Below are 115343 nucleotides of genomic sequence, written 5' to 3' on the forward strand. Positions count from 1 at the left end.
GGCCGGCTGCGGGTCCTGGCCCTGGACCCCGCCGCCGAGCAGGTGATCCGGGAGGCCCTGCAGCAGGCGCCCGGCGGCACCCATCCTGCCGTGCCCGCCGACTGGCTGGGACGGCTGCTGCGGGCGGCCCAGGCCGAGGTCCGGCGGGTGGCCGCCCAGGGGGTCGAACCGGTGGTGCTGTGCGCCCCCGTCATCCGCCTGCACCTCTACCGCATGCTGGAGGCGGCGGTGCCCCAGCTGGTGGTGGTCTCCTATAACGAGCTGGTGCCCCATCTCCAGGTCGAGACGGTGGGGGTGATCCGGCCGTGAAGATCAAGCGCTTCCGGGCCCCCGACATGCGCACGGCCCTGGAGCAGGTACGGGCCGAAATGGGGCGCGACGCCGTGATCCTGCAGTCCCGGTCCGTCCGGGGGCGGGGGATCTGGGCGTGGCTGGGGCGGGGCCGGCGCTGGGTGGAGGTTACCGCCGCCTGGGACGGGACCGGGCCGGAGCCGGGGGCCGGGGGTGGAGAGGGAACGGGTACGGGATTGCCCGGCCCGGCCCCGGTCGAGGAGGTCACGCCCGTCCGCCTCCCGGTGCCGCCGAGCGGCCTCCGCATCGACGTGGCGGTGGGGCAAGGTCCCCTTTTGCCCCCCCTGGGCGGGGCGCCGGTCCCGGCCGGCCGCCAGGGGCCGCTTGAAGACCGGTGGCCCGAGACCGGGGCCGGGCCGGGGAGAGTAGAGCCCCCAAGGCGGGCGCAGGCGGTGCACGCCACGGAGGGGCACCCCCGCCACGAGGGGCCGCCGGCCCGGGGCGCCCGGCCCTTGCGGTTCCCTCCCGCGGCGCGGCCCCTGGCGGGGGTGGTCGCCGTGCTGGGACCCACGGGAGCCGGCAAGACCACCACCGTGGCCAAGCTGGCTGCCCGGGCCGTGCTGGACGAGGGCCGGGACGTGGCCCTGCTGGCGGCCGACACCTACCGTCTGGGGGCCACCCGCTCCCTGGCGGCCTACGCCGAGCTGTTGGGCTTGCCGCTGGCTGTGGCCTACTCCCCCGGCGAGGCAGCGGCCTGGGTTGCGGGCCTGCCCTGGGAGGAGCCCGGCGGCGGCCTCGCCCGGGCGACGGCGGCAGCGCCGGCGGTGGCGGCGAGCCGCGGCATCACCGGGGCCACGGCCGGGGACGAGGCGCCGGAGCTGCACGCGGGGGGCGGTGGTCCGGCCGGCCCCGGGGCCCGGCCCGTTCCTCCCTCCGGGGGGTCGGGGGACGGTCCGCTGGCGCTGGTGGACACGGCCGGGCGCAACCTGCTCTTGCCCGAGGTGGCCGCCGAGCTGGCCACCCTGCTGTCGGCGGTACGCCCCTGGCGGGTGCTGCTGGTCCTGCCGGCCACGCTGGCACCGGCCGAGGCGGCCGCACTGGTGGCGGTGGGGCGGCAGCTGGGGGCCACGGATCTGGTGCTGACCAAGCTGGACGAGTGCCTCGACCCGGCCGCCGCGCTGAGCCGGGCCGCCCGCTGGGGCCTGCCCCTGGCCCTGGTGGGCTGCGGGCAGCGGGTGCCCGACGACCTCCTGCCCGGTACCCAACAGGTTCTGGCGTCGTGGCTGGGCGCCCGCCCAGGGCAGGTGGCGGGGACAGGGGGAGGGTCAGGCCATGGCTTCAGCGGCACCGGGGCTGGCTGAACAAGCGCGGGCGGTACTGGTGGCCAGCGGCAAGGGTGGGGTCGGCAAGAGCAACCTCAGCCTCAACCTGGCCATCGCCGCCCGCCGGCTGGAACGGAGGGTGCTGCTCCTGGACGCCGACGTGGGGCTGGGCAATGCGGAGATTCTGGCCGGCGTGTCGGCACCCCTGCACCTCGGCGACGTGCTGGCGGGCCGGTGCACCCTGGAGCAGGCGGTGGTGGGCGGCCCCGGGGGTGTGGACCTCCTGGCAGGGGGCCACGGCCTGGGCGAGCTGCCTCCGGTGGACGGGTTGCGGTGGCGGCATGTGCTGGGCCAGCTGGCGGGCCGCCGCTGGGACCTGGTGGTGATCGACGGCGGTGCGGGGGTGGGAGGTCCCGTGCGGCCCCAGCTGCTGGCGGCGCGGGAGCTGCTGGTGGTGACCACGCCCGAGCCCACCGCCCTGGCCGACGCCTACGCCGTGATCAAGCTGGTGGCGGCCGGGGGGCAGGGTCTCCCGCCCCGCCTCTGGGTGGCCGTCAACCAGGTGCAGCGGGCGGCGGAGGGGCAGGCGGCCTTCGCCCGGCTGGCCAGCGTGTGCCGGCGGTTCTTGGGCGTAGAGCCGCACCTGCTCGGCCTGGTGCCTCATGATCCCCGGGTGCGGGAGGCCGTGCAGCGGCAGGTGCCCCTCCTGCTGGCGGCGCCCCACAGTCCTGCTGCCCGCGCTGTGGAAGCCATGGCCCGCCACTTGCTGGGATGCCCTCCGCCCGCCGCCGGAGGCTTGCTGGCCTACCTGGCCCGGCTCTGGCCGGGCCGCGGGGCGCCTCCCGGCCGGGAAGCCGCCGGCGGGCCGGTCCCGGGCTAGCCCGGGCCGGTGCCACCGGACGGCGAGGCGGGGCAAGGAGTGGGGGAGTGGGATGGACCGGGTGGAGCCTTTGCCGCTGGAGACCAACCATCCGGTGGAGGTGACCTTCGTCGGCGAGGCGCCGCCGGGCCACGGTCCGGGGCCCTACCGCACCCACGTCCTGGGGACGGCGGCGGAGGGGCTGGTCCTGGCCCTGCCCATGGCCCGGCAGCGCTGGGTGCTGCCCCGGCCCGGCCAGGCGGTCAAGGTGGTGTACCGGGACCCCCAGGACCGGGAGGCGGCCCGGGGCCTCTTCGGCTTCGTCAGCGCCGTGGCCGGCGCCCGGGTGGAGCCGGAGCCGGAGCTGGTGGTGGCCTGGCCCCGGCGGGTGGAGCGGGTGCAGCGGCGGCAGTGGGTCCGGATCGACCTGCGCCTCCCGGTGCGCATCGAGCGGCGCGGCGATCCGGCCCAGGTCGTGGAAGGCCGGACCTTGGACGTCAGCGGCGGCGGTTGCCGGGCCCAGCTGTCCCGGCCCGTGCCCCCGGGCGAACTGGTGCGGGTCGACCTGGCCTTCCCCGGCTGGGCCGCCCAGGCCACGGCCCGGGTGGTGCGGGTGGAACCCGGCGACGGGCCGGTGGTGGGCCTGGAGTTTGTGGAGATCGACCCGCGGGTGCAGGACCGGATCGCCGGGTTCATCCTGGCGGAGCAGGCCCGGCGGCGCCGGGTGCTAGGCTGAGCCCCGGCGCCGGAGCGGCCCGGGGTCCGGACCGGCCGGGGGAGGAAGCCGGAGGGGGGAGCAGGGTGTCCGCGGAGTTGAAACAGCGGCAGGAGCGGGCGGAACTGTGGCGGCGGTACCGGACGGCGGCGGATCCCGAGAGCTGGGAAGCCCTGATCCGGGAGCACCTGCCTCTGGTCCGCTACCTGGCGGGGCGGCTGGTCGTCCACCTGCCCCCCCAGGTGGAGCTGGACGATCTCATCAGCTACGGCATCTTCGGCCTGATGGAGGCCATCAAGCGCTACGACCCTTCCCGGGGGGTGAAGTTCGAAACCTACGCCTACACCCGGATCCGCGGCGCCATGCTGGACGGCCTGCGGGCCATGGACTGGGTACCCCAGGGCCTGCGCCGGCGGGCCCGGGAGGTGGAGGCCTGCTACCGGCGGCTGGAGAACCGGCTGGGCCGGCCTGCCGAGGATGCCGAGGTGGCGGCGGAGATGGGGCTGACGCCCGAGGAATTCGGCGAGCTCCTCAAGGACCTGGCCCGCACCACCGTGATCTCCCTGGACGACGTGCTGCGCAGCGAGTCCGACGACCCGGCGGCGGTGCTGGACCGGCTGGCCGATCCCGGGGCGGCCGACCCCCTGGCGGCCGCCACCCTGGCCGACCTGCGCCAGCGCCTGGCCCAGGCTCTGGCGGTCCTGCCCGAGCGGGAGCGGCTGGTGGTCACCCTTTACTATTATGAAGGCTTGACCGTCAAGGAGATCGCCGAGGTCATGGGGGTCAGCCCGTCACGGGTTTCCCAGCTGCACACCCGGGCCATCCTGCGCTTGCGGGCCCGCCTGGGTGAGGACGGGGGGTGATGGGGTGAGCATCGGCGGGCTGGACGGGCCCCACGCCATCCAGTCGGCGGCCGAGGCGCAGCGGCTGCAGCGGCAGCCGGCCGAGGCCGGACGCGGGGAGGAACAGGCCCAGCGCTTTGCCGCAACCCTGGACGAGGCCCGGCGCCGCCGCCAGGTGAGCGGGGCCGGCGCCGGGGAGGCGGCAGGGCGGGCCGGGCACGACCCAGGATCTGGCGGTTCCGGGGCGGCCGGTGCCGGTGGCCGGCCCCGGCGCCCCGGGGAGGGTGCGGGCGGGCGCTCGGGAACGGGTCACCGGGGGAATGGCCGGCGGTCCGGCGGCAGGGGCCGGCCGGCCCCGGGCCCGGATGAGGGGGAGGCGTCGGGCGGGGCCGAGGGCGGGGCGGCGATCCCGGCTCCCGCCGGCCCGGTGCCCGGCGCCAGGGCCGAGCCGGCGGCCGCCGGCGGAGGGGCTCTCGCGCCCGCAGCGGCCCGGGGGGACCGCCCGGTGCCCGAGGATCTTCCACGGAAGGGCCTGAAGCTGGATCGCACGGTGTGATCCCCAACCGGCGGGGCGGGCGTCCACGACCCTGCCCCCGCCGCCCGTTCCCTGCCCGTCGCCCGGCCACCGGGTCCGCCCGGCCGGGTCGACCTCGCCTGGGCCGGCCGCATAGGTCGGGACAAGGCTGGCATACTATGCCAGGCAGGGGGTGAGGGGATGCGCGGCTTCTGGCTGGGCTTCACCTGCGGCCTGCTGGTGGCCGCCCTGGTGACGGCGGCCGGGATCCAGCACCTGGTACGCCGGGGCCTGACGGTGGAGGTGGAAGCCGGGCCCCTGGCCGCAGCGGCCGAGGCGGCGGTTCAGGAGGCCGTCCGCCGCCAGCTGCCGGCCGTGATGAACCCCCTCAAGGAGCAGCTGCCTGCCGCCATCGCCGCCCAGCTGGCTTCCCGGCTGCGGGAGGCCGGCATCATCGTCTACGGGGTGCGGCTGGAGCTGCCGCCCGAAGCGGCGGCCGCCCTGGAGCGCCACCTGGAGGAGGAACTGCGCCGGCAGCTCAGCGCCCAGCTGGATCCGCAGCAGCTGGCCGCCTGGTCCGCGCCGTGGAGCCGCCAGCTGGGGCGCCAGCTGGTGGACGGCCTGGCCACCCACTTGGCCCAGCAGCCGGTGCCCGTTCGCCCGGTGAACCGGCTACCCCTGGCCATCCCAGTTTACATCCGCCTGAACACCGGCTCCCCGCCACCGGCCTACGGTGCGGCGGGGCCCGCGGCTCCTGCCGGCCGCAGGCCCCCAGGCAGCACCCGGGGCGGGGAGGCGCCGTCTGCCCCGCCGGCCTCCCGGCCGTGGTCCTCCTGGTCCTGGTCACTCGCCCCCGGTTCCACCCCGCAGGGCGGGGCGCCCGACCTGATGATCGGGGCGGCGGCGCCCGCCGGCGGTCCCCATCCCCTGCGCTAGCCCCTTCGTTGGCGCACCGGAAACCCTGTGATATACTACCGAACGGCTTGCGCCCGGACACCGCCGGTGGACGGCAGCAGCCCCGCAGTGCCTGCCGGGGCTGCGGGACCGCACCGGGAGGCCGGTGAACCGGTCGCAGGCACATCACACGCCCCCGGAGGGGTGCGGCGGTGCCGGCTGGCGGCGCAGCGGCGCGCCGGTTCCGCACTCCGGCGAGGGGGGCGGAGGAACCAACCGCGAGGAGGTGAGGCCGGTGCCGGTCGTGGCCATGAAGCAACTGCTGGAAGCGGGCGTGCACTTCGGCCATCAGACCCGCCGGTGGAATCCCAAGATGCGCCCCTACATCTTCATGGAGCGCAACGGGATCTACATCATCGATCTGCAGAAGACGGTGCGCCTCCTGGACGAGGCGTACCACTTCGTCCGCGAGCTGGTCGCCCAGGGCGGCCGCATTCTTTTTGTGGGGACGAAGAAGCAGGCGCGCGAGGCCATCGCCGAGGAGGCCACGCGCTGCGGCGAGTTCTACATCAACGAGCGCTGGCTGGGCGGCACCCTGACCAACTTCGCCACCATCCGCACCCGCATCGACCGGCTGGCGGAACTGGAGCAGATGGAAGCCGAGGGCCACTTCGACCGGCTGCCCAAGAAGGAAGTGGCGCGCCTCTTGCGGGAGAAGGAGAAGCTGGAGAAGTACCTGGGCGGCATCAAGGGCATGAAGGACCTGCCCGACGCCGTCTACGTGGTCGACCCCCGCAAGGAGAAGATCGCCGTCTCCGAGGCGCGCAAGCTGGGCATCCCCGTGGTGGCCATCGTCGACACCAACTGCGATCCCGAAGAGGTTGACTACGTGATCCCCGGTAACGACGACGCCATCCGCGCCGTCCGGCTGATTACCGGCAAGATCGCCGACGCGGTGCTGGAGGGCAAGCAGGGCGTCCAGGTGGTCGAGGCCTGACCCCGGGCGGCCGGCCACCCCGGGCCTGCTGCCGGCGGCGAGGGCCCAGGTGGGGCCCGGCCGGTGCGGCGACGGGACGTGTCACGCCGGCCGGCGAGAGGGCGGTCACGGCTCGTGAGGCAAGCGGACCCGGCCGGACGAACCGGCGGGGCCGGAACCGGCGCAGGCCCGCCGCCGGGGCAGCGCCCCGGTTCCGGCCCGCCGTCCGGCAGGGTGAGGAAGGAGGCCATCCATGGCGGTTAGCGCAAAGCAGGTGGCGGAACTGCGGGCGCGCACCGGCGCCGGCATGATGGACTGCAAGAAGGCCCTGGAGGAGGCGGGCGGCGATCTGGACAAGGCGGCCCAGCTGTTGCGCGAGTGGGGCATGGCGGCCGCCGCCAAGAAGGCCGGCCGGGAGACGGCAGAAGGCCTGGTCCACGCCTACATCCACGGCCAGGGCCGCATCGGCGTGCTGATCGAGGTGAACTGCGAGACGGACTTCGTGGCGGCCACCGACGACTTCCGGCAGCTGGTCCACGAGCTGGCCATGCAGGTGGCGGCCACGGCACCCCAGTACGTCCGGCGCGACGAGGTGCCGGCCGAGGTGGTGGAGCGGGAGCGCGAGGTCCTGCGCCGCCAGGCCGAAGCCGAGGGCAAACCGGCCCCCATCGTCGACAAGATCGTCGAGGGGCGGCTGGACAAGTTCTTCAGCCAGGTCTGCCTGGAAGAGCAGCCGTACATCCGCGACGACTCCATCACCGTGGGGGACCTGATCAAGCAGGCGATCGCCAAGCTGGGTGAGAACATCCGGGTGCGGCGGTTCGTCCGCTTTGAGCTGGGCGGCGCCTGAGGCCCACCGTCCCGTGCAGCAGGTTCCGCCTGGTGCCGGGCGCGGACCCGGCGGCGGTCGGAGAAAGGTCGGGGAGCCGTGGAGCGCAGCGACAGCGAAGGTCAGCCGTCTCCGCCGGCGGGGCTCGGTGGGGCGGGAACCGGTCAAGCCCCAGGTCGCCCCGAAGGCGGCCCAGACAACCGTTCGGACAACGGGTTGCCGCGCCCCCGCTATCGGCGGATCATGCTGAAGCTGTCAGGTGAGATGCTGGCCGGCGGCGGGTTCGGCATCGACCCCGATGTCGTCGACTCCATCGCCCGCCAGGTGCGGGAGGTGGTCGACCTGGGCGTCCAGGTGGCCATCGTGGTAGGCGGGGGCAACATCTGGCGGGGCGTGCAGGGCAGCGCCAAGGGCATCGACCGGGCCACCTCCGACTACATGGGGATGCTGGCCACGGTGATCAACGCCCTGGCCCTCCAGGACGCCCTGGAGAAGCACGGTGTCGACACACGGGTCCAGACGGCCATCGAGATGAAGGAGGTGGCCGAGCCTTATATCCGGCGGCGGGCCATTCGCCACCTGGAGAAGGGCCGGGTGGTGATCTTCGCCGCGGGGACCGGCAACCCATACTTCTCCACCGACACGACGGCGGCGTTGCGGGCCGCCGAGATCGAGGCGGAGATCTTCTTCAAGGCGACCAAGGAAGACGGCATCTACGACGCGGACCCGCGCCTTGACCCCAACGCCCGCAAGATCGACGAGATCGACTACCTGCAGATGCTCAACCGCGGCTTACGGGTGATGGATTCGACGGCCACGTCCCTTTGCATGGAGAACAACATCCCTATCCGGGTGTTTAACCTCAGCGTCCCGGGCAACGTGCGCCGGGCCGTTCTGGGCGAGAACATCGGTACATACGTCAGGGGGGAGCCCCGGTGATCGAGGACATCCTCCGGGAGACCCGGGAACGGATGGAGGCGCGGGCGGAGAACTTCCGCCGGGAGCTGGCCGGGGTCCGGGCGGGTCGGGCGACGCCGGCCCTGCTGGAGAAGATCCGGGTCGACTACTACGGCACGCCCATGCCCATCCACCAGCTGGCCACCATCACGGCGCCGGAGCCGCGGATGTTGGTGGTCCAGCCCTGGGACAAGGGTGTGATGGGCGAGATCGAGCGGGCCATCGCCAAGTCGGACCTGGGTGTGAACCCCTCCAGCGACGGCCAGGTCATCCGCATCGTGCTGCCGCCGCTGACGGAGGAAACCCGCAACGAGCTGGTCAAGCGGGTGCGCAAGATGGCGGAGGAAGAGCGGGTGGCGGTGCGCAACCTGCGCCGCCAGGCCAATGAGGATCTCAAAGACCTGGAGGACGAGGGCTTTTCCGAGGACGAGATCCGTCGCGCCCAGGAGAAGGTCCAGGAGCTGACGGACCGGATCATCGCCCGCATCGACGAGCTGCTGGCCGCCAAGGAGAAGGAAATCCGCGAGGTGTGACGCCGTTGCAGGACCTGGTGGGCCTGCCCCTGGCGGAAGCGCGCCGGCGCCTGGCAGGGGCAGGTCTTTCCGTTACCGTCGCGGTGACCGCCGCGCCGGAGGAACCGGCCCGGCGCCGGGCCCGCCAGGTGGGCCCCCGGCTGACCCTGTGGCGGGTGGTGCGGGCGGAGGCAGGCGAGGCGCCCGGCCAGGTGCGGCTCCTGGTGGCGGCCTTTCCCCTCCCCCCCCTGCCGCGGGCGGACCTGGAGGCCGCCCTGGGCGAGGCGGCCGCCGGGAGCTGGGGGCCGCCCAGCGGGGGTTCCCTGGATGCCGGTGCGCCCGGCGGGGCAGGCGCCGCCGCGGGGGACGGGGGCGCAGGCCCGGTCAAGGCGGGCCCCGCGGAGACGGCCGCCCCGCGGCCGGGTGGAGCCGGAACCGGCCCCGGGGCGCCGCGCTCCGGTTGGGGCGCGGCGAGTGCCGCGGAGCAAGGGAGCGGGGCCGGGCGGGACGCAGCCGGGAGAGAAGGAGAGGGAGCCGGTGACCGATCCCGTTGAGCGGCAAGGCCGGGCAGCGCCCCGGCCGGAGGAGGTGGAACTTCACCTCCGGATCGACCGGGTGCGGGCTCTGGGCCGGATGCCGCGGCACGTGGCCATCATCATGGACGGCAACGGTCGCTGGGCCCAGCGCCGGGGCTGGCCGCGGGTGGCCGGCCACCGGGCCGGAGTCGAGAGCGTGCGGGAGATCGTGCGCTTCGCCGGGGACATCGGCCTGGAGGTCCTGACCCTCTACGCCTTCTCCACGGAGAACTGGCGGCGGCCGCCGGCCGAGGTCCGCGCCCTGATGGGCCTCCTGGTGGAGCACATCCGCCGGGACCTCAACGAGCTTCACCGCAACGGCGTGCAGATCCGGGTGATCGGCGACCCCGCGGGGCTGCCGGCGCTGCCGCGGCGGGAGGTCTTGCGGGCGGTGGAGACCACCCGCCACAACCGCCGCATGGTGCTGGTGCTGGCCCTCAACTACGGCGCCCGCTGGGAGCTGGCCCGGGCTGCCCGGCTGGTGGCCGAGCGCGCCGCCCGGGGCGAGATCGACCCTGCGGCCATCGACGAGACGGTCCTGGCGGCCCACCTGCAGACGGCGGACCTGCCCGACCCCGACCTCTTGATCCGGCCCAGCGGCGAGTGGCGTATCTCCAACTTCCTGCTCTGGCAGATCGCCTACAGCGAGCTCTGGTTCACCCCCGTGGCCTGGCCCGATTTCCGCCCCGTGCACCTGGTGGAAGCCATCGAGGACTTCGCCCGGCGGGAGCGGCGCTTCGGGGGCCTGGGTCCAGGGGCGGACGCCAGGACCCGGGAAGAAGGGTGGCCCGGCCTGGCCGGTCACCTGGCCGGCGAAGGGGAGCGTTCCTCCGGCCGGCCGGGGGCGACCGGCGCGGCGGGCCCGGCTGGCCCCGCGGCGCCGCAGCGGGCAGCGGGCCCGGCGGCGGGGCCGGACGCGGCTGCCGGGGAGGGGGCGGTGCCCGGTGGGGACGGTGCGGTGCTGCAGGCCGGCCGCCCCGCAGCGGGCAACGGTGACGGCGCCGTGTCGGCCGGCGCCGGACCCGGGGCCGGCGCCGGCGCCGGCAGCCGGGCGGCGAGGGGCGGGAGCTCCCGGCCGGGAAGCGGTGGGGGTTCCCGGCCCGCAAGCGGCGGGGGCGCAGCCGCTCCATGCTGAAGGCGCGGGTCATCACCGCCGTCCTGCTGTTGCCGCCGGTGCTGTGGGCCGTCGCCCGGGGCGGGCTGGCCCTGGCCTCCCTGCTGGCCGTGGTGGGCCTGCTGGCGGGCTGGGAGGCGGCGGGCCTGCTGGCGGCAGGCACTACCGGCGGCCGGCGGGCCGAACCGGCGGATCGCTGGCTGCCGGCCCGCCACCGGGCTGCGCAGCCGGCCGCGGCGGTGCGGGGTGCCTGTGCGCTAGGCGGGGCCCTGCCGAGCGTAAGCTTGGCCCTGCTGCCCGGGCCGGCCATGGCCGCCATGGCAGCGGGCGGGGCTGCGGCGGTCATGGTGGCCGCCCTGGCGGCCGCCATGACCGCCGGGTTCCGCCGCGGGAGCCCTGGGCCCGGCGGGGCCGCGCCTGCGTCCGCCGATGCCGGGCAGGGCGGCCCCGTCTTCGCCACCGCAGCCCGGGCCGCCCTGCTGGGGGCGGCCGTCACCCTCTGGGTCGGGGTGCCCCTGGCCCATGCCCTCTGGCTGCGCCGGGCGGGGGTGGCCTGGTTGCTGGTGCCGCTGGTGATCCTGTGGGTCCAGGACATCGCCGCCTTCTTCGTGGGCCGGGCGGTGGGCCGCCACCGCATGGCACCGCGCATCTCCCCCGGCAAGACCTGGGAGGGGGCGGCGGGCGGCCTGGCGGCCGGTCTCCTGGTGGCCATCGCCCTGGCCGGCCTTCTGGATGTGCACCCCGCCGGCCTGGTTCCGGCAGCCGCGGCCGTGGCCGTCGCAGGCCAGGCGGGTGACCTCTTCGAATCCTACTGGAAGCGGCGGGCTGGCCTGAAGGATTCGGGCGCGCTGCTGCCGGGCCACGGCGGCATGCTGGATCGCATCGACAGCCTGCTGCCGGCTCTGCTCCTCTTCAACTGGTGGATGCAGCCGTGGCGGTAGCCGGGTCGGAGGCCGCCCTGGCCGCCGGATTCCTGCCAGGGACGGCCCTGTCCGGGACGGGGTGGAAGGCCGCCGCAAGGACCGGGGGAGACCGAGGGGCGAGGGGAGGCCGCGGGCAGGTGCGCAACGGCCGTAATTCGGGGCCACCGGGGCCACCGGGTCCCGCGCGGCCGCAGGAGCTGCGGCCAGCGGAGCCGGGGCGGCGGCAGCCGGCGGGAAATCCAGGGGGGAGGCGGAAGGACCGTTGAAGAGCGGAAGGCCGGTGGTGGCGGCGGGCCGGGGGGCGCCGGAACCGGCCGCGGCGCCCGCTGCGGGCACCGCCCAGCCGCCCCTGTCGGAACCGGTTTGGGGTGATGCAGGGCCGTCCGGCTCCGGTGGAGGAGGCAGGCCCCTTGCGGGCCGGCGGCGGGACCGCGGCACGCCGGACGAAGCCGGCGCCGAGACGGGCGTGGTGATCCTGGGCAGCACCGGGTCCATCGGCCGGCAGGCGGCCGACGTCATCGCCCGGATGGCGGGCCGCCTGCGGGCCGTGGGCCTGGCCGCGGGGCGCGACGGGGCCCGCCTGCTGGAACAGGTGCGCCGCCTCAGGCCCGAAGTGGTGGCCCTGGAGGATCCGGAGGCCGGCCGGCGGTGGCAGCCGGTGCTGGAGCGGGAAGGGGTCCGGGTCCTGGTCGGACCGGGCTCCGCGGAGGTCCTGGCCACCTGGCCGGGCGCCCGGCGCGTCCTTTCCGCCATCACCGGCGCCGCCGGCCTGCGCCCTACCCTGGCGGCCCTGGAGGCGGGCCGGGACGTGGCCCTGGCCAACAAGGAGTCCCTGGTGGCGGCAGGAAGCCTGGTCACCCGGCTGGCCGCCGCCCGGGGCGCCCGCCTGCTGCCGGTGGACAGCGAGCACTCGGCCCTCTTCCAGTGCCTTCAGGGTCGCCGGCCCGAGGAGGTGGAGCGGCTCATCCTCACGGCCTCGGGCGGTCCCTTCCGCGGCTGGAGCCGGGAGGCCCTCGCCCGCGTGACCCCTGCGGAGGCGGTCCGCCACCCCAACTGGTCCATGGGGGCCAAGATCAGCGTGGACTCGGCCACCTTGATGAACAAGGGCCTGGAGGTCATCGAGGCCCACTGGCTCTTCGGCCTGCCCGCCGACCGCATCGCCGTGGTGATCCACCCCCAGAGCATCGTCCACGGCCTGGTCGAACTGGTGGACGGGGCGGCGGTGGCCGTTCTGGCGCGGCCCGACATGCGCCAGCCGATCCAGTACGCCCTGTGTTATCCTGAACGTGGACCCCGGCTGGTGGAGCGCTTGGATCTGGCCGCCGCGGGCATGCTGACCTTTGAAGAGCCGGACACCGGGACCTTCCCCTGCCTGGCCCTGGCCTACCAGGCCCTGCAGGCAGGGGGAACGGCCCCGGCCGTGCTCAACGCTGCCAACGAAGAGGCGGTGGCCGCGTTCCTTGCGGGGAAGCTGCCCTTTCCGGGCATCGCCGAGACGGTGGCGGCGGTGCTGGACCGGCACCGGCCCCAGCCGGTGACCGGCCTGGACGACGTGCTGGAAGCCGACGCCTGGGCCCGGGCCGAGGCGCGGGCCCTGCTGGCAGGGGCATGGGAAGCGGGGCGGGCGGAATAAGAACGGGCCGGGGCGCCTTCCGCTCCCCGGGGCAGGGCCGGCGCAGGCCTCCCGCGGGCGGGGACCCAACGGGTGAGGGCAGGTGAGACCCCCTTGACGGTGATCTGGACGATCGCCGTCTTCGCGCTGCTCATCGTGATCCACGAGCTGGGCCACTTCTGGGCGGCCAAGCGAAGCGGCGTGCTGGTCCACGAGTTCGCCCTGGGTTTCGGGCCCCGGCTGGCCTTTGTGCGCCGGGGCGAGACGGAGTACAGCCTGCGGCTCCTGCCGCTGGGCGGGTTCGTCCGCATGGCGGGGATGCAGCCCGACGAGGAAGGGCTGGAGGACGTCCCGCCCCAGCGGCGCTTTCTCGGCCGGCCCCTGGGCGATCGGGTGAAGATCATCGCCGCGGGGCCGCTGATGAACGTGGCCCTGGCCATCGCGCTGTTCGCCCTGGTCTTTGCCGTCATCGGCGTGCCCGTGGCGCGGCCCGTGGTGGGGGAAGTGGTGCCGGGCTACCCGGCGGCGGACGCGGGCCTGCAGCCCGGAGACCGCATCGTGGCCATCGACGGCCGGCCGGTCGACTCCTGGGACCAGGTGGTGGCCGCCATCCAGGGCGCGGCCGGCCGGCCCGTTGAGCTCACCATCCAGCGCCAGGGCCGGGAACTGGCCGTCCAGGTGACGCCCCGGCCCGATCCCCGGCGCCCGGGAACCGGTGTGGTCGGCATCCGTCCCCTGGTGGAGACGGTGCGAACCGGGGTGGTGGAAGCCGTCAGCCGCGGCGCGCAGGCGACCTGGCAGGTGGCGGCCGGGTTCGTCACCGCGCTGGTCCACATGCTGACAGGTCGCGGCGGGTTCGATGTGATCGGCCCCGTGGGAATCGGGCAGCAGATCGGCGAGGCGGCCCAGGTGGGACTGAGCCAGGTGGTGTTGCTGGCGGCCATCCTTTCGGCCAACCTGGCGCTGGTCAACCTGCTGCCCGTCCCGGCGCTGGACGGGGGCCGGCTGGTGTTCCTGGCTGTGGAGGCGGTCCGCGGGCGGCCGGTGGATCCGGAGCAGGAGAACTTGATCCACTTCGTCGGCTTTGCCCTGCTGATGCTGCTGGCCATCGTGATCACCTACCGCGACCTCTTGCGACTGAACGCGTCGTGACCGCTCGGGGGTGGCCGGCAGATCGCCGGCGGGCCGGCCGGGTGCCCCGCAGCAGGCGGCCAGGCCGCCCGGCGGCGGGCGACCCCAGCGGGCGGTCGGACCCGTCGCCCCGGCAGGGCGGTCCCGCAGCGGGTGATCGGAGGCCGGCGTCCCGGCCGGGCGGGCGCGCTGGTTTGACCGGAGGAAGGAGCCCCATGATGGAACTCGGCCCCAAGCCGCGCCGGCGAACGCCCACCGTGTGGGTGGGCCCGGTGCCCATCGGCAGCGACCACCCGGTGGTCGTGCAGTCGATGACCAACACCGACACCGCCGACGCCGAGGCCACCGCCGCCCAGGTCATCGAGCTGGCCCGGGCGGGCAGCGAGGTGGTCCGGATCACCGTCAACCGGGAGGAAGCGGCCGCGGCCGTGCCTCGCATCGTGGAGCGGGTGCGGGCGGCAGGCTATGCCACGCCCCTGGTGGGCGACTTCCATTACAACGGCCACGTGCTGCTCACCCGTTACCCCGAATGCGCCCGCGCCCTGGACAAGTACCGGATCAACCCGGGGAATGTGGGCGCCCGGCAAAAGGATCGCAACTTCGCCCAGATCATCGAGGTCGCCCTGAAGTATGAGAAGCCGGTGCGCATCGGGGTGAACTGGGGTTCCCTGGACCAGGACCTGCTGACGGAGCTGATGGATGCCAATGCCCGCCGGCCCGACCCCCGCAGCGCCCGGGAGGTGCTTCTGGAGGCCATGGTGGAGAGCGCCCTGCGCTCGGCCCGGTTTGCGGAGGAACTGGGCATGCCCCACGACCGAATCATTCTCAGCGCCAAGGTCTCCGAGGTCCAGGACCTGATCGCCGTCTACCGCACCCTGGCCGCCCGCTGCGACTACCCCCTGCACCTGGGCCTTACCGAGGCCGGCATGGGCATGAAGGGCATCGTGGCCAGCACGGCGGGCCTGGCGGTGCTGCTGCAGGAGGGGATCGGGGACACCATCCGCATTTCCCTGACGCCCACGCCGGGCGGCGACCGGGCGGAGGAGGTGCGGGTGGCCCAGCAGATCCTCCAGTCCCTGGGCCTGCGCACCTTCCTGCCCCAGGTCAGTTCCTGCCCGGGCTGTGGCCGCACCACCAGCACGTTCTTCCAGGAGATGGCCCGGGACGTGCAGGCCTACATCCAGCGGCGCCTGCCCGAGTGGCGCCGGCGCTATCCCGGCGTGGAGACCCTGAAGGTGGCGGTCATGGGCTGCGTGGTGAACGGCCCCGGGGAGAGCCGCCACGCCGACATCGGCATCTCCCTGCCGGGGACCTTCGAAGAGCCCACCGCTCCGGTCTTCATCGACGGCGAGAAGTACACCACCCTGCGGGGCGACGACATCGTGCCGCGGTTTCTCCAGATCCTGGAGGACTACGTCGCCCGCCGCTTCGGCCGTGACGGGGATGGAAAGCGGGCAGCCGCTCCGGCCGGCCGGGAAGCGGCGGCTCCGACCCGCCGCGGCGAGGAGGACGCCGGCGGAGTGGCCGCAGGATCCGCAGCCCGGAGCGAGGCAGGACGCCCCGGCAGGCCCGCCGCCGGTACCCCGGCCGGCAGCGCCGGTGGCCGCGCCGCCGGCACGTAGGCCGGCCGCACCGGCGAACCCGCCGCCGGCCGAATCTTGTTCGGTCCCCAGGGACATGGTAGGAATAAGAGGAGAAAGGTGGCAGGACAGGCCCTGGGGCGCTGGGCCGGAGGGTCTCCCAGGCCGAGCCCGGCCGTTGACGTTCCGGGTCACAGGTGCCGGCCTTTCGTCCGACGCGGGCGAAAGGCTTTTTTGGCGCCCGGGTGCCGGCGGGGCGGCGGGTGTCGCGGGAAAGCCCCGGACCGGGACCGGTGCCCTGGGGACGACCCCCAGGGCCGGGGCCAGGGTGCCCCGGCGGCCCCGGCCGCCCCAGCCTGCAACCAAGCCTGCAACCAGGAGCCGCGATGCAAGACGGGAGGCGGAGCCCATGCGGTGGACCCGGCTGCTGATTCCCACCCTGCGGGACGACCCGGCCGAAGCGGAGATCGCCAGCCACCGCCTGATGTTGCGGGCGGGATTGATCCGGCGGGTGACGGCCGGCATCTACGAGTGGCTGCCCCTGGGCCGGCGGGCGGTGGTCAAGGTGGAGACCATCGTCCGGGAGGAGATGAACCGGAAGGGCGGCCTGGAGGTCGGCCTGCCCATCGTCCAGCCGGCGGAGCTCTGGCGGGAGACGGGCCGCTGGGCCCAGTACGGCGAGGAGATGTGGCGCCTCAAGGACCGGCACGGCCGCGAGTACTGCCTGGGGCCGACCCATGAGGAGATCATCACCGACCTGGTGCGGGCCACGGTCAGCTCCTACCGGCAACTGCCCCTGTTGCTCTACCAGATCCAGAACAAGTACCGGGACGAGATCCGGCCCCGCTTCGGCGTGATGCGCGCCCGGGAGTTCATCATGAAGGACGCCTACTCCTTCGACGTCGATGCCGAGGGGCTGGAGCGCAGCTACCAGGCCATGGACGACGCCTACCGGCGCATCTTCAGCCGCTGCGGCCTGGTCTTCCGGCCGGTGGCGGCCGATCCGGGCGCCATCGGCGGCTCGGGCACCCACGAGTTCATGGCCCTGGCGGACTACGGGGAGGCCCTGATCGTATACTGCGATGCGTGCGGTTACGCGGCCAACGTGGAGAAGGCCACCAGCCGCCTGGCCCCGCCCGTCGACGAGGCGCCCCGGCCCCTGGAGAAGCGGGCCACGCCGGGCGTCCGCACCATCGCCCAGCTGGCCGAGGCGGAGGGCATCCCGCCCCAGCGCCAGATCAAGATCCTGTTCTACTGGGCGATCTACGACGGGCGGGATCCTCAGCTGGTGGCGGCCCTGGTGCGCGGGGACCGCGAGCTCAACGAGGTGAAGTTGAAGAACGCCACCGGCGCCCTGGACGTGCGGATGGCCTCCCGGGAGGAGGTGCTGGAGGTGGCCGGGGCCCCCACGGGGTCGGCGGGGCCGGTGGGCCTCAAGGGCGTGCCCGTGCTGGCCGACGAGGAAGTGATGGCCCTGCGCAACACCGCCTGCGGCGCCAACGAGGAAGGCTACCACTTCTTCAACGTCAACCCGGGCCGGGACTTCACCCCCGACCGGGTGACGGACCTGCGCCTGGTGGGCGCGGGCGACGCGTGTCCCGAGTGCGGCACGCCCATGGCCGCGGCCCGGGGGATCGAGGTGGGCCAGATCTTCAAGCTGTGGACCAAGTACAGCGAGGCCCTGGGCTGCACCTTCAAGGACGCCGACGGCCAGGAGCGGCCCATGGTGATGGGCTGCTACGGCATCGGCATCACGCGGACGGTCGCGGCGGTCATCGAGCAGCACCACGACGAGAAGGGCATCATCTGGCCCATGTCCGTGGCGCCGTACCACGTGGTGGTGGTGCCGGTCAACTATGCCGAACCCGACCAGCGCCAGGCCGCCGAGCGGGTCTACGGCCAGCTGCTCGAGGCGGGCGTGGAGGCGGTGCTGGACGACCGGGACGAGCGGCCCGGCGTCAAGTTCAACGACGCCGACCTGATCGGGTTCCCCCTGCGGGTTACCGTGGGGCCGCGCGGCCTGGCGGAGGGCAAGGTCGAGGTGGTGGAACGGGCTACCGGCCAGGCCACGCCGGTGCCGGTGGACCAGGCGGCGGCCGAGGTGGCTCGCCGGGTCCGGCAGGCCCTGGATGAGCTAAACCGGCGGGACGGCTCGGTGGGCAAGCGTTAAGGGGGCCCGCACCGGAGAGCGGAGGGATACGGCAGGCCCTGGGCCAGGGCGGGCGGCAACCGGGTCCGGGAGGCGAAGGAGGGCGGCCATGCGGCCGGAAGCAACCTGGGTCGACCTGCAAAACCTGGCCCTGTCCCTGGCCCTGGGCCTCCTGGTAGGCCTGGAGCGACACCGGGCGGGCAAGGAACTGGGCATGCGCACCTTCGCCTTCACCGCCCTGGCCGGGACCCTGGCGGCCTCCACCGATCCGCCCTACCGGTTGCCCTTCATGCTGGGCGTCCTGGCCTTCACCGCCCTGGTGGTGCTGATCAACAGCTGGCAGAACCTGCGCGCCCACGAAAGTGTCGAGATCACCACCTCCGTGGCCCTCCTGCTCACCGCCCTGAACGGCATCCTGGTGGGCCGCGGCCAGATCTTCACGCCCGTGGCGGCCACCATCCTGATGCTGCTCTTGCTTTCCTGGAAGGAGGAACTGGTGGGCTGGACGGCCCTGATCTCCCGGGACGAGGTCCACGCGGCGATCTACCTGGGGGTGATCTCCTTTGTCATCCTGCCCGTCCTGCCGGACGAGCCCGTCGACCCCTGGGGCCTGTTCGATCTGCGCCGGGTGTGGCTCATGGTGGTGCTGATCTCGGCCATCGGGTTCGCCAACTACGTGCTCCTGCGGGTCTACGGCGCGCGGGGCGTCACCTACACGGGCTTCCTGGGCGGGCTGGTCAACAGCACCGCCACCGTGGCCGAGATGGCCCTCAAGGTCGGTGCGAACCCGCCGCTGGAGCGGTTTGCCTTCCGCGGCGTGATGCTGGCCAAGGCGGCGATGTTCATCCGCAACGGCCTGGTCCTGGGCCTTTTCGCTCCGGTGGCCCTGCCCTACGGCCTCCTGCCCGTGGGGCTCATGCTGATCCTCGCCCTGGTGCTGGCCATCCGGGCCCGGGTGCCGGCCGGGGAAGAAGCGCCGGAGGTCCGGCTGACCTCGCCCTTTTCGGTGCGGGCGGCCCTGGAGTTCGGGCTGGTGTTTCTGGTGCTGAACGTCATCGCCACCCTGGGCCAGCGCTACCTGGGCACCGCCGGGTTCTACGGCGTGAGCTTCCTCGGCGGCCTGGTGTCCAGCGCCTCCAGCGCCGCCACCGCCGCCAACCTGGCCGCCCAGGGGCGGATCGCGCCGTCCCAGGCCGCCTACGGCACCGTTCTGGCCTCCCTGGCCAGCGCCGTCATCCTGGTGCCCATCGTCCAGCGGGCGGCCCGGGGCACCGCCCTGGGCCGCCAGATCCTGATCACCATCATGGGGATGGTGGTGGCGGGGGGGCTGGGCTTGCTCCTGAACCCCCTCTTCCTGGCGGCCACCGGCCTGGCGCCGTAGCGGCCGGCCCATGGCGGGGCTTGCCGCGGCATGATCAGGGCCCGGGCCGGGGTCACGCCTGCGGCGACCTCGTGCAGACACGCGACCGCGGGCTGGGGTGACGCCAGCCGGAGCTTGGTGCAGTCCCGGGCCCGGCTGCCCGGGGTGTCGGTCCACCGGAGCCTGCAGTCCCGGGCCACGGCTTTCTTGCCGGCCCCTGGGGCCTGTGGTATACTGGCCCCAAGGTAGCGCCCTCAGGGCGCTGGTCTTGCTTCTGGGCAGGTGCGCCCGGCCCCGTGGCCGGCGCGGGCGCCCGTTGCGGGGTCCGGCGGTAGGCCGGAAGGTGGCCGGTTCGTCCCCGCCGGGCCATGCCGCCAACCAGCGATGGTCCCGGAAGAGTGGGTTCTGCACCCACTCTTTTCGATCGTTATGGGGCGGTGTCGTGTAAACCGGGTGGCGGGACCGGCCCGCCCGCTGGGGAACGCCCGGGGGATGCCGGGCGGCCGGGGCAGCCCGGTCCGGCGGGCCACCCGCGGGGAGGCGACAGGGTGAGCAACCGCAAGGTGGAGGCGGCCGTCGCCCAGCTGGCGGAGCCCCTGGCCGAGCAGCGGGGGCTGGTCCTGCTGGACGTGGAATACCGCCGGGAGGGCGGGCGCTGGTTCCTCCAGTGCGTGGTGGACCGGGAGGGCGGCGTGACCATGGATGAGTGCGCCGCCTTCAGCGAAGCGCTGGATCCGGTGCTGGAGGGTGTGGAAGGCCTGGCCGAGGACGTGGTGGTGGAGGTCATGTCCCCGGGCCTCGACCGCACCCTGCGCAACGATCGGGAGTTTGCCTGGTTCCGGGGGCGCGAGGTGGAGGTGACCACCTACCGCCCTGTGGACGGCCGGCGGCGATTCCAGGGTCGCCTGGAGGGACTGGAAGACGGGCACGTGGTGGTCACCGACCAGGAGGGGATCCACCGCATTCCCCGCGACGCGGTGGCCAAGACCCAGCTGCAGGTGCGGATCTAGACCGTGGACGCTGAACGCGTCACGGTCCCCGGCCAGGGCGACGGGTCCGGTGTCAGGGGAAAGGAGGCGCCTGGCCGCCCATGAATGCGGAATTCATTGAGGCGCTGGAGGATCTGGAGCGGCAGAAGGGCATCGACAAGGATACGCTGCTGGAGGCCATCGAAGCGGCGCTGGTGGCGGCCTTCCGCCGCCATTTCGGCACGGCCCAGAACGTGGCCGTGCGCATCGACCGGGAGACGGGCGAGATCCGGGTGGTGGCCCGCCGCGACGTGGTCGAGGAGGTGGAGGATCCTTCGACCCAGATCAGCGTGGCCGAGGCCCGGGAGATCGACCCCCGCTACAAGCCCGGGGACGTGGTGGAACAGGAGGTCACGCCGCGGGACTTCGGCCGCATCGCTGCCCAGACCGCCAAGCAGGTCGTCCTGCAGCGGATCCGCGAGGCCGAGCGCGACCTCATCTACGAAGAATTCATTGCCCGCGAGGGCGACATCGTCACCGGCGTGGTCCAGCGGGTGCAGGGGCGCAACGTCTTCGTCGACCTGGGCCGGACCGAGACGGTGCTCTTTCCGTCGGAGCAGATTCCCGGCGAGCGCTACCGGCCGGGCGACCGGATCAAGGTGTACATCGTGGAGGTGCGCAAGACCCCCAAGGGGCCGCAGATCCTCATCTCCCGCAGCCATCCCAACCTCATCAAGCGCCTCTTCGAGCTGGAGGTGCCGGAGATCCACGACGGCATCGTGGAGATCAAGGAGGCGGTGCGGGAACCCGGCGTCCGGGCCAAGGTGGCCGTCGACACCCGGGACGAGCGGGTGGACCCCGTGGGGGCCTGCGTCGGGCCCCGGGGCGCGCGGGTCCAGGCGGTGGTGGCCGAGCTGCGCGGCGAGCGCATCGACGTGATCCGCTGGGCGGACGAACCGGAACAGTTCGTGGCCAACGCCCTGTCGCCGGCCAAGGTGACCCGGGTGATCCTGGAGCCGGAAACCCGAGTCGCGCGGGTGATCGTCCCCGACCACCAGCTCTCCCTGGCCATCGGCAAGGAAGGCCAGAATGCCCGCCTGGCCGCCCGGCTGACGGGCTGGAAGATCGACATCCACGCCGAGTCCCAGGCGGCCGAGTGGCTGGCCCGGGAGGACGACTGGGACATCGACGCCGTGCTGGCCGGAGCCGGCGGGGAGGGTCAGGAGGGCGCCGGTGACGACGACCTGGACGAGCTGTTCGGCGCCGGGGCCTTCGGCGATGCCGGCGATGGCGGCGGCGCGGGCGGCGAGAACTGGGACTGGTGGTCTGGTGAGGGTGGCCGCGGGGATGATCACGGCGCCGGGGCCGCTGAGGAGTGGGCCGGAGAGGACGGCTCCGGCGGTTGGGATGAGACCGGCGACGGCGGCGACGGCCGCTGGGAGGAAGGCGACGGGGCGGCAGGCGGCTGGGACGGCGAGGGCCCGGCGCAGGACCAGGATGGCAGCCCGCGGGCGGAGACGCCCGGCCCGGAATCGAGGTGACGGTCCGTGCCAAGGCACATTCCGCAGCGGACGTGCATCGGCTGCCGGGCAGTCCGGCCCAAGCGGGAGTTGCTCCGGGTGGTGCGTACCCCGGAGGGTGAGGTGGCCTTCGACCCCACCGGCCGCCGGGCCGGGCGGGGAGCGTACCTCTGCCCCGACCCGGCGTGCCTGGACCGGGCCCTCAGGGCGCGGGAGCTGGGACGGGCGCTGAAGACCGATCTGGACGCTGCCACGGTGGAGGCCTTGCGGCGCCAGCTGGCGGAACTGGTGACGGGAGCGGATGCCGGTGCCGGGCGGTAAGGGTGATCCGCGGGGACTCATCGGGCTGGCCCGCCGCGCCGGCCGGTTGGCGGCGGGGGATCACGCCGTCCGTCACGCCTTCCAGCAGGGGCGGGCGGCGCTGGTGGTGGTGGCGGCCGACGCAGGGGCTGCATGCCACCGCCGCTTTGCCCGGCTGGCGGCCCGGGATGCCGTGCCCCTGGTGGTGTGGGGCGGGAAAGGCGAGCTGGGTGCGCTGACCGGCCGGCCCCAGTGCGCGGTGCTGGCCGTCACGGACAAGGGACTGGCTGCAGCCCTGCGGGAACGGCTATCGGCCGGGGCCGGAGGAACGGGCGCAGAATCGGGGGGTGAGCCGTTTGTCACGCAGCATTCGCATCTATGAACTGGCTCGCAAGCTGGGTGTGCAGAGCAAGGAGATCCTGCGCATCCTGCACGACGAGCTGAACATCGACATCCAGAACCACATGAGTACCATCAACGACCAGGTGGCGCGCCGGATCACCCAGATTCTGCGCGGCGACTCCGGGCCCGCAGGCCAGGGATCGCAGAACGGGGGCACGGCGAGGTCCGGCACCGGGCCGGCTGGGGGTCCTGGAGGATCCGGTACCGGGACCGGCGGGGCAGCCGCGGGCCGGGGCACGCCACCAGCAACCGGCGGCAACGGCGGGCGCGCCCCGGCCACGGCCCAGGGATCCCGGCCGGGGATGCCGCCGGCCGCCCGGCCGGGCGGGCCGGCAGCCGGTTCGGGCACCCGGCCCGCCGGCGCAGGGGCGGGCAGCACGCCGGGGGCCGGCAGGCCAAGCGGGATGCCGAACCCGGCGGCCGGTGGCCGCCCGTCCGCCGGGGTGCGGCCGGGTGATGCCCGTTCCCAGGGGGCCGCGCCCGGGGCAGCGGCGGGAGCGGGCCGGCCGGCAGGCCCGCAGCCCGTTGCCGGGAGGGCGGGTGCGCCCGGCGGTGCGGGCAACGGCATGGGCGCCCGGCCTGCGGCTCCCTCTCGGCCCGGTGGCGGGCCGGGGGCACCGGCCACAGGCTCCGGGGGGCCGCGCCCCGGGGCACCAGGGACTGCGGCAGGCCCGGGGGCCCGGCCTGTGGCCCCCGGGCAGGGAGCCGGGCCGGGCGGAGCGTCGGCCGCCGGAGGGCGGCCGGCAGCGCCGGCGGGAGCGCGTCCGGGAGCCGGTGCGCTCCCCGGAGCAGCGGCCGGGGCTGGCGGCGCGACGCAGACCCGGCCGGGTGCGCCCGCGGCGGGCGGCGGAGCCCCGACGGGCGGGGCGGCGGCCCGGGCCGGCGGTCGGGGGGCTGGGGCGGCCGGTACCGGAGGGATGCCGCCCGCCGGTCCTGCCCGGGGCGGGCCGCAAGGATCCACCGGAGGCGGGGCCGCCGGCTCGCGCCCCCAGGCTCAAGGAGGCCCGGCCGGGCCCGTGCCGGGACGGGGGCCCCAGCCGGCGGGAGCCCAGGGCCGGGGCGGTCCCGGGGGCGGGCCTGCGCGGGGCGAGCGGCGGGATGACCGCCGGGGCGACCGGCCCGGGCGGCCCGGCCGCCCCGGCGAGGGCCGCCCGGGCGATGCCCGTGCCGGCGGGCCGCGGGGTGGCGCCGCCGGCCGGCCCGGCGGGGGGAGGCCGGGCGGCCCCCGGCCCGGCGGCGGCCGCCCGGGTGGCGGGTTTGCACCCCCGCGGCCCGGTGGCGGGCGGCCGGGCGTGGCCGGCAGGCCGGGTGCCGGCCGGCCGGCGGCCGGTGCCCGGCGCGGGGCCAAGCGCAAGGAATACGAGCGGGACGAGCGGGAGTTCCTGGACGACGAGGACGACGGGCGCCTCTTCGGCGGCCGTAAGGAGGAGCGGCGCCGGCGCCGGGCCCAGGACGATGCCACCCACGAGATCCGCCACGGCTCCCGGGTGGGCGGCGAGGTGACGCTGACCGGTGCCGTGACCGTGGGCGCCTTTGCCGAGCTGCTGGGCCTGACCCCCGCCCAGGTGATCCAGACCCTGATCGGCATGGGCGTCATGGCGGCGATCAACCAGGAGATCGATGCCTCCGTGGCGGCCAGGGTGGCCGAGAAGTTCGGCTTCACGGTGAAGATCCAGGAGCCCGAGCCCGAGCTGGCCAGGAAGGCCGACCCGGCGGCCGCCGAGGAGGATCCTAAGCGGCTGAAGCCCCGCTGGCCGGTGGTGACGGTGCTGGGCCACGTGGACCACGGCAAGACGTCCCTGCTGGACCGCATCCGGAGCACCCGGGTCACGGCCCAGGAGGCGGGCGGCATCACCCAGCACATCGGCGCCTCGGTGGTCGAGGTGGGCGAGAAGAAGATCGTCTTCCTCGACACCCCGGGCCACGAGGCCTTCACCGCCCTGCGGGCCCGCGGCGCCCAGGTGACGGACATCGCCGTGCTGGTGGTGGCTGCCGACGACGGCGTCATGCCCCAGACCGTCGAGGCCATCAACCATGCCCGGGCGGCGGGCGTGCCCATCGTGGTGGCCATCACCAAGATCGACAAGCCGGAGGCCAACCCCGACCGGGTCCGGCAGCAGCTGGTGGAATACAACCTGGTGCCCGAGGAATGGGGCGGCGACACGGTCATGGTCGAGGTGTCGGCCCACACCGGCCAGGGCATCGCCGAGCTGCTGGAGATGATCCTGCTGGTGGCCGAGCTGCAGGAGCTCAAGGCCAACCCCGACCGGCCCGCGGTGGGCACCGTGATCGAGGCCAAGCTGGACCGCGGCCGCGGTCCGGTGGCGACGGTCCTGGTCCAGACGGGCACCCTGCGGGTGGGCGACGCCTTCGTCTGCGGCACGACCTACGGCCGGGTCCGCGCCCTGTTCGACGACCGCGGCCGGCCGGTGGAGGAGGCGGGCCCCTCCACGCCGGTGGAGGTGCTGGGCGCCTCGGAGGTGCCGGAAGCCGGCGACCGGCTGGAAGTGATGGCCGACGAGCGGGAGGCGCGGGAGATCGCCACCCGGCGCCAGGAGGAACGGCGCCAGGAGGAGATGCGGGCCGCCCGTGGCCTGACCCTGGAGCAGTTCTCCCAGCAGGCCGGCGGCGACGCGGGCGAGCGGGAGCTGCGCCTGATCGTCAAGGCCGACGTGCAGGGCTCGCTGGACGCCCTGATCCCGGCCCTGGAGCGCCTCTCCACCGACGAGGTCTACGTCCGGGTGCTGCACACCGGCCTGGGCGCCATCAGCGAATCCGACGTGATGCTGGCCGCCGCCTCGCGGGCCATCGTCGTCGGGTTCAACGTCCGGCCCGATGCCAACGCCCGGCGGGCGGCGGACCAGGAGAACGTGGAGATCCGGACGTACCGGGTCATCTACGAGCTGCTGGATGACCTCAAGAAGGCCCTGCAGGGCCTGCTCAAGCCGGAGATCCGGGAGGTCGTCCTGGGGCAGGCGGAAGTCCGCGCCACCTTCAGGGTGCCCGGGGTGGGAACGGTGGCCGGTTGTTACGTCACCGACGGCAAGATCGCCCGCAACGCCCGGGTCCGGGTGATCCGCGACGGGACGGTGATCTACGAGGGCCGCATCGCCTCCCTCAAGCGGTTCCAGGACGACGTGCGCGAGGTGGCCCAGGGCTACGAGTGCGGCGTGGGCATCGAGCGTTTCAACGACATCAAGGAGGGCGACGTCCTGGAGGTGTTCCAGGAGCAGGAGGTGGCCCGGGCCCTCTGATGCCCCGCCGGCCAGGCAAGGTGCCTGGATCGTCCGTCATGGGCCCCGGGTCCTGGGTTCGGGGCCGGGAGGTGGCGGCATGGCGGCCTTCGTAGGCCTGTGCCAGGTGACTCTGACGGTTCCGGGCAGCACGTCCCTCAAGGACAAGCGCCGGGTGCTGCGCAGCATCGTGGACCGGTTGCGGCAGCGGTACGCCCTGGCCGTAGCGGAAGTGGGCTCCCAGGACGCCTGGCAGCGGGCGGACATCGCCTTCGCCTGCGTGAGCGGAGAACCGTCCCGCTGCGAAGCCATCCTGGCGGAGTGCGTCCGCTGGCTGGAGACCCGGTCCGACATCGAGCTGGTGCACGTGGAGACCGAAATCCTTTGACGCCCCCGCCGGCTCGTCCGGGCTTCAAGGGCCCGCTGGATGGAACATCCCGCCGGCCCGGAGTCCAGGGGAGCCGGGAAAGCTGCCCGGCCGCAGGCCGGTCGGCCGTACCGGCCCTGCGGGCGGAGGCGCGGGGCAGCGGGCAGGTGATGGGCGTGTCGGCGAAGCGCCACCAGCGGGTGGCCGATGCCATCCAGGAGGCCCTGGCGGAGATCCTGCGCCGGGTCAAGGATCCGCGGGTGGGGATGGCCGCGGTGACGGGCGTCGACCTGTCCCCCGACCTGCGCCACGCCCGGGTCCGTATCAGCGTCATTGGCGACGAGGCGGAGCGCCAGAGGACCATGGAAGGGCTTGAACACGCCCGCGGCTTCATCCGTTCCGAGCTGGGCCGGGCCGTGCGCTTGCGCCACGTGCCGGAGCTGGACTTCCGCCTGGACGACTCGGCCGCGTACAGTGTCCGGATCGCCCAGATCCTGCGGGAGATTCGCCCGTCCGATGACGTCCCCGCTCCCGGTCCGGACCGGGGGGAGGCGTCCGGCGAGGAGGAGGCGCATTGATGGCCGGCGTGATGGACGGCCCGGCGGGGCCGGAGGAACCCGGCGCGGCCAGCGGGCCCGCCGGCGCCCCGCTGGGGCAGGTCGTGGAGGCGCTGCGGGCGGGACGGCGCTTTGCCCTGTTCCTCCACCTCTCACCCGACGGGGACAGCATCGGCTCGACCCTGGCCCTGGGGCTGGCCCTGGAGCGCCTGGGCAAGCGCACGGTGTGGGTGGGGGCGGACCTGCCCGGCGACGCCTACCGTTTCCTTCCGGGAAGCGAGCGGTTCCGTCTCTGGAACGAGGTGGAGGAGGACTGGTCCCAGTACGATGCGGCGGTCCTGCTGGACTGCGCCGACCTGGACCGGGTAGGGCCGGCCCGCTCGGCCATCGAGCGCATCGGCCGGGTGATCAACGTCGACCATCACCCGTCCAACCGGCGGTACGGCGACATCAACTACATCGAACCCGGGGCGGCGGCCGTGGGGGAGATCACCGCCCGGCTGATCGACACCCTGGGCGTGCCGCTGGACACCGCCATGGCTTACGGGCTCTATACGGCCATCCTGACGGACACCGGCTCGTTCCAGTACGAGAACACGCGGCCGGAGACCCTGCGCCTGGCCGCCCGCCTGCTGGAGCTGGGCGTCGAGCCCCAGCGGGTGTCCCAGTCGGTCTTCGAGCAGCGGCCCCTGCGTGTCCTGCGGCTGCTCCGGGAGGCCCTGGGTACCCTGGAGGTGGGTGCCGGCGGCCGCCTGGCCTGGATGACCGTCTCCCGGGCCATGCTGGACCGGGCCGGGGCCCAGCGGGGGGACACGGAGGGGTTCGTCAACTACCCGCGCTCCCTGGCGGGGGTGGAGGTCGCCCTCCTCTTCCTGGAGGAGCCCGACGGCCGGGTGCGGGTCAGCTGGCGTTCCAACCGGGAGGTCGATGTCAGCCAGCTGGCGGCCCGCTTCGGCGGGGGCGGCCACGCCCGGGCGGCGGGGTGCACCCTGGCCGGACCGCTGGACCGGGCCCGGGTGCAGGTGCTGCAGGAGGTCGCCCGCTACCTGGAAGAACAGGCTGCCGGGACCCGCGACGAGGGAGCCCGGGGCCGGGCGGGTCCGGGCGGGGAGGGGCGCCTGTGACCGGCGCCGGCCGCAGCCGCCGCGCCGCCGGTTCGCCCGGTGGGGTCGTGCCGGTGCTCAAGCCGCCGGGCATGACCTCCCACGACGTGGTGGACTGGTGCCGCCGCCTCTTCGGCCTCCGCCGGGTGGGCCACGCCGGCACCCTGGACCCGGCCGCCGCGGGCGTGCTGGTGATCTGCCTCGGGCCGGCCACCCGGCTGGCGGAGTATTTGAGCGAGGCTCCCAAGGCGTACCGGGCGGAGATCTGGCTGGGGGTCACCACGGACAGCCTGGACAGCGAGGGGCAGCGGGTGGAACCGCCCGGGCCGCCGCCATCCCGGCCGGCCGCTGAGCTCGACGAAGGCATGGTGCGGCGAGCGCTGGCCGCGCTCAGCGGGCCCCAGCTGCAGGTGCCGCCGGCGGTGAGCGCCGTCCGCCAGGACGGCCGGCGAGCCTACCACCGCCACCGGGAGGGCGAGGCGGTCGAACTGGAGGCGCGGCCGGTGACCGTCTACCGGTTCGAGCTGCTGGCGTGGTGGCCCGGTCCGGTGCCCCGCCTGCTGGCCGATGTGGTGTGCAGCAAGGGCACCTATGTGCGTGCCCTGGCTAGGGATCTGGGCCGGGCCTTGGGCGTGCCCGCCCTCCTGGGGGCGCTGGTGCGTACGGCCCAGGGCGCCTTCCGCCTGGAGCAGGCCGTGACCCTGGAAGCTCTGGCCGCGGCGGCAGGGGAGGGGCGTGACCAGGCGGCCGGGGCCATCCCCGGGGAAGGAGAACGTCCTGCCGGGGCCGGCGCCCATGGTCCCATCGTGCCGCCGGCCCAGGCCCTTGCCTTCCTGCCGGCCTGGGTGCTGGATCCGGCCGAGGCACGGCGGGTGGTCCAGGGCGGGCGCCCCCGGGCGCGCAGCCGGCCGTGGGATCGGCCGCCGGAGGCTGGCATGGCCATGGCGGGGGACGCCGGCACCGGGGGAGGCGCCGCGACCGGCGCCCCGGCCGGGACCCCCGTTCCCCGGCCGGAAGGCGGCAGGGCCGAGGCCGCGCCGCCGGTGACGCCGCTCCCCCAGGGGACCGCGACCCCTCCGGTCCCCCGGGTTCCGCCGGTTCCGGCCGGGGCCGGGACCCGGCGGGCACCGGGGGCGGGCGGCGGGGCGGCAGCAGGCCGGGTGCGCCTCCTGGACGAGGACGGGCGCCTCCTGGCGGTGGCCCGGCTCCAGCGGGCTGGACCGGGCTGGGCGGCTGTGCCGGAAAAGGTTTTCCCTCCGGAGCTCCGGTAGCGGGGCCGGGAGGGGAGGCGGGGGTGCCGGCCGGCTGCGCCGCCAGGTCGGCGGGGCGGCGCCGCTCCCCGGTGGCCGGGCGGCCGGATCCTGAGGGCGGAACGCATCGTGACGGGCTAGGAGAGTGGGCATGGAGGTCATCCACGGAATCGCCGACTGGCGGGAGGCGCAACCCACCTGCGTAGCCATTGGAACCTTTGACGGCGTCCACCGCGGCCATCAGGCTCTGCTGCGCGGCGCCGTGGCCGCTGCCCGGGCGCAGCAGGCGGTGGCGGTGGCCCTGACCTTCGACCCGCACCCGCTGGCGGTGCTGGCGCCCGACCGGCTGCCGCCGCTTCTGGGGGCCCTGGACGACAGGCTGGCCCTGTTTGCGTCCCTGGGCATCGACCGGACGCTGGTGGCCCGGTTCGACCACGCCCTGTCTCAAACGACGGCCGAGGACTTCGCCCGGGAGGTGCTGGCCGGGAGGCTCCAGGCCCGGGCCGTGTTCGTCGGATACAATTTCCGGTTCGGCCGGGGCGGCCAGGGTACGCCGGCCGACCTGGAGCGCTGGGGAAGCCAGTGGGGATTCTGGACCCACACGGTGCCGCCGGTACGGGTCGGCGCCCAGCTGGTATCCAGCAGCTGGGTGCGCAGCCTGCTGGAGATGGGACAGGTCGAGCTTGCCGCCACCGCTCTGGGACGGCTGTATTCCGTGGCCGGGCGGGTGGTGCGGGGCGAGGGCCGCGGTGCCGGCCTGGGCTTTCCCACGGCCAACCTGGAGCTGGTGCCGGGGCTGGCCCTGCCCGCGGCAGGCGTCTACGCCGTGTGGGTGCGCACGGCCCGGGGCCTGGAGCCCGGGGTGGCCAACCTGGGCCGGCGCCCCACCTTCGGCGGCGGCGCCGTGCGCCTGGAGGTCCACCTGCTGGACGGGGCAGGGGACCTGTACGGTCAGGTCCTGCGGGTGGGCTTCGCCCGCCGGCTGCGGGAAGAGCGCCGGTTTCCGGGTCCTGAGGAGCTGGCCCGGCAGATTGCCCGCGACGTGGCGGCGGCCCGGGAGGCGCTGGGCACCCCGCCCGAGGGGGATCCCTTGCTGGGGGTGGCGCCGCGGCAGGGTGCCACGCCCGTGCCGGGGCCGGAGGAGCTGCCCCGCTAGCGGCGGCGGGCCGGGCGGGACGGGGCCGTTTGCCAACACCCGGCGCCGTTGTTACAATCTTTTCGACCTTGCATGCAGCCGGGCGCGCGCCCGCAAGCCGGGTGCCGGGAGCCGGCGCGGGTCCCGGGCGGCGATCCTCCGGCGAGGCCGGCCGTTCCTCCGGCGGCGGCCTGGCCGGGCGGGGATGCCCGGACCCAGGGAAAAGGAGGAACCCCGATGGCCCTGAGCCAGGAGCGGAAGCAGCAGCTGATCAAGGAGTTCGCCCAGCACGAGCAGGACACCGGTTCCCCCGAGGTCCAGGTGGCGATCCTGACCGAGCGCATCAACGAGCTGACCGAGCACCTGCGCCGCCACAAGAAGGACCACCATTCCCGCCGGGGGCTGCTCAAGATGGTGGGCAAGCGCCGCCGCCTGCTGCAGTACCTGAAGAGCCGCGATGCAGAGCGCTACCAGGCCGTCATCACACGCCTCGGCCTGAGGCGGTAGGTTTGCCGGCAAGAGCGGGCACCCGCCCGCTCTTGTCCTTTCCTGGAGGGGAGGGCCTGACGACTTGACAGTAGAGATCCAGACAGGCGACGGGAAGAAGGTCTTCCGTACCGAACTGGCGGGCCGGCCGCTGGTGGTGGAGATCGGCCAGCTGGCCCAGCAGGCCAACGGCAGTGCGCTGGTCCGCTACGGCGACACCGTCATCCTGGCCACGGCCACGGCGTCCAGGGAGCCGCGCCAGGGCATCGACTTCTTTCCCCTGCGGGTGGACTGGGAGGAGCGGCTGTACGCGGCGGGGCGCATCCCCGGTTCCTTCTTCCGCCGCGAAGGCAAGCCCAGCGAGCGCGCCATCCTTTCAGGGCGGCTGACGGACCGGCCCTTGCGGCCGCTGTTCCCCAAGGGGTACCGCAACGACGTGCAGATCATCGTCACCACCCTCTCCTACGACGATGACTGCTCCCCGGAGATCGCCGGCATCATCGGCGCCTCGGTGGCCCTGGGGATCTCCGACATCCCGTGGAACGGGCCGGTGGGGGCCGTGGAGGTGGGCTTGCTGGACGGCGAGCTGGTGATCAACCCCACCGCCGCCCAGCGGGAACACAGCCGCCTTGACCTGACGGTGGCGGGCACCAGGGACGCCATCAACATGGTGGAAGCCGGCGCCTACGAGGTGCCCGAGGCGACCATCCTGGATGCCATCTTCCGCGGCCACGAGGAGATCCGGCGCCTGGTGGAGTTCCAGGAGGCCATCATCGCCCAGTGCGGCAAGCCCAAGGCCGAGCCCGTGCTCTACGAGCCCGACCCCAACGTGGCGGTGGCGGTGCGCACCCGGTACACCGAGCGGTTGCGGGCGGCCATCAACCATCCGGACAAGCAGGCCCGGGAACAGGCCGTGGACGAGGTCAAGAAGACCGCCCTGGAGGAGCTGCTGGCCGAGTTTCCCGAGGCCGAGCTGGACATCAAGCACGTGCTGGATGACGTCCTCAAGGAGATCGTGCGGCGCCAGATCCTGGACGAGGGGATCCGGCCCGACGGCCGCCGCCCCGACGAGATCCGGCCCATCCACGTGGAGGTGGGGCTTCTGCCCCGGGCCCACGGCTCGGGCCTGTTCCAGCGGGGCCAGACCCAGGTGCTGACGGTGGCCTCCCTGGGCGCCCCGGGCGACCGGCAGATGCTGGACACCCTGGGCCAGATCGAGGAGTTCAAGCGCTACATGCACCACTACAACTTCCCGCCCTACAGCACGGGGGAGGTGGCGCCCCTGCGGGCGCCCAGCCGGCGGGAGATCGGCCACGGCGCTCTGGCCGAGCGCGCCCTAGTGCCGGTTCTTCCCGACGAGCTGGACTTTCCCTACACCATCCGCCTGGTGTCCGAAGTGCTGAGCTCCAACGGGTCCACCTCCATGGCCAGCACCTGCGGCAGCACCCTGGCCCTGATGGACGCAGGCGTGCCCATCAAGGCGCCGGTGGCCGGCGTGGCCATGGGCCTGATCAAGGAGGGCGACCGCTTCGCCGTCCTGACGGACATCCAGGGCATCGAAGACCATCTGGGCGACATGGACTTCAAGGTGGCCGGCACCCGGGAGGGCGTCACGGCGATCCAGATGGACATCAAGATCGCCGGCGTGGACCGGGCGGTGCTGGAGACGGCCCTGGAGCAGGCGCGGGCAGGGCGGCTGTTCATCCTGGAGAAGATGCTGGCCGTCATCGACAAGCCGCGACCGGAACTGTCGCCCTACGCGCCGCGGATCATCATCATGCAGATCCCGGTGGAAAAGATCCGCGAGGTCATCGGCCCCGGCGGCCGCATGGTGAACCGCATCGCCGACGAGTGCGGGGTCAAGATCGACATCGAGGACGACGGCAAGGTCTATATCGCGGCCCAGACCCAGCAGGGTGGGCAGAAGGCGAAGGAGTGGATCGAGCAGATCGTCGCCGACGTGGAGGTGGGCAGCGTCTACCTGGGCAAGGTGACGCGGCTCATGACCTTCGGCGCCTTCGTCGAGATCCTGCCGGGCAAGGAGGGGCTGGTCCACGTCTCGCGCCTGGCGCCGCAGCGGGTGCCCAAGGTGGAGGACATGGTCCGTCCCGGCGATACGGTGCTGGTCAAGGTGGTGGAGATCGACGACCTGGGACGGGTCAACCTCTCGCGCAAGGACGCCATCGAGGAACAGCCCGAGAAGAAGCACATGGAACAGCTCAGCGGCCCGCGGGCCCACGACTTCGACGAGCCGGTGGCCGTGGCCGGGCCGGGCGAGCGGCGAGGTCCTGCCGGCCGCAACGGGCGGCCCGGAGGCGGGCCGGGGGGCGGCATGGGCGGCCCCCGCGGGCGCCGGCGCCGGTGACCGCCGGCCCGGCCCGGGAGGCCGGCTCCGGTGGTGCGCGGGCCCAACCAGGTGAAGCTTCCCCGTGGCGGGAAGCTTTTTCTTTGACCGCACAACCCCCGGCCGGGGGAGGGGAAGGAGGTTGGGGATGAACGGAGGGCACGGTGTGCCGGCGGCCGGCGCCTGGGCCGGCACGCCCTACCGCATCACCACACTGCCCAGCGGCCTGCGGGTGGTCAGCGAGACGGTGCCGGGCGTGCGCTCGGTGACGTTGGGCATCTGGTTCCGCACCGGGTCCCGGTTCGAGCCGGAGGAGCAGGCCGGGATCGCCCACCTGCTGGAGCACATGGCCTTCAAAGGAACCGAATCCCGCAGCGCCCGGGAACTGGCCGAAGCGGTGGACCGGGTGGGCGGGCAGATGAACGCATATACGTCGAAAGAGGATACGTCCTTTTACATCAAGGTGCTGGATGAGCACTTCGGCCTGGGCATGGAGATCCTGGCGGACATGCTCCTGCACTCCCGGCTGGACGGCGACGAACTGGAGAAGGAGAAGCGGGTCATCCTGGAAGAGATCAAGATGTACGAAGATGACCCGGAGGACGTGGTCCACGACCTGGCGGTGCGGACCCTGTGGCCGGGTCATCCCCTGGGCCGCCCCGTGATCGGGTTCGAAAGCACGGTGGGGGCCGTGGACCGCGACGCCTTGGTGGATTTCTGGCGCCGGCACTACGAGCCCGGCCGCACCGTCATCGCCGCAGCCGGCCACATAAGCCACCAGCAGGTGGTGGAGGAGGTCCAGCGCTGGTTCGGCGGCTGGGTCCGGGCCGGGGAGCGGGCCCGCCAGGCACCTCCCGTGCCCCAGGCGGCTGACGCCTGGCGGCAGAAGCCCGTCGAGCAGGTTCACCTGTGCGTGGTGGCGCCGGCGGCCGCCTACGGGAGCGACGAGATCTACCCCGAAATGGTGCTGTCCAGCATCCTGGGCGGTGCCTCCAGCTCGCGCCTCTTCCAGGTGATCCGGGAGGACCACGGCCTGGCCTACTCGGTGTACACCTATCACGGCGGTTATTCCGATGCGGGCGTCTTCGGCATCTACGCCGCCACCAGCCCCGAGACGGCGGCGCGGGTGCTGGAGCTGGTGGGCCGGGAATGCCGCAAGGTGCGCCGGGAGGGGGTCACCGCCGCGGAGCTGGCCCGAACCCGGGACCAGATCAAGGCCAACCTGCTGATGGGGCTGGAAAGCACGGGCAACCGGATGAACCGGCTGGGCCGCACCCTGCTGATGCTGGACCGGGTGGTGACGGTGGAGGAAGTGGTCCGCCGGGTGGAAGCGGTCACCGCCGAGCAGGTGGCCGCCGCGGCGGAACGGCTTCTGGATGCGGACCGCTGGGTCGTGGCAGGCGTGGGGCCGGCGGAATCCCTGCCCCTGCGGGAGTGGCTGGCATGACGGGCGGCGGCCACCACCCGGCCGGCGCCGCGGGGGGAGTGCCCGTGGCGGTGCGCCGCGTCCATCCCCGGGCGCAGTTGCCCCGCTACGCCACCGAGCTGGCCGCCGGCTGCGACCTGGTGGCGGCGCTGGATGAACCGGTCCGCATCCCGCCCGGGGGCACCTGCCGGGTGCCCACGGGCCTGGCCATCGCCCTCCCGCCCGGCTACGAGGCCCAGGTCCGGCCGCGCAGCGGATGGGCCGCGCGCCATGGCATCACCGTGCTCAACGCCCCCGGTACCATCGACGCCGACTACCGGGGCGAGATCCAGGTGCTGCTGGTCAACCTGGGCAGGGAGCCCGTGACCATCGCGCCGGGCGACCGCATCGCCCAGCTGGTGGTGGCGCCGGTGGTGCGCGCGTATTTTGTCGAGGTGGAGAGCCTTCCCCCGACCCCCCGCGGGGAGGGGGGCTTCGGCAGTACGGGACGGTGAGGGCGGTGACGACAGCCGGCGGCCGGCACCGTCCGGCACGGGCTGCACACGGTGGGGCGGCCGGGAGCGGGGCCCGGCCTGCAGCACCGCGCAGGGGATCCGGGGCGTGCCCCGGACGGGCTGCCGGACGGGTTGCGGGTGGCCCTGGCGCGGCCCGGTTCCGCGGGGAAGGCCAGGGTCCTGACGGCCGCCGAGGCGAGCATGGGCGATGGGGCGGCTATACCGGCCGGGAGGCGGGGCACCGTGGGCTCCGGGGGGCGGGGCACCGTGCGCTGGACGCACCTGGCGGGCAAGGAGATCATCGACATCACCCACGCCCGGCGCCTGGGGCGCGTGGCCGACGCCGACCTGGTGTTCGACCCGGCCACGGGCCAGGTGGTGGAGCTGCGCCTGGCCGGACCGCCCCGCCCCTTCTGGCGCGGCGGGCGGCGGGTCCTGGTGATCCCCTGGCCGGCCATCCGCCGCATCGGCGAAGATCTGGTGCTGGTCGAATTGCCCGCCGCAGGAGACCCCGAGGCCGGCGCGCGTGACCAGGGTGGTGCGCATTAGCCCGGGAATCGGGGTGCAGGCTACCACCGGGTGCCCTGCACCGGGCACCGGAAGGGGGTAGCACGGTTGGCCAAGACGGTCATTGGTTCCTTTGACAACCGGCAGCAGGCGGAAGCGGCCGTGGAGGCCCTCAAGGCGCGGGGCGTGAAGGAACAGGAGATCTCCCTGGTCTCCCGGCGGGAGGGCGGCCGGGACGCCGGTAACGGCGATCCGTCCTTCACCAACCAGTCGCTGAGCGAGGGCACGGCCTGGGGCGCCGGCCTGGGCGCGGGTGCCGGCCTTCTGGCTTCGGCCGGCGCGCTGGCCATCCCCGGCATCGGTCCCCTGGTGGCGGCCGGACCTCTGGCGGCCACCCTCTCGGGCGCGGCGGCCGGCGGCCTGGCGGGCGGCCTGGTGGACTGGGGCATTCCCGAGGCCGAAGCCCGGGAGTTCGAGAACAAGGTGAAGCAGGGCAAGACCCTGTGCGCCGTGCGCTGCGAGGACGCCCAGGTCAACGACGTGGCCCAGGTGCTCCGCCAGCACGGCGCCGCCGACGTCAAGACCCATCCTGCTGCCCGCTGAGCCGCAGCCTGGCGCACGGAGCCCGGCCGTGGACGTCGCCCGGCCCTGCCGGTCCCTCGAGGAGCGCCGCGGCGTTCCGGGGTTTCCCGCCCCGGGACGCCGCGTTGCGTATAATGGAGGAGATTGGGACGGAGCCGCTGGAGTGCCCTGTGGTGATCCCGCGCCTTGCCCTGGGCGGACGGATCCCGTGGCGCAGCGGCTGCGGAGGGATGGGTATTGGTGCGCGTGATCGTGTGTGGCGCCACCGGGCAGACGGGCAGCGCCATCACCCGCGGGCTCCTGGCCGAACCCGACGTCCAGCTGGTAGGGGCCGTGGCCTCCCACGGCGCCCCGGACGTGGGCGTCGAGGTGGGCGCCGGCCCGGCAGGCGTCCCCCTGGACACCGACCTGGCCGCCGTGCTGGCCCGCACGGAGGCCGATGTCCTGGTCGACTTTACCGTGGCGCCGGTGGCGGAGCGGCACCTGCGCCTGGCGGTGGAACACGGCGTGGCCCCGGTGGTGGGCACCACCGGCCTGTCCGCCGAGGTGCTGTCCGCCCTGGAGGAAGCCTGCCGCCAGCGGGAACTGGGGGCCGCCGTCATCGCCAACTTCTCCCTTGGAGCCATGCTGCTGGCCCAGCTGGCCGCCCTGGCGGCGGAGCTGCTGCCGGACCTGGAGATCATCGAACTGCATCACGACCGCAAGCGGGACCGGCCTTCGGGGACGGCCCTGCGCCTGCGGCAGCGCCTGAAGGCGGTGACGGGCCGGCCTGCACCCGTCCACAGCGTGCGCCTGCCCGGTCTGGTGGCCCATCACCGGGTGATCCTGGGGGGCCGCGGCGAGGTGCTGACCATCGCCCACGACAGCCTGAGCCGCGACTCCTTCGTGCCCGGCGTCCTGCTGGCCGTCCGGCACGTGCGCGAGCTGGCGGGCCGGGTGGTCTATGATCTGGAGGAACTGGTGGCCCTGCCGGCGCGCCGGGGCGGCGAGCCGGGCCGTGGTGCGGTCCGGCGGCGGGGGTGATGGGGGTGAAGGCAGCGGAGGCGGCACCCGTGGCCGCGGTGATCACCACCGACGAGCGGCAGGTGGCCTGTGCCCGGGAGCTGGCCGCCCGGGGATGGGCGGTGCGCTGCTGGGGACAGCCCGTGGAGGGCCTGCCCGGCGGGGCCGGCGCGGAGGCGCTGGCCGGTGCGGCGGTGGTGGTCGGGCCCGTGACGGGCGGTCCTACGGTGGGCCTGATGAACACGGTGGGCGCCGCCTGGCTCGAGCCGGCGCGGTGGCCGCTGGCTCCCGGTGTCCTCTACGTGGGCGGGCGGCCCGGTCCCGCCGTCGAGGCGGCGGTGGGCGCCGTGGGCGGCCGCGTGTACGATATCCTGACCGACGCCGCCTTTGCCGAAGCCAACGCCTGGCCGACGGCCGAGGGGGCCGTCCTGCGGGCCCAGCAGCTGGACCGGCAGGTGGTGGGCGGCCGGACCGCGGTGGTCGTGGGGTATGGGCGCTGCGGGCGGGCCCTGGCCCGGCTGCTGCACGGCTTCGGCTGCCGGGTGACGGTGGTGGCCCGGCGGGAAGAGGCGCGGGCCCAGGCGGCGGCGGCCGGGGCGGCGGCGGTGGCTTTCGACGGACTGGCGGCTGCCCTCCGGGACGCCGAGCTGGTCTTCAACACCGTCCCCGCCCCGGTGCTGGACGCTGCCGCCCTGGGGGCCCTCCCGCCGGGCGCCCTGGTGATCGACATCGCCTCCCATCCCGGCGGCGTGGACTGGGAGGCCGCCCGCCAGCGGCAGATCCGTGCCTACCTGGAGCTAGGCCTGCCGGCCCGGTTCTTCCCCGTCACGGCCGGCCGCATCCTGGCGGAGCGGGTCATGGCGGTGGCCTCAGGTCAGCTAACCTGACGCGAACGAGCCCAATTCCACCCGGCCGGGGTGACCTCCTTGCCCGGGACGCCATAGGGTGCCCATGAGGGGCCCGGACACGGGTCCCAAGCGGATCACGCCCGCGGCGGGGAGGGGTCGGGCAGTGCTCGAGGGACGGCGCGTGGGTTTCGCGCTGTGCGCGTCCCATCACAATCTGGACACGGTCCTGGGGTGGGTGGAGCGGTTCGTGGCCGAGGGGGCCGATGTGTACCCCATCGTGTCCCATTCGGTGGCCACGGTGGCCACCCGCCACGGGACGCCGGAGCAGTGGCTGGCCAGGCTGGAAGCCGTCACGGGCCGCTCGCCCTGGCGGACCATTCCCGAGGTGGAACCCATCGGGCCGGGGCTCCTCCTGGACGTGCTGGTCATCGCGCCCTGCACCGGCACCACCCTGGCCAAGCTGGCCAACGGCTTCAGCGATTCGGCGGTGCTGATGGCGGCCAAGGCCCAGTTGCGCAACCAGCGGCCTGTGGTCCTGGCCATCTCGACCAACGACGGCCTGGGGCTCAACGCCCGCAACCTGGCCACGCTGCTCAACGCCAAGAACGTCTACTTCGTTCCCTTTGGCCAGGATAATCCCGGCGAAAAACCGAACTCTCTGGCGGCACGCTTCGACCTGTTGCCCCAGACGGTGGCCGCGGCGCTGGAGGGGCGACAGCTCCAGCCCTTGCTGGTAACGCCCCGGTAGGCGCCGGCGGCAGGCGCCGCGGGGCGAAAGCGCGGGGGTCCGGCGCGATGGCCGGGCGTGGGTGACCATGACGGAGGAGGGTGGAGCAGGGTATGGGCTTTCGGGTTGCTGTGGTGGGGGCTACGGGACTGGTCGGCCGGCAGGTGCTGCGGGTGCTGGAAGAACGCCGCTTCCCGGTGGAGGAACTGCGGCCCCTGGCCACCTCCCGCTCGGCCGGGCGCACGGTGGAGTTCGGCGGCACCACCTGGGAGGTGGGCGAAGCCACGGCCGGCGCGCTGGCCGGTGCCGATTTCGCCTTCTTTGCGGCCAGCGGCGACGTCAGCAAGGAGCTGGCTCCCGTGGCCGCCCGGGCAGGCACCGTGGTGATCGACAAGTCCAACACCTTCCGCATGGATCCGGAGGTTCCGCTGGTGGTGCCTGAGGTCAACGGCCACGCCCTGGCCCGCCACCGCAACCTGATCGCCAGCCCCAACTGCTCCACCATCCAGCTGGTGGTGGCGCTCAAGCCCATCCTGGACCGCTTTGGCCTGGAACAGGTGGTGGTGTCGACGTACCAGGCCGTCTCGGGCACGGGCGCCGCCGCCCTGGAAGAGCTGGAGGCGGAGGTCCGGGCCGACGTGGAGGGCCGTGCCCACGGGCCCCAGGTCTACCCCCAGCCCATCGCCTTCAACGTCCTGCCCCATTGCGACCGCTTCGAGGCGGAAGGCTCCACGCTGGAGGAATGGAAGCTGGTCCGCGAGACCCGCAAGATCCTGGAGCAGCCCGACCTGGCGGTGACGGCCACCGCCGTGCGGGTGCCGGTGCGGGTGGGGCACAGCGAGGCCGTGTGGCTGAAGACCCGGGAGGAGGCCACCGTGGACGACCTGCGGTCGGCTCTCCAGGCAGCGCCCGGTGTGGTGGTGCTGGACGATCCCGGTGCCGCCGCCTATCCCACGCCGCTGCAGGTGGCAGGCCGCGACGAGGTGTACGTAGGCCGGCTGCGCCGCGATCCCGCCGTGCCCCGCGCCTTCTGGCTCTGGATCGTGGCCGACAACCTGCGCAAGGGCGCCGCCACCAACGCCGTGCAGATCGCCGAGGCCCTGGTCGCCGCCCGGGCCCCCTCGGGGCAGTAGGGGTGCCGGCGGCCGCAGGAGCCGGCACCGGCTCCACGGCGCGGCGACCGGCACCATTCCACGGTTCACGATTTCACGGTCAAAGGAACGGGAGCACCGTGCGCACCATCGTCCAGAAATTCGGCGGCACGTCCCTACGCGGCCCGCAGGAACGGGCAGCGGCCGCGCGCCATGTGGTCGCCGCCGTCCAGGACGGCCTCAAGCCAGTGGTGGTGGTGTCCGCCATGGGCCGGCGGGGCGATCCCTACGCCACCGACACCCTGCTGGAGCTGGCCCGCGGCGTGCACCCGCGGCTGGCCGAGCGGGAACAGGACCTGCTGATGGTTTGCGGCGAGATCATTTCGGCCGTGGTCTTCGTCCAGGAACTGCGGGCCCGGGGCATCCAGTCCGTGGCCCTGACGGGCGGCCAGGCGGGCATCGTCACCGACGGCCAGTTCGGCGATGCCCGCATCCTGCGGGTTGACCCGGCCCCCCTGCGCCGCCTGCTGGAGCGCGGCCTGGTCCCGGTGGTAGCCGGGTTTCAGGGCATGACCGAGGACGGTCGCGAGTTCACCACCCTGGGCCGGGGCGGCAGCGACACCACCGCCGCGGCCCTGGGCGTGGCCCTGCGGGCCGAGGTGGTGGAGATCTACACCGACGTGGACGGCATCAAGACGGCCGATCCGCGCCTGGTCCCCGAGGCCCGCACCCTGAGCACGGCGACCTACGACGAGATCGTGCAGATGGCCCATGAAGGGGCACGGGTGGTGCATCCCCGGGCGGTGGAGTTGGCCATGCGGGGCAACGTGCCCCTGCGCATCCGCAGCACCTTCAGCGACGATCCGGGCACGCTGATCACCCGGCACTGGGAGGTCGACCAGGTCTGGCCCGACCTGCGCCAGGTCCGGGCGGTGACGGGCATCACCCACATCCCCGGGCTGACCCAGATCACCCTCCACACCACCGCCGAGGACGACCAGGCGCTCAACGTGCGGCTCTTCCGCAGCCTGGCGGACCGGGGGATCAGCGTCGACATGATCAACGTCTCGCCCCGGCGCAAGTCCTTCGTGGTGCGGGACGAACGGGCCGGGGAGGCCCGCGCCGCCTTGGAAGAACTAGGGCTGGAGCCGGAGCTGCGCCCGGGGTGCGCCAAGGTGACGGTGGTGGGAGCCGGGATGCACGGGGTCCCCGGGGTCATGGCCCGGGTGGTGGAAGCCCTCAAGGCGGCCGGGGTGTCCATCCTGCTGACCGTCGACTCCCACATGACCATCTCCTGCCTGGTGGACGGCGATGACCTGGGCCGGGCCGTGCGTGCCCTTCACGAGCACTTCGGCCTGGGATCGGTCGAGCCGCTGCTGGACGGGCCCGAACGGGCGCCGCGGGAGCAGGCGCCGGCGGCGACCCGGGGCGGGCGAGACCGGGCCCCCGGTACCGCGGCGGGTCAAGGCGGGGCGTAGGTCTTTCCAGTTCGTCACTCAGGGAAGGGAGGGACCGCGGGTGGCCGATTACGGCTCGGTGATCACCGCCATGGTCACGCCCTTCGACAGCGAGGGGCGGCTCGACGTCGCCCGGGCGGGCGCCCTGGCCCGCCGCCTGGTGGACGCCGGCTCGGACGGCATCGTGGTGGCGGGCACCACCGGGGAATCGCCGACGTTGACCGAAGACGAGCGGGCGGCCTTGCTGGCGGCGGTGCTGGATGCTGTGGGCGACCGGGTCTTCGTCTGGATGGGGACCGGGACCAACGACACCGCCACCAGCATCCGCTTGTCGCGGGCGGCGGAGCATCAGGGCGCCCACGGGGTCATGCTGGTGGCGCCGTATTACAACAAGCCGCCCCAGGCGGGCATGCTGGCCCACTTCCGGGCGGTGGCCGAGGCAACGTCCCTGCCGGTGATGATCTACAACGTGCCAGGGCGCACCGCTTCCAACCTGGAGCCGGCGACCCTGGCCCGGCTGGTGGAACAGGCACCCAACGTGGTGGCGGTGAAGGAGGCCAGCGGCAACCTGGACCAGGTGGGTGAGGTGCGCCGCCTGCTGCCGCGCCCCTTCCGGGTGTATTCAGGCGACGACAGCCTGCTGCTGCCCATCCTGGCGGTGGGCGGGGATGGGGTGGTCAGCGTGGCTTCCCACCTGGTGGCGCGGGAGCTAAGGCAGCTGGTCGATGCTTTCCGGGCCGGCCGGGTCGACGAGGCCGCCGCCATCCACCTGCGGCTGCTGCCCCTGTTCAAGGGCCTGTTCTGGACGGCCAACCCGATCCCGGTGAAGACGGCCCTTCGCTGGGTGGACTTCGATGCCGGGGGGTTCCGCCCGCCGCTGGTGGAGATGCCGGTAGAGATGGCGGGTCGCCTGCGCCGGCTGCTGGTGGAGCTGGAGCTCTTGCCTGCCTGAACGGTCGAACCGGCGCCGCCGCCGCGGCACCGCCCGGGCGGCGGCCCGGTCCGGACCCGGGCGGGCTCCGCGCCGCCGACCGCCGGGACGAGCCCGGCGCCCGCCCCGGCACCCTGGCGCCCCTTGCCGGGGCCGGGTATAATAGCGGCAGCGGATTCGGGTTCGGGATGCCACCGCGCCGTGGCGCGGGGCATTTCTTTGTGTATCGCTGGATCGCGAAGTACCCCCGCTGCCCGTTCTGCGGGCCGCCGCGCAGGGCGGGGCGGGGCCTGGCGCAGGAGGTGGACGAGCATCGCGGCACAAGGTAAGGGATCCGCGGTCACGATGGTGCCGCTGGGCGGGCTGGGCGAGATCGGCAAGAACATGATGGTGCTCGAAACCGAGCAGGACCTGATCGTCATCGACGCGGGTCTGGCCTTCCCCGGCGACGACATGCCCGGCGTCGACGTCGTGATCCCGGACTACACGTATCTCATCGAACGCCGGCAGAAGCTTCGCGGTATCTTCCTCACCCACGGGCACGAGGACCACATCGGCGGGATCCCCTACCTGCTCAAGGAGATCCAGGCGCCCATCTACGCCACGCGCCTCACCCTGGGCCTGGTGGAGCGCAAGCTGGAGGAGGACAAGCGGGCCCTGCCCCCCCGGTCGCGGGCCATCCGGCCGGGCGAGAGGGTGAAGGCCGGCGCCTTTACCGTCGAGCCCTTCCTGGTGAACCATAGCATCCCCGACTCCGTGGGCTTTGCCATTCGCACCCCGGTGGGCCTTTTCATCCATACGGGGGACTTCAAGTTCGACCAGACCCCCATCGACGGGCGGGTAGCCGATTACCAGCGGCTGGCGGCCTACGGGGCCGAAGGCGTTCACGTGCTCATGATGGACAGCACCAACGCCGAGCGCCCCGGGGTCACCGGTTCGGAGCGCCAGGTGGGCGAAGCCCTTGCGAACGTCTTCCGGCAGGCGCGGGGGCGCATCCTCATCGCCAGCTTCGCCAGCCACCTGCACCGCTTGCAGCAGGTCTTCGACCTGGCGGCCCAGTTCAAGCGGCGCCTGGCGGTGATCGGGCGCAGCATGGAGAACGCCGTGGAGGTGGCGATGAAGCTGGGGTACCTGCGGGACACCGGCGGCGTCCTGACCCCGGCCGAGAAGATCGGCGAGCTGGCGCCCGAGCGGGTGGTGGTGCTGATGACGGGCAGCCAGGGCGAGCCCCTGTCGGCCCTGGTGCGCGCCGCCACCGGCGAGTTGCGCAAGCTCGAGCTGATCCCGGGCGATACGGTGGTCATCGCGGCCAACCCCATCCCCGGCAACGAGAAACTGGTGCAGCGCACCGTCGACAACCTGTTCCGGCGCGGCTGCCAGGTGGTGTACGGGCCCCACGCCGGGGTGCACGTGTCCGGTCACGGGTCCCGGGAAGAACTGCGGCTGATGCTCAACCTGACCCGACCGCGGTTCTTCATCCCCGTCCACGGCGAGTACCGGCACCTGCTGCACAACGCGGAGCTGGCGCGCTCGGTGGGGATCCCGGACAACCACATCCTGATCGGCGAGAACGGCAGCGTCTTTGAGGTCACGGCCAGCACCGCCCGGGTGCGGGGCAAGGTGGCGGCGGGCGCCGTCATGGTCGACGGCCTGGGCGTGGGCGACGTGGGCAACGTGGTGCTGCGCGACCGGCGCCAGCTGGCACAGGACGGTGTCCTGATCGTGGCCATGGTGCTCAGCCGGGAACAGCGCAAGGTGGTGTCGGGTCCGGACCTCATCACCCGCGGCTTCGTCTACATGCGCGAATCGGAAGACCTCTTGTCGGAGGCGCGGGAGCGGGCCGTCAAGGCCATCAACGGCATCGACGAGCAGGACATCACCGAATGGTCCACCATCAAGGCCGCGGTGCGCGACGCCCTGGGGAAGTTCCTTTATGAGCGCACGGGCCGGCGGCCGGTGATCCTGCCCATCGTGCTGGAGATCTGACGGTCCGGCGACACCGGGCGAGGGCTCGGCGGCGCAGGGGCAGGCGGCGGGATCCACCCGCCGCCTGCCGCCTTTCCGTGGGCTGGTGGGGCATCCCGGCGGCCATACTACACGCCGAGGAGGGATACCCTTGCCTGGACCGGACCAGCGCTTCCGGGCGACCCAGCCGGGGCCGCCCACCACGGTGCCGTACACCCCCGTGCCGGGACCCGCCCCCACCCCCGGCCGGGGCCCGGGAGGCGACGGAGGAACCGGCCCCGACCAGCCGCCCATGGACGAGGCGGCGGCCAACATCAAGGAAATGGGCACGGACCGGGTGCCCCAGTCGCCGCCGGACATCCACGTGCTGACCATCGTCGGGCAGGTGGAGGGCCATCTCCAGCTGCCCGCCCAGAACAAGACCACCAAATACGAGCACATCATTCCCCAGCTGGTGGCGGTGGAGCAGAATCCCGCCATCAAGGGGCTGCTGGTGATCCTCAACACCGTGGGTGGTGACGTGGAGGCCGGCCTGGCCCTGGCGGAGCTCATCCGCTCGCTCTCCAAGCCCAAGGTGTCCATCGTCCTGGGCGGCGGCCACTCCATCGGCGTCCCCATCGCCGTGGCGGCCGACGTGAGCTTCATCGCCCCCACGGCCACCATGACCATCCACCCCATCCGCCTGACGGGCCTGGTCATCGGCGTCCCCCAGAGCTACGAGTACCTGGACAAGATGCAGGAGCGCATCATCCGCTTCGTGGTGGAGAACTCCCGCATCAGCCGCGACCGCTTCCGCGAGCTGATGTTCCGTACCGGCGAGCTGGCCCGGGACATCGGGACGGTGCTGGTGGGCGAGGACGCCGTCCGGGAGGGCCTCATCGACGAGGTGGGGGGGCTGGCCCAGGCCGTTCAGCGGCTCAACCAGCTGATCGCGCAGAGGAGCGCCGGCCGGGCTGGCGAGCCGGCAGCGGCGGGTGGAGCCCCGGAGGCGGGGGCCGGCGGCCCGGCCAACGGGCTCGCGCCGGGCGGTCCGGGCCCTGTGGGGCCGGGCGCCTGGCCTGCTCCCCCGGTACCGGCCCCGGCGCCCGCCTGGGGTGGGGGAGCCCCGGCGGCGTGGGGCACGGGAACCCAGCCGGCGGTGAACCCGGGGTGGAACCCGCCCGGCGGGGCGAGCGGGCGGGCCCAGGGCACGCCCTGGGCCCCGGTGGGCCCAGCGGGCGGGCGCCGGTACGGCCGGTAGCATCATCCGCCGGTCAAGGTGCAGCGGCCGTCCAGCCCGGGCGGGCCGCTGCTGCGCAAGGAGGGCGGCCGCCGGCGCGGCAAGAATACGGGCCCGCGCCACCGCTCGGGTCGGACGCGGGCCCGGGCCCCGGCAACAACGCCCTCACCGGTTAGCCTGAATCCCCCGGCGGCTGTTCATTCCGGCGGCGGTTCGCCCGAAAGGAGGATGGTCGTTGCTGCTCTACACCGTCGTTCCCCTCCACCAGGTGCTGGAGGGCTGGGATGCTCCCCGGCCGGAGCCGGTGGAGCTCCAGATCAACGGCCGCACGGTGCTGGTCGAACCCGACTCGCCCTACGGGGGCCGGATCGTCCGGCTCCTGTCCTGCGACCCCAAGGACTTCCTCGATCCCGCGTACCAGCCCGGACGCCGCGTCTTGTGGTGGGGGCCCCGCTGACGGCGGGGCCCCTGGCTTTTAAAATGGGGGAAGCGCCACCGCGGGGAGGAGTGGACGTGGAGCTTTCCCTCTGGAACGCCGTTCTGCTGGGCGTGGTGCAGGGTTTGACCGAGTTCTTGCCGGTTTCCAGCAGTGGCCACCTGGCGGTGGCCGAAGATCTCCTGGGGCTGCAGCTGCCGGGGCTGGCCTTCGAAGTGGTGGTCCACCTGGGTACCCTGGCGGCGGTCCTGGTGGTGTACGGGGCGGACCTGTGGGCTGCCCTGGCCGGATTCCTGCGCACCGGCGGGGGATTGGCCGGGGGCCGCCGGCCAGGCAGCGCGCAGTGGTGGCAGGGGCTGGATCCCGGCACCCGGCTGGGCTGGCTGGTCATCGCCGGGACGATCCCGGCGGCCGTCGCCGGCCTGGCCTTCGAGGGCTTAATTGAAGCGGCTTTCGAGTCCCCCGTGGTGGTGGCCGCCTTCTGGATCTTCACCGGCGCCCTGCTCTGGTGGGCCGGCAGGAGGCCGCCGGGCGGCCGGCCCCTCGCCCGGGCGACCCTGGCCGATGCGGTGGTGGTCGGGCTGTTTCAGGCGCTGGCGCTGTTTCCCGGGGTCTCGCGCTCCGGCAGCACGCTGGTGGGCGGCCTGGTGCGGGGGCTCGAGCGGGAGGAGGCGGCCCGCCTCTCCTTTCTGCTCTCGGTGCCGGCCATCCTGGGCGCGGCGATCCTCCAGCTGCCCGACCTGGTGGCCACCGGCGGCGGTGCCGGCTGGGCGCCGCTGCTGGCCGGGGCGGTGGCGGCCGGCGTCACCGGCTACATGGCCATCCGCTGGCTCCTGCGCTGGCTCATCGCCGGCCGGTTGCCATGGTTTGCATACTACTTGTGGGCCGTCGCCATTCTTCTCTTGTTCTACAGCGGCTGGCGGGGCTGAACCAGCTGGCGGGGCTGACGCCCGGACAGGGGGGGCCGAGTGCCCCGATCGGGCGTAGGAAAAACCCGGCTGCGGCCGAAATGCCTGTCCAGGAGGGGGGAGGCGGATGGCACGGCGCAGGGCGCGGCGCAAGGCGGCATCCGGCGAGGCCGGTCCCCTGCGGGCAGAAGTCGGGGGCATCGTGCTCCTGGTGGCGGCGGCCGCCACGGCCCTGGCCCTGGCGGGCGGCCCGGCGGCAGGCGGCGTGGTGGGGAGCCAGCTGGCGGCAGGCCTGCGCTGGTTCCTGGGCCGGGCGGCCTGGGTCCTGCCGCCCCTGATGGCCTGGCGGGCCCTGGTGGCCCTGCTGGCCGCGCCGGCGCTGCGGGCCCGCTCCCGGCAAGCGGGACTGCTGCTGGCCGTGGTGCTGGTGGCGGTGGCCGTGGCCGAGCCCTGCGGGGACCTCTGGTCCACCCGCTGCTACCGCTCCGGCGGCGGCCTGGTGGGTACCGCCGCCGGCTGGCTCCTGGCCCGGGCCTTCGGCGCCACCGGCGCCCTGGTGGCGTGGGCGGCCCTGGCGGTGCTGGCCTTCCGGCTGATCAGCGGCGTGCCCCTGGCCACCTGGGCCGCCCTGGCCGGCCGGGGCCTGGCGGCGGTGGCCCTGCAGGTGCGGGAATGGGCGGCGGCCGCCTTCTTCAGCCCCGACGGGGATGAACCCGGGCAGGCGGCGGCCGTGGCACCCGGGGCGGCCGCCGGCCGGATGGCGGCGGCCGCCCGGGACCCCGAGACAGGCACCGCCGAAGCCCGCCCGGTGGAAGACCTGGCCGGGGCGGCGGCTTCCGCCCCGGGGGCGGGCCGGTCGCGCTCCGGAACGGCCGCCGCCGGCCCTGCTGCCGCCCCGCCCGGCGACGGCATCCGGGGCGGGCGGGCGCCCTGGTGGCACCCGCGGCGCTGGTGGGCCGGGGGGCGCGCCAAGCCATCACAAGGCGATGGGGCGGTAGCCTCCTTGCCTCCGGCCACCGGGCCGCAGGGCGCCGTTGCCGAGGAGCCCGCCGTGCTGCTGCCGGGACTGGAACGGCTTCTCGAGCGTGCTTTCCAGGACGGAGCCGGCGTGCTGGAGGAAGTCTCCGGCGCCGGCGCCGTGCCGGAGGGTGCCGGCGGGGCGGGAGCCGGGCACGACGGCGGGGCTTCCGACCCGTTGCCCCGTTCAGGACCCGGCGAAGGGCGGCTTGCGAACGCCGGCGGCCGGGACGAGGCGGGCGAAACCGGCCCCGGCGGCGGCTCCGGCGGGGGAGGCGGCCCGCACCAGCCGGGTGCGGGCAAGGCACCGGCGGGCGGGGAGACCGGTTCCTCCGCTGCACCGGAGCCGGCGGGCGGTCCCTCGACCGCACCGGATCCGGTAGTGCCCCAGTCCTTCCGCCTGCCGCCCCTGGAGCTGTTGAGCCGGGGCCGGCAGGGGGCCACCGCCCGCAGGCAGCGGGAAATCCTGGAGAAGGCGGCCACCCTGCAGGAGACCCTGGCCAGTTTCGGCGTGCAGGCACGGATCGTCGACGTGGCCGTGGGGCCGGCGGTCACCCGCTTTGAGGTGGAACCGGCCCGCGGCGTCAAGGTCAGCAAGATCCAGGCCCTGGCCAGCGACATCGCCCTGAGCCTGGCGGCGCCCGACGTGCGGATCGAGGCGCCCATTCCGGGCAAGGCGGCGGTGGGGATCGAGGTCCCCAACCGGGAGATCGTGGCGGTCCAGCTGCGCGACGTGCTGGAGACCCCCGAGTTCGCCCGGTCGCGGTCGAAGCTCACCGTAGCCCTGGGCCAGGACATCGCGGGGCAACCCGTGGTGACCTCGCTGGACAGGCTGGTGCACGTCCTCATCGCCGGCGCCACGGGCTCGGGCAAGAGCGTGTGCATCAACGCCCTGATCGCCAGCCTGCTCTTCAAGGCGCGGCCGGACGAGGTCAAGCTGCTCCTGATCGACCCCAAGGTGGTCGAGCTGAGCGGGTACAACGGCATCCCCCACCTGATCGCGCCGGTCATCACCGACGCGCGCAAGGCGGCGGGAGCCCTCCAGTGGGCCGTGCGGGAGATGGAGCGCCGGTACGAGCTCTTTGCCCGCACGGGCGTCAGGGACGTGACCCGCTACAACCTGCGCGCCGCCCAGGAAGGGGAAGAGCCGCTGCCCCTGATGGTGGTGGTGATCGACGAGCTGGCGGACCTGATGATGGTGGCCCCCGTGGAGGTGGAGGACGCCATCCAGCGGCTGGCGCAGATGGCGCGGGCTGCGGGGATCCACCTGGTGGTGGCGACCCAGCGGCCGTCGGTGGACGTCATCACCGGCGTCATCAAGGCCAACATCCCGTCGCGCATCGCCTTTGCCGTCTCGTCCCAGACCGACTCCCGGGTCATCCTGGACCTGGCCGGGGCGGAGAAGCTGGTGGGGCGCGGGGACATGCTCTTCATGCCCGTGGGGGCGACCAAGCCCGTCCGGGTGCAGGGCGCCTACATCTCCGAAAAGGACCTGGAGGCCGTTCTGGCCTTCCTGCGGCGCCAGGCCCAGCCGGCCTACGACCAGGAGGTCCTGCGCGCGGAGGTGCAGGCGGGCGACAACCCGGCAACGGAGGAAGACGACGACCTGTTCGTCCAGGCGGTACGGGTGGTTCTGGAAGCGGGCCAGGCCTCGGTCTCCCTGATCCAGCGCCGCCTGCGCGTCGGTTATACCCGGGCCGGGCGCCTCATCGACATGATGGAGGAACGCGGCTACATCGGCCCCCACCAGGGGGCCAGGCCCCGCGACGTGCTGATCACCTGGGAGGAGTTCCGCCGCCGCCACGGCGATGCCGGCCTGCCGCCGGGGATGCCGGCCGGCGGCTAGCCGGCCGGGCCGGTTCGCGGCGCCGGGGAAGGCCTCGTACGGTGGCTGCCGGCGGGCGTGATGCCGGTCGGGGAGGGATCGCCCGGCGGCATGCCCGTGACACCCGGCGGCGTTCCCTTCCATTCTTACGACACAATGCCGCGCGGCGCCCGGCTCAACGGCCCGAGCCTCATGGCCATACTACGGCCGGAAAGCGAGGTGAGGGCCATGCGGAATCGCGCCTGGGTCTGGGTGCTGGTGGCCGTGCTGGTGGGCGCCGGCATCTGGATGGCGGCCGGTGGCGATCGCAACCCGGTGGCCAAGCCGCGGGCCGACCGGAGCAACGACAACCTGCAGCTGCCCGCCAAGCCGGCGCCGCGGGCCAAGGTGCCGGGCCAGCTCTTCATCCTTGGCTTTTACGACGAGACCGAGGAGGCCCGGGGCGAGGACATCCTGGCCACCCTGCGCCGGCACCGCAACCAGATCGAATACCTGTCGCCCTTCTGGTACAGCGTGCGGGCCGACGGCTCCATCGTCGACCGCAGCGACCGGGACCTGCGGGACTTCGCTGCGCGGGAAAACATCAAGCTGATGCCCCTCTTCAACAACCATGAGGGGACCGATGCCTTCCTGCACGACGCCGGCGCCCGGCGCCGGGCCGTGACCAACATCGTCCACCTGGTTCGCCAGCATGGTTACGGCGGCGTCCAGATCGACTTCCAATTGCTGGAGCCCCAGAGCCGCCAGGAGCTGACGACCTTCCTGAGGGAACTTCGCCAGGCCCTGCCGGAAGACAAGGCGATCACCGTGTCCGTCATCCCCCACCGCCATCAGGAGGACAGCGCCCAGCACAGCAAGGACGCCTACAGCTACAAGGGCCTGGCCCAGTATGCCCGCATCGTCCTGATGGCGTACGACCGGCACGGCGAGCTGACCGGCCCCGGGCCCGTCTCGCCTCTGGACTGGGTGGGAGAGGTGGTGGCCGCCGCCCGGGAGGACGGCGTCCCGGCCGACAAGATCTGGCTGGGGATTCCCGCCTACGGCTACGACTGGGCGGAGAACCGCGACCGGGCCACGCCCGTTCCCCTGCGAGAGGTGCGGACCCTGACCCGGCAAAGGGACATCCAGGTGCAGCGCAACGAAGACGGGATCCCCCACTTCACCTACGTGGACGAGCGGGGAGTCCGCCACACCGTCTGGTACGAGGACGAGGTCTCCGTGGCCCGCAAGGTGCGCCTGGCCCGCCGCCACAACCTGTACGGCGTGGCCATCTGGCGCCTGGGATACGAGGATGAACCGTACTGGCGCATGCTGCTGCGGGAGACCGGCCGCACCGGCATGGACATGACGCCGGACCGGAACCGGCAGCGGGAAAGCGAGAACAAGGATCCCGACGCGGATCCCGGGGAGATCCAGGAGGGGCATCCGGGCAACGACCCGGACGGCAACGGCGGGACCTAGGCCCCACCGCTCCCCGTACCCGAAGGGAAAGGGCCAGGGGCGGAGCACCAGGCTCCGCCCCTGCTGCGGCCGTTTCGCGGGAAACGCCCCTCACCATGAGCGCCGGGGTGGCCGGGTCACGCTCCACAGCCAGTAGCCGACGAACAGCACGAACCCCCACGGCAGAATCCAGTTGCTCAGGATCGAAAGCAGGGTGACCATGGCGGGCCTCCCGTCTTCAGGGTTCGCCCCCATTCTAGCCTTGCAGCGGCCCCTGCCGCAACGCACCCGCCGTGGCCGGCAGGAAGGCCGGCTGCAGCGGCGGCAGGCCGCGCAGCACGCGCAGCACGTCTTCGGCCACCGAACGGGCGATTCGCTCCTGCGCCTGGACCGTCAGCCCTGCGATATGGGGCGTCAACACCACGTTGGGCAGTCCCCGCAGGGGATCACAGGGACCCGGTGGTTCCAGGGCCCTTACATCCAGGGCCGCCCCGGCCAGATGGCCGCTGCGCAGCAGGTCCGCCAGGGCCGCCTCGTCCACCACGCCGCCCCGGCCGGTGACCACCAGCCGGGCTCCGGGTTTGAGGGACGCCAGCAGGGACCGGTCCAGCAGGCCACGGGTATCGGCGCGCAGCGGCAGGAGGACGACCAGGTAATCCGACCAGGCCAGCAGGTCCTCCAGGGGCCGCCAGTGGATGCCCAGGGCTTGCCATTCGGGATCCTCGGGCCCCCGTCGGGGATGAAAGGTGGCCACGGCCCCCACCAGGGGCCGGAGCAGGGGCACCAGGGCCCGGCCGATCCGGCCAAGGCCCAGGATGCCGACCCGGGTTCCGGCCAGCTCGTCCCCCAGCAGGGCCTGGCGGGCCCAGAGCCCCGAGGCTCCCATGGCCGTGGCGGCGGGCAGCCGCCGGGCCAGGGCCAGCATCTGGGCCAGGACGAACTCGGCCACGGCCCGGGCGTTGCCACCGGGGGCGTATACCACCGTCACCCCGTGGCGCGCCGCCGCCTCGCCGTCGATGTTGTCAAGTCCTGCACCCAGGCGCCCCACCACCCGCAAGCGTGGTGCGGCCTCGAGGAGCGCGTCGTCGACCCGGAGCTGGTTGCGGACCACCAGGCCGGTGGCGTGCTGCAGCAGGCGCAGCAGGCGCGCCGGGTCGCGGGCCAGCCCGGGGTCGTAGACCACCCGGCAGCCTGCCCGCTGGAGGATCTCCACCGCCGACCCGGGACAGAACTCGGCCACCACCACCGGTCCCGCCAGGGACTCCGGCACCGGCACGCTGGCCACGGCTCTCACCCCTGGGGAAACCGGACGGAGCGCAGGTCGGGCCGCCCGAGCAGGGCGGCGCGCAGGGTGTCGCCGCGCAGGCCGTGGCGCAAGGCCTCCAGGGCCAGGACGTCCGCAGGCTGCACGTTGCCCAGGTTGACGCCGGGCCCGAAGCGCAGGATCAGGTCCTGTTGCTGGTGGACCTGCGGCGCCTCGAAGACCAGCACGTAGGGGTCGGGCAGCCCGCGCACCAGGGCCTCCAGTTCGTCTTCATCCACCCGGCCCTGCGCATCGTAGATCACGATGCCCTTGCCCGACTCCCGTGCCTCCACGATGACCTTCTCCACCCCCGCCTCAAGGTCGTCCAGCACCTGCTGGTGCAGGCGCAGGGTGGAGACCCGATCGGCGGGATGCTTCTTGCCGACCTCGCTCACCACCCCCAGGCCCTCCGCGAGCAAGGCGCGGATCAAGTCGCGGCGCACCTCGGGGGCGATGTCCACCGTGCCGTCGGACACCTCCACGTGGGTGAAGCCCACCTCCCGAACGGCCTCGAGAAAGGCCCGGAAGCGTCCCTGCACCAGGGCCACCTCCAGGAACGTGCCGCCCGGGTAGACGGCAATGCCGGCCGCGCGGATCCGCTCCACCTTGGCCTTGAGCACCGCCGGGGGGTAGCAGGCGGGGGTGCCGAAGGCCAGCTTCCAGTAATCGATGCAGTGCCCGGCCACTTCGATGAGGTCCGCCGTGGCGCGGGGCCCCAGCCCTTTGTCGAGGATCATGGTCAAACCGCGCTGGCGGGGCTTGGGAGGTCGTCCCGCCAGGGGGGGCGAGACCACGCCGTTCCAGGGCGCAGGCAAGCTCATGGGTTTTCCTCCTCCGCCGCCCGGGCCGGTGTCCCGGACGGCCACGGCCTTTGCCACGCCCATCCTATGGCGGCGCCGGCCGCGCCGTGACGCCGCCCCGGCCGTTAGAACGGGGCCGCCCCGCACACACTACTGCCGGCGGGCCCAGGGGCGGCCGGCCGGTGAACCGATGGACGTCAACCTGGGGGCACTGCTCAGCAACCTGTTCTGGTTCGTCCTGATCCTCTGGTCCCTGCTGCCCCTGCTGCGGCAACGGCGCATTGCCGACCGCCGCCTGCAGGTGATCCGCCAGCTGGAACGGGAGCGGGGCTCGCGGGTCATCACCCTGATCCACCGCCAGGAGTCCCTGAGCCTTCTCGGCATCCCCCTGACCCGGTACATCACCGTCGACGACTCGGAGCAGGTTCTGCGGGCCATCCGCTACACCCCGCCCAACATGCCCATCGACCTCATCGTTCACACGCCGGGCGGCCTGGTGCTGGCGGCCGAGCAGATCGCCGAGGCCATCCGGCGGCATCGGGGCCGGGTGACCGTGATGGTACCCCACTACGCCATGAGCGGCGGCACCCTCATCGCCCTGGCGGCGGACGCCATCTGGATGGACGAGAACGCCGTGCTGGGTCCCGTGGACCCCCAGCTGGGCGGCTACCCCGCGGCCAGCATCCTGGCCGCCATCCGCCAGAAGGGCCCCGACAAGGTGGACGACAAGACCTTGATGCTGGGTGATCTGGCCGAAAAGGCCATCACTCAGGTCCGCCAGACCGTCCAGCGGCTGCTCCAGGACCGCCTTCCGGCCGGGGACGCGCGGCGCATCGCCGAGGCGCTGACGGAAGGCCGCTGGACCCACGACTTTCCCATCGGCTGCGACGAGCTGCGCGCGCTGGGGCTGGAGGTGCGCTGCGAGCTGCCGGACCTGGTATACCGGCTGATGGAACTCTACCCCCAGCCCGACGGGCGGCGCCCTTCGGTCCAGTTCATCCCGGTGCCCTATGCCGAGCGGCCCACGCGGTGAGTCCCGCCGGGGGCCCTGCAGTAGAGGTTCGGCGCCGGAGGGCGGCTGCGAGGGGCCGATTCCAGAGAGGGGAGGCGATGGTGTGAACACCGAAGGACCGGAACATCACCACGGGCCGGAGCTGCACCGCGGGAGCGCAGGCCGTTCCGCCGGGCGGGGCAGGCAACCGGCCGCCGGGCCGCCTGCTCCGGCGGGCGAGTCCGGGGCTGGGAATCCCGGCCGGCCGGCGGTGGCCTTCGACCGCGGCGCGGCCGCAGGTGACGGTGGAAACGCGGAGGGCCGGGAAGCGCCGGCAGGACGCACCCCCGTCCAGTGGGACGCCGGCGGGGGCCCTGCCGGTGGCAGCCAGCATGCCGGCCCCGCCGGGGGCGGCCCGTCCGGCGGAGGTGGCCCCGCCGGCCCCCGGGGGGTGGGTCCCGGGGGCAGGCCGCCGGGTGGTGGCGGCGGTCCCTGGGGCGGTGGCGGCGGGCGCGGTGGAGGCTGGTGGGCGAGCCTGGGCGGGTGGAACGGGATCTGGGACAAGCTGCGCACGGACCGGCGCTGGCAGGTCGGCGCCGTGACGGCGGGCCTGTTCCTCCTGATCCTGGCGACCCTGCCGGGGGAGCCCGGACCCCAGGGGCAGCCGCCGCTGCGCAAGCCGGCCGGGGTGGCGCGCCCCGAGGTACTGGGATTCTTCGAGAACGGGTGGTCCCCCGTCTTCGGCGATTCCTTCCCTTCGGTGAAGAAGCGGCCCGATCTCATCGACAGCATCAGCCCCTTCTGGTACTCCATCCGTTCCGATGGGAGCCTCTGGCCCCAGGAGATTCGCCAGGAGGTCATCGATTTCGCCAGGGCGCAAGACATCTTGCTGATCCCGCTGTTCAACCTCCTGCAGAGCGGGGGCAACGAGGCCGGGTTCCTGGTCGACCCGGCGGCCCGTTCCCGGGCCGTGCAGGCCATCGTGCGCGAGGTCCAGCAGCGGGGCTATGACGGGGTCAACATCGACTTCGAGCTGCTGCCGCCCGACGCGGAGCCTTTGATGTCCGATTTCATCCGGGAGCTGGACGCGGCGCTGCCGGAGGACAAGCGGCTGGACATCGCCGCCTTCCCCAAGGTGGACGTAGATCCCTCGGTCCACGGCGGGCACAACTGGCAGGTGTTTGCCCGGCACGCGGACCAGGTGATCCTCATGGCCTACGACCGCCACTACCTGGGCAGCCAGCCGGGTCCCGTGTCGCCGGCCGGCTGGGTGGAAGCCAACATCAAGGAGATGCTCAACGCCGGGATCGCAGGGAACAAGATCCTGCTGGGCGTGGGGGCCTACGGGTACGACTGGCCGGCCGGGGCCGGTCCCGGCAACGAGGCCAGTTCCACCCCCGTGCCCCTCTGGCAGGTCAAGCAGATCATCGACCGCCACGGCGTGCGGCCCCAGTGGGACCGGGAGAGCCAGAACCCCCACTTCACCTATACCGGTGAGGGAGGCCAAGAGCGCGAGATCTGGTACCTGGACGAGCGGGTGCTGGAGCAGCGCATCGATCTCGTGCGGAAGTACAGCCTGGGTGGCATTGCCATCTGGCGGCTGGGGTACGAGGACGACGCCTTCTGGAACGTGATCGAGAGGGCGTACGGCCCGCGCCGGTAGCGCCGTGAGGAGAATCGCTCCTTGCTGTGCCCGGCCTTGCCGTGCCCGGCGCCCGCCCGAGCCGGCCGGCCCGGCCTTCCGCCCGGCGGTACCCCAGGACGGCAGGACACCCCCGGCCCTTTCCGAAAGTAGGTATGGAATGGGCACGCCGGCGGGCCTTCGGGTCCGCCCGGCGTGTTGCGATGCCCACGGGGGTGGCGCCGTTGGACTTTGAGCTGTCGGAGCAGCAGCGGCTGGTGCGGGAGATGGTCCGCGACTACGCGGCGCGGCGCATCGCGCCGGGGGCGGCGGAGCGCGACCGGACGGGGACCTTTCCGGCGGAGCAGTTCCGGGAGCTGGGTGAGCTGGGGATCCTGGGCCTGCCCTTTCCCGAAGAGGTGGGCGGCTCCGGCGGTGACACCCTTTCCTTTGCCATCGCCGTCGAGGAGATCGCCCGGGCCTGCGCCTCCACCGCCCTGACGGTGGCGGCCCACGTCTCCTTGGGCTGCACGCCCCTCTACCTGTTCGGCAGCGAGGACCAGAAGGCCCGCTGGCTCGCGCCGGCGCTGCGCGGCGAGAAGATCGCGGCCTTCGGCCTCACCGAACCGGAGGCCGGCTCCAACACGGCGGCCATCCGCACCCGGGCGCGGCAGGAAGGCGACCGGTGGGTCATCGAGGGCACCAAGATCTTCATCACCAACGGCAGCCGTGCGGATTTCGTGGTGGTGGCGGCCGTCACCGACCCCGAGGCCGGGCGCGACGGCATCAGCAACATCCTGGTGCCGCGGGAGGCGCCGGGCTGGCGGGCGGTGCGCCGGTACGAGAAGATGGGCCTGCACGCGTCCGACACGGCGGAGCTGGTCTTCGACGGTTGCCGCGTTCCCCTGGACCACCTGGTGGGGGAGCGGGGAAAGGGGCACCAGCAGTTCCTCCAAACCCTGGACGGTGGCCGCATCGGCATCGGCGCCCTGTCGGTGGGCATCGCCCAGGCCTGCCTGGACGCCGCCCTGGAGTACGCCCGCCATCGCCGGCAGTTCGGCCGGCCCATCAGTAAGTTCCAGGCCATCCAGTTCAAGCTGGCGGACATGGCGACCCAGCTGGAAGCCGCCCGCTGGCTGGTGTACCGCGCCGCCTGGCTGCGGGACCAGGGCCGGCCCTACCGGCGGGAGGCCGCCATGGCCAAGCTGTTCGCTTCCGAACTGGCGGTGCGGGCGGCCCTGGAGGCCATTCAGATCCACGGCGGCGCCGGCTACACCCGGGATTTCCCCGTGGAACGGTATCTGAGGGATGCGAAGCTGATGGAGATCGGCGAGGGCACGTCCGAGGTCCAGCGCCTGGTCATCGCCCGGGAGCTGGGCTGCTAGGGTGGCGGTGCGGGCGGGACCCTGCCTATGGCCTTCTTCCGGCAGGGGCGCCCTGTCCAAGACACCTGTCAGGGAAGGGGAGGAACGGGATGGACTGGCCGGCGCAGGTGACCGTGCGGGAGGTGGGGCCCCGGGACGGCCTGCAGGCCGAGGTCCGGACCCTGTCCACGGAGGAAAAGGTCCGCCTGATCGATGCCCTGACGGAGGCCGGCTTCGGCCGCATCGAGGTGACGTCCTTCGTCCACCCGGGGGCCATCCCCCAGCTGGCCGACGCCGAGGCGGTGATGGCCCGCATCCGGCGCCGCCCAGGGGTGATCTACAGCGCCCTGGTGCCCAACCGGCGGGGTGCGGAGCGGGCCCTGGCCTGCGGCGTCGACGAGATCAGCCTGTTCGTCTCGGCCAGCGAGACCCACAACCGCCACAACGTCCGCCGGTCCATCGCCGAGTCCCTGGCCGGGTTCGTCCCGGTGGCGGAGCTGGCCGCCGCGGCGGGGGTGCGCCTCTCGGGCTATGTGGTGACGGCCTTCGGGTGCCCCTACGAGGGGGATGTGCCGGAAGAACAGGTGGAGCGTATCGTCGCGGCCTACCGGGATCTGGGTGCGGCCGCCGTATACCTGGGGGATACCACCGGCATGGCCAACCCGGCCCAGGTCGCAAGGCTTTGCCGCCGGTTGAAACAGCGCTTTCCCGATCTGGAGCTGGGGCTTCACTTCCACAACACCCGCGGCGCGGCGCTGGCCAATGTGGTGGCCGGGCTGCAGGCCGGCATCACCGTGTATGATGGGGCCGTTGGGGGCTTGGGAGGCTGCCCCTATGCGCCGGGGGCCACGGGCAACGTGGCCACCGAAGACCTGGTGCACATGCTGCACGAGATGGGGATCGCCACGGGGGTCGACCTGGACCGCCTGCTGGCGGCGGCCCGGCTGGCGCAGGAGCTCATGGGCCGGGAGCTGCCGGGATTTGTCCTCAAGGCCGGCAGGCGTAGCGATCTGGTGCGCTCGGTCCAGGCGCGCCAGGCGGCCCGGGAGGCGGAGGGGTAGCGGGGCGGCGCCGGCTGTCCGGGTCTCGCACGGCGTCCCCCCAGGGCTCCTTTGAGCCCTGGAACATCGCCGCGGGTTGAAGGAGGCGAAAGGGTTCCCATGGGGTTGGTTGAATCCCGGCGCGCCCGCCGGGGGCGGCGGTGGAGGGCTGCAGCTGCGGTGGTGATGCTGGCGGCGAGCCTGGCGACGGTGCTGGGAGCTGGGACGGGCCTCCCTGTCGCCGGGGCCCAGGCCGGTGCACCGCAAGGCAGCCCGCCTGCGGCCGGCGCGGGCGGTGAGGCCGGCCTCAAGATCCAGGCCCGTTCCGCCCTGCTGGTGGACGCGACCACCGGCCAGGAGCTTTTCGCCCAGAATGCGGACGAGCCCATCCCGCCGGCCAGCCTGGCCAAGATCATGACCCTGGACCTGGTCTTCCATGCCCTGGAACAGGGCCAGATCGCGCTGGATCAGGAGGTGCCCGTCAGCGAGGCCGCCTGGCGGCTGTCGGTGCAGGCGGGGCTGGGCGGGCCGTCGGCCATGTTCCTGGAGGTGGGGGAGCGGGTCCGCATCGAGGACCTGATCCGGGGCGTGGCCATCGCCTCGGGCAACGACGCCAGCACGGTGCTGGCCGAGGCGGTGGCGGGCAGCGAGGAAGCCTTCGTCCAGCGGATGAACCAGCACGCCGCCGAGATCGGCATGAAGAACTCGGTGTTCAGCAACAGCCACGGCCTGCCCGGGGGCGAGCAGCACGTGACCGCGCGGGACATGGCCCGGCTGGCCCTGCATGTCCTGGCGGAGCACCCCGACATCCTCAAATACACCAGCATGAAGTATTTCGAATGGAAAGATTTTGATCCCCAGCCCAACTACAACCGGCTGCTCTTCCGCGACGACCGGGTGGACGGCATCAAGACCGGCCACCTGTCGGAAGCGGGCTACCACCTGGTGGCTACGGCCCGGGAGGGTGACCGGCGCCTGGTGTCGGTGGTGATGGGAGCGGCCAGCGACGCCTTGCGGGTTGGAGAAAGCCAGCGGCTCCTGGACTACGGGTTCCAGCAGTTCACCAACACCCGGGTGGCCTTTGGCGAGAACGGGCGGCAGGTGGTCCCCGTCTTCAAGGGTGCCCGGTCCCAGGTGACGGTGCAGCCGGCGGCGCCCCCGGTGGTGACCGTACCCAAGACCGCCGCCGGGGAGGTGCGCAGCCGGGTGGAGTTGAAGGAGCCCCTGGTGGCGCCTCTGGAGCGAGGGCAGCGGGTGGGGACCCTGACCATCGAGGATGCAGAGGGCCGGGTGCTGCGCCAGCTGCCCCTGGTCACGGCCGACGCCGTGCCGCGGGGCGGGTTCTTCCGGGTCATGTGGGACAGCGTGCGCCTGCTCTTCCGCAACCTCTTCGGCTGAGGGCGGCGGTCCCTGCGGGGGCCGACGGGAAAGGGTGCAGGCGGCGAATGGGAGACGGTGAAGGCGGAGGGATGGTCGTGAGGGTCACCGTGGCCCAGGTGGGCCGGTTTGAAGGCCAGGAGGTGGAACTGGCCGGCTGGGTGTACAACCGCCGGTCCAGCGGGCGCATCGCCTTTCTGTTGCTGCGCGACGGCACGGGCGTCATCCAGTGTGTGCTCACCCGCGACGGGGCGGGGGAGCAGGGGCTGGAGACCTTCGAGTCCCTGACCCAGGAGTCGTCCTGCCGGGTGTGGGGCGTGGTGCGGGCCGACCGGCGGGCGCCAGGAGGGTACGAGCTGGATGTGACCCGCCTGGAGCCCGTGCACGTGGCGGAAGACTATCCCATCAAGCTCAAGGAACACGGTGTCGACTTCCTCATGGATCACCGCCACCTGTGGATCCGCACGCCGCGGCAGAATGCCATCCTTCGGGTGCGGGCGGCGGTGATGCAGGCGGCGGCCGCGGTGCTGGCTGAGGAGGGGTTCGTCCGGGTCGATGCGCCCATCCTGACCCCCTCGGCGCCTGAGGGGACCACCAACCTGTTCGAAACCGACTACTTCGGCGAGAAGGCTTACCTCTCCCAGAGCGGCCAGCTCTACATGGAGGCGGCCTGCATGGCGCTGGGCAAGGTGTACTGCCTGGGCCCCACCTTCCGGGCCGAGCAGTCCAAGACGCGCCGCCACCTGCTGGAGTTCTGGATGCTGGAGCCGGAGGCCGCCTTCTTTACCCACGAAGACAACGTGGCGCTGCAGGAGCGGCTGGTGCGGGGGATCGTGCTGCGCGTGCTGGAAGAGTGCCCTCGGGAACTGGAGACCCTGGGCCGTGACCCCGAGACCCTGCGCCGGGAGGTCGAGGCGCCTTTCGCCCGGATCAGCTACGACGACGCCCTGCGCATCCTGGACCAGCGGGGCCTGGCCCTGCCCTGGGGCGAGGACTTCGGCGCCCCGCATGAGACGGCGCTCAGCGAGCACTTCGGACGGCCCGTATTCGTCGAACGGTTTCCCACCCGGGTCAAGGCCTTCTACATGGAACCCGATCCGGAGCGGCCGGAGGTGGCCCTCTGCGCCGACCTGCTGGCCCCGGAGGGCTACGGGGAGATCATCGGCGGCAGCCAGCGCATCAGCGACCTGGACCTGTTGCTGCGCCGGATCGACGAGCACGGTTTGAACCGCCAGGCTCTGGCCTGGTACATCGACCTGCGCCGCTACGGTTCGGTTCCCCACTCCGGGTTTGGCCTGGGCATCGAGCGAACGGTGGCCTGGATCTGCGGCCTGGAGCACGTCCGCGAGGCCATTCCTTTCCCGCGCTTGCTCAACCGGCTCTATCCTTGACGGGGCCGGGCGGCACGGGCGGCGCAGGAGGCGGGGCGGCGGCGGGCCCCGCCGCAGGTGGCCCCCGGGACGGGCCGCCGGCCGGCCGGAGGTGCACCGGCGCGGCGGGCTCCGTCCCGGGCTCAGGGGGACCAGGCCGGCGGCTGCCGGTGCGGTGCAGCCAGGAGTTGGGGACGTTGCCAGCGGGCGGACAGCGGGCGGCAGGGCACGGGGGTGATGGAGTGACCCTTGAGGAGATCGGGCGGCAGCTGCGGGAGGCCCGCGAGCGCAAGGGGTTGACCCTGCACGATGTGCAGGTGGCCACCAAGATCCGGCGCAAGTACCTGGAGGCGCTGGAACGGGGCGACGATTCGGAGTTGCCCCCGGAGGTGTACACCCGCGGATTCATCCGGGCCTACGCCAGCCTGGTCGACCTGGACGGGATGGAGCTGGCCCGGGCCTACAGCCAGTGGAAGCAGGGCCGGGGCACGGCCGGCGGCCAGGAAGGGGAGGCGGGAGCGCTGGAACCTGCCGGGGTGCCCGGAAGCCGGGGTGAAGCGCCGGAACCCCCAGACCGCCCGCCGGCGCCCGCCGAGGCCCCCCGCGATGCCTCCGGCCGCATCCAGGAAGGGGTCCGGGAAGGGCGCCGTCCCCCCGCGGAAGCGGAACCCGGCGGCCGCCGGCGGCCTCCATCGCCTCCCTCCGCGCCCCCCCGCCGGCCCGCTGGCGATCCTGAGGCCTTGACACCACCCCCGCTGGTGACACCCGGGCCCCGCCGGAGGGCGGCGGCCCGGGGAGGCGGGCGGGGAAGGGGGACCGGCCCGCGGGCGCTGGCGGGCACGTCCCGGGCACCGCGCCCGTGGGGACGGTGGCTGGCCGGCCTGGTGGCCCTGGCGGCCGTGGTGGCCGTGGTGCTGTACATCGCCGGTGCGCCCGACACGGCCGAGAACCCCCGGCCGCCGGTCAGCCGTAGCCAGCCGGGCCAGGCTCCGGGCGGGCAGCCGGCCGCTCCCGGCAGCGACGGCGGCGGAGCGGCGGCCCCTGGCGGCGGGGGGGCCGGGCCCCAGGCTCCGGCGGAACCCCCGGCTACCGAGCCGACCGCGCCCCAGGTCATGGTGCGCCGGGATGGGAACGACGTCTATTACGCCATCCGCCTGGCGGAACCCGGCGGCGGGGCCCCGCCGGCTGGGGGGGCCGGGGCACCCGGGGCCGGGCCCGCGGGGGAGGGGCCGCAGGTAACCCTGACGGCCCTGGACCGGGTCTGGGTCCGGGTGCGGGATGCCGGTGGCCAGGTGGTCTTCGAGCAGCTGATGCAGGCCGGGCAGCGACACGAGGTGCCGCTGGGTGAGGGCCTGGTGATCCGGGTGGGGTATCCCCGGGGGCTGGCCCTGCAACTGGGAGACGCGGAGCTGGACGTTCCCGACGAGCAGTCGCCTCTGAACCTGCACCTGGAGCCGGCCGCGTAGGGGCAGCCCGCATGGGCGGTGGAACCAGCGGCGGCAGCCCGTCTGGGCGGGACCACCGGCGCCGGGCCAGGACCGCCGGCCGCGGCGGGGCTGCGACCGGTCTAGCCGGCTCAGGCTTGCCATACCCATGGGGCGGGAGCAACCCCCTGGGGAGGCAGGCACCGTGAGGCACGCCGGTTTTTCACCGCCGCCTTGTACGGAAATCCCGGGCCCGATCCCTTCCGCACCCGCGCGGGCGGCCGGTGGGGCGAGCCGGCCGGCGATCCGGCCCCCGCAGAGGGGGCGCCCCCGGCCGGCGGCCGGGCTCCGGCGACCGGACCCCAGCCGGCCGGTGGTGCTGCGGTGGGGGCCGCGGGCCCTTGTGGCCCTGCTTGCCCTGCTTCTGGTGGGAGCGGTGTCGCTTCCGCCCGGGCCGGCCCGGGCCTCCAGCCTGTGGCCGGGCCGGCCGGCCGTGGCTCCCGTGGAGCCCGAGCCGGCCCTGGACGCCGTGGCGGGCGAACCCGGTACGGCGATCCGGCCCGTCACCGTGCCGGTTGCAGGTGCGGGCGGGAGCCGGCCCCCCCGGCGGGCGGAGGTCTCCTACCCGCTGCAAGGGTCGCCCTACCCGGTGCCGGAGGGCGTGGCACCCCTGTGGCGCGGGGTGGTGGCGCCGCCGCCGGCCACCGGCGCGGCGGCTGCCGTGCTGATGGATCAAGCCAGCGGCCAGGTCCTCTTCGCCCACAACCCCCACCAGCGCCGGGCGCCGGCCAGCACCACCAAGATCCTCACCGCCATCGTGGCCCTGGAGTTCGGCAACCTGGACGACGTGGTCACGGTGAGCGAGCACGCCGCCGCCACGGAAGGGTCGACCATGGACCTTGTGGCCGGCGAGCGGTACAGCCTGCGGGAACTGCTGTGGGGTTTGATGCTGGAGTCCGGCAACGACGCCGCGGTGGCCATTGCGGAGCACATCGCGGGCAGCGAGGCGGCCTTTGCCCGCCTGATGAACGAGACGGCCCTGCGGCTCGGCCTGCGGGACACCCACTTCACGAACCCCCACGGCCTCCACGACCCGGCCCACTTCACCACCGCCTACGACCTGGCCGTGATGACGCGCTACGCGCTGGCCAACGACTACTTCGCCCGCCTGGTCTGCCAGCCGGAGAAGGTCCTCTGCCGCGGCGACGGTGACTGGGTCCGCATCCTTTCGTCGACCAACCGGCTGCTCTGGTATCACGAGTGGATCCGCGGGGTGAAGACCGGGACAACCGGCGCGGCCGGGCCGTGCCTGGTCAGCTCGGGGGAGCTGGAGGGGCGTCGCCTGATCGCCGTCGTGCTGGATTCGGGGGATCGCTGGGCGGACAGCCAGGCCCTGCTGGAGTGGGGGTTTGAACAGTTTGCACCGGCCCAGGGCGGCCGCGCCGGCGACGGGGTGGGGCAGGTGGCCGTGGCGCGCGGGCGCCAGCCGGCGGTGGAAGCCCGCCTGGCGGGCGACCTGACGGCCCTGGTGCCGCCGGGGCTTGTGCCCCGGGTCCGGCGGGTCCTTGAGCTGGCCCGGCAGGTGGAAGCGCCCGTGGCGGCCGGGCAACGCCTGGGCACTGCGTCCCTGGTTCTCGACGGGGTGCCCCTGGCCCGTACCGCGGTGGTGGCGGCTGCCGGTGTGGACCCTGCGCCGTGGTGGCGCCGCTGGTGGCCCTGGTAACGCGGCTCCCGGGCCTGGAACGGAACCGCGGTAAGAGGGGGGACGCTGGGTGTTCATCACCCTGGGCCGTTCAGGCCGCGCGTGGCTCCTTTTCCTGGCGGGTCTGGCGACGGTCCTGGGACTGGCGCGGCTTACCCTTCCCTGGGAACGGCCACCCCTGGACGGCATGGACGCAGGTCCGGGCCGGCCCGTGGCGGCTCCCGCCGGCGGGGAGAGGGCGGCCGTCACCCGGGGTCCGGAGGAGGGACGGCAGGTGGCCCTCACCTTCGACGTGCTGGAGGGCGAGAGGGTGGTCGTGCAGGTGCTGGACGCCCTGGCCTGGCGGCGCACCCCGGCGACCTTTTTCGTCACCGGCCTGTGGGCACGGGCGCATCCCGACCTGGTGCGGCAGATGGTGGCGGCCGGTCACGAGGTGGCGCTGCGCCAGCCGCCCCGGCCCGGGGCAGGGGCGGGTCTGGAGGGTGGGCCGTCCGGACCGGGCCCCGGCCGGGGCAGCGGCCGCCCCGGACCGGCAGGGGGCGGCCCCGATCCTGGGCTGTACGAAGAAGCGACCCGGCTGGCCCGGCTCTCTGGGCAGCCCGTCCGCTACGTGCGACCGGCACAGGTGGGGCTGGTGGAGCCGGCCGGCGCTCCCGGCCCTGGCGGCGGGCCCGCCGGCAGGCCCCCGCAGGGGGTGCGGCCGGTGCTCTGGAGTCTTGACCTGCAGGACTGGATGAACCCCGGCACCGACTACATCGTCTACCGGGCCGGGCAGGCCCGCCCCGGGGACATCCTGCTGCTTCAGGCCAGCGATTTTGCCCGCCAGACGCCACGGGCGCTGCCCCGGGTCCTGGACCAGCTGGCCCAGCTAGGCCTCCGGCCGGTGACCCTGAGCACGCTGCTGGGGGAGGGCGACGCCGCGACGCCCTGAAGACCGGCCACAAGCGGCCCGCTCAGAGGGCCCGCGCCTGGACCTGACCGCCGGCGGCCAGCTGCTGCCGCAGCCGTTCCAGCCGGTGACCCAGGGGGCCCGCGGGCAGGCCGGGGCGGGAGGGGCCGGAGGCTCCCCGCCACAAGCGTTGCCGCCGTTGCCAGAGCCGCTCCGCCTGGGCCAGGTACCGGGCCGCCTGGGGGAGGTCCCGCAACCGCAGCCAGAGCTCCGCCAGGTCGACCCAGGGGTCGAGCGGAGCCAGCGGGTGCTGCGGGTCGCAGAGGCCGGCCAGCAGGGCCACGGCCTCGGCCAGGCGGCGCTGGCGCCGGTAGAGGGGTACCAGCCGCCGCGCGACGGCCGTCACGGCCGCCCGGCTGGGGGCCAGGGCCAGGGCACGTTCGTACCAGGTCGTGGCCGTGGCCGTATCGACCCGCTCCCACTCCCGGCCCCCGGCCAGGGCCTCGTCCCACCGCTCCAGCGTGGCGGCTCCCACCGCGAGCCAGCCGCCGATCCAGGCCGCTAGACCCACCAGGGACAGCAGGTCCAGCCGGTTATGCCGGAGGACGGGGGCGAGCAGGTCCACGGGGCCGCCGCCCCGCAAGAACTGGCCGTACCGCCCGGGAATCTCGGCCCCCGGGATGTCGCCCGTGCGGAGGAAGCCCAGCAGGCGGTGCTCCAGGGCCCGCAGGTTGACCCGGGAGCCCGGGCCGGCCCACAGGCGGCGAGCGGGGTAGAGCAGGTCGAAGTGGGCCTTGAGGGGCGGAGCCGGGCGGCGGTGCCATTGCCACCGGGTCTCCAGCATGGGCCAGTCGAAACCCCGGCCGTTGAAGGTGACCAGCCAGGGCCGTTCCTCCACCCGGCGGGCCAGGGCAGCCAGCCATGCCGCCTCCGTCCCCGGCTCCAGGTCGGGGACCAGGTACTGCTCGAGGTAGAGGGCGTAACCGGCCGCGGCCGGGGTGCCGCCGGCGGGCACCGGGTCCGGGCGGCGGGGGGCCGCGGCGGCTGCCCCGGCCCGTCCTTCGCGGCCGGCCCGGTACGCCGCCGGCGAAGGTTCGCCGCCGTCCGCGGCGGCCGGGGCCGGACCAAACCAGGCCAGCCCGGCCAGGAAGGGCCGGTGGCCGGCGGCCACGGCAAGGCCCGTGGTCTCCAGGTCCAGGAACAGCAGCTGGCCGGGACCGGGAGGGGCGGCCTGGCGCCGCCCGGCGGGGCCCGCCACGGCGGCCAGCACCTCCAGGGACCGGCCAAGGTCCGCAAACCATGCCGCGGGATGACCGTGGCCGTGGCGGTGGTGGGCCGGGTACACCACCTGCCAGCGCCAGACCGCGCCGTTCCCGTCCTCGATGGGCTGCAGGCCGGCCGCCTCGGGAGCGGGGCCGCCAGATCCAGGCGGAGGATCCGGCGCCTCCCGGCAGCTTGTCCTGCCGCCGTCCAGGTCCCTGGTGCGGCCGCCGGCCGGCGCCGCCGGACGGCCACCGGCGCCGGGATCGGCTGGCCCACTCCCGGCGGGGCGGCCGGCTTGCTGCGGGTCGCCCGTGCCGCCGGTCCCGGCCGGGCCGGCGGCACCGCCCCCTTCGGCAGCCCGCCGCCCGCCGGCCGCGCCGTCTGCCGGCCCTTCCTCCGCGTCCGCTCCCTCTCCCGCGTCCGCGGGCGCAGCCTGGGGCTGGGCCTTCAGCACCAGCCGGCCCGCGGCCCGCAGGGCCCGCAACTGCTCCAGCCGGCTCACGGCCGCACCGCCTCCCCGGCCAGGCGGGCCAGCAGCCGGCGGGCCGCGGCCTTGGCGCCCGGCCCGCTCTCGGTCTCCGGCCCCACGCAGGCGGGGCAGCCTCCCTGGCAGGGGCAGGCGTCCACGGCCTCCAGGGCCGCTTGCCAGAGCAGGGGCAGGATGTCATACGCCTTGTCGGCCAGGCCGACCCCGCCGGGATAGCTATCGTAGAGGAACAGGGTGGGGCGGCCGGTGAAGGGCGAGCGCAGCTGGGCCACGGTGCCCAGGTCGCGCCGGTCGCAGAGCAGGTAAAGGGGCGCCAGGTGACCCAGCAGGTGGGCGATGCCCTGCAGGCCGGCCTGCAGGGCGGCCGGATCCAGGCCGGTCGGTTCGTCCTCCAGGGCCAGCCAGCAGGCGGTGGTGTGCATCTCCAGCTCCGGCAGGTGGATCCGGCCCCAGCCCACGTTCTCGTGGGTGAAGAGCTTGATCTTCTTGAACAGGGTGGCCCGGGCGATGACGGCCACCTCCCCCCGGGCGGCGGTCCCGCCGGGAGCCGGGCGGCTGGCGAAGGTGTCCAGCACCTTGAGGTCGACGGCCAGGTGGGCATCGGTGTAGTAGTCGACCTGGACGGGCCGGACGTAGGCCTTGTTTTCGGCGAAGTCCAGGCGCTCCACCTGGTACTGCTGCCCCTCGTGGATGTAGATGGCCTGCTCGTGGACCAGCAGGGGCGCCGAGAAGCGGTCGACCTCCCCGATGACCCGGGCTCCCCGGCTGGTGTCGATGATCACCACATTATCCTCCGCCGCCGAGCGCAGGCTGATCTCGTGGGCGGGGAAGGTGTCGCTGATCCAGTGCCAGCGGTCGCCCGCCCGGTGGACCAATCCCTGCTCTTCCAGGAAGGTCAGGACGTCGTCCACGGGCTGGTCGCCGAAGCGCTCGCCCGCCCGGAACGGCAGCTCGAAGGCCGCGCACTGGATGTGGCTGACCAGGATGTAAAGGTTGTCGGGATGGATGAACGCCGCCTCCACGGGCTGGTCCAGCAGGAAGCGCGGGTGGCGGGCGATGTACTGGTCCAGGGGGCTGGAGGAGGCCACCAGCACCGCCACCGCCCCGCCGTGCCGCCGGCCGGCGCGCCCCGCCTGCTGCCAGAAGCTGGCCACGCTGCCGGGGTAGCCCGCCAGGACCGCCGCCTGCAGGGACCCGATGTCGATGCCCAGCTCCAGGGCGCTGGTGGCCACCACCCCCAGCACCTCCCCCGAGCGCAGCCCCCGCTCGATCTCCCGCCGCTGGTTGGGCAGGTAGCCGCCGCGGTAGCCCCGCACCCGGTGGCCCTGCTCGCCCATGGCCCGGCGCAGGTAGGTGAGCAGCACCTCCACCGACAGCCGGCTGCGGGTGAACACGATGGTGGCGATGCCGTTCTTCAGAAACCGCTCGGCCCAGCGGCGCGCTTCCTGCAGCACGCTGCGCCGGATGCCCAGCTGGGCGTTGACCACCGGCGGGTTGTACACGATCACGTGCCGCTCCCCGCGGGGGGCGCCGCTTTCGCCGATCACCCGGACCGGCCGCCCCAAGAGCCGGGTGGCGTGGTCGCCGGGGTTCCCGATGGTGGCCGAGCAGGCGATGATCCGCGGCCGGGAGCCGTAGAAGGCGCAGACGCGGAAGAGCCGGCGCAGCACGTTGGCCACGTGGCTGCCGAACACGCCGCGGTAATGGTGGAGCTCGTCCACCACCACGTACTCCAGGTTCTCAAAGAGGTTGACCCAGCGTGTATGGTAAGGAAGGATGCCCGCGTGCAGCATGTCCGGGTTGGTGATCACCACCTGCCCCGCAGCCCGGATGGCGCGCCGCGCCGCTTCGGGCGTGTCGCCGTCGTAGGTGTAGGCCTTGAGGTCGAGGCCCAGCTGGTCGATGGCCTCCTGCAGGGCCGCATACTGGTCCTGGGCCAGGGCCTTGGTGGGGAACAGGAACAGCGCCCGGGCTGACGGCCGTTCCAGCATGCGCTGGAGCACGGGCAGGGTGTAGCACAGGGTCTTGCCGGAGGCGGTGGGCGTCACCACGACCACGTCCTCGCCGGCCAGGCTGGCGGCGACGGCTTCTGCCTGGTGGCTGTAGAGCTGCGCGATCCCACGCCGGTCCAGCCAGTCCACCAGCCGCGGGTCCAGGGCCTCCGGCGGCGGTGCGAAGCGGCCCGGGCAGGCCGGTTCCACCTCCCAGGCCTGGATCCCCGCGACCCAGGCGGGGTCAGTGCGCAGCTGGTCCAGCACCTGGCTCAGGTTCAAGGGCACGGAGGCCACCTCCAGCGAATATCCGTTCGCTGCCGGGAGCGCCTTCCCTGCCGCCGTGGCGCCCAGGGCATCCCGCAGCCGGCCCCCGGGGCCGGTCACGGCCGGCGGGCAGGCTTCCCCCCGCCCCCGGCGAAGAAGGGGAAGGCGGCCCCCCCAAGACCGGCGGGGGCGACCAATGTTTACGAGGGGAAGGGACCGGCCGGTGCAGATTCAGCCCCTGGAACAGCTGGAATGGGTATATCCCGATTTCTTCGTTCATTATCAGCGGGATTTCGAGCGGGTTCGTCCCTTCTTTCACTACAACCCCCAGGACGAGTCGGCCTTCGCCCGCCGGGCCCAGGTCCTGGAGCGGCTTCCCCACCGGCCGCCCCGGGAGGCGGTGGCCCAGGCGCTGGCGGCCTACAACGCGGCCCTGGATGCGGAAGAACCGGCCCTCGAGGCCGCCCGCGGGCTGGCCGATCCGCGGGCCCTGGTGGTGGTGGGGGGCCAGCAGCCGGGCCTGGCCACGGGGCCGCTTTACACGGTGTACAAGGCGCTGGGCATCATCCGGTGGGCGCAACGGCTGGCCGGCGCCCTCAACCGGCCGGTGGTCCCCGTGTTCTGGCTGGCCACCGAAGACCATGACCTGGCCGAGTGCAACCAGCTCCACATGCTGGACGACCGCGGCCGGCTCCACCGGCTGGCGCTGCCCTTTCCGGCCGCCAGCGCCGGCGGCCAGCCGCCGGTGGGTACCCTGCCCCTGGTGCCGGCCGCCCGCGCCCTGATCGCGGAGATGGCACGCCTGGCGGGCGTTCCGGCGGGCCACCCGGTGGTCAAGGTACTGGAAGACGCGTGCCAGCGCTCGCAGAACCTGGGCCAGTGGGTGGGCCGCCTGCTGGCGCGCCTGTTCTCCCGGGACGGGCTGGTGATCCTGGATCCCATGGATCCGGTCCTGCGGTGCCTGAGCCGGCCCCTGTTCCAGCGCGCGGTGGTGCGGCGGGAGGCGATCCACCGGGAGCTGGCGGCGGCAGCCCAGCGGCTCCAGCGGCGGGGCTACCGGCCCGGGCTGGACGTGGACCCTGCCCATGCCAACCTGTTCTACTTCGATGGGCGCCGCCGGGCCGCCCTGCTCTGGCAGGACGGCCGCTTCGCCGACCGGCACGGCCGGCTGGCCTTCAGCCCGGCGGACCTGGCGCGGGAACTGGAGCGCCGGCCCGAGGCCTTCAGCCCCAACGTGGTGCTGCGTCCCCTGGTGCAGGACTGGCTCCTGCCGGTGGTGGGCTTCGTGGTCGGACCCGGCGAGGCGCTCTACCTGGCCCAGCTGCGCGATGTCTACCCCCTGTTCGGCCTGGAGATGCCGGTGGTGCTGCCCCGGCCCGGCTTCACCCTGGTCGAGCCGGCGGCGGTGGAACGGCTGGGACGGTACCGGGCCACCGTGGGCGAGGTACTGGCCGATCCGGCGGGCCTGCGCCGGCGGGTGCTGCAGGAGCTGGATCCGGTGGGCATCGACGACCGGTTCGCCTCCCTTAGGCAACAATTCAAGGACCTCTACGCCGCCCTGCTGGACGATCTGGAGCGGGTGCGGCCCGAGCTGCGCTCCCTGGGCCAGGACAACCTGGGCCGGATCCTGATGCAGGTCGACTACCTGCACCGCAAGACCTGGCAACATCACCGGCGGCGCCAGCGGGAGGCGGGCCGCGACCTGGACTGGCTGGAGGGCAGCCTGCGCCCTGCCGGCCAGCCCCAGGAGAGGGTGCACAACGTCTTCCCCTATCTGATGCGCTACGGCGAGCGCTGGCTGCGATCCCTCCTGCGGGCGCCCTGGCCGGGAGGGCACCAGCTGGTGTTCCTCGATCCCCCCGGGGACGAACCCGGCACCCTGCCGGCGATCCCTGCGTCGGCCCATGCTCCGGGCATGCCGCCGGAACGGGCAGCGGGCGCAGGCCGCTACGCCGGCGCGCCGGACGCCGGCTGCATCGACGCCTCCGGCGCGGGCCGCATCGGCGCCTCCGGCGCCGGTCGTATCGCCAGCCCGGTGCCGGCCGCCCCCCGGGCATGGGCGGCGGAAGGCAGCCCTGCCGCCGGCCGGGAGCCGGGTGCAGCGCCGGCACCGGGACCGGCAGGGGGCTCTGGGCGGTGACAGGGCGCGGGGCGGCGGTGCCGGGCCCGGGCGGCACGCCCACCTGGCCGGCCACGGCGGCGGATCCGCCCGCCTTCCGCTCGGTGACCCGGGAGGCCGAGGTGGAGCTGGAGATCCGGCGCTCCCGGTTCATCGCCCGGGTGGCCCCGGTGGCGGGCCGGGAAGGGGCCGAGGCCTGGCTGGAAGAGGCCCGGGCCCGCCACCCCCGGGCAACCCACAACGTGCCCGCCTTCATCGCCGGGTTCCGGGGCGAGTGGCGGTGGTGCAGCGACGCCGGTGAGCCTTCCGGCACCGCCGGCCGTCCCGTGCTGGAGGTCCTGGAGCGGGCGGGCCTGGTCCAGGTGGCCGTGCTCGTCACCCGCTACTTCGGCGGGGTGAAGCTGGGGGCTGCAGGGCTGGTGCGGGCCTATGCCGGTGCCTGCGCCGCCGCCGTCCAGGCGGCCGGGCCCGTCACCTACCGGCGGGGCCGGCGCGGGCGGCTGGAATTGCCTTATGCGGCCTACGGCCCGGTCCGGGCCTGGCTGGAGGAACAGGCCATCGCCATCCTCGACGAGTCCTTCGACACCGGCGTCTCCCTGGACTTGTGGGTGCCGGAGGATCTGGAGGCCCAGGTTCCCGCCCAGGCGCGGGAACGGTCTGCCGGACAGGCCTCCTGGCAGCCCGGGCCGTGGGAGTACCGTGCGGCCGAACCCGCGTAGGGCGGCCCCGCGGGGGGCAGGGTGTCGCCGGCCCGGGACCGCCGCAGGTGCCCCTAGGGGGAGGTCGCCTACCGTACCCGCCGGGCGTCCGCTGCGGCACCCGCCGGGCACGGGCCCGAGCACCCCCGCAACACCCGCCGCCCCAGGCATGCCCTCTGCCGATGTCGGACCCAGGAGCCCGCACCCGATGCCCCCGACGCCACGCAGCCCGTCGCCCTGCATGGCGGCAGGGTGGCAGGCGGTCCCGGTGATGCCGGAGTTTGTGCCGGCCGCCGCGGCGCCGGCCACCGGGCCAGGCGCCCCACAGGTGGTATAATGGAACCTGCCTGTTGACGGTTTGTTGACCTCTCTTCGTGCCTTTTACGCTGCTTGACCGCGATCCAGCGCCGCTTCTCGTACCCGGTGCGGCGGCCTTCGCCGCTTCTGAATCGATGCACCCCGGTGGGAACGGGATGTTCCCCGGTTCGTTGATCACGGCATCGCCCGGAGCGGCTGCTGGGGCGACGATGGGGTTGAAGCGCATGTTTGGACGACCGCTGGAAATCCGCTGGGTGGCCCTGACCGCGGCCATCACCCTGGGGGTCCTCCTGCTGGCCAGCCTGTTCTACCAGGAACAGGCCAAGGCAGCGCCGCTGGAGCGGGATCTGGCCGGCGTGCCCGGGGTGGCGGCGGTGACGGTGGAACGGGACGCCGGCCGCTGGCACGTGCGCGTCCAGCTGGGCAGCGTGGACCTTTTCCCCGCCACCTACCGGGAACTGCGGGAGCGGGCCGACCGGCGGCTGGGTCCCGGCCAGTATGACCTGGAGTTGGCCGACCGCCGGACGCCCGAGCTGGAGCAGGCGTTCTACGAGGTGAGCTACTACGTGGAGGAAGGGCGCAGCCGGGGCGACTATGCCGAAGCCGCCCGCCAGGTGGAAGCCGCCGGCCGGCGCCTGGGCCTCGACCGCGCGCGGCTGTACGTCGACGCCGAGTTCCTCTACCTGGAGCTGGCTCGCGGCGAGGGTGTCCTGTATTCCGTCATGCCCCTGCGGCCGGAGCAGGAGGTGACGGCCCGGTGAAGGACCGCTGGCTGGAGATCGCCGTCGGCGTGGGGGCCGGGGTGCTGGCCTTCTTCCTCCTGCGGCTGCCCCTGGCCCAGTGGCTGCCCCTGCTGGTGCTGGCCGGCGTGCTGCTCTACGTGTTCCGGTCGGGCCTGTTGCCGGCAACGGGGCGCGGGCCGGCGGCGCGGGCCGTCGAGTCCACGGGCGTCACCTTCGACGACATCGGCGGGCAGGCGGCGGCCAAGCAGGAGCTGAAGGAGGCCCTGGAGTTCCTGCGCCGGCCCAAGGAGGCGCAGCGCTTCGGCATCCGGCCCATCAAGGGCATCCTGCTGGCGGGGCCGCCGGGCACCGGCAAGACCCTGCTGGCCAAGGCGGCGGCCACCTACACCGACTCGGCCTTCCTGGCCACCTCGGGTTCGGCCTTCGTCGAGGTGTACGCGGGGGTCGGCGCCCAGCGGGTGCGGGAGGTCTTCGCGGAGGTGCGGCGGCTGGCGCGGCGCCAGGGCAAGCAGAGCGCGATCCTGTTCATCGACGAGATCGAGGTGCTGGCGGGCAAGCGGGGCCGGCACACCTCGCACCTGGAGTACGACCAGACCCTGAACCAGCTGCTGGTGGAGCTGGACGGCATCGGATCCGATGACGACGTGCAGGTGCTGGTCATGGCGGCGACCAACCGGGTCGACCTGATGGACGATGCCCTCTTGCGGCCCGGCCGCTTCGACCGCATCGTGCGGGTCGAGCTGCCCGACCGGGAGGCGCGGGAGCAGGTGCTGCGCATCCACATGCGCGGCAAGCCCCTGGCCGCGGACGTCGACCTGGGCCAGGTGGCCCAGGAGACCTTCGGCTTCTCCGGCGCCCACCTGGAGAGCGTGTGCAACGAGGCCGCCATCCTGGCCATGCGGGCGGGAGCGCCGGCCATCACCATGGAGCACCTGCGCGAGGCCATCGAAAAGGTGATGATGGGCGAGCGCCTGGACCGGCGGCCCGGGGAGGAGGAGCGGCGGCGGATCGCCGTGCACGAGTGCGGCCACGCCCTGGTGGCCGAGCTCCTGCGCCCCGGTTCGGTGGCCAGCGTGACCATCGCCTCGCGGGGGCAGGCGCTGGGCTACGTGCGCCAGCGCCCCGACGAGGACCGGTTCCTCCAGACCCAGGACCAGATGGAGGACACCATCTGCATCGCCCTGGCCGGTTCGCAAGCCGAGAGGCTGCTTTTGGGCCGGCCCAGCACCGGCGCCGCCGCCGACTTCCAGCAGGCGGTGGAACTGGCCCGGCGCATGGTGGAAGACGGCATGACACCCCTGGGGGTGGTGGCCCGGGACGTGTTGCCGCCCGCGGCGCTGCACCGGGCGGTGAGCCGGGTGCTGCGGCGCCAGGAACTGCGGGCCCGGGCGCTTTTGGGCGAGTTCAGCGACGGGCTGCGCGCGGCGGCCGAGGTCCTGCTCGAGCGCGAGCGGCTGACCTCGGCCGAGTTCCGGCGGCTGGTGGGCCTGCCGCCCCTGCCGGGCGGCGCCGCGGGCCGCACCGCGGAGGAAGCCGCCGGCGGCGGCCCGGGCCCGCGGGACGGCGGACCGGCGGGTGGCGGCCCGGGGCCGGAGGGGCCCGGCGGGCCACAGGACGGCAGTTCCGGCCGGGACGAACCCGGCCCCCGGGGCCGGCGCGGCGCGCCGCAGGACACGGCCGGCGATTGAAGGGACGGCCCCAAGGGCAGAGCGCCGCGGGGGCGGGTCGGTCGCGGGGATCGGCAGGGGGCGACGGATGGACATGGACGGGACAGCGCGGGACGGCACGGGCACGGGCGGGGCCGGCGCCGGGGGGACCGGGGCCGGGAGCGGCCTCAACGCCGAGATCGTCTGCGTCGGCACGGAACTGCTGCTGGGCGAAACCATCAACACCCACGCCGCCTTTCTCTCCCAGCGGCTGGCGGAGTACGGCATCGACGTCTACCACCATGTCACCGTGGGCGACAACCCCGCCCGCCTGGAGGCGGCCCTGCGACAGGCCGCCGGCCGGGCGGGCGTCGTCATCGTCACCGGCGGCTTGGGCCCCACCGGCGACGACCTCACGCGGGAGGCCATCGCCCGGGTGACGGGCCGTCCCCTGGTCCTGGACGCCGGTGTGCTGGAGGGGATCGAGCGCTACTTCGCCGCCCGGGGCCGGTCCATGGCCCCGGGCAACCGCAAGCAGGCGCTCTTCCCGGCGGGCAGCGCCATCCTGCCCAATCCCAACGGCACCGCGCCGGGATTCGTCCTGGAGTGGGACGGCGGCCGCTGGTTCGTCGCGTTGCCCGGGCCGCCCCGGGAGCTGCGCCCGATGGTGGACGGCCCGCTGGTCCCCTACCTGGAGCGGTGGAGCCGCCGGGCGGGGGGCATGCGCCTGGTGCGGCGGGTGCTCCGGGTCGCGGGGCTCGGGGAGAGCGAGGTGGAGCACCGGCTGGCGGACCTGTTCGCCCGGCAGCAGCGGGTGACCCTGGCCACCTACGCCAGGGACGGGGAGGTCCACGTGCGGCTGGCGGCCAAGGTGCCCCTTCCTCCCGGGGCAGAACCCGGCGGCGGGCCGGGGCGGGACCCCGGAGCGCCCGCCGCCAGCGCGGGCGCGGCGCCATCACCGGAGGCGGCCGCCGCCTCCGCCCTGGCCGAGCTGGAGGCGGTGGCCGCGGCCATCCGCCAGCGGCTGGGCATCCACGTCTACGGCGAGGGTGACCAGACCCTGGAGGCGGTGGTCGGGGAGCTGCTGGGGCGGCGGGCCGAGACGGTGGCGGTGGCGGAGTCCTGCACCGCCGGGCGGGTGGCCGACCGCCTCACCGCCGTGCCGGGAAGCTCCGCCTATTTCCTGGCGGGCGTGGTGGCGTACGCCAATGCCGCCAAGGTGCTGGCCCTGGGGGTCAGCCCCCACGACCTGGCGGCCCACGGCGCGGTGAGCGAGGTGGTGGCCCGGGCCATGGCGGCGGGCGTGCGGCGCATGTTCGGAGCCCACTGGGGCGTGGCCACCACGGGCATCGCCGGTCCGGGCGGCGGCACGCCGGAAAAGCCGGTGGGCACCGTCTACGTGGCCGTCGCCGGCCCGGGAGGAAGCCGGGTGGAACGCCACCGCTTCCTGGGCGACCGCGACACCGTCAAGGCCCGCTCGGCCCAGGCGGCCCTGCTGCTGCTCTACCGGGCCCTGGTGGAAGGCCTGGAGGCCGGGAACGCCGGGGCCGCGGGCCCGGCCTGACGGGCCGCACGCCCCGGCGTCCCGCCGGGGGTCCATGGCCGGGCCGGCCCGGCGCGGCCCATCGTGCATCCCTCCCGCGGTTTCCCTCACAAGCCCTTCCCGGACGTCGGCGGCCCATCGAGCCGGACGGAACCGCCATCCCCCGACGGTGCCGGAACCCCGCTACCGGCCCTCCCGCCCGGTCCCCGGTGCGGCCCTCCCTGCCAGGTGCGGCCACCGGTGTCAATGGGTGCCGGCGCGCCGAAAGGGTCACGGTAAGCATGGCACGGTGCCAGAGTCGAGGGAAGGGCGCCCGGCTCGCCCAGGTCCGGACCTCCCGCTCCGGGGCCGGGGCCGGCGGGTACCGGCCCGGCCCCCGCGACCCGGTGAGGCGCGGCCGCCGGGAGGCTGGCGGAGGCCGCCGGCAGGTCCGGCGATCCTGCCGGGCGGGTGCTGCGGGATGGCTGTGGTCTGCGGCGTCCGGGTGGCCGGGTGCCGCCGCCCACCGGCCGCGGGCCGGAGCGGCGGGGCGCTCGTGAGGGGAGGGGCGGGCTTGCCGGGCACGGAAGGGCATTCCCCGCGGCCTGCGCCATTGCGGGTCTTGCGCCTGTGGCAGCGGCGCCTGGTCCTGATCCTGGCGGCTGCCGCTGCGGCCTACCTGGCCATGGTGGCCGGTTCGCCCGCCCGGGTCAGCCTGGGCCCCTTCGGCGTGGCCCTGGCGGCCCGCCCGGCGTGGCAGGGGCTGACCGAAGTGGCCATCCCGCCCCTGGGCCGGGTGCGCGCGGCCACCCACGCCGCTCCCCTGGAGCTCGAGGTGCGGCTGGAGACCGTCGATATCCCGACCCTGGGCCGGCTGCTGGAGCACCGGGGCACCCGCGGCCTGGTGGACAGCCTGCGCCAGCAGGTCGGCGGAGTGGCGCGCCGGTTTGCCCTGCGCCTGGTCCTGCTGGGTGCCCTGGGCGGCGGGCTGGCCGGGTTCGTCCTGGCCCGGCGGCGCTGGCGCCGGATCGGCGTGGGGGCGGCGGTGGGCCTGCTGGTCGGTGGCGGCCTGGTGGTGGCAACCCAGCAGACCTACGATCCCGGCGCCTTCCGCCAGGCGGAGTACAGCGGCGCCATCACCGCGGCCCCCTGGCTGTTGGACGTGTTCACCCGCACCCCGGCCAAGGTGGAGGCCTTCAGCCGCCAGATGGAGGTGCTGGTGGGCCGGCTGAACGACCTCTACCAGGGGATCGAGGTCCAGCAGGCGGTGGTGCCCCAGGACGAGAGCCTGCGGGTGCTCATCGTCTCGGACTTGCACAACAACCCGGCGGGGGTCCGGCTGATCCGGGAGATGGCCGCCAGCTTCCGCCCCGACCTGATCCTGGACGCGGGCGACGTGGCGGACTGGGGCACCGCGCCGGAAGCCCGCCTGGTGGCCGAGCTGGCCGATCTGGAGGTTCCTTACTACCTGGTGCCGGGGAACCACGACTCCCCCCAGTCGCTCGGCGCCCTGGCAACCCAGACCGGCGTTCAGATCCTGGAGGACGGGCTGGTCACCCTGCCCGGCGGGCTGCTCCTGGCCGCCAGCCGGGATCCGGCCAGTCACCGCGTGTCCCCCGCCATGGGTCGGCCGGCGGAGATCGAAGCCCAAGTGGGGGCGCTGGAGAGCCTCCTCCAGGCGGCGCCGCGGCGTCCGGACATCCTGGTGGTCCACAACCCCGTGGTGGCGGGCCGGTTCCGGGGCCGGGTCCCCGTCCTGGTCAGCGGCCACACCCACGTCCAGCGGGTGGACGACACCCCGCAGGGCCTGTTCCTCAACCCGGGTTCCACGGGGGCCGCCGGCCTGCGCGGCCTCACCGCGCCGCGGGAGATCCCGTACGGCCTGCTCTTGCTGACCCTGGTGCCGGCGCCGGGCGACGCTCCGGGCTGGGTACCCATCGCCGTCGATGCGGTCGAGGTCTTTCGCCTGGCGTCCACGGGCTTCACCCTGCAGCGCTACGTGGTGGACGGCCGGCCGGATGCCCCTGTCTCCTTCCGGGAACGGCCGTCCCTGCCCCTGGAGGAGTTGCCCGCGGGCGGCGGTGACGGCCCCTGACGCCCGGACCGCCCGCCGGACCGGCCGTCGCCCCCGGATCGACCTGCCATGGCCCGGGGGTCCTGGCCAGGTGCCGGGCCCGGCCGGCCGGCTCGTCTCAGCGGCTGTCCGGCGTCCTGCCGTCCACCCGGCCGGCCATCCCACCGGCCACCGGGCCGGCCCCCGGCCGGCCGCGTAGCCTCCGCTGCCCCGCACCCCGCCACCCCGGACCGCCTCGGGATGCAGGTTGCCTCCGGCGCAGGATTCGACGCCGGCATGTCAAACTATTGTTCGGTGCCGGGCCGGCGGTGGCCCGGATCCCTGCCGGGCACGCGCCCGGCAGGGATCGCGCGGGCTCACGGTCCGCCCGGCCCGGGAGCCGCCGGGGAGGTGCGCGGTCTTGCCGCAGGGCCGCTCGCCGGCTCCGCCAGCCCGTGTCCGTCTGGAGGTGGCGGCCATCGACAGGAACCGGCAGTCCGTGCCGGCGGAGGGGACGAACGCGGCCGCCCGGCGGCCGGTCGCGGCCGCTCGTGCGGACCGCGGGCCCCGGCCCATGCCGGCCCGCACCGCGGCCGGTGGGGACGGCGAAGACCACTGGCGGCTGTTCATCGCCGTGCCCGTGACGGGCCCGGTGGCCGGGGCGCTGCAGGCCTGGATGGCCGCGGCCCGCCGCCAGCGGCCCGGGCTCAAGTGGGTCCGTCCCGGGGACCTGCACATCACCTTGCGGTTTCTGGGGAACCGCCCCGTGGCCAGCATTCCCTCCCTGGTGGCAGCCGGGGCGAAGGCGGCGCGGGAGGCGGCCCCGCTGGACGTGGAGGTGCGAGGGGTCGGCGGCTTTCCCGCTGCCGGCCGGGCCCGCACGTTGTGGGCCGGAGTGGGCGAGGGAGCCGCCGGGCTGGCCGCCCTGGCGGCCAGCCTGGAGACGCAGCTGCTGGCGGTGGCGCCCGACCTGGATCCGGTGCACCAGCCCTTCCAGGCCCACATCACCCTGGCCCGGGTCCGTGGCGGCTGGATCGACCTCGACCGCTGGCCCCATGCCGTGGCGGTGCGGGAACAGGACTGGGGCCGGCTTCCCGTGCGGGCCATGGTCCTGTTCCGCAGCCAGTTGCATCCTGGCGGGCCGGTGTACACGCCGCTGCACCGCTGGCCCCTGGGGGAGGCGGCGGCCGCCGGCCTTGACGAGCCCCCTGCCCCACGGTAAGGTAGAAACTGGAAATCCGTGGCGGGATTCGGCAGGCCGTTACCTGCGGGCACGGGTGCGGCCGGAGACGGAGGCGACGCCCATGATCGAGCGGGAGCGGGCCCTGGAGATGGCCCTCAACCAGATCGAGAAGCAGTTCGGCAAGGGCTCCATCATGCGCATGGGGGAAGCCTCGGCGCGCCTGAACGTCGAGGTCATCCCGACAGGCTCCCTGGCTCTTGACATCGCCCTGGGGGTTGGCGGCATGCCCCGGGGCCGGATCATCGAGATCTTCGGGCCGGAGGCGTCGGGCAAGACCACCGTGGCCCTCCACGTGGTGGCGTCCGCCCAGCGGTCCGGAGGGGTGGCCGCGTTCATCGACGCCGAGCATGCCCTGGATCCGGTCTATGCGGAAAATCTCGGGGTCGACATCAACAACCTGCTGATCTCCCAGCCGGACACCGGCGAACAGGCCCTGGAGATCGCCGAAGCCCTGGTGCGCAGCGGCGCGGTGGACGTGATCGTCATCGACTCGGTGGCCGCCCTGGTGCCCCGGGCGGAGATCGAAGGGGAGATGGGCGACGCCCACGTGGGCCTCCAGGCCCGGCTCATGTCCCAGGCCCTGCGCAAGCTCACCGGAGCCATCGCCAAGTCCAGGACCTGCCTGATCTTCATCAACCAGATCCGGGAGAAGGTGGGGGTGATGTTCGGCAATCCCGAGGTGACGCCCGGCGGGCGGGCGCTGAAGTTCTACGCCTCGGTTAGGCTGGATGTGCGCCGGGTGGAGACGCTCAAGCAGGGCGGCGAGATGATCGGTATTCGCGCCCGGGCCAAGGTGGTGAAGAACAAGGTCGCCCCGCCCTTCCGCCAGGCGGAGTTCGACCTGCTCTACGGCAAGGGCATCTCCCGGGAGGGCGACCTGCTGGACATCGCCACCCAGCACGGCATCATCGAGAAGGCGGGCGCCTGGTATTCCTACGGGGACACCCGCATCGGCCAGGGCCGGGAGAACGCGCGGGAGTACCTGGTGCAGCACCCCGAGGTGGCCGATGCCATCGAACGGCGGCTACGGGAGCTGCTGAGCCTGGGTGGCATCCGGGCCGCCACGGCCAACGAGGACGAGTGAAGGCACCTGGGAGGAGGGCCTTACGGCGGGCGGCCTCGCAGGCGCCCGGCAAGGAGGAGGGACCGCATTGGCCGGCGCGAGACCGGTATCCGGGGGCGCGGGGGAGGCCGGAGACGAGCCGGCCGGGAGCGCCGGAGCGGGCGGGGCCGCCAGGTGGGACCGGCCGGCGGGGGGCGCCGGCGCTGGCGGCGGCGAGGGACTGGGCCTGGACCAGGCCCTCGCCCTGGCCTTGCGCTGGTTGGGCTTGCGGGCGCGTACGGCCAGGGAGATCGCCCGGCGGCTGCAGGAACGGGGTTTCCCGGAGCCGGTGGTGGCGGCTGCTCTGGATCGCCTGCGGGGTTGGGGCTACATCGATGACCGGCAGCTAGCCCGGGACCAGGTGGAAGGGGCGCAGGTTCGACATATCGGACCCCTCCGCCTGCGGGCCGAGCTTCTGCGCCGCGGGATCGCGCCGCCCCTGGCCGACCAGGTCCTGGCCGAAGGATGGCCGGAAGGGGCCGAGCTGGAACAGGCGCGCCAGCTGGCCCGCCGCCGCTGGGCGCAACTTGAGGGGAGCCTGGCCCGCCGCCAGGGCGCGGAGGCCAGCCTGCAGGCCAGGGACCGGCCCGGTAGCGACGCGCGCCGGCGGGCCGCGGGGCGGCTGTACCGGTACCTTCTGGGCCGGGGGTTTCATGCCCAGGTGGCGGAGAGGGTGGTGCGCGAGCTCTTAGGTGACCTTCAGGACGGGGCGGGCGGGAGGGCCGGCGCCGATCCCTGACGCGGGCGCCCGGGAGCAGCGGCCCGGAGGCGGGCCCGGTGGCCGGTGGCCGGACGGCCACCGGTGCAGTGCTGGATGGGGGGCGATCCGCGCGGCCTGCCGCTCGGGTCTTTTTTATCAGCTCCTGCAGCGAGCCCGCCTGGCCCCCGGCCGCCGGCTGCGGAGGGGACGGCCGGTGGCACCCGCCCGGTCAGGGAGCGGCAGGGAGGCCTGGCCGCGGTTCCCTTGACATGGCTTTCCCGCAGCCCCTAGAATGAATTATCGGGATGACTCGAAAACGCGACCACGCATCCGCCTTTTGACGAAAATCGGCGATAATCATGAAATATGTCCGAAACCTGGGCGTAACAACGAACGGATTGCCGGTCCCCGTCCCGGCCCCCACGGGGTTCGGGGCGTGCGTCGGAGTGGTCAGCGCGCCGAGCCGGGTCCCCGAACTCGGCTTTTTTGTTACAGGGACCCCAGCGGCGGCGGGGACCGGGGGACTGCTGGTCGTGGCCCGAGGGAGTGAAAGGGATGGTGTCGACAGCCATCGTCGTCCTGATCGTGCTCGTCACCGTTGTCATCGCCGGGGCGGCGGGCTACGTGATCCGGAAGCTGGTGGCCGAAAGCCGGATCGGGTCTGCCGAGGCTCTGGCCCGACAGCTGGTGGAGGAAGGGCGTAAGGAAGGCGAGGCGCGCAAGCGCGAGGCCCTGCTGGAGGCGAAGGAAGAGGTCCACAGGCTGCGGACCGACTTCGAGCGCGAAACCCGGGAGCGGCGCCAGGAACTGCAGCAGCTGGAGCGCCGCCTCCTCCAGCGGGAGGAGGCGCTGGACCGCCGGGCCCGGCAGCTGGACGAGCGGGAAGAGCTCATGCGGGCCCGGGAGCGGGACCTGGACCGGGCGGAGGAGCTGGTGGAAGAGCTCCGCTTGCGCCAGATGACGGAGCTGGAGCGCATCGCCGGGCTGAGCCGGGAGGAGGCGCGGGAGTACCTGCTGGCTCAGGTCCAGCAGGAAATGCGCCATGACCTGGCCGTGATGATCCGCGAGATGGAGGAAGAAGCCCGGGCGGAAGCCGACCGGCGGGCCCGGGAGATCATCGCCACCGCCGTCCAGCGCCTGGCGGCGGAGTACGTGCCGGAGCTGACCGTCTCGGTGGTGGAGCTGCCGGGAGATGAGATGAAGGGGCGGATCATCGGCCGGGAGGGCCGCAACATCCGCCACTTTGAGGCACTGACCGGCGTCGACCTGATCATCGACGACACGCCGGAAGCCGTGGTGATCTCCTGCTTCGACCCCATCCGGCGGGAGATCGCACGGATGACCCTGGAGAAGCTCATCGCCGACGGCCGCATCCACCCCGCCAAGATCGAGGAGATGTACGCCAAGGCCGTGCAGGAGATGGACCAGCGCATCCAGGAGGAAGGCGAGCGCGCCTGTTACGAGGTGGGCGTGCACAACCTGCACCCCGAGCTGGTCAAGCTCCTCGGGCGGCTGGCCTTTCGCACCAGCTACGGCCAGAACATCCTGCAGCACTCCATCGAGGTGGCTCACCTGTGCGGCCTGATGGCGTATGAACTGGGGGCCGACGTCAACGTGGCCCGGCGCGCCGGCTTGCTGCACGACATCGGCAAGGCCCTGGACCACGAGATGGAGGGCACCCACCTGACCATTGGCATGGAGATCCTGCAGAAGTATCATGAGTCCGAAGAGGTCATCCATGCCATGTCCTGCCATCACGGCGACTTCGAGCCCAGGACCATCGAGGCCGTGATCGTGACGGCGGCCGACGCCCTGTCGGCGGCCCGGCCGGGTGCCCGGCGGGAAACCCTGGAGGCTTACATCCGGCGGTTGCGGCAGCTGGAGGAGATCGCCAGCAGCTTCGAAGGCGTCGCCAAGGCCTACGCCATCCAGGCCGGGCGCGAGGTCCGGATCATGGTCCACCCGGACAAGGTGGATGACGCCGAGGCCTACCTGCTGGCGCGGCAGATCGCCAAGCGGATCGAGCAGGAGCTGCAGTACCCGGGCCAGATCAAGGTGACGCTGATCCGGGAGACGAGGGTGACGGAGTACGCGCGTTGAGGCGAGGCGGCCCAAAGGGCGGCCGGGGGCCGCCCTTTGGGCCGCGCAGGCAGCCGGGGTGTGACAGGGCGCGCCGAAACGGCGGGCGGGGGCCCGCCGTTTCGGCGCGCCGCGGCTTTTCAACCCAGAGCCAGGATAGGGGGCACGGGCGTGCGGCTACTGTTCATCGGCGATGTGGTGGGCCGGGCGGGGCGGCGCATGCTGCGGGACCACCTGGAGACCCTGATCGAACAGCATGCCATCGAGCTGACGGTGGTCAACGGCGAGAATGCCGCCGGCGGGTGGGGCCTGACCCCGGACACCGCCGAGGAGATCTTCGCCGCGGGGGCCGACGTCATCACCCTGGGCAATCACTGGGCCGATCGCAAGGAGATCCTGCCCTACCTGGACCGCCACCCGCGGGTGCTGCGCCCACTGAACTGGCCCGGTCGCCCGCCGGGCCGGGGGATGGCCGTGGTGGAGGGGCGCAGCGGCTGCCCGGTGGCGGTGGTTTGCCTCATGGGCCGGGTCTTCGCCGACAGCCTGCTGGACGACCCCTTCGCCGCGGCCGACCAGGCGCTGGCCGAGCTGGCCGGCCAGGCCACGGCCATCCTGGTGGACTTCCACGGCGACGCCACGTCGGAGAAGCAGGCCATGGCCTGGTACCTGGACGGGCGAGTCTCGGCGGTGCTGGGCACCCACACCCACACGGCCACGGCCGACGAGCGGGTGCTGCCGGGGGGCACGGCCGCCATCACCGACGTGGGGATGACGGGACCCCGGGATTCCGTCATCGGCTTCCGGCCCGACCTGGTCATCCAGCGGTTGCGCACCCAGCTCCACGTGACCCTGGAGGTGGCGTCCGGGCCGCGCATGCTGTGCGGCGTCATCGTGGACGTGGACCGCGACACCGGCCGGGCTGTGGCCATCGAGCGCATCCGGCTGGAGGATTCCGGCTGAGGGCGCGGGCCGCCGCCGGTCCGCCTCCGGCCGGGCCGTTCCCCGGCCGCTGCCGCGGTACGGGCGCCGCCCCGGTAGGGGCCGCGGCCGCGGTGCCGGGGATGCACGGTGCGGCAGGATGGTGCCGGCCACGGCATGAGGCGTGCCCTGCGCACCGGCATGGTTGCGGAAGGAGGGGCCTGCCCGCTGGAGCGGGCCCCTGCCGCCCCCGGCCCGCCCCAGCCGGCCCTACCGGCCGAGGCGGATCCGGCCGCTTGCCTGCCGGTTCGACCCACCCATCAGGAGGCGAAAGCCATGTCCTATACGCCCTACGGCCCCATTGTGGATGCCCATGTCGACACCGTCCTTGATCTGGCCGCCGGTCGCCGGCGGCTGGGCGAGCGTTCCTACCAGGGCCATGTGGACCTGCCCCGCCTGGAAGAGGCTGGCGTCGGCGTGCAGGTCTTCGCCCACTATATCGAACCCGTTTACAAGCCCCATGCCGCCCTGATCCGCTTCATGGAGCTTTACGACGTGTTCCTCCGGGAGGTGGCCCTCTACCCCGACCGGATCACCGTGGTGACCACCGTCGCAGAGCTGGATCGCGCCCTGGCGGCGGGGAAGGTGGCTGCCATCATCGGCATCGAGGGGGGCGAGGCCCTGCAGGGCCGGCTGGGCATCCTGCGCCTGCTCCATCGCCTGGGGGTTCGGTTGATCGGCCTGACCTGGAACGAGCGCAACGACCTGGCCGACGGAGCCGGCGACGCCCGCAGCGGGGGCGGCCTTTCCCAGCTGGGGGAGCAGGTGGTGCGGGAGATGAACCGCCTGGGCATGGTGGTTGACGTGAGCCACCTCTCCGATGCCGGCTTCTACGATGTCCTGGCCGTATCAAGCCAACCCGTGGTGGCCTCCCACTCCAACTGCCGGGCCCTTTGCCCCCACCCGCGCAACCTGACCGACGACCAGATCCGCGCCCTGGCCGCCCGGGGGGGCGTCATGGGGATGAACTTCTTCGCCCGGTTCCTCCGGCCCGAGGGCCCCGCCACCATCGACGACGTGGTTCGACATATCGAACACATCGCCGCCCTGGTGGGCCCCGCCCACATCGGCCTGGGCTCGGATTTCGACGGCATCAGCGAGACACCCCAGGGGCTGGAGGACGTCACCCGCCTGCCACGGCTGGTCGAAGCGCTGCTGCGACGCAACTGGAAGGAAGAACACCTGCGCTGGATCCTGGGTGAGAATTTCCTCCGGGTCTTCCGCCAGGTGTGGTCGGCGGGTGAGCCGGCCTACCCGGTGCCGGAGGACCCGGCCGGCGGAGCCCGTGGAGGGGAACCTTGACCCGGGGAGGGGATGGCATGACCTTGGGAGGGAATGGCATACGCATGCCGGAGGTCGCCTTTCGCGTGGTGCCGGTGACGGAGGTGGCCGCCGACGCCGTGGTGGTCAACCTGTTTGAGGGGGTCACGGTGCCGGGCGGCGCCACGGGGGCGGTGGATCAGGCGCTCCACGGCGCCATTCAGGAAGCCATCGCCGCCGGCGCCCTGCGCGGCCGGCTGGGGGAGGTGCTGGTGCTGCCCACCCTGGGCCGGCTTCCCGCCCGCTGGGTGGTGGTGGCGGGCCTGGGCCCGCGGGAGGAGTTCGGCCGCGTGGCAGCCCGGACGGCCTCTGCCACCGCGCTGCGGGCGGCGAAGAAGCACGGCTGCCGCTCGGTGGCCACCATTGCCCACGGTGCCGGCATCGGCGGGCTGGATCCGCAGCTGGCCGCCCTGGCCACGGTGGAGGGTGCCCTCCTGGGCCTGTACCGCTACCAGCCCGTAGGGCCGGTGGGGCGGCCCGGTGAGGGCGGTGAGGCAGCAGGAGGCGGCAGGGGCGCGGCAGGGCTGGGCGGTGCCCCGGCCCATGGAGGCAGCAGGGAAGGAGCCGCGGGGTCCTGGGCCGGATCCGCCGCCCGCCAGGCGGGGCCCGGCGCCCCGGCTGGGGCAGGCCTGGAGACAGCTCACGAAACGAGCCACGCCCTGGGCCTTCTGGGGGGTGCCGTCGACCCCACGGGGCGCCGCGGCGGCCGGCCCCTGGGACGGCGCGCCCGGGCCGGGGACGAAGGCGATGGGGCCGGCGTGGAGCGGATCTGGCTGGTCGACCGCAGCGGCGCGCAGCAGCAGGCGCTGGAGCGGGGCCTGCAGGAAGGGCGCATCCTCGCCGAAGCCGTCATCACCGCTCGCCAGCTGGGCAACCGGCCGGCCAACGACCTGACGCCGGCCCGGCTGGCCGAGGCGGCCGCGCGCCTGGAGGAGCTGCCCGGCGTGCAGGTGACCGTCCTGGACGAGGAGGAGCTGCGGCGGCGTGGCTTCGGGGCCATCCTGGCCGTGGGCCAGGGCAGTGCCCAGCCGCCGCGGCTCATTGCCATCGACTACGTGGGGCCGGGGCGGGATGGATCGGAACCGCCCGACGCCGCTTTCGTGGGCAAGGGCGTCACCTTCGACACGGGCGGCATCTCCCTCAAGCCCCGGGAAGGCATGGAGGACATGAAGTTCGACATGATGGGCGCGGCGGCGGTCATCGCGGCGCTGGAGGCCGTGGCCCGGCTGGCCCTGCCCGCCCGGCTGCTGGGTGTGGTGGCCGCGGTGGAGAACATGCCCGGCGGCCGCGCCTTCAAGCCCGGTGACGTGATCACCACCTACGACGGCACCACCGTGGAGGTGAACAACACCGACGCGGAGGGGCGCCTGATCCTGGCCGATGCCCTGGCCTACGCCCGCGAGCGGGGTGCCCGGCGGCTGATCGACCTGGCGACCCTGACCGGCGCCATGGTCATCGCCCTGGGGCATCACGTGGCGGGCCTGTTTGCCAACGACGATGCCTGGGCAGCGCGGGTGCTGCGGGCCGCCGGCGCCGCCGGCGAGCCCCTGTGGCGGCTTCCCCTGGTGGCGTCCTATCGGGAGCGGCTGCGCAGCGAGTATGCCGACCTGCGCAACACCGGCGGCCGGCCCGCCGGGTCCATCACCGCGGCCCTGTTCCTCCAGACCTTTGCCGGCGACACGCCCTGGGCGCACCTGGACATCGCTGGGGTGGCCTGGTCCGACCGGGTCGAGGGCGATCACGGCAAGGGCGCCACGGGCTACGGCGTCCGCACCCTGGTGGAACTGGCCCGCAACCTGGCGGCGGGGGGACGGGCATGACGCCGGAGCGGGGTGGGGCCGACCTGCACACCCACACCACCGCCTCCGACGGCACCGTCACTCCCCGAGAGCGCATCCGCATGGCCCAGGAGGCGGGGCTCGAGTTCGTCGGCATCACGGACCACGACACCCTGGCCGGCCTGCCGGCGGCCCGGGAAGCGGCGCGGGAGGCCGGGGTGGTTCTGGTGCCGGGGGTCGAACTCAGCACCGACGTCGACCTGGGTAGCCGCCGGGTTGGCGTTCACATCCTGGGGTACTGGGTCGACGAGGCCGACGAGCCCCTGGTGCAGCTGCTGGCGCGCCGCAGGGCCTCGCGGGAGCAGCGGCTGGCCCGCATGCTGCAGCGCCTGGCGGAGGCCGGGATCGTCCTGGATGAGGCGCGGATTCGGGCCATGGCCCAAGGGGGCGCCATAGGGCGCCCCCACGTGGCCCGGGCCCTCGTGGACGCCGGGGTGGTGGCCACGGTGGCCGAAGCCTTTGAGCGGTACCTGACGCCGGGCAAGCCGGGCTACGTGCCCCGCGCGCCCCTGGCGCCGGAAGAGGCCATCGCGGCCATCCGGGCCGCGGGGGGCGTGCCCGTCCTGGCCCATCCGGGCCTCCTGCCCGCCCGCCTGCACGGCCTGTGGCCAACCTGGAAAAAGGTGGGCCTCGAAGGCGTCGAGGTCTATCACTCCAAGCACAGCCCCGAGCAGGCCGCCGCGTTCCTGGCGCGAGCGAGCGAGCTGGATCTGGTGCCCACCGGAGGATCCGATTGCCACGGACCCCAGCCGGGCCAGCCCGCCCTGATGGGGCAGGTGCGGGTTCCGCGGGAGTGGGTGGAGCGACTGGCCGCCCGGGCGGCCGATCCAAAGTGCACCCTCTAGACGCAGCCTGCTGATCCGGCCGCACCCTCTCGACGCACCCTTCCGAAGCCGAGAGATCGCCTCCGGGCGCCCGCCGGCCGGCGGCCGAGGCAAGCCCGGGGCCGGGCCCAATGCCGGGGCCAATGGGCCTGATGCATGGACCGGCCGGCGCGTGCATAATCCTCCCCTGGGAGGTAAGGCCCGTGAAGCGTGAGGCCCGATGGTCCAAGCCCCCCGACGGGCCGCGGGGCGCGCCACCGCTCCGCCGGCCCGGTGGAACGGCCCGGGGGTCCGGCGCCGGAGGACCGCCTCCGGCGTCCCGGCCCGCGGAACGGGTTCCGGTACCCGCTCCGGAAGAACCGGTCCCGGCGGGCGCCGGGCAGGCGGGCGCGGCGGCGGGGCCGGGCGGTGCCGGCGACTGGCAGGTCCGGATTCTCTTGCTGGAGCGGCGGGTCGTGACCCTGCGCCGCAGCCGCCGGGTGCTGCTCGAGCTGCTGGCGACCCAGCAGGCGCGTTACGAGGCGGAGGTCAGCCAGCTGCGCCGCCGGGTGGACGAGCTGGAGCGGCAGCGGCAGCGGCTGCTGGCCTTCATCCGCCGGCGGCGGGTCCTGCCGGGAAAGGCGGCGGCAAGCGGCGGGCCGCAGCGGTGAACATGGACTCCGGACCCGCAAAGCCGCAAAGCTCGCACCGCACCGTCAGGTCCGGCTCTCCGCCGGCCGCGGTGGCCAGCGCCGGTCCTGCCCGCCACTCCTCCACCTGACCCGTGTGGGCGTTCTTCCGCACGGACCAGGTCAGCGGCCACAGCAGGGTAAAGGAGGCCCGGTTGCCGGTGCAGCGCGGGCACGCATAAGGCGGCCGCCGGGTCAGGGCGGGCAGGGCCGCCTGCCAGGCGGCGGTGTCGCCGGACGCCACCGCAGCACCAGGCCCCGTTCCGGCCGCCGGAGGCGCCCCGCCGGCGTGGGAGGCCTGGGAAAGCCCGCCTTCAGGCATTGCGCCGGGTTCCACCCCAACCACCTCCATCCTGGATTCTCCATTTCCTAGAATGCCCCTGGATCGCCCACCCAAGCCGGCAGGGGAACCCGCACCGGCCGGAGGGTCGTGGCGGCACCGCAGCTTCCGTGGCCAGGGTGCGGCGTGCAACAGCGTGCATCGGCCTGCATCGGCCTGCAACGGCCTGCATGCCGTACCAGCCGCTGCATTGCCCACGGGTGCCCGCAGCGCCCATAATGAACGAAGGTACAAAGGAGGAAACGAGCCATGGAAACCCTGCCCCTGATCCCGCGGCCGGGGGCGGCAGGCACCCAGGACTACCGGGTGCTGCAGGCCCAGTGGGCCACCCGTTACGGCGCCTACCGGGACGAACAGAACGTCTGGCGCCTGGCCGACGGCCGCACCCTGGCCGAGTCGATCTTCGGCAAGCCCCACCCTGCGTACAAGATCCTGACCTGGGGCTGCCAGATGAACGAGCGCGACAGCGAGATCCTGGCCGGCCAGCTGGAAGAGATGGGCATGGTCCCGGCCGGCCTCCTGGACGACGCGGACCTGATCCTGCTCAACACCTGCGCCGTGCGGGAGACGGCGGAGGAGAAGGTCTTCGGCACCATCGGCTACCTGAAGGTGCTCAAGCAGAAGAACCCGGACCTGATCCTGGGCCTGTGCGGCTGCATGGCCCAGGAGGAGGCCACCATTCGCCGCATCCAGCGGTACTATCCCCACGTGGACCTGGTGTTCGGCACCCACAACGTCCACCAGCTGCCCCAGCTGATCGAGCGGGTGCGGCGGGAAGAGGGGATGGTGGTCGACGTCTGGCAGGCGGCGGAGGGCGTGGTCGAACACCTGCCCTCGCGGCGGGCCGGGGGCGTCAAGGCGTGGGTCAACATCATCTATGGTTGCGACAAGTTCTGCACCTTCTGCATCGTGCCCACCACCCGCGGGCGCGAGCGCAGCCGCCGCCCGGAAGACGTCATCGCCGAGGTGGAGTACCTGGCCGCCGAGGGGTACAAGGAGGTCACCCTGCTAGGCCAGAACGTCAACTCCTACGGCAAGGACCTGGGCATCGGGTTCGATTTCGCGGACCTGTTGGCTCGCCTGGACCAGGTACCGGGGATCCGCTGGATCCGGTACACCACCTCCCACCCCCGGGACTTCACCGACAAGCTGATCCGGACCATCGCGGAGTCCGACAAGGTGACGGAGCACTTCCACCTGCCGGTGCAGTCCGGATCGAACCAGGTGCTGCGCTGGATGAACCGGCGCTACACCCGGGAGTACTACTTGCGCCTGATCGAGAAGATCCGGGAGGCGGTGCCGGACGCCTGCATCACCACGGACATCATCGTCGGGTTCCCCAAGGAGACCGAGGAAGACTTTCGCCAGACCCTGGACCTGGTGCGGCAGGTGGAGTACGACAACGCCTTCACCTTCATCTACTCGCCCCGGGAGGGCACGCCGGCCGCCCGCTGGCCCCAGCTGCCGCGGGAGGTCAAGCAGGAGCGCCTGGAGCGGCTGATGGAGGTGCAGTACGAGATCAACCTGCGGAAGAACAAGCGCCTGGTGGGCCAGAGGGCCGTGGTCCTCATCGACGGGCCCAGCAAGAAGAACCCGCAGGTCCTCAGCGCCCGCACCCGGACGAACAAGCTGGTGCTGGTGCCCGGCGACGCCGCCTGGGCCGGCCGCTTCGCCCGGGTGGAGATCACCCGGGCCCAGACCTTCACCCTGGAGGGGCGGCTGCTGGAGCTCTTGCCGGACGACGCGCCCGAAATCGGGCGGCACGGGCAGTTCTCGCCCTACGGCGCCGCGGCCCAGGGGGCCTGACCCGGGCGGGGTCGCGGCGGGCGGCGCGGCCGTCTAGGGCAGCTGTGGCCGTAGCCGGCTCCGGCGCCGCGAACCGTGGCACGGACCGCGGCGCGCGCGGTGGTGGGGACCGGGGCGCAGGCCGCGGGCCAGCCGGGCGACGCCGCCCGGGGGCGGCCATGGGCCGCAGCCGGCCCGGCCCGGGCCCCGGCGGGCTTTGTCCCGATTCCGCGCAGGCAAGGGGCGCCGCTTGGCGGGAGGCGAAGCGCTGCGGTGGGGGTGGCAGGCTCCAATCATGGCGCAGGCTGACGAGCCCCAGCGAGGCAGGTCGGGCCGGGAAACCCCGATGATGCGGCAGTACCGGGAGTGGAAGGAGCGCTACCCGGACTGCATCCTGTTCTTCCGCCTGGGCGACTTCTACGAGATGTTCGGCGATGATGCCCGCCTGGCCGCCAGGATCCTGGACATCACCCTGACCTCACGGGAGACGGCCAAGGGCGAGCGGGTGCCCATGTGCGGCGTGCCCTACCACGCCGTCGACCAGTACCTTCCGCGCCTGGTGGAAGCGGGTTACCGGGTCGCCATCTGCGAGCAGGTGGAGGATCCGCGGCTGGCCCGGGGGCTGGTGCGCCGGGAGGTGGTGCGGGTCGTCACCCCCGGCACCCTCTGGTCGGCGGCGGGAGGGGACGAAAGCCGGTACGTGGCCGCCCTGGCCCTGGACCCGGGCCCGGTGGCCGGCACCCCGGCCACCGGGCGGCGGGAGGTTGGGGGGCCAGGCCAGCAGCCCGAGGGGGCGGCAAGGCCTGTCGTGGCGGGCACCGTCCAGGCCGCTGCCGAATCCGCCCAGGTGACCGGGGACGACGCCGGGGATGGGGCGCCTGCCGGCCGGGATGCGGTGGAGGCCGCCCGGGTCCCCGCGGGGCCTGTGGCGGAACCGACCGCCCGTCACGCTCTGGCGAGGGGGGCGGGCGCTGGTGGGGCCATGGCAGGGGCCGGGGACGAACCGGCCGCGACCGGGCCCCGGGCCGGCCCGGCGGCCCCGGCCCGTTTGGCCGGCCCGGTGGCCCAGGACCCTGTGGCCCAGGACCCTGGTGATGGCACGGTCCCGGCCCTGCAGCAGGCAGGAAGCGGCCTTGAGGCCGGGAGCGCTGGCGGGGGCCCGCAGGTTCTGGGGCTTGCCTACGCCGACGTGTCCACGGGCGAGTTCACCATCGCCCAGCTGGCCGGGGACGACCCCCTGCGCCTGGCCCTGGACGAGCTGGCCCGGCTGCAGGCGGCCGAGTGCCTGCTGGGACCGGGGCTCGAGGGACCTGGTGCCGCCAAGCTGGAGCAGGCCCTGCGGGAGCGAGGCTGCACGGTCACCCGGACTCCGGCCGGCCCCTGGCGCCTCCGGGAAGCCGCCGCCGCCCTGGCGGCCCAGTTTGGCCGGCCGGCGGTCGGCCAGGCCCGGGCGGAGACCGGGGCCGCCGCCGTCAGCGCGGGTGGCGGGCTGCTGGCCTACCTCCGGGCCACGCAAAAGGTGGACCTGGAGCACCTGCGCCGGCTGCGGACCGATGCCCTGGGTCAGTGGCTGGCCATCGACGCCAACAGCCGCCGGAACCTGGAGCTGGTGCGCCGGCTGCGGGACGGCTCCCGCCAGGGCACCCTGCTGGACGTGCTGGACCTGACGGAGACGGCCATGGGCCGGCGACTCTTGCGGCAGTGGATCGAGCGGCCCCTGGTGGACCCTGCGGCCATCTCCGCCCGGCTCGATGCGGTGGAGGCCCTGGTGCGCGACCCCTTCCTGCGCGCCGGGCTGCGGCAGCTGCTGGCCGGCATGCAGGACCTGCCCCGCCTGCTGGGCCGGGTGGGCTACCAGCAGGCCAACGCCCGCGACCTGCTGGGCATCGCCCGCGCCCTGGAGCGGCTGCCGGACCTGGCGGCCCAGCTGGAGGGAGCCGCCGGGGCCGGCCCCCTGGGCCGGCTGGAGGCCGTCCGTCAGGCCCTGGATCCCCAGCTGGCCCGCCTGGCCGCCCGGTTGCGAGGGGCGCTGGTGGACGATCCGCCCGCCGGCATCACCGAGGGCGGGCTGATCCGGGACGGGTTCCACCCCGAAGTGGATGCCCTGCGCCAGGCCATGGCCCAGGGCCGCCACTGGATCGCGGCCCTGGAGGCCCGGGAGAGGGAGCGCACGGGCATCAAATCCCTGAAGGTGGGCTTCAACAAGGTCTTCGGGTACTACATCGAGGTGACCCGGGCCAACCGGCACCTGGTGCCTCCCGACTACGAGCGGCGGCAGACCCTGGCCGGCGCCGAGCGTTTTGTCACCCCGGAGCTCAAGGCCATGGAGAGCCGGATCCTGGGGGCGGAGGAACGCCTGGCGGCCCTGGAGCACCAGCTGTTCCTCGAGCTGCGGCAGGAGGTGGCCGCGGCCATCCCCCAGCTGCAGGCCACCGCCGACGCCCTGGCCGAGCTGGACGTGCTGGCGGCCCTGGCCGAGGCCGCGGCCCGGTACGGCTACGTGCGGCCCCGGCTCGGTTCCGGCCGACGGCTGCGGATCCGGGCGGGGCGGCACCCCGTGCTGGACCGGACGCTGGAGGGCCGGTTCGTCCCCAACGACATCGATCTGGACGGCGAAGAGGAACGGGTCATGCTGATCACCGGCCCCAACATGGCCGGAAAGAGCACCTTCATGCGCCAGGTGGCCCTCATCGTCATCATGGCCCAGATGGGCAGCTTCGTGCCGGCCGCCGAGGCGGAGATCGGCCTGGTGGACCGGATCTTCTGCCGGGTGGGGGCCAGCGACGACCTGGCCTCGGGCCAGTCCACCTTCATGGTGGAGGTGGCGGAGACGGCCCTGGCCGTGCACCACGCCACCCCCCGCAGCCTGATCCTGCTGGACGAGATCGGCCGCGGTACCAGCACCTTCGACGGCATCGCCATCGCCCGGGCGGTGATCGAGTACATCCACGACCGCATTGGGGCCCGCACCCTGGTGTCGACCCACTACCATGAGCTGACGGGCCTGGCGGCCACGCGCCCCGGCATCCGCAACTACCACGCCCGGGTGGTGGAGGAAGGGGACAGCATCCGCTTCCTCTGGCGCATCGCGCCCGGCGGCGCCGATCGCAGCTACGGCATCAATGTGGCTCGGCTGGCCGGGTTGCCGGTGGAGATCGTGGAGCGGGCCAAGGCCATCCTGGCGGAACTGGACCGGCGGGCCGGGCCGCGGCAGCTCTCCCTGGCCGACCTGATGGCGAGCCCCGTGGCGGCTTCGCCGTCCCGGGACGAACCCGGCACCGGCCCCGCCGACGTGGCCGGCGGGGCTCCGCCGGCGGGGGTCCCCGGCTCCGGCGGTGGCGGCAGCCTGCCCGCCGGGCCGCGGCCGGGCGCCGCGGCGGGGGAGGCCGGCGGGATGGCAACGACCGGGCGGGCCGGCGGCGAGGCGCCGGGGACCGCGGGCCTCGGGCCGGGCTCGCCGGCGGAGGCACCGAGTGGTGCCGGGGCGCCGCCGGGCTGGTCCCAGGCCGCCGCCGCCCGGGAGCCCGGCACGGGGGAGCCTCCCGGCCCGGCCGGGGTCTCAGGGACCGGGCCCCGGGACCCCGGTGCGGCCCCCGAACCTGTCGCCCCGGCCGCCACCGCCACCGGGGCGGGGGCCGGGGCGCCGGCCGCCGGGGGGATGGGGGCCCCCGCCGTCCCGCCCGCAGGGGAGCGCCTGGCGCGGGTCTGGCTCGAGCAGCTGGCCCGCCTGGATCTGGTCCGCCTGACGCCGCTGGATGCAATGAACCTGCTCTACGCCTGGCAGCGGCGGCTGAAGCGGCTCGCGGAGGGCGGCGAATAGGAGGAGGCCCATGGGCAGGATCCGGCGCCTGGATCCCCAGGTGATCAACCAGATCGCCGCCGGCGAGGTGGTGGAACGGCCCGCCTCGGTGGTCAAGGAGCTGGTGGAGAACAGCCTGGATGCCGGCGCCCGCCGCATCCGCATCGACGTGGCGGAGGGCGGCCTGCGCTCCATCACCGTGTCCGACGACGGCTGCGGCATGGACCCCGACGATGCCCTGCTGGCCGTGGAGCGCCACGCCACCAGCAAGATCAGCCGCCTGGACGATCTGGTCCGCGCCGGCACCCTGGGCTTCCGGGGCGAGGCCCTGGCGGCCATGGCCTCGGTGGCCCGCCTGGAGCTGGTCACCCGGCCGCCGGCGGCGGAGGGCGGCTTCCGGGTGGTGGTCGAAGGTGGCGCCGAGCGCAGCGCCGGGCCCTGGGCCAGCCCACCCGGCACCCGGGTGACCGTGCGGGACCTGTTCTTCAACACGCCCGCCCGGCGCAAGCACCTCAAGGGGCCCGTGGCCGAGTTCGGCCGCATCGCCGACGTGGTCACCGCCCACGCCCTGGCCCGGCCCGACGTACGCTTCGAGCTCTGGCACAACGGCCGGGAGGTGCTGCGCACCTCCGGCAGCGGCGACCCGGCGGTGGTGGTGCTGGAGTGCTTCGGGCCGGACGTGGCCGCCGGCCTGATCCCGGTGGCGGCCGCCGACGACGCCTGCCGGATCGAGGGTTACGTGGGGGCTCCGCGCATCGCCCGGGCCAGCCGTGCCTGGCAGTTTATCAGCATCAACCGCCGGCCCGTCGAGGTGTCGAGCCTGCGTTTCAGCCTGGAGAACGCCTACCGCCACCTGCTGCCCGCCCGCCGCTACCCCGTCGCCGTGCTGGCGGTGACGGTACCGGGTGAGGAGGTCGACGTCAACGTCCACCCCGCCAAGCTGGAGGTGCGCCTGGTGCGGGAACGGGCGGTGGCGTCCCTGCTCTACCGGGCGGTGGAAGGTGCCCTGGCCGAGCGGGACCTGCTGCGACCGGCGGCGCCGGGACCGTTCCCTGAGAACGGCGGCGAGCGGCCCACCCCCCGCGGGGGGCGCCGGGGGGGCCGACAGGGGCCCTGGCGTCCGGGGGCGCCCCGGTGGGTCCGGGGGGCGTCCTGGGCGGTTCGGCCGGGGAGTGGGCCGGCTCCCGAAGCGGCGGCGGAAGCCGCGGCGGCCTATGGGGGTGCCACGGCCGCCTGGCTGGAGGCCTTCCGCCGGGGGGCGGAACCCCAGGGGACCGGGGCGGCACCCGGGCCGCGACCGGAACGGGCCGCCGAACCAGCGGGGACGTCCAGGCCAGGGCCCGAGCCGCCCGGCGAGGGGCCGGGGGGTCCGGGGGCCAGGACGGGTGCCACAGCAGGTGGAACGGGCAGCCCGGCGGCAGGGACCCGGCCGTTTGCCCGGGAGGCGGAGGTGCCGGCCCTCGCCAGGCCCGAACCGGGGCCCGCGCACCCCGGGCCGCAAGACCGGGATCTGCTGCTGCGCCTGGAGCCCCTCGGCCAGGTGGCGGGGACCTACCTGGCCTGTGCGGGACCCGACGGCCTGTACCTGGTCGACCAGCATGCCGCCCACGAGCGGATCTACTTCGAGCGGTTTCTGGCCCAGGGGGCCAGCCAGCCCGGGGTGCCCACCCAGCTGCTGGCCGTTCCGGTGGTGCTGGACCTGCCTGCCACGGAATACGCGCTGTTGCTGGAGCAGGCCGGCGCCGTGGCCCGCCTGGGCTTTCAGGTTGAGCCCTTCGGGCCCCGCTCCGTTGCCGTGCGGGCGGTGCCGGCCGCCCTGGCCGACCGCCCGGCCCCGTCCTTGCTGGCCGACCTCCTGGCGCGGCTGCTGGCCGAGGCGGTCCGGGGCGGCGGGCAGGAGGCCCCCATCCTGGACACCGACCGGGCAGCCCGGATCCTGGCGGCCTGCAAGGCGGCCATCAAGGCGGGGGACCGGCTCCACCCCCAGGAGATGACCCAGCTCCTGGCCGATCTGGCCCGCTGCCGGCAACCCTATGCCTGTCCCCACGGCCGGCCCACGGTGATCCGGCTGGGGGTGGAAGAGCTGGAGCGCCGGTTCGGTCGCCGGGGCGGGGGGTGAGGCGGCGTGCTCATCGTGATCGTGGGACCCACGGCGGTGGGGAAGACGGAACTCTCCCTGCTGCTGGCCGGCCTCTTGCCGGTCGAAGTGGTTTCCGCCGATTCCACCCAGGTCTACCGGGGCCTGGACATCGGCACCGACAAGGTCGATCCCGCCACCCGGCGCCGCATCCCCCACCACCTGATCGACATCCGCGATCCCGATGAGCCCTACAGCGTGGCCGATTTCCGGCGGGACGCCACGGCGGCCATCCAGGCCATCTGCCGGCGGGGGAGGTACCCGGTGCTGGTGGGGGGGACGGGCTATTACGTCACCGCCCTGCTGCGGGGCTACGACTTCGAGCCCGTTCCTCCCGACCCGGGCCTGCGGCGGCGGCTGGAAGAAGAGTACGAGAAGCTGGGCCCGGAGGCCCTCCACCGGCGGCTGGCCGCCGTCGACCCCCAGCGGGCCGCGGCCATCCACCCCCGCGATCGCAAGCGGCTGGTCCGGGCCCTGGAGATCTGGCACCAGACCGGCCGGCCGCCCAGCCAGTTCGCGCCGCCGCGCTCGGGGCCCCTCGCCTTCGCGGCCCGCTGCTACGGCCTGACGGCACAGCGGGAGGACGTCTACCGCGCCATCGCCCGGCGGGTCGACCGCCAGTTGGCCCGGGGCCTGGTGGAGGAGGTGCGCCGGCTGCTGGAAGCGGGGTACGACACCCGGCTGCCGGCGCTGCAGGCCCTGGGCTATAAGGAGATCGCGGCATACCTGCGAGGCGAGTACGACCTGGCCGAGGCCCGGCGGCGACTGATCCGCAACACGCGGCACTATGCCAAGCGGCAGTGGACCTGGTTCCGCCACCAGCTGCCGGAGGTCCGGTGGTTCGACCGCCGGGAGTGGACCCTGCCCCAGGTGGCCCGCTTCATCGCGGCGGAGGTGGAGGCGCTGGCGCCGTCCGGGAAGGTGCGGGCTCCGGAGGCACCGGCGAGGGACGACCCGGGCCAGGCTCCTGCCCCGGGCCGTTAAGGCCGGGCGGGGCCGGGTTGCGGGGGTCGTGGCGGGCCCGGGTCCGGTGGTCGCAGACGGGACAGATGCCCCGCACCAGGGCCTCGGCCCGCAGGGCCAGGGGCGCTTCGGCGCAGCCCAGCCGGTAGCCTTCTTGCCGGCCCCGCCGCCGGCCGGCGGCATACCCGGCGGCCAGCGCCAGGACGAGCAGAGCGGCCCCGGCCAGCACCTCCGCCACCCCCGTTTCGGCCAGAGCCGGCACGGCCGCCGCCATGGTCACGGCGTTCCCTCCTCGCGGGCCGGAGGGCTGCCCCCGGATCCACCGGGTTCTGGGGGTGCCCCGGAGGCCACGGCGCCGGTACCGGCCTGGGGGTCCCGGGTCGGGTTCGTCCGGCCCCGCCTCCCTGGGACCAGCGGCCCGCGGCCGGCCAGCCCGGCCCCGGTGGCTGCGGCCCAGGCGGCCACCGCCCGCAGGGGGTCCCAGGCGGCCGCCACCAGAGCCAGCCCTAGCCCGGCCAGCAGCGCCTCTTCCGGGCCCAGCCGGGCCGCCCAGTTGCGGGCGGGTCCCGCCCCGGTGGCCTGCCCGGGCGCCGGGTTACCCCCTGGGGTCCGGGCCCGCTCCCGCCGCAGGTCGATCCAGTCGTCCACCAGTTGCACCGAGCCCACCAGGGCCAGGGCGGCCAGGGTGTCGGGAAGGCCCGCGGCGGCCACCGAAAGGGCCACCGTGGCCGCCGTTTCCTGCCAGGCGCGCAGCCCCAGGGGCAGCCGGGTGCCGCTGCCGTGGGCCATCCCCCAGGCGTAACTGGCCCAGAAGAGAAGCAGCGCGTCCCGCAGGGAGAGGGCGGCAGCGGCAGCCAGGGCAGCCAGGGCGTAGGCGGTGGCGGCGGGTCCCAGCCGGGCGGCGGCGTTGGGCCGGCCCGTCCAGGCATCCTCCTCCCGGTCCAGGACGTCGTCCATCAGCTTCACCGCCACCCCCACCAGCAGCACCGCCAGCACCCGCAGGCCCTCGGCGGGGCCCGCGGGCGGCAGCCATCCGGCCACCAGCCCGTCCTGCCAGCGGGCCAGCAGGGGAAGGAGATCAGACGTGGCGGGCGACAAAGCGCCTCACCTCCCGGAAACCGGTCCGCTGAAGGGCCGAGACCGGCAGCACCGGCCGGCCGCTGAAAACCCGCCGGATGGTGGCCAGCCCGCCGGGCGCGGCGGGCAGGTCCATCTTGTTGGCCAGGATGGCGTAGGGCGCCCGCAGGGGCAGGTAGCGGGCGATCTGGACCTCCACCTCGGCGATGGCGCTGCGGCCCTGCCGCCCCACCCGGTCGGCATCGATCACGTGCAGCACGGCATCGGCCAGCCGCAGCACCCGCAGGGTCTGGGCCACCGCCAGCCGGACCTGGCGGTCCTCGTCGATGCCGTCCAGAAGGCCGGTGGAGTCGGTGAGCACCACCACCCGGGCCCGCTTGCGGCCCGGCACCGACACCGTCAGCGACTGCAGGCAGCGGGTGGTGTGGGGTTCGTCCCCCACCAGCAGCGGGCGGTCCCGTTCCAGGTGGCAGGGGCGGGTGAAGGTGCCGCCCTCGGCCGCCTGGACCGTCATCTCCGCCCGTTCGACCCCCAGATAACGGGCGAAGTTGAGCAGGAACAGGGTCTTGCCCGCGTTGGCCTGTCCGATGATCAGCGCCGTCCTCACGGCCACCCCTCCCCGGGGCCCGGGGCCGGGTCGAAATCGGCCGCGGTGAGGCGCATGAGCTCCTCCCGGCCGGCCGCGGGCCGGTCCAGCAGCCGGACGGCCTGCCGGCGGATGGCCCGCTCGATCAGGTTGCGGACCGTGCGGGCGTTGCCGGACCGCTCGCCGTAGCCCGGCGGCAGGGACAGGAGGATCTCCCGCAGCCTTTGCTCGGCGCCGGGATCCAGCCGGTATTGCCGCTGCCCGGCCAGCTGGTGGGCGATGGCCACCAGTTCGTCCACGGTATAGTCGGGAAAGGTCAGGTGGATGGGGAACCGGGAGCGCAGGCCCGGGTTCACCTGGAGGAACCAGGCCATCTCCTGCCGGTACCCCGCCAGGATGACCACCAGCCGCTGCCGGTGGTCTTCCATCTGCTTGACCAGGGTGTCGATGGCTTCCTTGCCGAAGTCCTTCTCGCCGCCCCGAGCCAGGGAGTACGCCTCATCGATGAACAGCACCCCGCCCAGGGCCTGGTGGATGACCTGGCGCGTTTTCTGGGCCGTGTGGCCGATGTACTCGCCCACCAGGTCGGCCCGCTCGACCTCCACCAGGTGGCCCTTTTCCAGCACGCCCAGGGCCCGGAAGAGCCGGGCCAGGATGCGGGCCACGGTGGTCTTGCCGGTGCCCGGGTTGCCGGTAAAGACCATATGCAGGGTCAGGGGCTCGTTGATCAGGCCGGCGCGGGCCCGGCGCTCCCGCACGGTGACGTACGCCCGGATCTCCCGGATCACCCGCTTGACGTGGTGCAGGCCGATCAGCGCGTCCAGTTCGGCCAGGGCCGCTTCGATTTCCCGCTCTCGCTGTCGTTGGTCATCCGTGGTGTCCGGAGCCGGTTCCCGCTCCAGCTGGTGCAGGTAGACCACCGCCTGGGGCGGGGTGATGCGGCCGTCCTCAATCCAGCGCAGCACCTCATCGGGGGAGGACGGCTGGGGCGGTTGGGGGGACGGCGACCGCCCGTTGGCAGGCGGGCGGCTAACGACGACGCGTTCCATGAAACCACCTCCGGCCCGGCATCGTTCCAGTCTATTCGGGGCGCCGGTCGGCCGTGTTCGTCTGCAGGTGCTAGAATGCCGGTAGGCTTGGGCGAACGCCGGTGGGCCTGGCCGGGATCGCCCCTTCAACGCCCCAGGGGTCCGGTGCCAGGAACAAGGTCGGCTTTGGGCCCCGGCGGCCAGGGCCAGCCTTGGGCCAAATGGGCGCAGGCGGATGGAGGGAGGAGCCGGATTGACCGCGGACACCACCGTCGCCGGTCCTCGCCGGCAGCCGGAAAGGGCGCTGCTGGTGGGCGTGAGCTGGGAACGCGGCGGGCGCCTCTCTGCCGAGGAGCGGCTGGCCGAGCTGCGGGAACTGGCCCGCTCCGCGGGAGCGGAGGTGGTGGGGGAGATCCGCCAGCGCCGGGACCGGCCGGAACCCGCGACCCTGATCGGCCCGGGCAAGGTCCAGGAGGTGGCGGAGGCCCGCCAGCGCCTGAACGCCGACGTGGTGATCTTTGACCGGGACCTGACCCCCGCCCAGCAACGGAACCTGGAGCGGGCCATCGGCGGCAAGGTTATTGACCGCACCCAGCTGATCCTCGACATCTTTGCCTCCCGGGCGCGGACTCGGGAGGGCCAGCTGCAGGTCGAACTGGCCCAGCTCCAGTACCTGCTGCCCCGCCTGGCCGGCATGGGCGAAGCCCTCTCCCGCCTGGGCGGCGGGATCGGCACCCGGGGTCCGGGCGAGACCCGCCTGGAGGTCGACCGCCGCCGCATCCGCCGCCGGATCGCCGATCTGCGCCGGCTGCTGGCCGAAGTCCGCCGCCAGCGCCAGACCCAGCGCAAGGGGCGGCGCCGGGCGGGGCTGCCCGTGGTGGCGCTGGTGGGCTACACCAATGCCGGCAAGACCACCCTGCACGCCGCCCTGGTACGGCGGTTCGGGGCCGCCCCGGCGGGTGCAGTGGCGGCGGGTCGCGACCGGCTGTTCGACACCCTGGATCCCACGGTACGGCGGGTGGAGTGGCCCGGGCTCGGACCTGTGCTGGTGGCCGACACCGTGGGGTTCATCCACGACCTGCCGCCCCACCTCATCGCCGCCTTCCGCGCCACCCTGGAGGAGGTCCTGGAGGCGGACCTGTTGCTCCACGTGGTCGACGTTTCCCAACCCCGGTGGCCCGTGGATGTGGAGACCGTGGAGGAGATTCTCAAGGACCTGGGCGCCGCCCAGCCTCGGCTCCTGGTGCTCAACAAGATCGACCGGGTGGTGGCCGGGGGGGAAGGTGCCGGTGCCCCGGATCCGGCGGCAGGTCCCGCTGCTCTGCAGCCAGCGGTTGAGGGTGGAATGGACACGCAGCGCGATCCGCCGGCCGGGGAGGAGGCCGGGGGAGAGGAGGCCAGAGGAGAGCAGGCCGCCCTGCCTGGGAGTAACCTGCCCCCGGCTCCCTGGAGCGGGGATAGCCCGGCCCGAAGCGCCATGCGCGGGCTGGCCGTCCGGGTTTCTGCCCTGACCAGCCAGGGACTGGACCAGCTGGCGGCAGCCGTGGCGGAACTCTTAGGTCAGGATCGCCGCCGGGTCCGGGTGGAGGTGCCCTACCACCGGCCCGACCTGCGGTCCCGGGTTCACGCCAGCGGCCCCGTCCTGGCGGAAGAACCGGCCCAGGCGGGCTGGAGCCTGGTGGCCCTCCTGCCGGAGGCAGAAATCGGGCGGCTCCGGCGGGCAGGTTGCCAGATCGACGGCCCTGCCGGTGGCCAGAGGGAGGACGGCGCAGGTTGCCAGAGAGAGGAGGGTGGCGGGGTGGAGGGGGTGCGGGACTTCCCGGGGCAGTAGGCCCCCTGACCTGGCTCGTGACGGCCGTTGATGCGGCCCTTCCTTAAGATGCGGCCCTTCCTTAACTGGCAGATAGCAGGCGGACGGGAGGGAACACCATGGTCCTGCTGGGAATGGCGGCTGAGGCTGGAGGTGGCCCGTGGTGGCTCGCCCTGCTGGCGTCCATTGGCATCGCCGCTGGCCTGGTGGGAACCCTCATCCCCGCTCTCCCCGGAATCCCGCTGATCTTCCTGTCCATCGCCGGCTACGCGGTGGCCACGGGGCTGCGGGAAATCACCGGGACGGCCCTGCTCGTCATGCTGCTGGCCACCATAACCGGTATGGCCCTTGAGTACGGCCTTGGACCGGCAGCGGCCCGGCGCCGCGGAGCCAGCCGGGCCGCCTTCTGGGGAGCCATGGCGGGTGGGGTGATCGGCACCGTCATCCTGGGCCCCCTGGGCATCCTGCTGGGTCCGCTGGCCGGAGCCGTGCTGGGTGAACTGGGGAGCGGCCGGACATGGCAACAGGCCCTGTCCACCGGCTGGACGACGGCGGTTGGGCTGGTGGCCGGCCTTGCCCTGGAGCTGCTGATCGGCCTCGCCATGGCGATCTATTTCTGGGTGCGGGTCTTTACGTAAGGCCGCACCGCAGGCCGCACCGGGGTCCAGTGCGCCCCCCTGGGTGCCCAACGAGTTCGAATGGGGCTCCTTTGATCCGCCTAGCCCATCCGGCGCAGCAGCGCCACCACCTTCCCGAGGATACGGGCCGTCCGGACGCGGATGGGCTCCATCGCCGGATTTTCTGGCTGCAGGCGGATACCGTCCCGCTCCCGGTAGAACCGCTTCACCGTGGCTTCATCGTCGATCAGGGCGACCACGATGTCCCCGTTTTCGGCCGTTTCCTGTCGCCGGACGATCACGTAGTCACCGTCCAGGATCCCCGCCCCGATCATGCTATCGCCGCGGATGCGCAGGGCGAAAACCTCCCCCTCGGGCACCAGTTCCGACGGGAGGGGAAGGACGTCTTCGATGTTCTCGACCGCCAGGATGGGCTGGCCGGCAGTCACCTGGCCCACCAGGGGCACCGGTACCGTGCGGGTCCGAAGGCCGGTTTCCTCCAGGACCTCGATGGCCCGTGGCTTGGTGGGATCGCGCCGGATGTATCCTTTCCGCTCCAGCCGCGCCAGGTACGTGTGGACGGTTGATGTGCTCTTCAGGCCCACCGCCTCGCCGATCTCCCGGACCGAAGGAGGGTAGCCTCGCTCACGGATCGACGCCTTGATGTAGTCGAGGATTTGCCGCTGCCTGCGGGTCAGTTCTTCCAAGTCGGCACCTCCCACCGCCGCGGGCCCTTTTCCCGCTGCTTCCGCCGCCCCGGTCCCTTGCCTGGTGGATCTGGATTTCCCACCGCCGTGGCGCTGTAACCCCGGCGCTGCCGGTCGGGCGCCGGCGGGTCGTTCTGCACCCATTGTACGGATCGAAAGCAGGTTCCACAAACAGTTGTTCGCACCCCTCGTGGGAATTCCTGCATGGATTGGGCGTCACAGTCCACGGGTTTTTGCCCCTTGACACGGAACACACGTTCCGTGGTATGATGGCAACCGAACAAATGTTCCAATGCCGGGGTGATGGTCGTGGCAGTACGGGTTCAGAGCCGGGGTGCCAGGGCTGTTGAGGACGGCATGGGACGAGGCGGCCGGCCGGCGGCGGGCGCTTTCATGCGCCACCGGTATCGATGGGGCCGGCCGGGGCGGACCGTGACAGCCCTGGTTCTTATGACAGGAGTGATCCTCGGAGCAGCCTGGGGCGGCGGGCTCTGGCCGGCGCGAGCTGTGGCCGGTGACGGGGGTGCGGCCAGGCCGCCGGTTCAAGAGGTGGCCCGTCATCCAGGGGGCACGGATCCGGCGGCACCGGCCGGCGGGTTACCGGGTACGGCAGCCAGGAATGCCGGTGGTCCTGGGGAGGCTGCCTCATTGAAGGGCAACCAGGTGGTCGTTCGGCGGGGCGATAGCATCTGGGCCATTGTGGAGCGGTATGGGCGCAGCGACCGGGATCCCCGGGATCTGGTGGCGGCCGTGATGGAGGCCAACGGCCTGACATCCCCGGCGCTACGGCCCGGTATGGTCCTGGTCCTGCCACCCGAGGTGCTCCGGTAGATGGAGCACCTCGGACCCCAGAAAACAGGTGCAGGGCGGCCCGCTGCCGGCCGCGGTACCTGGTATACGGCCATCCTCCCGGCGATTTCTCGCGAGCGATTCTTAGCGATTCTTCAGGAAGCATCCTGCCGGCGCAATGGCTCGGTACCGGCGCACCGGGTCAGAAAGCGACCGGCCGAAGATCGGGGTTTTGCCGGTCCGGTGGCTGGCAGGCACGTTGCGACGGACCCGTGCCTGGGCGGAGGAACCGGCATCGGTTCCTCCGCAGCCGGTGGATGCGATGGGCAGGTATGCCGCAGCTCCGAGTCGCTTCGTGCGGCTTCGCAGCTTTCCCTGGAGAACCCGTTAGCGACCACGTTCCGTGGCCACCGGGAAGGCTGGGGGCCGACGGGCAGCGGGACACCGGGGGTCCCGGTTGGGCCGCCTGGGCCCGCCCGGACCTGGTTCCCGGGTGTCGTCCTTAACTTCGCATAAGTAGCATTATGTTAAGTAAAGCTTGGGACCTCGTCAGCCCAGGGCCGCCAGCCCCTCTCGCTCCCCCGACCAGCCCGGCGGCGGGTTCGACCGTGGACGAGCGGCGAGGAGGCTCCCTGCAGGCGGAGGTCGCCGGGATCCGCCTGCAGGGATTCGCCCCAGGCGGATTCGCCCCAGGCGAAGGGTGCCGGGTGACGGCGGGAGTAGCCGGGTGACGCGGACCCGGCCGCGTTCCCCTGGAAGCCACGTTCCCCCGAAATCGGGGCCCGCCGCGAAGGGGCACCTGCGGTCCGACCGGCGGCACCTGTGGCAACGACGCCCCGGCGCCCGCTCTAGGGCGGCGGCCCCGCTGCAGGCGTGGGCTGCAGGCGTGGCCTGTCCCCTACTGAAGGTGCGCCCGCGCCTCAAAGCGGCGAGCTGGCTTCGAACTGGGGCGGCCGCTTGCCGCGTAGCGCGGCCAGGCCCTCGGCGGCATCCGGCAAGGTGAAACCCAGGAACTCCAGCGCCGTCGAGGTGTCGAAGATCGGACCCGCGGCCCGCAGCCAGTTGTTGAGGGCGTACTTGGTCCAGCGGATGGCCGTCGGGCTGCCCTGGGCCAGCCGGCGGGCAATGTTCAGGGCAGCGTCCCGGGCCTCGCCGTCGTTCACGCAGAGGGCGACGAGCCCGATCCGGGCGGCTTCCTCGCCGCTCACGGGTTCGTTCAGCAGGAGGTGATACTTGGCCCGGGCCATGCCCACCAGTAGAGGCCAGATGATGGCGGCGTGATCGCCGGCGGCCACGCCCAGGCGAACGTGCCCGTCCAGCAGGCGGGCGTTCCGGGCGGCCACGGCGATATCCGCCAGAAGCGCCACGGCCAGTCCGGCGCCGACGGCGGGGCCTTCGATGGCGGAGACCACGGGCTTGGAACAATTGATCAGGTTGTAAACCAGGTCGCGGGCTTCTTTCCAGACCCGCACCCGGACCTGGGGATCCTGCATGATGGCTTCGACCAGGCGGAAATCGCCGCCGGCCGAAAAGGCCTTCCCTGCGCCCCGCACCAGCACGACCCGAACCCCGGCGTCCCCGTCGATGTCCCTCCAGATGCGGGTGAGCTCGGTATGGGTCTCGGCGTCCACCGCGTTGAGCGTCTCCGGCTGCTCCAGGACCAGCTCGAGGACCCCGGGTTCCGCCCAGGACAGCTGCAGCCGCCGGTATTGGTGCCACCAGGACGACACGGGCATTCCCTGCCTTCCTCCGGGAGCATTCCAGGTGCAGTGGAGAGACGTCCGGCCCCCAGTGAACCCGAGTGAAATGGAGTTCGGCCGGGGGGACCCCGAACTCCTGCCGAACTCCTGCACTGGTCTCTCTCCTGCTGTCTCTGCTGCGGTCGCCGTTGGCGGGGCCGGCCCGCACCCGAGCTCCCGGCTCACGGCGGGTCCGGTCCGGGCTCAGAAACCGCCGGGGGAACCGGCGGGCCGAACCCGCAGGGCGATCTTACCGCGCACGCCGCCCTCCTCCAGGCGGCTGTGGGCTTCGGCCACCTGGTCCAGGGGCAGGATGCCGTCCAGGGCCGGGCGCAGCTTGCCGCCTTCGATCAGGGTCCGGAGGGCGTCCAGCTTGTACCGGGCCCGCCCCAGGAAGAGCCCGTGCAGTGTCAGGTTCTTCCGCGACAGGGGGCCCAGGTTGACCTGGCCGCCCAGGATGGTCACCACCCGTCCGTGGGGACGCACCACCTCAAGACTCCGGGCGAGGACCTCCCCTCCCACCGTGTCCAGGACCAGGTCCACGCCCTGGCTGCCGGTCTCTCGCCGGATGATCTCCACGAAATCCTGGGTCCGGTACTCGATCACCCGGTCGGCGCCCAGGGACTTGACGAATTCCATGTTGTCGGCCCGGGCGGTGGCGTACACGAAAGCACCGGCCGCCTTGGCGATCTGGACGGCGAAGTGCCCGACCCCACCGGCCGCGCCGTGGATCAGCACCGTTTCGCCCACCCTCAGCCCACCACGGGTGATCAGGCCGTCCCACGCCGTTCCTCCGGCCAGGGGAACCACTGCCGCCTCGGTGTGGGACAGGTTCTCCGGCTTGCGGGCGACGATCTCCTGGCGCGCCACATGATACTGCGCGTAGCTGCCCGGCCGGCCACCGAAGATCTCGGGGGTGTAGTAGACCTCATCCCCCGGCTGGAAATCCGTCACTCCCGGCCCCACCGCCACCACCACGCCCGACACGTCGTAGCCGATGATGGCGGGAGGCTCGACGCCGGCCCAGGTGCCGTTGCGGCGAATCTTGTAATCCACCGGGTTGACGGAACTGGCGTGAACTTCGACCAGCACCTCGCCCGGGCCGGGCTCGGGCACCGGTACCTCCCGGGCTTCAAAGACCTCAGGCCCTCCGAAGGACCGGATGACCATGGCCATCATGGTCTTCGCCGTCTTCGCCATGGGACTCCCCCCACCCGTGGGATCTGGACCCAGTTAACGGGTAAACCCATTACCGGGATAAGCCAATGCTTACAGCCTCGTCAAGGCGGCCTGCGCCCCGGCGCTGCCGGGGAGGAAGGCGCCGCCGCCCGGCACGGGCGGCTTGCCGGCCTGCGGCGGCACCGGCGGGGGCTCCGGGTGAGCCGGGTGACGGTCCGCGCCCCCCGGCTGCCCGGCAGGAGCTGCCGCCGATGCTGCCCAAACCTCATCAGGGATGGCCAGGACCCCGGCGTCCCGGCCCGGCAGGAGGGACGATGCCTACGCGTACCGACAACCATCCAGCGGCGGGTTCCGCTCCCGATCCCGGGACACCCGCCCCGGTCCCCGGCTCGCCTCCCCGTTCCCACGGGCAGGAGCAGGCGACGAAGATGCCGGCCGGCCTGCCGCCGCAAGGCCCGCCAGAGGACCCGCCGCGGCCTGGCCTCCCGGGCAGCTCTCCTGCGGCCACGGCGGCCGGCGCCGCCGCAGCGGACGGGCCGCCGGGCCCGGCGGCAGGGGCCAGGCAGACCGCCCGGGCCGGCGTGGCCGGGCAGGCCGGAGCGGCCGGACAGGCTCCCCCCCAGCGCTGGTTTCTCCTGGCGCTGGCCACCCTGCAACAGGCGGGGCTCACCGGCATCCGCTTCGGGATTCCCGTACTGGCCCCTTTCATCCGGGCGGATCTGGACCTGTCCCTGACAGCCACCGGGCTCGTCCTGGGTGCCTTCGACCTGGGGGCGCTGGCGACCTTTTACCTGACCGGGCGCCTGACGGACCGCTACGGCGACCGCCGGATCATGGCGGCCGGTGCCGTCCTGGCGGGCCTGCTATCCCTGGCCGCGGCCCTGGACGGGGCGGGGCTGGGCATGCTGCTGGGGCTGCTGGTGATGGCGGGGACGGGTTTCCCGTCCAGCCAGGTGGCCGGCAGCCACGCCGTCATCGGCTGGTTTCCCCCCAGGGAGCGCGGCCTCGCCATGGGGATCCGCCAGGCGGGCTTGCCGGCGGGCGGGTTTGCGGCCGCATGGCTCCTCCCCGGCCTGGCCAGCGCCTGGGGCTGGCGGGCGGCCCTGGCAGGGGCGGCGGTGGCCTGCATCGCCAGCGGGGTGCTGGTGGGACTGGTCCTCCCCCGGGACGAACCCGGATCGGTCCCACGGCCCCGGGAGACGGGAACTGGAACCGGGTCCGGACAACGCGGCGGGGTTGCCGGGGCGCATTCCGCGGCATGCAGGCCGGCCGGGGTCCACGGGGGGCGGTCGGGGCGGGTCCAGGACCCGCGGGCGGCCCGGGCGGCGCGGGGGCGGGATGCCGGCGCCCTGGCGGTGGCGGGCTGGTTCTTCCGCCAGCCCACCCTGGTTCTGGTCACCGCCGTAGCGTGCGTGCTGGCGGCGGTCCAGTTCAGCCTGACGGGGTACTTGCCCCTGTTCATGGAAGACGTGTTTGGCTGGTCCCCGGACGCGGCCGGGCGCCTTCTGCTGGTGGTCCATCTGGGCGGTATGCTGGGGCGGCTGGCGTGGGGCTGGGCCTCGGACCGGCTGTTTGGCGGCCAGCGGGCGCAACCCATGGCCGGTGCGGCCTTCGGGGGGATGCTGGCGGCGGCTGCCCTGGTGGCCGCTGCCCTGCTGGGCAGGCCCGGCGGGCACAGCCCGGTGGTCTCCGCCGCCATGGTGCCGCTGGCGGCCCTGGCAGGGTTCAATTGTCTTGGGTGGAACGGGCTCTACACCACGGTGGTGGCGGAAAACGCGGGATCCCGGTCGGCGCCGGCTTTGGGCCTGAGCATGACGGTGCTGTACGTCTTCACCATGCTGGCGCCGCCCCTCTTCGGGCGGGTGGTGGACGCGGCGGGCCACTACGCTGCAGCCTGGGGCCTGGCGGTGCTTTTGCAACTGGCGGGCCTGGTTCTCATCGGCCGGCTCCACCGCCGGCTGGCGGGCGGCGCTGAAGGGCTGGCCCGGGGGATCCGGCCGCTGGCGGGTTCGTCCTGAAGGGGCGGACCAGGCACGAGCAGGGTCGGGGGCGGGGCCGCACGAGCAAGGAGGTGGCGCGGTGAGGGTAGCAGTGATCAGCGACATCCACGGCAACGGGCCTGCCCTGGATGCCGTCCTGGCCGACATCGCAGCCCGGGCTGTGGATGCCGTCTACTGCCTGGGCGACGTGGCGTTTCAGGGACCCCACGCGGCCTACTGCGTGGACGTCTTGCGGGAGCGGCACATCCCCACGGTGCGGGGGAACACCGACCGGTACCTGGCGGGCGGCGGCCGGCCGCCAGGGATGCCGTCCGGGCGGGCGGACGCCTTGCTGCGCCCCTGGCGGGAAGCCCTGGGGCCGGAGCGGCTGGCCTGGCTGGGGGTTCTACCCGAGCGGCTCGAGGTCACGTGGGGTGGCGCCGCGGCGCTTCTGGTGCATGGTTCGCCCCGCTCGGACGAAGAGCCCCTGCTCCCCAGGCTGCCGGGCACCGGCCCGGGCGGCGCTCCCGGCACGGGACCCCGCACTGGGAGCCCGCCCGGCGCCGACAGCCCGGGGGATGGCGGTCCCCTGGCGGGTGTGGACGCCCAGCTGGTGCTCTTCGGTCACCACCACCTGCAACTGGCCTGGCGCCAGGGTGGGACCGGCCCCTGGATGGTGGGGCCGGGCAGCGTGGGCATGCCTTTTGACGGAGATCCGCGGGCTGCTTACGCCCTGATCACCGTGGAGGAGGACAGGGGCGCGTCCCGCTTCGGGGCGCCGCGGATGGCGGTGACCCTGGTGCGGGTCCCTTATGACGTGGAGGCCGTTATCGCTGCCCACCGGCAGGCAGGGCTCATGGACTACAATCCCCTGTTCCCCGCCCAGCTGCGCCAGGCGCGCATGCATCCGGCCCCCCAGGGATGAACCCCGAACCCGGGGTGGAACGGCACCGGGGGAGGGCTCTCCCCTGCCCTCCCCCGGCCTTCCCTGGGATCGTGCGGTCCGGACCCGTCACGCGTAACGGGGCCCTAGTCGATCTTCACCTCGTCGATCTGGGCCCGCTGCAGCCGGCCGCTGAAGTCCACGTAGATCGCCTTCCACTCGGTGTAGACCTCCAGCGCCGCCTGGCCGGCCTCCCGGTGGCCGTTGCCCGTCGCCCGCATGCCGCCGAAGGGCAGGTGGATCTCGGCCCCGATGGTGCCGTGGTTGACGTAGCAGATGCCCGTCGCCAGATCCCGCATGGCGACGAAGGCATTGCGCACGTTCTGGGTGAAGATCGAGCTGGAGAGGCCGTACTGGACCGAGTTGTTGATCTCGATGGCCTCCTCCAGGCTGCGGATCTTGATGATGGACAGCACCGGGCCGAAGATCTCCTCGTTGGCGATGCGCATGTCCGGGGTGACGTCGGCGAAGATGGTCGGCTGGAAGAAGAAGCCCCGGGCCAGGTCGCCCTCGGTGGCCGGCTGGCCGCCCACCACCAGGCGGGCGCCCTCCTCGCGGCCCACGTTGACGTAGTACGCCACCTTCTCCACGGCGCGGCCGTTGATGAGGGGGCCCACGTCCGTCTGGGGATCCAGGCCGTTGCCCAGACGCAACCGAGCCGCCCGGGCGGCCAGCCGCTCCACCACCTCGTCGTAGACGGCCTCGTGCACCAGCAGGCGGCTGGTCGCGGTGCAGCGCTGGCCGGTGGTGCCGAAGGCGCTCCAGATCACCGCCTGTTCCACCAGATCCAGGTCGGCGTCGTCCATGACGATGACGGCATTCTTGCCCCCCAGCTCCAGGTGCACCCGCTTGAGCTGGGCGCCCGCCACCTGGTTGACGTGCTTGCCCGACTCCACCGACCCCGTGAAGGAGATCAGGTGGACGTCGGGATGGTGGAGCAGCGCCTCACCCACGGAGCCACCCGGGCCGTAGACCAGGTTGAGCACGCCCGGCGGCAGCCCGGCCTCCTCGAAGATCCGTACCAGCTCGTAGGCCAGCCAGGGCGTGTCGGTGGCGGGCTTGAAGACCACCGTGTTGCCGGCCACCAGGGCGGGCATGATCTTCCACGTGGGGATGGCCAGCGGGAAGTTCCACGGGGTGATGGCCGCCACCACGCCGATGGGCTCCCGTACCGCCATGGCGAACTTGTCCGGCATTTCCGCCGGGGTGGTGTGGCCCAGCAGGCGCCGCCCTTCGCCCGCCATGTAGTAGGCCATGTCGATGCCTTCCTGGACGTCGCCCCGGGCCTCGGGCAAGACCTTGCCCATCTCCTGGGTCATCTTGCGGGCCAGGTCTTCCTTCCGCTGCCGGAGCAGCTCGCCCGCTCGATATAGGATCTCGGCCCGGCGTGGCGCCGGCACCTTCCGCCACTTGGCGAAGGCCGCCTTGGCCGCGGCCACCGCTTCGGCCACGTCCTCCTCGGTGCCCAAGGCCGCCCGGCCCAGGACCTCCCCCGTGGCAGGGTTGATGTTGTCGACGTATTTCCCCGAACGGGGTTCGGTCCAGCGGCCGTTGATGTAGTTCAGGTAGACGGTCACGCCGCTCCCCCCTTCCCCCCTTGGTTCGCGAGGGGCCCGGACCAATCCTGCGGGCGGGACGGTCTCCTCCACCGGTGGCCGCAACCGGGCCGGGTGCATCCCCTCCCTCCTGTCACCCTGACCCGCCGGTGGAAGGCGGCGTGGAGACGGGTCCGGCGGCGTGTCCGGCGGCGCCCGGACCGGTGGCGGGCGCGGCCTCGCCCTGAGGGGTGGCGGCCTGCAAGGCGTCCAGCAGCTGGTCGACCGTCACGGGGCGCAGGGCCCTGGCCTCAAGGCGCTGCAGAAGCAGGGGCAGGGCCTCGATGGTGGCCCGTTGGGTGGCGTGGAGCATCAGGACAGCCCCGTTGTAGGCGCTGGCGGCGACCCGGGCCGCCAGCTGGTCCGGTGGCAGGGGCGGCACGTCCTGGGCGCCGATGTTGGTCCACAGCAGGACGCGGTGGCCTTCTTCCCGCGCCCAGCGGAAGACGGCCGGGTCGCGCAGGTCGCCGGCCGGCCGGTAATACAGGGGGGGCCGACCGGCCAGCCGTGCCAGTAAGGCCGCGGTCCTGCGGATCTCGGCCCGCGTGGCCGCCTCCCCCAGCTCGTGGGGACTGCGGTGGCTCCAGCCGTGGTTTTCCACCTGGTGGCCCCGCCGCGCCAGTTCCTGTACCAGCTGGGGGTGTTGCTGCGACCGGGCACCTTCCAGGAAGAAGGTCGCCTTGACGTCGTGCTCCTCCAGCACCGCCAGCAGGGCGGGCCAGGTGGCGGGATCGGGGCCGTCGTTGAAGGTCAGGGCCACCAGGCCGCCTTCCGCGGCGTTGCCGCCACCCCCCAACCTGGTTTCCTTCGTCGAACCCGAGGGGTCCTCACCCCCCGCCCGCGCCCCGCCCTCTCCGGTTCCCGGACCGGAGGCCCCGCCGGGGCCCGTTCCCGGCCGGCCGTCGCCGGGTGAACCGCTTCTGGGCGCGGCGCCCGGATCCCGGTCTGCAACCGTTCCCGGGCCGGATGCTGCGCCGGGACCCGCGTCCGGGGCTTGCCCTGCCGCCGCGACGCCGGCCGCGCCGGGGATGCGCAGGCGCTGGCCCGCCTCGATGCGGGCCGGGTCCGTGAGCCCGTTGTACCGGGCCAGCTCCTCCACCGGTACACCGTAGCGGCGAGCAATGCGGTACAGGGTCTCCCCCTTCTGCACCACGTGCACGCGCGGTTCGGCGGCCAGGACGGTTTGGGCCTGCAACCCCAGCGGGCCTGTCCCTGCCGCGGCGTCGCCCGGCCGGAGGCCCGGCGTCTCCTCCGGGGCGCCGGCGCCTGCGGGGTTTGAAATGGCAACCCCCTCGGTCCAGACCTTGCCAGCGCCCCAGCCGGCCAGGGCCGCGACCAGGCAGGCCACCAGCAGCGGCAGCCAATGCCAGGGCGGAGGGGTTGCGGTCCTTTGCCCAGCCTGGGCGCGGGACGAGCCTGCCCGGGCGGAGCATGGGGCACCCGCTACCTCACCGGCCGGCTCGGCCGGACGGGCGCGGCCCGAGGACCCCGGGTTCCCGCTGCCGCCTTCCCCCGGGGCGGAACCGTGGCGGCACTGCGAGGACGGACCTGCGGCGGGGAGCACGGAGGAGGCCGGGGACATCCTGGCTAAGATTCCCCGGGGCGGGCGCCGGGCCGCGCCCGCCCCGGGGCTCCGCCGGCCGGGGTGGACCACCCCGACGGCCGCCAGCGGTGGCGGGGCGGGCGGCACCAGCGCGGCCGCGCGTCCGGCGGTACGCAGCTGCCGGCCTCCCGCCCCGGGCCAGGGCCGGCGAACCTCCGGTTCCGCGGCGGGACCCGGCTCGGTCCCGCGGCTCGAGGGCATGTCCGGGTCAGGGGCAGGGATTCCCTGCCTGGAACGTTCCTTCACCACCATCTGGCCTCCAGTGTCTCGTGCTGGGTACCCGCCAGGTGGAAGGGCGCGGGCCGGAAGGGGGCCATGGCCCGGTGCGGCCAGGGGCCGGCGCCGGGGTGCCGCCGCGGGCTGCCGCACGCGGTCTGATGGCGCCTGGGGAGGCCGCCGGCTAGAGCAGCATCCCCACGGCCCCGCCGATGGCACCGAGGATGAACCCCAGTAACATGCGGGGACCCAGTTGGGCCAGCGGCGTGGCTTCCGCGGGAAAGAGCCAGTGGCCCAGGGCGCTGCCGACCAGCACGTAAAGCAGGCCGGCGGCTCCGCCGTGCAGCCAACCCTTGTGGTCGGCGGCGCGGGCCGCCACCAGCCCGCCGGCAGCGGTAGCCAGCATGCCGAGATAGTAAAGAAAGGCGTTGAGCTGGTACTCGTTGAGCGCCGTGAAGTACACCGCCAGGGCCAGCACCCCCGACGCCAGGACCACAAGCACCAGGGACACGGCCGCGCCCACCAGCACGGCGCGGGCGTGGAACGGCGACGGGGTGCGGAAACGCTCCCGGGCGTCGGCTCCCTGCACGGTCCGATCCCCCCTTCCGGGCTCCCCGCGCGACGCGCGCGGGCCCGTACGGGAGATCCCTATGTTGGGGGCAGGAGGGTTAGAACGCTGCCGGAGGGGACTCCTGGGCATCTTCGGGGGCCAGTGCCGCGGCTCCGGGCCACTGGCGTACACCGTCGCGGAGACCCCGGACCAAGCCGCGGGCCGGTGCGCGCGTCGCGCACCGGCCCGGTAGGCCGTGGCCCGGGGATCGGAGGCATGGGGCGATCGGCGTACGACCGCGACGACGGGGTCCGCGGCCGCGGGCCGGTCGAACCGGCCGGGGTGCTGGATCCGGCCGGTTCGTTCCGGGAACCGCGGCGCGTTCCTATCGTGGCCGCCAGGGCGGGATCGTACCCTAGCAAAAACCGGCCCCGCCTTCCGCGAGCCGGTGGCTTCAGGCCCCGCGCGGGCGCCCCGGGACAGGGGACGCCCGCGCGGGCAGCGGGTTCAACCGGCAGGGAAAAGGCGCTCCTGCTTCGGGGTTCAGGCTTCGGGCCGGACCTGGGCCCGGCCTGCGGCACCCAGACCCCCCGCGGTACCCAGGCCGGCCTCCAGTTGCGGCCGCCAGGCCTCCAGCCGCGCCATGGTCTGACGGTCCGACAGCTGCAGGTGGAGGGCGGTGACGGAGATGTAACCCGCCCGGACGGCCCCCACGTCCGTTTCCACCGAAGGCGGTTCCTGCACCGGCTCCCCGGCCAGCCAGTAATACGGGCGGCCGCGGGGATCCAGGCGCTTTTCGAAACGGTCCCGGTACATCCGCCGGCTGAGCACCGTCAGGGCCACGCCCGCCATCCGCTCCGCCGGCAGGGGCGGGACGTTGACGTTCAGCAGGACACCCGGCGGGAGTCCTTCCCGTGCCACCAGCTCGGCCAGGCGGGCCGTGAACTCGGCCGCAGGCCCGTAGTCGGGGTCTTCCCAGGCCGCAAGGCTGACGGCAATGGCCGGGACGCCCATGATGACGCCTTCGATGGCCGCCGACACGGTGCCCGAGTACAGCACGTCGAAGCCCAGGTTCCCTCCGCGGTTGATGCCGGAGATCACCAGGTCGCACGGGCCCGGCAGAACCGCCAGCAGCCCGATCTTGGTGCAGTCGGCCGGCGTGCCGCTCACCGCGTAGACCGGCGAGCGGGCGCCGGGGATCTCCACGGGGTCCAGGTACAGGGGCTTGTGCAGGGTGATGGCATGGCCGGAGGCGCTGCGCTGGCGATCGGGGGCCACCACGTAGACCTCCCAGCCCGTCCGCTCCTCCAGCGTGGCCCGCAGCGTCTGGATCCCCTGGCTGTACACCCCGTCGTCGTTGACCAGTAGAACGCGCAACGCTCGTGCCTCCTGGCATAGGGTCCGTCGGGACGGTGCCGGGCGGCCCGGATCTACCCTGCGAGCAGCGCCCGGCACCGGGATTATTG

At 73.6% G+C, this 115343-nt stretch carries 94 protein-coding genes and 3 pseudogenes (1 of these 97 running past the window's edge); 82 read left to right on the top strand and 15 right to left on the bottom strand.

What is annotated here, in order from left to right:
* The 48 genes and pseudogenes from flhA to DYI95_RS05180 all read left to right on the top strand — a co-directional run.
* Positions 1-309 carry the 3' portion of a flagellar biosynthesis protein FlhA gene (gene flhA, locus DYI95_RS04950; RefSeq protein WP_116901534.1) on the top strand. 1776 nt of this gene lie to the left of the window's left edge, so only the last 309 of its 2085 coding nucleotides appear in the window; its start codon lies off the left edge, out of view; the stop codon is at positions 307-309.
* A complete protein-coding gene (locus DYI95_RS13025) occupies positions 306-1652 on the top strand; it encodes a hypothetical protein (protein ID WP_116901533.1) in 1347 nt (448 codons plus the stop codon). The genes flhA and DYI95_RS13025 overlap by 4 nt, the downstream gene beginning before the upstream one ends.
* Entirely contained in the window at positions 1624-2493 is an 870-nt protein-coding gene (locus tag DYI95_RS04960) for a MinD/ParA family protein (protein WP_116901532.1), read from the top strand. The genes DYI95_RS13025 and DYI95_RS04960 overlap by 29 nt, the downstream gene beginning before the upstream one ends.
* A 52-nt stretch (positions 2494-2545) precedes the next feature.
* On the top strand, positions 2546-3208 hold the full coding sequence (locus DYI95_RS04965; RefSeq protein ID WP_006904953.1) for a flagellar brake protein: 663 nt from the start codon (positions 2546-2548) through the stop codon (positions 3206-3208).
* A 65-nt stretch (positions 3209-3273) separates the two neighbouring features.
* Positions 3274-4050, top strand: coding sequence for a FliA/WhiG family RNA polymerase sigma factor (locus DYI95_RS04970; RefSeq protein ID WP_116901531.1), 777 nt, complete (start codon positions 3274-3276; stop codon positions 4048-4050).
* Between the two features lie 4 nt (positions 4051-4054).
* Complete coding sequence (locus tag DYI95_RS04975; protein WP_116901530.1) at positions 4055-4585, top strand: hypothetical protein; 531 nt, start codon at positions 4055-4057, stop codon at positions 4583-4585.
* A gap of 159 nt (positions 4586-4744) precedes the next feature.
* Positions 4745-5479, top strand: a complete 735-nt coding sequence (locus tag DYI95_RS04980; RefSeq protein WP_116901529.1) for a hypothetical protein — start codon at positions 4745-4747, stop codon at positions 5477-5479.
* A 253-nt stretch (positions 5480-5732) separates the two neighbouring features.
* Positions 5733-6434, top strand: coding sequence for a 30S ribosomal protein S2 (gene rpsB, locus DYI95_RS04985; protein ID WP_006904949.1), 702 nt, complete (start codon positions 5733-5735; stop codon positions 6432-6434).
* 232 nt (positions 6435-6666) lie between these two features.
* A complete protein-coding gene (gene tsf / locus DYI95_RS04990; protein WP_116901528.1) occupies positions 6667-7263 on the top strand; it encodes a translation elongation factor Ts in 597 nt (198 codons plus the stop codon).
* Between the two features lie 222 nt (positions 7264-7485).
* A complete protein-coding gene (gene pyrH / locus DYI95_RS04995; RefSeq protein ID WP_243149871.1) occupies positions 7486-8181 on the top strand; it encodes a UMP kinase in 696 nt (231 codons plus the stop codon).
* Positions 8178-8732, top strand: coding sequence for a ribosome recycling factor (gene frr, locus DYI95_RS05000; RefSeq protein WP_116901526.1), 555 nt, complete (start codon positions 8178-8180; stop codon positions 8730-8732). The genes pyrH and frr overlap by 4 nt, the downstream gene beginning before the upstream one ends.
* Positions 8729-9265 carry a PASTA domain-containing protein gene (locus DYI95_RS05005; RefSeq protein ID WP_147308136.1) on the top strand — a complete coding sequence of 179 codons (537 nt, stop codon included), beginning with the start codon at positions 8729-8731 and terminating at the stop codon, positions 9263-9265. The genes frr and DYI95_RS05005 overlap by 4 nt, the downstream gene beginning before the upstream one ends.
* Positions 9249-10421: an isoprenyl transferase gene (locus DYI95_RS13030; protein ID WP_116901524.1), complete on the top strand. Its 1173-nt coding sequence runs from the start codon at positions 9249-9251 to the stop codon at positions 10419-10421. Before DYI95_RS05005 ends, DYI95_RS13030 begins: the two co-directional genes overlap by 17 nt.
* Positions 10415-11341, top strand: a complete 927-nt coding sequence (locus DYI95_RS05015) for a phosphatidate cytidylyltransferase (protein WP_116901523.1) — start codon at positions 10415-10417, stop codon at positions 11339-11341. Before DYI95_RS13030 ends, DYI95_RS05015 begins: the two co-directional genes overlap by 7 nt.
* A gap of 448 nt (positions 11342-11789) precedes the next feature.
* Entirely contained in the window at positions 11790-12956 is a 1167-nt protein-coding gene (locus tag DYI95_RS05020) for a 1-deoxy-D-xylulose-5-phosphate reductoisomerase (RefSeq protein WP_116901585.1), read from the top strand.
* A 99-nt stretch (positions 12957-13055) separates the two neighbouring features.
* Positions 13056-14087 carry an RIP metalloprotease RseP gene (gene rseP / locus DYI95_RS05025; RefSeq protein WP_243149939.1) on the top strand — a complete coding sequence of 344 codons (1032 nt, stop codon included), beginning with the start codon at positions 13056-13058 and terminating at the stop codon, positions 14085-14087.
* A gap of 194 nt (positions 14088-14281) precedes the next feature.
* Complete coding sequence (ispG, locus tag DYI95_RS05030) at positions 14282-15688, top strand: flavodoxin-dependent (E)-4-hydroxy-3-methylbut-2-enyl-diphosphate synthase (protein ID WP_116901521.1); 1407 nt, start codon at positions 14282-14284, stop codon at positions 15686-15688.
* 367 nt (positions 15689-16055) lie between these two features.
* The gene (locus tag DYI95_RS05035; RefSeq protein ID WP_116901520.1) at positions 16056-17816 is read left to right on the top strand and encodes a proline--tRNA ligase; all 1761 of its coding nucleotides are present in this window, start codon (positions 16056-16058) and stop codon (positions 17814-17816) included.
* Between the two features lie 88 nt (positions 17817-17904).
* On the top strand, positions 17905-19176 hold the full coding sequence (locus DYI95_RS05040) for a DUF4010 domain-containing protein (RefSeq protein ID WP_116901519.1): 1272 nt from the start codon (positions 17905-17907) through the stop codon (positions 19174-19176).
* 527 nt (positions 19177-19703) lie between these two features.
* Positions 19704-20165, top strand: a complete 462-nt coding sequence (gene rimP / locus DYI95_RS05045) for a ribosome maturation factor RimP (protein ID WP_116901518.1) — start codon at positions 19704-19706, stop codon at positions 20163-20165.
* An 80-nt stretch (positions 20166-20245) separates the two neighbouring features.
* Positions 20246-21664: a transcription termination factor NusA gene (gene nusA / locus DYI95_RS05050; protein ID WP_116901517.1), complete on the top strand. Its 1419-nt coding sequence runs from the start codon at positions 20246-20248 to the stop codon at positions 21662-21664.
* Positions 21665-21670: 6 nt separating this feature from the next.
* Positions 21671-21964 carry an RNase P modulator RnpM gene (gene rnpM / locus DYI95_RS05055; RefSeq protein ID WP_116901516.1) on the top strand — a complete coding sequence of 98 codons (294 nt, stop codon included), beginning with the start codon at positions 21671-21673 and terminating at the stop codon, positions 21962-21964.
* Positions 21945-22325, top strand: a complete 381-nt coding sequence (locus DYI95_RS05060) for a ribosomal L7Ae/L30e/S12e/Gadd45 family protein (protein WP_243149872.1) — start codon at positions 21945-21947, stop codon at positions 22323-22325. The genes rnpM and DYI95_RS05060 overlap by 20 nt, the downstream gene beginning before the upstream one ends.
* A 19-nt stretch (positions 22326-22344) precedes the next feature.
* Positions 22345-22389: pseudogene (locus DYI95_RS13235) on the top strand (hypothetical protein); the annotation flags it as partial.
* 972 nt (positions 22390-23361) lie between these two features.
* Positions 23362-25599 (top strand): translation initiation factor IF-2, encoded by a 2238-nt coding sequence (infB, locus tag DYI95_RS12405; protein WP_371731900.1) that lies wholly within the window; start codon positions 23362-23364, stop codon positions 25597-25599.
* 79 nt (positions 25600-25678) lie between these two features.
* The gene (locus DYI95_RS05070; RefSeq protein ID WP_116901514.1) at positions 25679-25966 is read left to right on the top strand and encodes a DUF503 domain-containing protein; all 288 of its coding nucleotides are present in this window, start codon (positions 25679-25681) and stop codon (positions 25964-25966) included.
* 149 nt (positions 25967-26115) lie between these two features.
* Positions 26116-26523 carry a 30S ribosome-binding factor RbfA gene (gene rbfA, locus DYI95_RS05075; RefSeq protein WP_116901513.1) on the top strand — a complete coding sequence of 136 codons (408 nt, stop codon included), beginning with the start codon at positions 26116-26118 and terminating at the stop codon, positions 26521-26523.
* A complete protein-coding gene (locus tag DYI95_RS05080) occupies positions 26523-27626 on the top strand; it encodes a bifunctional oligoribonuclease/PAP phosphatase NrnA (RefSeq protein WP_116901512.1) in 1104 nt (367 codons plus the stop codon). The genes rbfA and DYI95_RS05080 overlap by 1 nt, the downstream gene beginning before the upstream one ends.
* Complete coding sequence (gene truB, locus DYI95_RS13035; RefSeq protein ID WP_116901511.1) at positions 27623-28876, top strand: tRNA pseudouridine(55) synthase TruB; 1254 nt, start codon at positions 27623-27625, stop codon at positions 28874-28876. Before DYI95_RS05080 ends, truB begins: the two co-directional genes overlap by 4 nt.
* A 130-nt stretch (positions 28877-29006) precedes the next feature.
* Positions 29007-30011: a bifunctional riboflavin kinase/FAD synthetase gene (locus DYI95_RS05090; RefSeq protein ID WP_116901510.1), complete on the top strand. Its 1005-nt coding sequence runs from the start codon at positions 29007-29009 to the stop codon at positions 30009-30011.
* 216 nt (positions 30012-30227) lie between these two features.
* Positions 30228-30497 carry a 30S ribosomal protein S15 gene (gene rpsO / locus DYI95_RS05095; RefSeq protein ID WP_006904927.1) on the top strand — a complete coding sequence of 90 codons (270 nt, stop codon included), beginning with the start codon at positions 30228-30230 and terminating at the stop codon, positions 30495-30497.
* Positions 30498-30561: 64 nt separating this feature from the next.
* Positions 30562-32841 (top strand): polyribonucleotide nucleotidyltransferase, encoded by a 2280-nt coding sequence (locus DYI95_RS05100; RefSeq protein WP_116901509.1) that lies wholly within the window; start codon positions 30562-30564, stop codon positions 32839-32841.
* A 127-nt stretch (positions 32842-32968) separates the two neighbouring features.
* The gene (locus DYI95_RS05105) at positions 32969-34267 is read left to right on the top strand and encodes a pitrilysin family protein (protein ID WP_116901508.1); all 1299 of its coding nucleotides are present in this window, start codon (positions 32969-32971) and stop codon (positions 34265-34267) included.
* A complete protein-coding gene (gene dut, locus DYI95_RS05110; RefSeq protein WP_116901507.1) occupies positions 34264-34740 on the top strand; it encodes a dUTP diphosphatase in 477 nt (158 codons plus the stop codon). The genes DYI95_RS05105 and dut overlap by 4 nt, the downstream gene beginning before the upstream one ends.
* Before the next feature lie 267 nt (positions 34741-35007).
* On the top strand, positions 35008-35289 hold the full coding sequence (locus DYI95_RS05115; protein WP_243149873.1) for a YlmC/YmxH family sporulation protein: 282 nt from the start codon (positions 35008-35010) through the stop codon (positions 35287-35289).
* Positions 35290-35355: 66 nt separating this feature from the next.
* A complete protein-coding gene (locus DYI95_RS05120; protein ID WP_116901506.1) occupies positions 35356-35850 on the top strand; it encodes a DUF1269 domain-containing protein in 495 nt (164 codons plus the stop codon).
* Between the two features lie 219 nt (positions 35851-36069).
* Complete coding sequence (gene dapB / locus DYI95_RS05125; protein WP_243149874.1) at positions 36070-36852, top strand: 4-hydroxy-tetrahydrodipicolinate reductase; 783 nt, start codon at positions 36070-36072, stop codon at positions 36850-36852.
* A 5-nt stretch (positions 36853-36857) separates the two neighbouring features.
* Entirely contained in the window at positions 36858-37718 is an 861-nt protein-coding gene (locus tag DYI95_RS05130) for an NAD(P)-dependent oxidoreductase (RefSeq protein WP_243149875.1), read from the top strand.
* Positions 37719-37842: 124 nt separating this feature from the next.
* Positions 37843-38427 (top strand): dipicolinate synthase subunit B, encoded by a 585-nt coding sequence (locus tag DYI95_RS05135; RefSeq protein WP_116901503.1) that lies wholly within the window; start codon positions 37843-37845, stop codon positions 38425-38427.
* Positions 38428-38519: 92 nt separating this feature from the next.
* The gene (locus tag DYI95_RS05140; RefSeq protein WP_116901502.1) at positions 38520-39539 is read left to right on the top strand and encodes an aspartate-semialdehyde dehydrogenase; all 1020 of its coding nucleotides are present in this window, start codon (positions 38520-38522) and stop codon (positions 39537-39539) included.
* Between the two features lie 98 nt (positions 39540-39637).
* On the top strand, positions 39638-40975 hold the full coding sequence (gene dapG / locus DYI95_RS05145; protein ID WP_116901501.1) for an aspartate kinase: 1338 nt from the start codon (positions 39638-39640) through the stop codon (positions 40973-40975).
* A 40-nt stretch (positions 40976-41015) separates the two neighbouring features.
* A complete protein-coding gene (dapA, locus tag DYI95_RS05150) occupies positions 41016-41906 on the top strand; it encodes a 4-hydroxy-tetrahydrodipicolinate synthase (protein WP_116901500.1) in 891 nt (296 codons plus the stop codon).
* A gap of 324 nt (positions 41907-42230) precedes the next feature.
* Positions 42231-43871 (top strand): ribonuclease J, encoded by a 1641-nt coding sequence (locus DYI95_RS05155; protein WP_116901499.1) that lies wholly within the window; start codon positions 42231-42233, stop codon positions 43869-43871.
* Positions 43872-44142: 271 nt separating this feature from the next.
* A pseudogene (locus DYI95_RS12415) lies at positions 44143-44790 on the top strand (ClpP family protease); the annotation flags it as partial.
* Positions 44791-45304: 514 nt separating this feature from the next.
* Complete coding sequence (locus tag DYI95_RS05165; protein WP_116901497.1) at positions 45305-45526, top strand: YlzJ-like family protein; 222 nt, start codon at positions 45305-45307, stop codon at positions 45524-45526.
* Between the two features lie 56 nt (positions 45527-45582).
* On the top strand, positions 45583-46434 hold the full coding sequence (locus tag DYI95_RS05170) for an undecaprenyl-diphosphate phosphatase (RefSeq protein WP_116901496.1): 852 nt from the start codon (positions 45583-45585) through the stop codon (positions 46432-46434).
* A 106-nt stretch (positions 46435-46540) separates the two neighbouring features.
* Positions 46541-49276 (top strand): DNA translocase FtsK, encoded by a 2736-nt coding sequence (locus tag DYI95_RS05175; protein ID WP_116901495.1) that lies wholly within the window; start codon positions 46541-46543, stop codon positions 49274-49276.
* Between the two features lie 207 nt (positions 49277-49483).
* The gene (locus tag DYI95_RS05180) at positions 49484-50716 is read left to right on the top strand and encodes a glycosyl hydrolase family 18 protein (RefSeq protein ID WP_243149876.1); all 1233 of its coding nucleotides are present in this window, start codon (positions 49484-49486) and stop codon (positions 50714-50716) included.
* A gap of 235 nt (positions 50717-50951) precedes the next feature.
* Here the strand turns inward: DYI95_RS05180 and DYI95_RS05190 are convergent, their stop codons facing one another.
* Both DYI95_RS05190 and DYI95_RS05195 read right to left on the bottom strand, forming a co-directional pair.
* Entirely contained in the window at positions 50952-51980 is a 1029-nt protein-coding gene (locus DYI95_RS05190; RefSeq protein WP_158556087.1) for a hydroxyacid dehydrogenase, read from the bottom strand.
* A gap of 5 nt (positions 51981-51985) precedes the next feature.
* Positions 51986-52819: a phosphosulfolactate synthase gene (locus tag DYI95_RS05195; protein WP_116901492.1), complete on the bottom strand. Its 834-nt coding sequence runs from the start codon at positions 52817-52819 to the stop codon at positions 51986-51988.
* 169 nt (positions 52820-52988) lie between these two features.
* On the opposite strand from DYI95_RS05195, the gene DYI95_RS05200 reads away from it, so the two are divergent.
* The 9 genes from DYI95_RS05200 to DYI95_RS05240 all read left to right on the top strand — a co-directional run bounded on the left by DYI95_RS05200 (position 52989) and on the right by DYI95_RS05240 (position 64618).
* Positions 52989-53831: an ATP-dependent Clp protease proteolytic subunit gene (locus DYI95_RS05200; protein WP_116901491.1), complete on the top strand. Its 843-nt coding sequence runs from the start codon at positions 52989-52991 to the stop codon at positions 53829-53831.
* An 82-nt stretch (positions 53832-53913) separates the two neighbouring features.
* Positions 53914-55452: a glycosyl hydrolase family 18 protein gene (locus DYI95_RS05205; RefSeq protein WP_116901490.1), complete on the top strand. Its 1539-nt coding sequence runs from the start codon at positions 53914-53916 to the stop codon at positions 55450-55452.
* A 203-nt stretch (positions 55453-55655) separates the two neighbouring features.
* A complete protein-coding gene (locus tag DYI95_RS05210; protein WP_116901489.1) occupies positions 55656-56795 on the top strand; it encodes an acyl-CoA dehydrogenase in 1140 nt (379 codons plus the stop codon).
* An 89-nt stretch (positions 56796-56884) separates the two neighbouring features.
* Positions 56885-57835 carry a hydroxymethylglutaryl-CoA lyase gene (locus DYI95_RS05215; RefSeq protein ID WP_116901488.1) on the top strand — a complete coding sequence of 317 codons (951 nt, stop codon included), beginning with the start codon at positions 56885-56887 and terminating at the stop codon, positions 57833-57835.
* Between the two features lie 99 nt (positions 57836-57934).
* Positions 57935-59212, top strand: a complete 1278-nt coding sequence (locus DYI95_RS05220; RefSeq protein WP_243149877.1) for a D-alanyl-D-alanine carboxypeptidase family protein — start codon at positions 57935-57937, stop codon at positions 59210-59212.
* A 71-nt stretch (positions 59213-59283) separates the two neighbouring features.
* Entirely contained in the window at positions 59284-60582 is a 1299-nt protein-coding gene (asnS, locus tag DYI95_RS05225; protein WP_243149878.1) for an asparagine--tRNA ligase, read from the top strand.
* 176 nt (positions 60583-60758) lie between these two features.
* The gene (locus tag DYI95_RS05230; protein WP_158556086.1) at positions 60759-62027 is read left to right on the top strand and encodes a helix-turn-helix domain-containing protein; all 1269 of its coding nucleotides are present in this window, start codon (positions 60759-60761) and stop codon (positions 62025-62027) included.
* Positions 62028-62388: 361 nt separating this feature from the next.
* On the top strand, positions 62389-63708 hold the full coding sequence (locus DYI95_RS05235) for a D-alanyl-D-alanine carboxypeptidase family protein (protein WP_243149879.1): 1320 nt from the start codon (positions 62389-62391) through the stop codon (positions 63706-63708).
* A 49-nt stretch (positions 63709-63757) separates the two neighbouring features.
* Positions 63758-64618 carry a polysaccharide deacetylase family protein gene (locus tag DYI95_RS05240; protein ID WP_116901484.1) on the top strand — a complete coding sequence of 287 codons (861 nt, stop codon included), beginning with the start codon at positions 63758-63760 and terminating at the stop codon, positions 64616-64618.
* Positions 64619-64640: 22 nt separating this feature from the next.
* Here DYI95_RS05240 and DYI95_RS13040 read toward each other — a convergent pair whose 3' ends face one another.
* Both DYI95_RS13040 and DYI95_RS05250 read right to left on the bottom strand, forming a co-directional pair.
* A complete protein-coding gene (locus DYI95_RS13040) occupies positions 64641-66341 on the bottom strand; it encodes a ribonuclease H-like domain-containing protein (RefSeq protein WP_116901483.1) in 1701 nt (566 codons plus the stop codon).
* Positions 66338-68605, bottom strand: a complete 2268-nt coding sequence (locus DYI95_RS05250; protein ID WP_116901581.1) for a DEAD/DEAH box helicase — start codon at positions 68603-68605, stop codon at positions 66338-66340. The genes DYI95_RS13040 and DYI95_RS05250 overlap by 4 nt, the downstream gene beginning before the upstream one ends.
* Positions 68606-68807: 202 nt before the next feature.
* On the opposite strand from DYI95_RS05250, the gene bshC reads away from it, so the two are divergent.
* From bshC to DYI95_RS05325, 15 genes are all read left to right on the top strand, one after another.
* Entirely contained in the window at positions 68808-70724 is a 1917-nt protein-coding gene (gene bshC, locus DYI95_RS05255; protein WP_243149880.1) for a bacillithiol biosynthesis cysteine-adding enzyme BshC, read from the top strand.
* The gene (locus tag DYI95_RS05260) at positions 70721-71422 is read left to right on the top strand and encodes a YigZ family protein (RefSeq protein WP_158556085.1); all 702 of its coding nucleotides are present in this window, start codon (positions 70721-70723) and stop codon (positions 71420-71422) included. The genes bshC and DYI95_RS05260 overlap by 4 nt, the downstream gene beginning before the upstream one ends.
* Before the next feature lie 521 nt (positions 71423-71943).
* Complete coding sequence (locus tag DYI95_RS05265; RefSeq protein WP_243149881.1) at positions 71944-72480, top strand: hypothetical protein; 537 nt, start codon at positions 71944-71946, stop codon at positions 72478-72480.
* Complete coding sequence (locus tag DYI95_RS05270) at positions 72477-74150, top strand: AAA family ATPase (RefSeq protein ID WP_116901480.1); 1674 nt, start codon at positions 72477-72479, stop codon at positions 74148-74150. Before DYI95_RS05265 ends, DYI95_RS05270 begins: the two co-directional genes overlap by 4 nt.
* 73 nt (positions 74151-74223) lie before the next feature.
* Positions 74224-75672: a competence/damage-inducible protein A gene (locus DYI95_RS05275; RefSeq protein ID WP_243149882.1), complete on the top strand. Its 1449-nt coding sequence runs from the start codon at positions 74224-74226 to the stop codon at positions 75670-75672.
* Positions 75673-76204: 532 nt separating this feature from the next.
* Complete coding sequence (locus tag DYI95_RS05280; protein WP_116901478.1) at positions 76205-77725, top strand: metallophosphoesterase; 1521 nt, start codon at positions 76205-76207, stop codon at positions 77723-77725.
* Positions 77726-78257: 532 nt separating this feature from the next.
* Positions 78258-78905, top strand: a complete 648-nt coding sequence (gene thpR / locus DYI95_RS05285) for an RNA 2',3'-cyclic phosphodiesterase (protein ID WP_116901580.1) — start codon at positions 78258-78260, stop codon at positions 78903-78905.
* A gap of 82 nt (positions 78906-78987) precedes the next feature.
* Positions 78988-80010, top strand: a complete 1023-nt coding sequence (gene recA, locus DYI95_RS05290) for a recombinase RecA (RefSeq protein ID WP_006904887.1) — start codon at positions 78988-78990, stop codon at positions 80008-80010.
* Positions 80011-80077: 67 nt separating this feature from the next.
* Entirely contained in the window at positions 80078-80767 is a 690-nt protein-coding gene (locus DYI95_RS05295) for a regulatory protein RecX (protein WP_116901477.1), read from the top strand.
* 516 nt (positions 80768-81283) lie between these two features.
* Positions 81284-82828, top strand: a complete 1545-nt coding sequence (rny, locus tag DYI95_RS05300; protein ID WP_116901476.1) for a ribonuclease Y — start codon at positions 81284-81286, stop codon at positions 82826-82828.
* Positions 82829-82978: 150 nt separating this feature from the next.
* Positions 82979-83767 (top strand): TIGR00282 family metallophosphoesterase, encoded by a 789-nt coding sequence (locus DYI95_RS05305; RefSeq protein ID WP_116901456.1) that lies wholly within the window; start codon positions 82979-82981, stop codon positions 83765-83767.
* A 294-nt stretch (positions 83768-84061) separates the two neighbouring features.
* Complete coding sequence (locus DYI95_RS05310; RefSeq protein ID WP_116901475.1) at positions 84062-85087, top strand: dipeptidase; 1026 nt, start codon at positions 84062-84064, stop codon at positions 85085-85087.
* 44 nt (positions 85088-85131) lie between these two features.
* Positions 85132-86925 (top strand): leucyl aminopeptidase, encoded by a 1794-nt coding sequence (locus tag DYI95_RS05315; RefSeq protein ID WP_243149883.1) that lies wholly within the window; start codon positions 85132-85134, stop codon positions 86923-86925.
* On the top strand, positions 86922-87788 hold the full coding sequence (locus DYI95_RS05320; protein WP_116901455.1) for a PHP domain-containing protein: 867 nt from the start codon (positions 86922-86924) through the stop codon (positions 87786-87788). The genes DYI95_RS05315 and DYI95_RS05320 overlap by 4 nt, the downstream gene beginning before the upstream one ends.
* Before the next feature lie 182 nt (positions 87789-87970).
* Positions 87971-88417, top strand: a complete 447-nt coding sequence (locus DYI95_RS05325; protein ID WP_116901454.1) for a hypothetical protein — start codon at positions 87971-87973, stop codon at positions 88415-88417.
* On the opposite strand, the gene DYI95_RS05330 is transcribed toward DYI95_RS05325, so the two are convergent.
* A complete protein-coding gene (locus DYI95_RS05330; RefSeq protein WP_116901473.1) occupies positions 88356-88772 on the bottom strand; it encodes an acyl transferase in 417 nt (138 codons plus the stop codon). The genes DYI95_RS05325 and DYI95_RS05330 overlap by 62 nt on opposite strands.
* A 252-nt stretch (positions 88773-89024) precedes the next feature.
* Here DYI95_RS05330 and miaB point away from each other — a divergent pair, with 252 nt between their 5' ends.
* The 5 genes and pseudogenes from miaB to miaA all read left to right on the top strand — a co-directional run bounded on the left by miaB (position 89025) and on the right by miaA (position 97480).
* A complete protein-coding gene (gene miaB, locus DYI95_RS05335) occupies positions 89025-90581 on the top strand; it encodes a tRNA (N6-isopentenyl adenosine(37)-C2)-methylthiotransferase MiaB (RefSeq protein ID WP_116901453.1) in 1557 nt (518 codons plus the stop codon).
* 325 nt (positions 90582-90906) lie between these two features.
* Positions 90907-91272, top strand: a pseudogene (locus DYI95_RS05340) (DNA mismatch repair protein MutS); the annotation flags it as partial.
* Positions 91273-91542: 270 nt separating this feature from the next.
* The gene (gene mutS / locus DYI95_RS05345; protein WP_243149941.1) at positions 91543-94380 is read left to right on the top strand and encodes a DNA mismatch repair protein MutS; all 2838 of its coding nucleotides are present in this window, start codon (positions 91543-91545) and stop codon (positions 94378-94380) included.
* 10 nt (positions 94381-94390) lie between these two features.
* Complete coding sequence (mutL, locus tag DYI95_RS05350; protein ID WP_116901452.1) at positions 94391-96478, top strand: DNA mismatch repair endonuclease MutL; 2088 nt, start codon at positions 94391-94393, stop codon at positions 96476-96478.
* A gap of 6 nt (positions 96479-96484) precedes the next feature.
* A complete protein-coding gene (gene miaA / locus DYI95_RS05355) occupies positions 96485-97480 on the top strand; it encodes a tRNA (adenosine(37)-N6)-dimethylallyltransferase MiaA (protein WP_305849879.1) in 996 nt (331 codons plus the stop codon).
* A gap of 255 nt (positions 97481-97735) precedes the next feature.
* Here miaA and DYI95_RS05360 read toward each other — a convergent pair whose 3' ends face one another.
* Genes DYI95_RS05360 through DYI95_RS05370 form a run of 3 tightly spaced genes read right to left on the bottom strand, consistent with a single transcriptional unit; the run spans position 97736 to position 100171 of the window.
* Positions 97736-98557, bottom strand: coding sequence for a hypothetical protein (locus DYI95_RS05360; RefSeq protein WP_116901450.1), 822 nt, complete (start codon positions 98555-98557; stop codon positions 97736-97738).
* A complete protein-coding gene (locus tag DYI95_RS05365) occupies positions 98538-99143 on the bottom strand; it encodes a GTPase domain-containing protein (protein WP_116901449.1) in 606 nt (201 codons plus the stop codon). The genes DYI95_RS05360 and DYI95_RS05365 overlap by 20 nt, the downstream gene beginning before the upstream one ends.
* A complete protein-coding gene (locus tag DYI95_RS05370) occupies positions 99140-100171 on the bottom strand; it encodes an AAA family ATPase (RefSeq protein WP_116901448.1) in 1032 nt (343 codons plus the stop codon). Before DYI95_RS05370 ends, DYI95_RS05365 begins: the two co-directional genes overlap by 4 nt.
* A 232-nt stretch (positions 100172-100403) precedes the next feature.
* Here DYI95_RS05370 and hflX point away from each other — a divergent pair, with 232 nt between their 5' ends.
* Positions 100404-101981 carry a GTPase HflX gene (gene hflX / locus DYI95_RS05375; protein ID WP_371731890.1) on the top strand — a complete coding sequence of 526 codons (1578 nt, stop codon included), beginning with the start codon at positions 100404-100406 and terminating at the stop codon, positions 101979-101981.
* A 98-nt stretch (positions 101982-102079) separates the two neighbouring features.
* A complete protein-coding gene (locus tag DYI95_RS05380; protein WP_116901446.1) occupies positions 102080-102598 on the top strand; it encodes a DUF456 domain-containing protein in 519 nt (172 codons plus the stop codon).
* Between the two features lie 80 nt (positions 102599-102678).
* Here the strand turns inward: DYI95_RS05380 and lexA are convergent, their stop codons facing one another.
* Complete coding sequence (gene lexA / locus DYI95_RS05385; RefSeq protein ID WP_116901445.1) at positions 102679-103284, bottom strand: transcriptional repressor LexA; 606 nt, start codon at positions 103282-103284, stop codon at positions 102679-102681.
* Positions 103285-103932: 648 nt separating this feature from the next.
* Here lexA and DYI95_RS05390 point away from each other — a divergent pair.
* Positions 103933-104115: a LysM peptidoglycan-binding domain-containing protein gene (locus tag DYI95_RS05390; RefSeq protein WP_158556084.1), complete on the top strand. Its 183-nt coding sequence runs from the start codon at positions 103933-103935 to the stop codon at positions 104113-104115.
* An 878-nt stretch (positions 104116-104993) separates the two neighbouring features.
* Here the strand turns inward: DYI95_RS05390 and DYI95_RS05395 are convergent.
* Both DYI95_RS05395 and DYI95_RS05400 read right to left on the bottom strand, forming a co-directional pair.
* Positions 104994-105809, bottom strand: a complete 816-nt coding sequence (locus DYI95_RS05395; protein WP_116901443.1) for an enoyl-CoA hydratase/isomerase family protein — start codon at positions 105807-105809, stop codon at positions 104994-104996.
* 207 nt (positions 105810-106016) lie between these two features.
* Entirely contained in the window at positions 106017-107012 is a 996-nt protein-coding gene (locus DYI95_RS05400; protein WP_243149884.1) for a zinc-dependent alcohol dehydrogenase family protein, read from the bottom strand.
* Between the two features lie 407 nt (positions 107013-107419).
* Between DYI95_RS05400 and DYI95_RS05405 the strand changes: the two genes are divergently transcribed.
* Positions 107420-109009, top strand: a complete 1590-nt coding sequence (locus DYI95_RS05405) for an MFS transporter (protein WP_243149885.1) — start codon at positions 107420-107422, stop codon at positions 109007-109009.
* Positions 109010-109070: 61 nt separating this feature from the next.
* Positions 109071-109895: a metallophosphoesterase gene (locus DYI95_RS05410; protein WP_116901442.1), complete on the top strand. Its 825-nt coding sequence runs from the start codon at positions 109071-109073 to the stop codon at positions 109893-109895.
* A gap of 104 nt (positions 109896-109999) precedes the next feature.
* Here the strand turns inward: DYI95_RS05410 and DYI95_RS05415 are convergent, their stop codons facing one another.
* The 4 genes from DYI95_RS05415 to surE all read right to left on the bottom strand — a co-directional run bounded on the left by DYI95_RS05415 (position 110000) and on the right by surE (position 115254).
* Entirely contained in the window at positions 110000-111490 is a 1491-nt protein-coding gene (locus DYI95_RS05415) for an aldehyde dehydrogenase family protein (RefSeq protein WP_116901441.1), read from the bottom strand.
* Positions 111491-111602: 112 nt separating this feature from the next.
* Positions 111603-112856 (bottom strand): polysaccharide deacetylase family protein, encoded by a 1254-nt coding sequence (locus DYI95_RS05420; RefSeq protein WP_158556083.1) that lies wholly within the window; start codon positions 112854-112856, stop codon positions 111603-111605.
* 655 nt (positions 112857-113511) lie between these two features.
* On the bottom strand, positions 113512-113916 hold the full coding sequence (locus DYI95_RS05425) for a TIGR04086 family membrane protein (protein WP_116901439.1): 405 nt from the start codon (positions 113914-113916) through the stop codon (positions 113512-113514).
* Between the two features lie 504 nt (positions 113917-114420).
* Positions 114421-115254, bottom strand: coding sequence for a 5'/3'-nucleotidase SurE (gene surE / locus DYI95_RS05430; protein ID WP_116901438.1), 834 nt, complete (start codon positions 115252-115254; stop codon positions 114421-114423).
* Positions 115255-115343 lie beyond the last annotated feature (89 nt).

Source organism: Thermaerobacter sp. PB12/4term, from assembly GCF_003403315.2.
Taxonomy (GTDB): Bacteria; Bacillota; Sulfobacillia; order Thermaerobacterales; family Thermaerobacteraceae; genus Thermaerobacter.

What these genes read in the sequence shown, in the direction of transcription:
- DYI95_RS05200 (WP_116901491.1), top strand. Translation starts at nt 52,989, where the DNA reads ATGGACGTCAACCTGGGGGCACTGCTCAGCAACCTGTTCTGGTTCGTC.
- DYI95_RS05090 (WP_116901510.1), top strand. Translation starts at nt 29,007, where the DNA reads ATGGAGGTCATCCACGGAATCGCCGACTGGCGGGAGGCGCAACCCACC.
- DYI95_RS05370 (WP_116901448.1), bottom strand. Translation starts at nt 100,171, where the DNA reads ATGGAACGCGTCGTCGTTAGCCGCCCGCCTGCCAACGGGCGGTCGCCG.
- DYI95_RS05035 (WP_116901520.1), top strand. Translation starts at nt 16,056, where the DNA reads ATGCGGTGGACCCGGCTGCTGATTCCCACCCTGCGGGACGACCCGGCC.
- DYI95_RS05060 (WP_243149872.1), top strand. Translation starts at nt 21,945, where the DNA reads ATGCCGGTGCCGGGCGGTAAGGGTGATCCGCGGGGACTCATCGGGCTG.
- DYI95_RS05405 (WP_243149885.1), top strand. Translation starts at nt 107,420, where the DNA reads ATGCCGGCCGGCCTGCCGCCGCAAGGCCCGCCAGAGGACCCGCCGCGG.
- DYI95_RS05140 (WP_116901502.1), top strand. Translation starts at nt 38,520, where the DNA reads ATGGGCTTTCGGGTTGCTGTGGTGGGGGCTACGGGACTGGTCGGCCGG.
- mutL (WP_116901452.1), top strand. Translation starts at nt 94,391, where the DNA reads ATGGGCAGGATCCGGCGCCTGGATCCCCAGGTGATCAACCAGATCGCC.
- mutS (WP_243149941.1), top strand. Translation starts at nt 91,543, where the DNA reads ATGGCAGGGGCCGGGGACGAACCGGCCGCGACCGGGCCCCGGGCCGGC.
- DYI95_RS05275 (WP_243149882.1), top strand. Translation starts at nt 74,224, where the DNA reads ATGGACGGGACAGCGCGGGACGGCACGGGCACGGGCGGGGCCGGCGCC.
- nusA (WP_116901517.1), top strand. Translation starts at nt 20,246, where the DNA reads ATGAATGCGGAATTCATTGAGGCGCTGGAGGATCTGGAGCGGCAGAAG.
- DYI95_RS05310 (WP_116901475.1), top strand. Translation starts at nt 84,062, where the DNA reads ATGTCCTATACGCCCTACGGCCCCATTGTGGATGCCCATGTCGACACC.
- rny (WP_116901476.1), top strand. Translation starts at nt 81,284, where the DNA reads ATGGTGTCGACAGCCATCGTCGTCCTGATCGTGCTCGTCACCGTTGTC.
- DYI95_RS05215 (WP_116901488.1), top strand. Translation starts at nt 56,885, where the DNA reads ATGGACTGGCCGGCGCAGGTGACCGTGCGGGAGGTGGGGCCCCGGGAC.
- DYI95_RS05080 (WP_116901512.1), top strand. Translation starts at nt 26,523, where the DNA reads ATGGCCGGCGTGATGGACGGCCCGGCGGGGCCGGAGGAACCCGGCGCG.
- DYI95_RS05395 (WP_116901443.1), bottom strand. Translation starts at nt 105,809, where the DNA reads ATGCCCGTGTCGTCCTGGTGGCACCAATACCGGCGGCTGCAGCTGTCC.
- DYI95_RS05180 (WP_243149876.1), top strand. Translation starts at nt 49,484, where the DNA reads ATGCGGAATCGCGCCTGGGTCTGGGTGCTGGTGGCCGTGCTGGTGGGC.
- DYI95_RS05265 (WP_243149881.1), top strand. Translation starts at nt 71,944, where the DNA reads ATGTTTGGACGACCGCTGGAAATCCGCTGGGTGGCCCTGACCGCGGCC.
- DYI95_RS05175 (WP_116901495.1), top strand. Translation starts at nt 46,541, where the DNA reads ATGGCACGGCGCAGGGCGCGGCGCAAGGCGGCATCCGGCGAGGCCGGT.
- DYI95_RS04960 (WP_116901532.1), top strand. Translation starts at nt 1,624, where the DNA reads ATGGCTTCAGCGGCACCGGGGCTGGCTGAACAAGCGCGGGCGGTACTG.
- DYI95_RS05400 (WP_243149884.1), bottom strand. Translation starts at nt 107,012, where the DNA reads ATGGCGAAGACGGCGAAGACCATGATGGCCATGGTCATCCGGTCCTTC.
- dut (WP_116901507.1), top strand. Translation starts at nt 34,264, where the DNA reads ATGACGGGCGGCGGCCACCACCCGGCCGGCGCCGCGGGGGGAGTGCCC.
- thpR (WP_116901580.1), top strand. Translation starts at nt 78,258, where the DNA reads ATGCCGGCCCGCACCGCGGCCGGTGGGGACGGCGAAGACCACTGGCGG.
- DYI95_RS05380 (WP_116901446.1), top strand. Translation starts at nt 102,080, where the DNA reads ATGGTCCTGCTGGGAATGGCGGCTGAGGCTGGAGGTGGCCCGTGGTGG.
- asnS (WP_243149878.1), top strand. Translation starts at nt 59,284, where the DNA reads ATGGTCGTGAGGGTCACCGTGGCCCAGGTGGGCCGGTTTGAAGGCCAG.
- tsf (WP_116901528.1), top strand. Translation starts at nt 6,667, where the DNA reads ATGGCGGTTAGCGCAAAGCAGGTGGCGGAACTGCGGGCGCGCACCGGC.
- DYI95_RS05070 (WP_116901514.1), top strand. Translation starts at nt 25,679, where the DNA reads ATGGCGGCCTTCGTAGGCCTGTGCCAGGTGACTCTGACGGTTCCGGGC.
- miaB (WP_116901453.1), top strand. Translation starts at nt 89,025, where the DNA reads ATGGAAACCCTGCCCCTGATCCCGCGGCCGGGGGCGGCAGGCACCCAG.
- DYI95_RS05040 (WP_116901519.1), top strand. Translation starts at nt 17,905, where the DNA reads ATGCGGCCGGAAGCAACCTGGGTCGACCTGCAAAACCTGGCCCTGTCC.
- DYI95_RS05220 (WP_243149877.1), top strand. Translation starts at nt 57,935, where the DNA reads ATGGGGTTGGTTGAATCCCGGCGCGCCCGCCGGGGGCGGCGGTGGAGG.
- pyrH (WP_243149871.1), top strand. Translation starts at nt 7,486, where the DNA reads ATGCTGAAGCTGTCAGGTGAGATGCTGGCCGGCGGCGGGTTCGGCATC.
- DYI95_RS05105 (WP_116901508.1), top strand. Translation starts at nt 32,969, where the DNA reads ATGAACGGAGGGCACGGTGTGCCGGCGGCCGGCGCCTGGGCCGGCACG.
- ispG (WP_116901521.1), top strand. Translation starts at nt 14,282, where the DNA reads ATGATGGAACTCGGCCCCAAGCCGCGCCGGCGAACGCCCACCGTGTGG.
- DYI95_RS04980 (WP_116901529.1), top strand. Translation starts at nt 4,745, where the DNA reads ATGCGCGGCTTCTGGCTGGGCTTCACCTGCGGCCTGCTGGTGGCCGCC.
- rbfA (WP_116901513.1), top strand. Translation starts at nt 26,116, where the DNA reads ATGGGCGTGTCGGCGAAGCGCCACCAGCGGGTGGCCGATGCCATCCAG.
- DYI95_RS05320 (WP_116901455.1), top strand. Translation starts at nt 86,922, where the DNA reads ATGACGCCGGAGCGGGGTGGGGCCGACCTGCACACCCACACCACCGCC.
- recA (WP_006904887.1), top strand. Translation starts at nt 78,988, where the DNA reads ATGATCGAGCGGGAGCGGGCCCTGGAGATGGCCCTCAACCAGATCGAG.
- DYI95_RS05015 (WP_116901523.1), top strand. Translation starts at nt 10,415, where the DNA reads ATGCTGAAGGCGCGGGTCATCACCGCCGTCCTGCTGTTGCCGCCGGTG.
- DYI95_RS05315 (WP_243149883.1), top strand. Translation starts at nt 85,132, where the DNA reads ATGCCGGAGGTCGCCTTTCGCGTGGTGCCGGTGACGGAGGTGGCCGCC.
- DYI95_RS04965 (WP_006904953.1), top strand. Translation starts at nt 2,546, where the DNA reads ATGGACCGGGTGGAGCCTTTGCCGCTGGAGACCAACCATCCGGTGGAG.
- rpsO (WP_006904927.1), top strand. Translation starts at nt 30,228, where the DNA reads ATGGCCCTGAGCCAGGAGCGGAAGCAGCAGCTGATCAAGGAGTTCGCC.
- DYI95_RS05195 (WP_116901492.1), bottom strand. Translation starts at nt 52,819, where the DNA reads ATGAGCTTGCCTGCGCCCTGGAACGGCGTGGTCTCGCCCCCCCTGGCG.
- DYI95_RS05155 (WP_116901499.1), top strand. Translation starts at nt 42,231, where the DNA reads ATGGTGCCGCTGGGCGGGCTGGGCGAGATCGGCAAGAACATGATGGTG.